Source organism: Bradyrhizobium genosp. A, assembly GCF_049949275.1.
Lineage (GTDB): Bacteria > Pseudomonadota > Alphaproteobacteria > Rhizobiales > Xanthobacteraceae > Bradyrhizobium.
This window is the reverse complement of record NZ_CP188196.1, coordinates 7,455,526-7,567,766: the sequence shown is the minus strand read 5'-3', so window position 1 is coordinate 7,567,766 and position 112,241 is coordinate 7,455,526. Positions and strand designations below refer to the sequence as shown.

Genomic DNA, 112,241 nt, shown 5'->3' with positions numbered 1-112,241 from the left:
CGACTCCGACTGCAAAGTAAGAGCTAATCAGGGGGGTTAGCGCGAGATCGTCCCTGCGTTTGCGCAGCCATAGCCGCGACGGTTGGAAAAGCGTCAAGCTTGTCCTCGTCAATCTCGCCTATGCTCATACGAAACGACTAGAGGAAAAGGTTAAAGTTTAGGGTAACTACGATCGGTCAGGGCGTCGGCGCGGGAGAGGGGCTTTAATCAGATGACCGCTGCCGCAGCTCAAAAGGCGCTCGACCAACGAGACGAGGTAGCCACCTAGGGTAATGCCTAGTGGGCTGCAGCAGACAACTGATTAGAATATTGGGTGAACCTTCCTTTCGGCAAACGTCATCTCCCGTCGATCCCGCTCTCATCTTTGAGGACACGTCGCCCGGTCTCCGCCTGAATTCCTGACGCCATTCCGGAGCAAGGCTTGCCAACGTTGGCGTTCTGGCGAATCGCTTGGCAGGGACTTTGCGGACCACGGCGTGGTTTTTGTCGGGTGGCTTCGAGCCTCCGCCGCGAATCAAGGGGAGCGACATGATCATTGTCGCCGCACGAACCCGCTCATCTGCCGCTCGATCTGACGCTCAGCGAGCCAGCAGGAGGGCTCGAGCTGGGCACTCCAAGACTGCGCGTTCGTCTTTGACTTAAGATCATGAGCCAAACCTAGGGAAAACCCTAGGACTGCTTTTGCCTTGCGCGGTGACAAGGTCGACAAGAGAAAATCTTTTGGAGTGCGGAAGACGAAGGTAGCAAGCCGCGTCTTCCGGGCATGTGGTAAACATGAAGAATCATTCAACCGTGAGCATCAGGGCAGTATGCCGATCACCTTCATACATTTATCGGACATCCATTTCGGGCAGGAGAAGGGCGGCGCGGTCATCACCAACAACGATGTCAAGGAGCGTCTCATCGAGGACGCTGCCGCTCAAATGAAAGCGCATGCCGGCGGGCGACCCGCTGCAGGCATCATTGTTACGGGCGACGTCGCCTATGCCGGCCAGAGCAGCGAATACCACGACGCCGCAGCCTGGCTGGATCGTCTCACCAACGCGGTGAAGTGCGACAAGACTTCCGTCCAGGTCGTTCCCGGCAATCACGATATCGACCGCAAAAAGATCACGCGTGGTTGTCGGATGATGCTGGACGCCATCGTCGAGAAGGGGGAAGAGCTTCTCGACGAATTTCTAAAGACCGAGCTCGATCGCCAATCGCTCTACAATCGTTTCGCGGCCTATCGTCCCTTCGCCGAGGGATACAACTGTCCGCTGGACGGAGGCGGCGGAATTGCAAGTGAACGCAGCTACGAGCTGGCACCGGGGCGGATCCTGCGGGTCATCGGTTTGAATTCGGCGCTGATCTGCTCGATCAACGACGAAGAAGGGCGTCTTCTGCTCGGAGCACGACAGCGGGTTTTGCCTCGCAGACCGGGAGAAGAGCTGGTCGTACTTTGCCATCATCCGCTGCATTGGCTGCAGGACTCGGAAGATGCCCGTCGGTATGTCCGCAGTCGTTCTCGTGTTTTCGTATCGGGCCATGAACACAATCCGGCGCTCAAGCTCGAAAATACCGGCCCGGGAAGCGACCTCATGATGCTGGCTGCGGGTGCGACCGTCCCGCCGAAAGCCGAAAATGGGTTTACCTACACCTACAACCTTCTCACATTCGACTGGGATCCGGCATCGGACGGATTAATGGTTACAATCGTCCCGCGAGCCTGGTCGGACGACAAGAAAGACTTCGATGAAGACGACCATCGACTTGGCGGGCGACAACGTTCGATCGTTCTTGGCTCTCCGAACTTTCGAGCCGCCTCTCGGCCCGAGGCGGCGGCCGCCGCTGTGCCACCCGCTGAACCGCCTGCTAAAGAAGCGCAGCTGGACGAGAACAACGCCGGAGGTGTCGATGTGGCTGCAGACATTCCGCTTCTGCTGCTGCAGTTCTTTCGTGATCTGTCGCCGGGTCAGCGCCTGGAAGTTCTCGTGAAGCTGAAGGCCCTGCCCGCCGAGTGGCCGGATCCGCTGACACATGCGATGGAACGAGGCGCTTTCGATCGTCTGGTCCACATCGGGCGGGGCACTGAACTTCAGGATGCGACAAACGAAATTCTTCAACGACAGCCGCAGCCGCGCAGGGGGACCGAATGACCGATATTGCGACACATGTGAGGATCTTCGACGCCAATCCGTCGGACGACCTCGTGATGAAACGGACCGCAGCCGTGAAGGATTTAGCTGGCCGATACAACAAAAGCCGGACGGCGCTTCAGATATTCCAGAGCGCAAATGACCTAGCCGCTGCGATCGCAGTGAAGGGACAGGTCTCCGAGGCCATGTCCAAAGAGGTCGAAGCGGCCGTACGCAAGGCTGGAGCGGAGGCCTTCGTTGCCGGAGAACAGCCCCTGCAAGTCACTGTCTGCGCCCTTTTGGGGGCTCTGCAAGCCATCGAGCAGTCTACTCCGACTACGGGCAACACACTTACCCCCGCCGTTTTTGCCGTCGGCCTTTGGTCGGCTCTGGCCTTCCAGTCCGCCAGAAGTGACGCGAAGCTGGAGGCGTTGAGGACGGAGCTGCTGGGAGCCTGTCGATCGCTTACGATTCGGTCCGCGACGACCAGCAGACAGCGAGCGAACGTTCCCGACATCGATGTCAAACCACCCGAGCCATTCGATGCCGCGCAAACGGCCAAGGCCCTCAACAAGGGGGCTTCGGAAGCGATAGCAGCTCTACGCGCCAACGCCGCGATAGACCGCGAAGAGCTCGAGCTGCTCTGGTGGGTCTTGGCCGATTGGAGCGATCTATTGCAGCAACGCTATTCGCTGTGCCAAAACCCCGCAGCCGGAGCAGTTTCGAGTGGACTCGAAGCGGGGCAATTGCTCCGACGTATGCCAGGAGAAGCTCACCGGAACCTCGTTCTCCGCAACGTGGGAAAGACCGTTCCAATGAATCTCGCGGAGCTCCTTCGCGAGCTCGATGAGGATCGGGAGAAGTTGGCCACACCTTTCCGCGGCAATAGTACTGTTTTGGCCTGCCCGTCGGTGTTTCCGCTTTTGAGCGCGCTGCTCAGCGGATCAAGCGCACATGCCAACACAAAGACCAAGCGTTCCATCTCGGAGTGGGCGGAGCGGGCGCTCTTGGAACGGTCCGCCCTTCACGTGACCTCTGTCTTGCCGGCGGTAGCCATCTAATGGGCGCCCCCTGTAGCCAGGACAATTGCACGGTCGGCGAGACCGGCACATGCCTTCTCAACAACGATCCGGTCTCCTGCCCGCACCGAGCCGGCCGGACCGAAGCCTCGCAAGGAGAAGGCATTGCCGAGCAGATCGCGCCTCTCGCGGAGCCGAAGAAGCGTCCCCGATTCCCGCTAAGCTTGACCCTGACGCCCCTGCAGTCGGCCGAGATGATGGGGAGCCGCTACTGCCGCCTGATCGGGGTCTTGGGTACACCTGACGCCGGCAAAACGGCCGCCCTCGTCAGCCTCTATCTGCTTTTGGCTCGTAACAAGCTTGGCCGAATACGGTTTCGAGACAGCCGCAGTCTCATGGCTTTCGATGAATTGAGCCAAGGTGCACGACAGTGGAACGAAGGGCAGCCGCCGGACCAATTGACAGTCCATACCGAGCTCGCAGACGACCGCAGCGCGGGTTTTCTTCATCTCCGATTGGCGGCCGATGGCGCTGAGTCCAATGATCTGCTCTTGCCTGATCTGCCAGGAGAATGGACCTCATCGCTGATCGAAAAGAACAGGACCGACCGCCTTCAATTCCTGAAGGGAGCCGACGTTCTATGGCTCATGTTGGATGGCCGCCAGTTGACGGTACTCGAAACGCGTCAATTGGCCATTCATCGGGCCAAGCTTCTCGTGCAGCGGGTTGCGGCTTTAATCGATAAGTCTGTTCCGCTGCTGCTGGTCGTTACGCGTCGTGACCAATGCGAAGTCGACGACAAAACCCTCGAGGAAATCTGCGCGGAAGCCCAATCACAGGGATTTTCGATGGAGATCTTCCAAATTGCATCCTTTGCGTCTGCGGAGGGAGGCGTCGCTGCTGGCAGCGGGATTCATGAACTCATGCTGGCGAGCATGCAAACCGGAAGAACGACGCCGGAATTCTGGCCAGAGGAGGCAGATGCTGCCTTGCAGAATCGAGCCATGATGCGGTTCAACCTGAAGAGGCAGGCATGACGCAGCACTCCATCGTACTGGTAGGCGGCCCCGATTCCGGTAAGACAAACTATCTTGCCAGGCTGTGGGCGGCTCTACGCGCCCGGCAAGGCTCGTTGATCGCGCCGGAGGTTCCGGGCGATATCAAGTATGTCGAGGACGCTCTCGCGCACCTTCTTCAAGGACATTTTGCCCCTAGGACCGACAAGGCGCTCGAAGAGGGGGATAGCTTCGAGGTACCCGTCCGAGCTTCGGGAGCGCAATCCGAGAGCTTCCAGATCGTCGTGCCGGATGTGTCGGGCGAGCTTTGGAAGAACGCCGTCGAGACGAGCGAACTGCCCGATCAGTGGATGGACGGTCTGAAGGCAGCCACTGGAGCGCTTCTTTTCGTTCGGGTGGGCTCCGACATCAATGTCGAGCCGCTCGATTGGGTTACTGCGTCGAAGTTGCTGAGTCACGCGGGCGGCTCGGCCCAGGAAGCAGATGCGGATAAACGCGCGATTCCGACGCAGGTGGCGCTTTGCGAGCTCTTACGCTTCATGGAGCACGCTCTGGGTACGGAAAGCGGAGAGATCCGGCCACGGGTCGCCATTCTGATCACCGCCTGGGACCGTCTGGATGCGTTGAGTGCAAAAAAAGGCCCTATAGCCTATCTGGCCTCGGAATATCCGCTGTTGGCAGGTCGAATAGAAGATATAACGAAATTCGAAATAAGCGTTTTTGGGGTCAGCATCGTCGGCGGCGACTTCATCGACAGGGACTTCAAGCAGCAGTTCTTCACCACAACTCTTCAATCGTCGGGATATGTCGTTCTGGAATCGGATGACGGCATTCAAACGAAGCAAGACATTACCCTACCTGTAGCGTGGGTGGTCCAAGGCCAACCGTGAAATGACGGATGTTCGCATCGATCAACAGGAGCACGGCTATCGCAACGGTCATCAACTGTTGGGCGCAAGCCTTCGATTGCCGTCAGAGGATCAAGATACGGTCGATCGACTATCCGACATGGCCGGATCTGTCCGTCCCGGCGAGGTGTTCGAACCGTATCTGACCGGTTATCCGCTTCTTAGCGGAACGCACTATGTCCTTGCGCGGACGTGGCAGGACCGCGAGGCGCCGCGCGCCGGCTGCGTGCTGACCCGCAGCCTTCTTGTCCCCATGAGCTATTGGGAAAGCTTCGCAAACATCTCGCAACTCACAGCCCTCTTGGTACCCGTGGACCGCGACACCAAACTCGCTTCCACGTCTCCCGCCGATGTTCGCGGTATTCTTCCCAAGGTCGAGGACGCGCGTACCGTGGAGCTGGTGGAGGCGCTGTTCCTCGAGAAGCGGCAGCCGATCGTTTTCTTCGAGACGCCGGAAGCAGAAGCGATCTTCACTCGACTTCTATCGGCTCTTTGGCCTGGCCTCCGGCGTAATTTCGCGGGATGCACGTTCTCCCTCGCACCGAGGAAGATTGAAGGTCGCCTTTTCGATCTTCTGTTCGTGCCCAAGTCCGCGCGGAGCCGTTTCAATGATTGGACAGGGCGACGTATCGACGTCAGCAGTCCTGGCTCGCCGAGACATCGCTGGTCGAACGCTACGGCGCAGCAGATCTTTCAGTCCGACAACCCCAGACTAGTGGATCGCGATGTCCTCGGCACATTGAGAGAGGATGACCGAGGCGACGAATCGGCGCTTCGATTGTCGCTCCTCTGGAACGAGCTTGTCGCGAAGGCCGCTTCGACGCCGAGCGCCGTGTTGGGGCTTCTCGACATACTCAACGCAACTCCCGGGGGGACGGTCCAGTCCGTCGCCAGTCTTCATCCTCTTCTGAAGAATTCGATAGAGTTGGCAGCGGAGAAACTCTCTACGGACGAAGCTTGGCTCTTTTTCTCAGCATTGCTGACCAAGATGTCGGACAAGAATGCCATTCCGGATGAGATCGCCACGGTCCTGCATCATCGGGCAGTTGGGCTCGCGCGCAAGCTTCCGGGAAAGGCCTTAGACTTCTTCGAATCCGCTTCGTACGGGCCTCGCGACCTTCCCCCGCAGCTGATCGGCGCTATCGGTGACGGGCTCGACGGACAGGAGCTTGATCAAGCCGACCGCTTGGAACTCCTACCGGCCGAACTCCTGACAGCGCTGGCTGCCCGTTCGGTGTTGTTTTCCCGGTCGGTGTTTGCACTGACGAAGAATCTTGGCCCGTCCTGGATCCACAAGCTGCAGGGTCTTCTAGCGTCAGCCGATCCGGCGCTCAGACGCGCGCTAAGACCGATCGCGGGTTCCTACTTCATCGATGCGGCACTCACTCCGCTGATCAGGCCCCTATTGGACGGAGCATCCGACGCCGAGTTGACGAAGTTTGCGGTAGATGTTGGACGCGCGTGCCGCTTTGCTATACCGGAGTTCGACCAGCCGATTACGGACGCGGCGAGGGACGAAGGTTCCTTGAATGCGTTGAGAAACGCCGTCTACGCTTGCGATAGCGGACCGGGATCCGACAGATTTTTGCTCAGTTCTCTGCGTCTCGATGTAGCGGACGTCGTCTGGTTCCACGACCTGCAGGACGAAGAAAGGGCTTCGCGCCTTTTCGTCGCGCTTATCTCCGCGGCGTCCGAAAGGCAGGTGTTCGCGGCGCAGCGAGACGCGCTGACGAGAGATCGTATGCTCGCCTTGCTCTCGCGAAACCTTCAGAATGGAGCTTTAGGGATCGCCCGCATCCTAAGGCTTGGAGAGGTGGATCGGGATCGGGCATTGGATCTGGGACGCGAGATCCTGCCCAACCTCCCTGCGGATGCTTCGATCGACCTGTTGGACAATCTTCTTGCTCGCGCGTTGGCGGACGCGCCGCCTCATGATGCGCGCGTGCCGTTCTTTTTGGAGGAAGCGGTCGGCAAGATCGGAACGCGCCATCTCATCCATCTGGCGACGGACAACAGGGCCAGCCCCTCTCGCATTGCCCAAAACGTCGCTTTGATCGAAGGTGGCAGTGAAACGCTTCGATCCACGATTTCGTACCATATAGACATCCTCAGCGAGCGTTTGGCCTACCGCTGCGGAGAGAACCTGGGAGAGCCGGCATACGATGCATGGGCGAGACTGATCGAGCAGTGCTCGTCGTCCGAGGCCAAATTCAAGGCTTGTTCGACGGCGCTCTCGTTCGCTTTGAAGTCTCCGTTGCTTCCTGTGAGTTCGCTGATCGTCGCATCGTTCCCTACGATCTACGCCGAGTTGCTTAGGTCGAAGGAAGGCGATCAGTACACCATTCCCGCGTTTGTTCTGCTGCCGCTGAGCTTCTTTGTGGACTGGGACCGGGCTCGTTCGGCGCAACGGGATCTAATAGAAACATTTGTCCGTTCGAATTGGCCGCCCCATAGGCTCCTCCTCGCATCGCTGGATGCCGGGATCGCCGACTCGACGCTCGATCAACTCCGCCGTACCGGCCGGGGCCGTGCCTACATACGTGAAATGGACGCCGAATTGCCCCGGCTGAGCGCGAATGAGCGCCACCGAATGCACATTGCGCTCAGCGAATTCCGCTCATGACCGAACCGGAGGCGCGGGCCTCGATTGGCTCGCGCGGAAATGGTCGCGAGCGCTCCTGACCTATCCGGCGCTTCCAACTAAAAATTAGGAGCCCCGCCTCCTGGAGGACAAGGGCGGGGCCGCTTCCCATGCCCCCCAAGACGGGAAGCCGCGCTGCTGGGAAACAGCGCGCCTCTTCGGCGTCACTCAGAGACTCACGGGCATGCCGATTGTCGCCCCTCGTCGCTCTCTACGACGTTGCGCAAGACAATTTCAGAAAGCTGCACAACCAGCTGTTTGAGACGCGAAATCTCTTGCTTGCAGCGCTCCAGCTCGCGCTGTTCGTCTGTCATCGCCGGTGCTTCACGGCGATTCCTCCTTGCATCATGATACATGTAGAACCATTGTCCGCGAAGGGCTCAAACTATTGCGTTCGGCAGACGCTTTTTCGACCACGAATTGCGCGGGCTCGCCGTGATTGCCTTCGACAAAGCCACCCTCGCCACCAACAGCTCGCGGGCATCGCGCATCAGTGCAGGGCTGCCGCAAATCATGACGCGGTCATACTGCGGCTCGAGTTCCGGCAGCTCGATGTCCGTAAACAGCTTGCCTGACGCGATCAGATCGGTGATCCTACCGCGGTTGTGGAAGGGATCGCGCGTCACGGTCGGATAATAGATTAGCTGGTACCGCACGAAGTCGCCGACCAGCTCATCGCTCGGCAGTTTTTCCGTGATCATCTCGCCATAGGCGAGCTCGGCGATCCGGCGGCAGCCATGCAGCAGCACGACATTCTCGAATCGCAGATAGGTTTCGGGATTCTTGATCACGCTCAGGAACGGCGCAAGCCCGGAGCCCGTGCCGATCAGATAGAGATTGCGCCCGTCCTCGAGATTATCGATAACCAGCGTCCCCATCGCCTTGCGGCTGACGATGATCTCGTCACCCTCTTTCAGATGCTGCAGACGCGAGGTTAAGGGACCATCCGGCACCTTAGTTGAGAAGAATTCGAGCCGGTCCTCGTAATGGGCGCTGGCGAGGCTGTAGGCACGTAACAACGGCTTCTCGTCGACCTTGAGCCCGACCATCGTGAATTCTCCGCTGCGGAAGCAGAATGATGGATTCCGCGTGGTGGTGAAGCTGAAGAGATTGTCGGTCCAGTGATGAACGCTCAGCACGCTTTCCTGATTGAAATTACTCATTGTGACCGCTCGCGAAAAAATTAGAGCATAATCATCGTTCCGAGTTGCCGAGCATCTCATCCTCAAACGGAACCTTGAATGACAAGAGCGCGAAACGCGCCAACGCGTTCTCCTTAGGTAAAGGCAAAGGCGAGCAGGCTTGAGCTGAGCAGCACGAGACCGACTCCGGTCGCTGCCAGGAAGCTGTCGGAGACAAGGTCATGATTGCCCATGAAATACCCTCGACAAGGCGTCGCCGCTGGAGCGATACGTAAGTCGCGCTCGGGTCGCCGCGGAAACAGGATCATGACCGCGCCTCCGTCACGCTGAGATGAAGCCTCTGCCCACCCTCCAGCAAGAGAGATAGCAGTGGGCAGTCGCTGGTTGGCTTGCTGATAGAAATCGCGACCTTGCGCCGCCCAGAATAGTATCTCAGAAGGGCTTCCTTCACGTCCTCTGCAAGGATTTCTCGAGGATCTGAAAGCACGGTGGTTGTCATGGCTTTTGGTTTCCCGGTTCTGTGGGGTCGAATCTGGGGACCGCCGGGTGGTTGGGTTGATGTCCTAATTGCCATCATTCAGCAGCAGATGTGTCGCAAAACTGTCATTCAGCATACCGGTGTCGTATAACTGTTTTCGTTGCATTTTCCTGTCATTCGGAGGACTTTCTGCATCGCATGGGCATCTGACGACGGAATCCACCTCCAAGGGAGGAACCGATTGTGCGATACGACCGAACGGACGCCCGCATCCTCGAGATTGTGCAAAAGAACAACCGTCTAACTTCCGAGGCGATCGGCGAATTGGCCGGGCTTTCTGCGACCGCATGTCAACGACGACTGAAGAGGCTCCGGTCGGAAGGCATCATCCAAGCCGAGTGCTTGCGTTAGTGAGCCTGGAGCGGGAAAGTTCGGGTATAATTGATAGGTTTAAGAAGGCCATCAAATCGTCGGTTGAAGTCGTCAATGGGTTCTACGTCACGGGCGACGCTGACTTTGTCCTCTACATTACCGCGTGTACCATGGATGATTATGAGCAGTTCACCCGGCGATTCTTCTATCAGAACCCGGACATTAAGGGCTTCAAGACGATGGTCATAATGGATCGCGTAAAGGCGGGCTTTGCCGTTCCAGTTGAGGTCCCGTCCGAGGATTGACGAAACTCGGATGCAGATGTCTCATCCCCCGGATCCTCTCGGCGCAGGGATTTAAAAGGCACCGAAGCTGACAACAAAACCGGCTTGAAGAACGTTCATACGCGCACGTGCGCGAGTGCACGACTACATTCCAAATCGTTCGATAGGCGCGGCCGCACCGTGACGCTGAAGGTTAAGTTCAACGACTTCGAGATCATCACCCGCAGCAGGTCCGTTCCGGCCGCGATCTCAGAGCGAGCCGGTGCGCCTTTTGGGAGTCTCGCTGCCTCGCTGCAGGGCGACGATCCGGAGCAATCGCAACTCGGCCTCCCGATTTAGAGCGATACGCGCGATCAGTGTATCCAGAGCGGGCAGTATGAGATCGCCGGCCGTCATTGGTCGGTTCGCCTTCAAGTTCGCGCGGAACGCGCAAGGACGCGCCAGCAATCTGTGCGAAGCGAAGCTCTATCGAAACGCTAACGGCACCCGGCGCGCTTTGGTCTGCCCGGTTCTCTGGGTATCTCGAGGTGGCGTCATGTCGCCCACGACCACGAACGGACTGCGGTCGATCAACCTGGGTGAAAATTCCTCGGGGAAAATTGGGCTCATGTGTTGCTCCTCGGGTTGTTTACCCTGGGCGATGGCGCCTGCTGCGCGTTGGCCTGCCACTCAGGCCGACTTCCGCTGTCTGGCCGACGGCTTCTTCGCCGTGGTCTCCTTCACCGGCTTCTTGCCGGCGATCGGCATCAGCATCTCCTTCTGGCCGGCCGCCGCCTTGCGCGGCTTCTTGTCCGTCTTCTTCGGGGTCGCCTTGGTCTCGGCCGCAACGCCTCCCACGCTCTGCCGCAGTGCCTCCATCAGATCGACCACGTTTTCGCCCTTCGGCCGCTCCTTCGGGCGGATGGTTTTGCCGGCGCGCTTCTGGTTGATGAGTTCAACCAGCGCGCTTTCGTAGTGGTCCTCGAGCTTCTCGGGATCGAATCGGCCCGCCTTCTGGTTGACGATGTGCTTCGCGAGATCCAGCATGTCCTTCGTGACTTTGACGTCCTGGATTTCGTCGAAATACTCCTGCTCGCTGCGCACCTCGTAGGGGTAGCGCAGCAGCGTGCCGACCAGCCCCTTGTCCATCGGTTCCAGCGCGATGATGTGCTCGCGGTTGGTCAGCGCCACCCGGCCGATCGCGACCTTGTCCATCTCGCGGATGGTCTCGCGGATCACGGCGAAGGCGTCGTGGCCGACCTTGCCGTCCGGACGCAGGTAGTAGGGCCAGATCAGGTAGCGCGGATCGATGTCGGTCCTGTCGACGAACTCGTCGATCTCTATGGTGCGCGTGGACTCCGGCGCGATCTCCTCGAGCTCCTCCTTGGTGACCTCGATGAACTGGTCCTTCTCGAGCTGGTAGCCCTTGACGATATCTTCGTTGGGGACCTCGTCGCCGGTGTCGGCGTCAACTTTCATGTACTTGATGCGGTGGCCGGTCTGCCGGTTGAGCTGGTTGAACGAGATCTTCTCGCTCTCCGACGTCGCCGGGTAGCTCTGCTATGTGATCGCCTGTGATCTCGAACATGCCATCAAGGAATCAATGCCGCTTAGCCTAAGGCATATAGGAAATCATGGCCTTTGGAGTGTTGTCGTTAGGATGGGGTCCCGGTCCGTCGCTGCCGGCTTTTTTCGAAGAGCGCGGCACGCATGATACCCGCGCCAGGTTTGCCCAGTGCGTAGTTGTCTAAGCGTCCTTGCCCGGCTCGTCGCGCTTAAGCTGTTGCTGCTTGTATTCCGCTTGGATGGCCGAATCGTCGTTGCTCCCGCGAACGGTGTCGGCATCACCGGCACCGCCATCAAGGCCTTTGGTCGCCGCTATATGCTCTTTAAGGTCGGTGATGGCAGGACGAATGTACGGCTCAAGGTATTTGTCGAGGATGCCCTTGCCGGGATCGTGGAGCTCTTTCGTGAGTGTTTGCAGGTATTCGGTCTTGTCGGTCGAAACCCAATTGATGCTGAAGCCGGCGCGTTGTGCCAGGACCGAGTGAATAACCATGATCGTACGCCCATTGCCGTCCAGAAACGGATGGCCGTGAGCGAGATAACCCATGACCTCTCCAGGCTTTTCACGCATGATCTTCGGATCGTTGCCGAGCTTCAAAGCATGCTCGATCGCGTTTTGAATGTACTTGGGATGGGCGAACAAAACGCCGCCCCGGCTTACGGCGATATCCGGTGCCGTCGTCGCACGATCTTGCCCCGCCCACGGGTACATGGCTTCAAAAAGCATCTTGTGAGTGCTTAGAACGTCCGCGTAGATCAGAGTCTTCTTTTTCTGGAGGGTCGCGAATGCGTCATCAATGCCAGTCGTGAAGGAGGCATGTTCGAGCCTCTTCACAATCGCAGGATCTTTCTCGCTAGCAAGGTTCCGTAGGTATCCGCGCGTTTCGAAGTCGCCGAACGGATCGAAGATCACGGCCTGGCTTCACGCAAATAGGCAGCCTGAAGCAAGATCATTTCCGGGCGTGTAATCCGCTCCGCGCGCACCAGACCAATGAGCAGCTGCTCTATCTCATCGAGCTCGACCGCATCCCCGGCCAGACGCGAGATATGATGAGCCAGGCGGTCATTTGGACCCTCGGAATAGGACACGTGGAACGTCCGGGCGAGGGTCCGGATGTGCTCTGCGGTCGAGGAGGCGGTTACCTTGTCCATGTCAATAATAATATAGCGTTTTTTGACTGAGATTCCATTAACGAATAGGCTCCTGAAATCAGAAAGTTGCAGGGCCCGTTTTGGGTAGTTTTATGGTCATATCCCACCGGCGCTGCTCCCGTGGAGTTCTGCACCGTTCTGATAAGCTAACCGACTAGGCCGACCAAAGATGCCGCTCTAGGGGTTGGGAAACACAACTCAGGCTTGAGCGCATTAAGCGAGTGATCAAGTGGCATCCATTGATCGATACATAGTTGAACGGAACGCTACCCAGGTTCGCACAGCCTTCGCTGGCATCGTGAAGCTCGCCAAGGAAAAGGGCATCACACGCGTAACCTTGATTGTACCGAAAAAAGGAGGCTGGGAGCATACGATCGTTGGTGAATTTCTCGGGGCAGGCATAGCCAAGGCGCTTACGAAGGGGCAGTCAGTTACCCTCGTCGAGGGTATAACGATGGTGTTGGAGAGCCCCCAGACGTTTCGGCCTACTGCTGCCCAAGGGCTTCTTGTCGGCGTCCATATCTCTACAAAGGACATGGCTAAGCTGGACGATGCATGGGGCGCGCAGGCCATACTCTTTCTACCTTGGTCGGATATCGAATCCCAGGAGTGGAAAGCCACGTGGCATCCGAAAACCTTCGGCCAGAAGGGACCCGAAGCTCCGGCAAGTACGCTTTCGGAGCCCGTTCAAGAAGCGCTTGTCCGCTTAACGGAGTCCATCAACTTGGGTACAGGCCTCAACCACCCCTCTGATAGAAAGCACGCTGAACGGACGTTCGATAAGCTTCGTTCTGAGGGGCACTCATTTGATCCGATCGAGGTGCGGCGGTGGGCACAACGCAACAACTGGAGTTCTACCGCTGCGGCCGATTTGGAAGCGGTTGCGCGAAGAAGAGCAAACTAGAAGTGAGCGTTTAGACTGAGAATGGTAACTAGAGGGATATGCGCTCCATTTGCATGTGGCGTTCCGCCTCGTCCAGAAGCCAATCGATCTGCGCATCGCCTTCGTCAAGATCGATGTCATTCGCCTTCGCGTGCTCGTAGCCGAGCAGGTCTCGCGCCTTTTGCTTCGAGTATCCCATCTCCATCAACTCCTTCATCTCTCGGAAGGTGTCGTGAGCTTTCGTTCGGTGTTCGAAATAGTCGTCGATAGCATCAACGAGTGACCGGTTGCCGAGCGCAAGCAAAATTGCGTTTTCCCAATCCACGTCATGAGGAACATGTGGCGTCGCCATGCCGACAAGAAGGCGCACATTGTCTATTGTGAGGTTGTTTCCAGTTAGCCCGGGCTTGCGTCGCTTGACCTCGGCGACGATGTTTCTGCAGTCTTGGCAGACAAGCTTGTTGGTGTGAGAACCGATGACGATCTGGCTCGTTGCGCGAGTCCTGCGGCGCCAGAGGCTATCGCTATCTACTTCCGGTTCGAACTCGCAGACGCGATGAATGTGGGCGGTCCATAGTCCCCGGTTTGACTTCCGGCAAATTTCACGTTTCAAGCGATCACAACACGGACAACACCATTCATTGCCCGCCAAAACCCACGCCCTGTGCTCCTGCTTTTGACGATTGATCTCGGCGAACTCCGCGTCACTCGGAGCGTCCCCGCGCGGCTTGCGCTTGGGTTTGGGCGAATTGCCTGCACTGTCATTGGACGTTGATCGCACTTCTATCGTGTGCGCCAGACCAGCGCGGCGTTTGTCGGGTGAAGCGCGCAGAAAAAGATCGTAGATGATGTCACGATCCTGCATGTATGAGATAAGCCGTTGGCCGGCAGCCACCTGCCGGCGATGGCGGCCCGAAGCGATTCGTTGTGCCATGCGTCTCGTGAAATCGAGCCGATCTGCAACATCGTCTTTCGCGAGAAGCCATGCGGCCTCAGCCCTGTCGAGATCGATCTCATGGAGGCGATTTGGAGCGACGCCAATGAATGATGCGATCTCGGCCGGTGTAAAGGTAAAGTCGCCTTCAATCGTTTTCGCCAGCTCCAGCTTGGCGCGGCCTTCGGCCAGATTGCAATCGATGCAAATCAGCGTCTGTTCGAAACGCTCAACAAGGAGCATGAGCGCATTCTCGGCTCGACCAACCTGGATGGTGGTCTCCCGATCCTTGCCACGAGGCCTGTACTCCCGGAAGATTCGTTTGGCACGATCGACCAAGTGGTCGTGGTGGTACTCAAGGCGACAAAGCAGGACACCGCCGCTGCTCACGCGCGCAATATGTGCTTTTCCGCGTTGGCAGCACGGACAAGTCCAATGTTCCCGTGTCGACGCCCAGCCGCGATTGAGATCCAGCTTGGTTGCTGAGAATTGTGCGAGGAGAGCCTTTGTTTGGGTGCTCCAACGCCCATCACGGAACGGCGCAAATGCCGCTAGCCCTTCGTCCACCAACCGAGTGATATCCGGAATCGCGAGTGTGACGATGTAGCCATCGTCTTTCTCTGATGGGCCCATCGTCCTAATGCCTCGTCCTAAATCTGTACCGGCAACTTCACCTTCGGTCGCCGCTGACCTGCTGACATCGCGACGTTTCGGTGCCGTGCAATGATCCGGAGTGTAGCTGACTGTGATGAAACAGCCGGAAAGCCTCAGCAACGGCGGTATCGACGAAGGTTGTGGTAGTCTGCGCATCGGCCGGCAAGGTCAGTGTTCCGTCGGGCGCTCCGTGCTGCCAACCACGGGTGGCGCGGAAAGTTATGACCAACTGCCCAAAAGTTGGATAAGCATGATCCAAATGAGCATCTGGGAACGCGAGCAACTCACCGGAGAGGTCGCACGGGACACGGCCCCCATCATCCGCAAAGGTGGCGAAATGGCGTTTCTTCGCCGCTAGGAGATCAGCCGCCACAGCGGCACGGCAGGCATCATAGAACTCTAGCGCGTTCGACTTCGGTTGACCCTTTACGGCCTGGATGTAACTGAAATCGGTTTCGCTGCCGTCAATTCGACGCACCCAAAAACCCGGTGTTGAGAAGCCCTCGCCAACGTTCTGACGCCGAAAAAAATAGTCTATTCCCGGCCCAATCTTCGCCGGGCCGTCGACGATGACTCCATCGTAACGCTCCAGGAGGGCGGCAAGATCGTCGTGATCTAGATAGTCTTCGACGATTTGCTCGTCGGCATGGCGCCTAAGCATGTCCTTGAAGTGATCGAGAGCGGCGGTTTGCGCCTTCCAGAATCGGCCGTTCGGAAGGGAGACAGATTTAGCCATCGTATCGGAGCCTATTCTCAACGCGTGTCGTTAAGGCGGAATGGTCGCGGGCGGTCGTGACACCCTGCCCAATATTGCCCGAAAAGCTTTAATATCGCCGAATGGTCGTCAGCCTAGGTTCTGCATTCAGGGGGATCCCCAACCCTTAAGCGCCGGTAGATTTGATCATGGTATAAGCCAGCGATGATTCGAGAGAAGCGTTTCGCTACAATTTTTCTAGGAATCTGGAACCGTGCAGATCATCGACATTCCCGAAACGGCCCTGACGGTGAAGCCGAACTACGCTGAGCGGCCCGACCTTGCCGTCGTTGCGGAGATCAAGGCCCATATCAAGCAAACCGGCGCGCCGCATCTTTGGCCGGGGCACACGCACACAAAGCCACCGCGAGGTGCCATCGTTCGCTATCTTGGAGAATTCGACCTGCCGCCCTCCCATGCTGGCGCGCGCAACCGGGAAAGATGGGCGCCTTGCCCATGCTGCAAGCCCAATACACCCTGGTTCTACAAAGACGGTCGAATCGCTTGGTTCCCTGAAGAGCGAGTCATTCGCAACATGGGAGGCGATTGCTTCAAGTCAATCAACGCCGCAGGACATGCAGAAGCCGAACGGCTCTTCCGCGAAGAGGAAGCGGAGCGGAGGAACGAGGCCTATCTGCTGAGGTGCTTGCCACAGGTGCCGGAAGCGCTCGCCGCGATCGAGCAGAATGCGCCAATCATCTCCGAGATCGATCGGGTACGTTTTATTCTTTCCGATCGAATGACACGCACCATCGGTTTTGATCTCTGGGAGCATCTCCGATCTGACGGAGTACTGCGTTATGAAGTGACGAGGACTGAGCGACGGGTTGATCGCTCGGGCAACGAGAGTACCGTGACAGTTCACGACCTTGAGCGTTACGGGCCGCTCGCGGGCTTCGAGATGCTCAAGCCGAACGTTGTGCCAATAGCGGAACGGGTCGAAAAGTTTGCTTCTAAGCTTAGGACGCTAAATTTCGGAGAAACTAGCGCCGACCCCGTTGCGCGGATGGACCGACAGGAGCGGACGAGAGCAGCCAAGAACATTGGGACTATCCCCGACCTCAATGAGCTGATCTCAGAGGCCGAGACCGTGCGACAGATGCTGTCGCCGCTCGCTCTCGGGAGCCTGAAGGGGTGGAGCCGGACGCCTGGTGCTCCTGCCAAAATCTACATTTCCGTTTCGGATGACAGGACACAACTATTCCTCGGCAACACGAAAGAAGATGCGCGAGCTGTAAGGATTAACATCGCCTTTTTCAACAACATGCGGCGAATGCCGGCAATAAGCAAGCTAACGCGGCAAGTTGAGTAGCGCGCCGCCACGTACGCGCGATGCGGCAATTGCACACCGTAGTATGGAACGGGTAACGAAGGAGGGCGCGTCGTGGCGGGATATTTCCGAGTACGGCAAATTCGAAGTCCGATCCGGCGGCATCATTCGCAAAGGAAAACGCTGCAGGGTCTTGGGCTCAACAAAATTGGCCGCATCGCGACAGTGCCCTTCAATGGCTCAATCTGGGGAATGGTTCAGAAAGTGAGGCATCTGATCGATTTTCCAGACCAAGAGTTGCTCGAAGCGCATCGCTTGATACTGCCGCAGCCCATTGATGAAACGGCGGATGAAGCGCTCATGCGCCAGCTTCTTTTTAAGGGGCTGGGGCTTGAGCTCGTTCGCCTGCCCGAGGGGAAGGCAAAGAGCCCCGACTTCAAGATACTCAAGAACGGTGAACTACTGGGCTACTGCGAGCTTAAGTCCCCGCGCGATGATCGCGTTTTCGCGTTTCCCAAGGATCTGAAGCCCGGTGAAATCCGCCAGGAAGTCCGTGAAAATCCGACCCCGCATGCGCTTGCACGTGTGATTGAAAAAGCGGCCGCCCAGTTCGATGCCGTGAATCCAGATCACGCGCAGCCCAATATCCTGGTGATTGTAAGCCACGCGCGTTTCCGCGGGCCGGTCGACCTGCACCTCGCGATCGCAGGCATCCCCACGCCGGAGGGAGGCCGTGGCTTCCTGTTAGTCGACCCGAATGAGAAGGATTTCACCAAGGCTTGGACCAAACAAAGAAAGCTGTGGCAAGACGCACGACGGATTGATTTGTTCTTCTGGATCGATGCGCACACCCGTACGGTTCGCCATATCATCAACAATGACGGCGCCCGACACAACGAAGCTTGCGATCTTATGAATATTCGCGGCTAGGGTACGAAGATAGTCTTCAACTCGGTGGCAAGAGATTGGCCGCTTTCGGTTTCCGGCACTTAGCGTTATACGAAGCCGGAAGGTGCGTTCGAACCCATTTTTGATGGCGGTCTTTTAAGAGCTATCTGCGGCCTTGCCGGGTAACAGCAGAGAGCGAACGGAGCGACGGTCAATCAACCTAGAAAATTTCTTGTAATTCTGGTGGTCCCGCTGCCACCGGCCGGCCACCACGGTTACGGGAACTAGCGCTCGCGCCGATACCGTCGTGATATCATCGAAACTCGAATTCGGGCTCCAGACGACTTGCTCTAGGATGGAAGAGGGAATCAGCGAATCTTGGGCAAGTTTGTCGGCTTGCTGCTCTCGCACATCGTCACTGATGATCTCCATGTCGTCCACGAAGGCCGTATGTCCATCGACTAGAACTTCGTAGTGGAGACAAATATGGGAGAGCTCATGGAGGAGGGTGAACCAAAAATTATCTGCCCGATCATAACGTAGCGTAAGACCAACGACGGGTGCATTGGTCGACGTGACCATCGCCGCCCCATCCAGGAACGTCCCAGGGAGCGAGGGCATCGCGATCACGGCAATGCCTAAATACGAAAGGCCGTCGAGTACACGCTTTATTCCATCGATCTTGGAGCTTAGCTTTGCAAGTTTCCGTAGGCTTGCTTGGCTGAATTGAGTTCGGTCGAATTTGTTGGCGACCTTCAATGCTTCCGCGCGCTGCAAGACAGCAGCCTGCCAAAGTAAGAGCGCGCCTTGATCAGTCTTTGAGGCCGCGCGTTGCGTACGGGTCTTGCGAAGCAGGGCCGATGGTGCAGTTTGCTGAAGGGAGGCTGGGATGAAGTGGGATATTTCGTCTCTGTCGAGCGAGAAGCCAAGCGTGTTTAAATGCCGTATCGCGCTGCCGGATATCTCGTCGACGCTTTCAGTTTTTCTCGGCCGCGCAACCAGCGAGGCGTATGGAATTCCTAACCCCTCGTGAAGCGAACGGATCATGTCGATCGACAAGCTCCGTTTCCCGGTGAGGACTTCCGATACCCGCGCTCTTGATCCAATAAACGGTTCCAGCTGACGGGGGGTGAGCCCTTTTTCTTCCATTCGAAATTTGATCGCGGCAACTGGGTCCGGTGCGTCAATCCGCGCGAACTTTTCTTCATACTGCTCGATCAGGGTTGTCAGGACTTCGATCTCGTCATCGAACTCGCCCGAATTCTTGGCCAGCAAACTAGCTAAGCGAGCCTTCGTCGCCGACAGATCGGACGCATTGCGGATCGGCTTGATGGTCACGATGCTCTATTCCAGGGTTGCGTTTGGATGCCGTGCCAGGCGGCGGATAAATCAATGGCCAACAGCATGACGACGCCGATGCGGAAATCGATCAGGGTGCGGATGCGGAGCGCCGAAGGCAGCAAGTAGAAGGCCACCCACGGCAATGCCGACACGTCGACGTGTTGGAAATCCGCAGCGAGCGCCGTCGCCGAGTCCCATTGCCCCGACTTCATCTCCGCGACCCAGGCCTTGACAGTATTATCGTAAGCAGGCGAGCCGACGAGAAACGCCGCCACCTCGGTTTGTCCCACGAATCTCATAACAATATCCTAGCTCCCATTTTGGGAGCTTTTTTGTTGACGGCAAGGATAATATGATCCACGCTCCCAATACGGGAGCATTCATATCTTGCCGGGTGCAACCCAAAAGTTTATGGAGACCGTTATGCGTCGCATTACGATACTTGGCCGAAACCTGACGGACGAAGAGATCGAGCAGATCAAGCATCTCGCCGAAGAGGCCGGCATGGCTGGTGATGAGGTGGAGGTGGTCGATGCCGTCGGCGAGCCCGATCCCGACTGCGAAGACGAGATCGTGTTGATCCTGGCCTCCGCTGACACCTGCGCCGATCTGGCTCTTGAGGCAGATCTCGCGACCACGCAGCGGGGCGGGCGCCGCGCCGTTTGCGTGTGGCCCGAAGACGCGGCGCCTGAAGCCCAGCCGTCGGACGCCATGAACAAATACGCCTACTCGATCATCCGCCTTGATGCTGAGAAATTCCGCGTCGTTGCGACGGAAGAAGATCAGCACTGTTTCGAAGGACCCAACGGTCAGCCCCTGCCCAAGCCTAAGACGGAGCGCAACCTGTGCGTCGACGAAAAAGCGAAAGCGTCATGACCCTTTTCTCCTACGTCATCGAGCACGATCTCGGCTTTGCGCCCAATCCCTTTCACGGCGTCTGCACACTTGCGTGCTGCAAGCCGCAGATCCGCAAGATCGCCAAGGTGGGCGATTACATCCTTGGCACCGGCGCCGCCGATCCGAAGCTGACTGGCCATCTCTGCTACTGGATGCGGGTCGACGAGGTGATCAACTTCGATGATTACTGGCAGGATCGCCGCTTCCGCCGCAAGAAGGCGATGATGAGTGGCTCGACTGTTCTGCGCTACGGCGACAACATCTATCACCGTGATGGCGGCGAGGAGTTCCTACAGGAGGACTCCTTTCATAGTCTTGAAGACGGTAGCCTTTCTCTCGGCGATCTCCACCGCGATACCAGCACCACCGACCAGGTGCTGATCAGCCGCGAATTCGCCTATTGGGGCCGCCTCGGCATCAAGATTCCCGATCATCTCTCTTTCGTGCTCAAGAAAGGGCCGGGGCACCGCTGTATCTTCACCGACGACCAGGTCACGCAGGTGATGGCATGGCTCCAGACCTTGCCGCAGCGCGGCTACATCGGCGAACCCGCCCATTGGCAATTTATCGGCGCGAAAAGGGCCCGCGCGAAGAAGGCCGCCAAAGCTAAGGCGGTCAGCGCATGAAGCCGGTCGATTACGCTGCTTTCGTCGAGAAGACCAAGCAGTTTGCGGGCAAGCCCGTCGATGAACAGCGATCCATCGCACTCTACGGTTTGGTGAGCGAGATCGGCTCGCTGGTCGCGGCGGTCAAGAAGAAGATCTTGTCTGAAGGCGGCGAGGGGCCGCATTGGGACCAGCCCAACGACGAGATCACGGAGGAGCTGGGCGACTCGTTCTGGTATTGCTACTCGGCCGCGCAGGTGATGAGCGGCGGCTATGTCGATATTCTTTCCCAGAACATCACGGCGATGCGCGCCGAGATCGGCGGCAGCGACGACCGCGCCCACATGATCGAGCGGTCGCTTGATCCCGCCAACCGAGAAGCCTTTCTTGACGGCGCCGCGGCATTTCCGCCCGCGGATGGCTATACCTTCGATGACTACCAGCGGCTTGCCTACAAGACCGCACGAACGGATGGCCGCGTTCTACTCGAAGTGTGCCTTGCGCTTCTCTGGCAGCACGGCGCCGAACTAATGCGCACCGTGCTGCCCGCTTCCGAAGTCGCACTGCATACGAACGTAGCGAATAGGGAATCGACCGTTATTCTTGGCGGCATCGCCTGGCACCTTTCGGCAATCGCGAGCCTTTATCACCTTTCGCTCGATGAAGTTATTGCATCCAACTGCCGGAAGGTGCAGTTCCGGTCGGAGCGCGGCGCGCCAACGCCGCTACATGATGCGGATCGCGACGCAAAGGAACAGTTCCCGCGCCAGCTCGATGTCGCCTTTGTGCGCATCGGCCCGCAGAAATCCCGGATGTATTTTGACGGCAAGCCGCTCGGCGATGATCTGACGGATAACTATTACGAGGACGACGGATATCGGTTTCACGACGCCATCCACCTCGCGTTTATCGGACATCTTGGCTGGTCTCCGGTCGTGCGCGGGTTGATGAAGCGCAAGCGCAAGAGCCGCGACGACAAGGTTGATGAGGTGGAAGATGGTGGCCGAGCCAAGGTCGTCGAGGAATTGGTGATCAAGGCCATTCACTCAGAGGGCGATCGCCAGGCCAAAGCCGCCGGCCGGTGTGTCGTGGGCACGCCGACGCGTCTGTTCCCCGAACGCACGCTCATCAATTTCAAGCTGTTAAAGACGCTCCGCGCCTATGTCGATGGCCTCGAGGTCGCCAAGAATACGTTCTGGGAATGGGAAGACGCGATCTACGACGGCTGCGATATGTTCTTCCAGCTTTCGAACGAAAAGCAGGGCACGGTGCATATTGATCTCGACCGCCGGACCCTTTCCTTTTCTCCAACCGTCTGCCCCGGCGTTCAGGGCATCAGCGTCGGCCTCGGGATGGGGTCGGCGGAATTGAGCATGCACGCAAGCGATCCGGCGCTCGGAGCTGCCGAACGGGAGTGGGCGATGCGGGATAACCGGAGCGCCGAAACCGCCGCTGCCAAGCGCGCCGTTCTCGATGCGCTGGGATTGGACTCGAACTCTACCGAGCTGTGGTCTGAAATCGAGGTGCGGCTCGGCGCCGGCAACCTCGTCTACGTCAAGGCGACAAAATCTGTTCAGCAGAGCGCATGGAAGCTGAAGGCCGTCGATTACAAAATCGCCTTCAGCCGGGATACGAACAGGGTCACCTGCACCGCGACAGCCGTTGCCGATATACACGACATGGCCACGTGATAAGGCGCCCTATCGAGCAGCGATCTTCCACTTCGGCGGATAGAACGGCTCGGGCAGGGGGCCCGTGGGTTCGTATTTCTGCTTGATGCGCGTCCTGCCCGCTACGCCCGTATAGTCGGGAAATGCCACGCGCGCGTATTTTGAAATCTCGCAAAAGAGGTTTTGGCAGTCGATAAGCTGAAGGCGGCGGCCCCAAAGGTTCGGAAAATCGATTTCGAGCTTCCCAAAATGCTCTTCCTGGTGATCGAACATGTAGCGAATCACATCGGAGGATTTCACCGTGTCTGCACCTAGGAAGCATTTCGAAATGCCGTCCAGTGCACCCGGCCCTGCCATGACGAATTCGTCTTCCCCGAAATTGTTCAGTTCACTGTAGTTAAAATCCGTAACGTATTGATAGGCGAGGAACGGTCCGATAAAGGGCACCGTTCGCAAGAGCGCGAACGCGTCCGTCATCGTTTTGCAGTCGGACAGCCTCTCCGGATACCGTTCGGCGAAAAGATGCTCGATCATCCGAAGGTGATTGCGGTGCTTGAGCTTGTGTCCGAACACGCTGCCGCCTGAAGGCATGATATACGCAGCCGAGTAGATGGTTTCGCCCGCTGCCATCCGACTCGTCAGGAGCTTGTCGTAGAGCGCAAAGTCAAACTCTTCCCACATGATCTTGCCGACGGCCGCCTCCAGATGCTGCCACGTCTCGATCTTGTTGAAGAGTTTGAAGAGGATCGTGCGAAAGAAGACGTTCCGCGCGTCAGACACCAGGTCGGGTCGGTAGATGACGTTGCGCAGGAGGTATTGGCTCACGCGGTCAGAGGCCCGATAGGCGTTCGTGAACTTGAACAGCTTCAGAACCGGATCGGTCGTGAGCGCACCGGACATCCCTTCGAGGCGACGGAAAAAGATCCGCTGCCGCTCGGCCGCGAATTTCCAATATGCGTCAAAGACCGGCGTCGTCCGCAACTGATTATTGCCGATCTTGACGACGATACCGCGGTGGCGGTCCGCTGCAGGCGGATCAAGCGGAAACCGTGGGGCGAGTTCAGTTGGCATCGTATCTCGAATCTGTGCTTCTCGGCGCTCTTGCTTTGCATAACCGTGCTTGCGCTGCCAGAGCTTCAACGCAGCCCGTGTCTTTTTTCCGTACGGCGTTGTTTTGATGCCGCGGCTCAAGTTCTTTAAAATCGCTTGGTGGTCGCAACGTGAGGACCTATGCAAAGCGCGAGAGCTAAGTTTGGCGCGCATGAAGTGATTGCACGCGCTCGATGAGCGCTTCGGTTTTGTCCAGCCACTGGGGCGTGTTGCCTCGGCCATCAGTTCGGCGCCCCTGTCCAGACCCGCGACGATGTCTTCTTCATCGAAGAATGTTACGAAGTCTTCACGCCATATCGTGAATACGAAGCAGTGGTCGATGCATTCGCAGACCGTCGCAATCTGGGCGGATCGATTGTCCATCGCCGCTCGTGTCCCCGAAGGAGAAATGAAAATCGTCGAGCCAATATCGGTTAGCGGCTGTGGAGTGTCGCATAGAACCGCTTTTGAGCTCCAGGCGTTGGCTCGTACTTGAAGCAATCCTGATAGTTTTCGATCGCCTGCATCACGCCTAGCAGAGCGGGAGCGGAGAATGCTGTGGTTTGCCCGGTCGCCCAATGGGATACGAAGTTGCCGATGATAGTGGCCGAGTGCATTTGCAAGGCCTGCTTCTGGGCCGGTTCAAGGATAAGGCTGCCGGCCCGATCCTCAAGCTCCACCGCCGCCTTGATGGCGTTCAGGTATTCGCCCGGTGTCCGCTTGTCGTCGCCAAACGCGAGATCCGGCGGCACGGGAATGCGGCACTTGTCGATAACCGTTTGTAGGACGTATTCGAGGTATTGCCGCAGCCGGGGCGCAGCATCGTCCACGCGTCCTTGGTGCAGTAGGGTGTTCGTCGCATCGCGCACCTTGTTGACCGCGCCCGACTGCAGAAGCACGGCCGTGTGCGCCGTTCCTTCGAGCCGTTGATGCGACCAGTCCGGCGAGCCGGAGTGCTTGTTGAACAGCTTCTCCAGCAACGTATCGTGGCTCAGCAAGATCACTTGTGGCCCGTCCGCCTGAAGAGGCCGCGCAAAGCGCGTTCGGATGACTTCGACAAGGTGATGCTGGTGCCCGGCATCGAAGCTCGATGTCACATCGTCCAGCACCATGAAACGCGGCGCGCCGCCGTAGAGGGAGGCAGCCGCCAGGTAAACGGAAACGGCAAATGCGTTCCGGTAGCTTTCCGACAGCAGTGCTTGCGCCGAAACGTCGTGAAGGGTCCAAAAGGTTGCCAAGCCGATCGTGAGATCTTCCGTTCCCGACGGTTTGCGAAGGATCGGCGTTACGGGGCTGAACATGATTTGATGGAACAGGTCCTGGCACAGCGGTTCAACCGTTGCGAGACGGATCGCGGCCATTCCGGACTCGGCCTGCGCAAACACCGCGCTCGCCTGGTCGAGGAAGGATTTCAGCCGTGCGGTGCGTTGCCCGCGCGCGGCGAGCTCGGTTGCCTCCCTTCCGGCTGACTCGAGAGCGGCCCAGTTTGTCTGCAGCCGCTGCGCCGCTTCAATGGCCCGTGTAACTGTTACCAGCGAGGGCGGCATCTTTTTCGAAAGGGTGGCACTTTCGGCTGCGAGCCTTTCTATCTCCGCTTCCGCCTTGGCCCGCATCGTCGCGATGTGTGATGCGAGGGCAGTGATTTCCGCGCTCGCGATGGTCCCTTCCTCGCCGGAACGTTTCAGACGCGCGAGAAGGAGGGCCTCGTCCTCCCCGAGCACGAGCTTTTCGAGCGCATCCAGGTCTGACCAGCCTTTGGCTGCCCATTCCGTAGCCACGGCCGTGGTTGCCGTTTCAACAGCATCATATTGGCCGAGCTTCTCACGCACGTGGTCGAGCACCGAGGTGTCGTGTTGCACACCGCAGGTCGGGCAGAGGTTCGGTGACGCCCATTCTGCTCCAGACATAACTTCGTCGCTGACCTTGTAGAGCCGCTGCAGTGGCTCTCCCGCAGTCCCAGCAAGGGCATCCTCGCGCGTGCGCGCAAGGCCGTGCAGTATCTCGGCGTCGCTGTTGGTGGGCGTGGCTTTATTCGCCGTCTTCCATCGCTCTTCGGTTTGAATGAGGGAGGCGAGGCGCGCCTTACCGGGACCGCCTTCAGCGGCGTTCACGGCCGCGTGGCAATCGGCGCCGCTGATCTGCATGAAGGTTTTACCGTCGCAGTGCGGCGACAAGGTTGGTATGGCCGCCAAGGCTGCGTGGCAGCGCGCTTGCGAATCGGCGGCAGGCGCCTGCGGCACGATTTTTTCAAGGACGAGGGCTTCGTAGTCCGTCTCAATGGCTTTTCGCGCCGCGACGATGGACCGGTCGGCAGCGACCTTCTTGGCAGCTTGCGCGCTTGTATCGAAGTGCGAGTTGAAGGACCGCGTGTGGCTTAGCTGCTGGAGCTGCTGGCGAAGGGTGGAATAGCGGGCAAGACCCAGCAGACCCGAAAAGGAGCGGCCCCGGTTTAACGCCGTCTCATCCATGAAGTTTTGAAACGTTTGTCCATCGAGAAGGACGAATTCGCGGTTGAGCTCGGCGAGAAGGCCTTCGGCATCTGGGTGGCCAGACACACTCCTTTGGCCCGCTGCGTTGCGGGTGACAATTATCGTTACGGCGGCTCCGCCATTGTCGGGCCGCAGGGTCAACTTGACCGTGCCGAGGCCGGCCGGGTGAAACCGGTTCAGATAGTAGTCTTGCGGCCGTTCGGCTTGGAGCAGCCGGTCCAGCTTGTCGATCTTGCCCCGGAAGGCAAAGCTCAACGCATCGTAGATCGAGCTCTTGCCGACACCGTTTGGCGCGGTAACGGAGCTGACGCAATTGGGCTTGAATTTCAGCGCGAGGGGCGCGCCTTCGTTGTTGATGCCGCGAAAACCTTCGATCTCCAGCCCCTCGAGAAACCATTGGATTGGCGCGGCGGCCGTCGTAGCCGGGCTCGGCGACGGCGAAGCGGGCTGGCTGGGGGCGGCGCTGGGCGCCGCGGTGGCGGGCGGGCTCGAGAGAGCTGCCTCAAGGGCGTCGAGCAAGTTGCCCTTGTCTTGCTCAGCGTTGGACAAGGCGGGGAGCGCGCCCGCTAGAATGGGACCGGCGACCGCGTCCAGCTTTGCGAGCTCTGCTGAGAAATCCGTGACGTTTTGATCGAAGGTGGACGTATCGCTAAATGCAAATGGAATGGTTGTCGGCATCGTTTCCTCCCCGTGCCAAAGGTATCACGCGACAGCGCAAATCTCACCAGATTTGCGCGGTGAGCATGCAATAAAAGTTTGGACAACCGGAGCAGTCGATCATCGCATCTTGCTTATGCGGACTTCGACGTTGAGCCCGTATCCTCAATTCTGATGGCCGCCTTAAGATTACGATTTCGGACAACGGCGTTGTTGGAGAGTCGGCTTGGCGTTGCCGGCGGTAGACTGGCGGCGCAGCACGACGTCAGGATGCTACGACTGCCATTCCAAAAAAAATCTCGCGCGTTCAAAAGCAGGGTAGAACCGTTCGCGGCTTCCCAGACCATCATCCAGCCCTTCGTTCCGTCTCCGCCGAGCTCTCCAGTAGCGGCATATCGAGGCTTGGAATCTCCGGCATGGCTTTGCCGGCAATCGCCTGCAGGTCGCCGACCATTCCCACTGTAGACTCTATCACGGACAGGATTTGCGTCTCGCGCTTGGCCCACTGCCTGCCCATAAACTTGCGCTCCTTGTCGAGGTCCTCGCGCATGTCGTTGAATTTCTCAACAACAGCTTCCACCCTCTGCCGGAACTTGATGCCGGTTAGATACTGATAGACCTGTTCCATCTTGGTCTGTTGTCCTTGCTGCGCTAGGCGCGACCCACTGACCTCGATAAGGGTCTGCCGAAGAGCAACAGCAACCGGGAGAGCATAGCGCGGATGAGCGACCCATACCCCGTCGACTAGATCAAAATGCTCGATATGCTTCGGAAGAGCCTGGGAAATGATAAGGGCAACGTCGGCCCCACAACGCCGCTGGTCGTCGCGCAACTTCGCCAACCACCCATCGCTCCACGCTTTGGTGCGTTTGGACTCCCAAAGGATGATGCCGGCGGCTTGGCCGATCGAACCATTGACTTGCTGGACAACATCGGCACCCAGCTCGCCTTTGCCGACAGCCTCGACCAAGTCGCTCGGAAAACGCCCACGCAGCAGTACCTCGAGCTCAAGCTCAAGCACTTCGCCCTGTGACTGCTGAGAGCCTTGCTCGGCTTTGCGCTTCAGTTCCTCGATCGTGCGAGCCATCGACTCGATCGTCTGATCTTTTTCCGCGACGCGCAGCCGAGCGGCTTCATCAGCTTCCTGGCGGGCTTTGATCTGAATTTGATCGATCGACGCTTGAACGCGTTTTTCGACAGTCAGATCGAGTTCGCGCTTTTCTTCATCTAGGGCACGCTGCCGACGCATCAGCTCCGCCTGTTGTTGCTGTGCCTCGGCAAGCTTGGCATTGTTGACCTCCAAGGTTCTTCGGAGCTCGATGGCCTCGGCTTCCTTTGCGAGGAGGTCAGCGGCCGCCGCCTCGCGGGCCTTCTTGGCTTCCGCAGCGACCAGTTGGCCGCGCTCGGCGGCCAGGCGGTTCGAAACCTGTTCCTCAACCTGCTCCCGGTCCCTGGCGAGCTGCTCACGCTCCAGCCGCAGCGCCTCGGTCTTGCGCGAAACCTCAGCATCTTTGCTGGCCAACTGTTCCTGGAAGCGTTGCCGGGTCTCAGCCAGAAGCGGAGCCGCAAGAGATTCGGTTAGCGGAATTTCGTGGTTGCAGTTGGGGCATCGAAGGATGGGCTCATGAACGGCGCCGGCCGCGGTCGCTCTGAAACTCATGAGTCGTCTCCTTAGTGGCTCCCTGCAGGCTTGCCGGAACTAAAGGTGATCCGGCGAGCCGACACGCATGCGGCTGTACCGCGATTTCCACATCCCGGTCGAAGGTTGTGAGCACCGGCATCGGCTTTTCCACCGAAACCAGCTTGAAATGCCGCGGCGATATTCCTCGGGGACATCATGTGCGGCCTAAGGCTAGGGCTGGTTGGCGTTTGGAGGCCATGTATCGCCGTCAACAACAAATGGATTTTTGCAGCGATGAGATGGGCGATCACGAGCGCAGCTGCCGATCTCACGCATCGAGGCAGCGAGTTTGTCCGTGTTGCTGCCAGCCGAAGCACGGATTCCGTGCGCACTAGAACAAAAAGTGAACTCGGTGTCAATCTCTTAACATCGGAACGACGGCAAAAACGAAAGCCATGACCTCGGCAACGCATCCATCGGAAGAGCGACTGAACAGAGTGGTCGACAGGCGCCTTCGGAGCGCGCGGACGGTCGAGGCCAGTGGCTCTGTGTTCAACAGAATTCTTCATGATGTGCGGGAAATGCCATTGTCTGTTGGCGCAATGTCATGAAGATGTTCAACTATAGATGGTACCGTCGACCGTCCATTTTTGCTAATTGATATATTTCGAAAGCTCATTGAGGAGACGTGGCAGTGTTGTCATTCATATTGAGTGCGTGTCGCATTAGCCTTTCGCGGTCCAAGCGCGAACGAACGTCGCAGCGCGCTGCACTGATCGTGGCAATCGCCTCTACGATGTTCGGTGCCATGATCGACAGCGCTCGCTCCGGCCCGCTCGAAGACCTCGTGAATACCAAATATCCTGCCATCACCGCGGATCAACAGAGTCAGCGCGCAATCAAGACCGCTCTCGATGCGCTTCGCTCGACTGCCGATGTCAACGTCGGCATCGGTGTAGCGTTTGACGACCTTCGCGCTTTGGTGCTCGCGCATTCCGAGGTTCAAGCCGCTGGCATCACCGAAATCAAGCTGTCTGGAGACAATGACGTCCTCGACATTTCCATGACCCTCGATCGCATTGTCGATGGCAAGATCATCCCGGACAGCCGCCCCTCACTGAAAGCTCTGTTCGTCAAGCTGCATCCCCATGTGGTTGGACGTATCTCGTTCGGTATCGCCGTCGAAAGCGCGACCGAAGGCGCGACAAAGGATCAGGTTACCGCGATCGCGTTCCGGCTTCTGCCTGTGTTCCGCAATATCAAGGTCGACAAAATCACCGTGGATACTGGTGAACTCGGTCAACTTCTCGGAAAAGATACGGCCGATATGACCGGAGCGGCCGACTCCATCGTCAGCTGGCTAAATGGTTATGCGGATCGGATTTCCGGAGGATTGAGCCATCTTGAATTTACGCGGATCTCCGTTCCGATCAGTCCTCTCCCCGCGGAGTCGGCAAATCACTCCTTCCAGGCCTCAACCTCAGGCCAAATGAAAATCGAGGTGAAAGTCACCGGCAACCCCATTTCCTCTCCCGCTCGCGTCGCGGCCATCGCATGGTTGATTGATCGCAACCGGATCATCGGGGTTGTCAAACTGGCGTTCCCCACCGATCCTAAGCCTTCGTCAGGTCCTCAAACTGGCGGAGCCGGGTTCAAGGATATGAAAGAGCTCGTGGACCAGCGAGTAAAGGATGGTCTCGGCATCGCCGACTGGCCCAAGCACACTACGGTGGCTGTGTCCAAATCGCTCATCGCCATCATCTTAAATTCTGCATTCCTGCAATCCCACCTTTGTCTGACAGCTGCTACCGACATCCCGAAGCAGGAGTTCGAGAAAAAAGTTAATCTCCCGTCGGCGAGCCTCATCGATTGCACCCCCTCGAAGCGTTGCGATCAGCCTCACGACGAGCGTAGCTGCGGCGGATGTATTAGTCGCCCCTTGGTCGGTGGCTGTTGGATCCACACCAACGATCCCGTATGCGAGGCCGCAAAAGCTACTCAAAACTCAATTTACGCTGCTAACAAGGCGGCTTGCGAGACGGAGAAAACGACCCTGAAGCTCGCGTGTGAAGGCGGCAAAGGTGTTGTCGATGCAATCGCGCATACTGGAAACTTCGCGAATATCGATGGCAGCTTCGGTACCGGTTCGACCTCGCTGACGGCTTGTGTCCAAAGCGCGGCATTCGCCCCAAAGCTCGATAGCGCCAAGTTATCGCTTTTGCTCGGAGGGCAGGGAAGTGCTGATACCCATATTCACTTCACGCCCCTAGACATCGTAGGACACCTTGCCTGTCAGGCTCCATGGGGCCAAAGCAAACGCGTCTCTGTCACTCTGCCGAACCAGAACCTCGACGTGACCGCGGAGGCTCATCACACCAAGGCCGAGGATGGCAGTTTGGGGTATGATTTGAAGCTGCGAACGTCTGGTCTCGTCGCGCAAATGCGTCCCGCTCCGCGTGATATCATTTTGTCGAGCTATAAGATGGATATCGCTTGCGCTCCGATTGCCCCCTTGGTGAACACTGTCGGTTTCAGCGCCGCACCCTTTATTCCGGAACTTCGCGGCGAGCTCCGCATTCCCGATCAGGAGCTGTCCTTGCACTACAATGTGCGCCCGGTCCTCTTGAAGGCGGGGCAAACACCCGTAACTTTGCGCTTTTCCGATAATGGGACCGCCCTTGCCGGAACAGCCGAAATCTCTCACTAGAAGTTCAGCGGCAATCAGCTCTCACGTCGGCGGGGATCATGTGACCCAGGCTCAAATCGGAAAAATCTGGTTCGTCGTGAGCGCGGTGCTGCTTTACTACGCGCTCAATACGTGGATCGTGGTTCAGGGCGGCAATGAGATTTTCGGAGCAAAGCTTGTCGTTTCCAACAAGGCCTCTGCCGCCATGATCGCGATTCCGATCTGCGCAATATTGTTGTTCGCCGTATCGTGTATCGGTCGCTTTTTTGCGTTACGCGGCGGCCCTCTCTGGCATCGACGCATTCCAATTGTCGGTTTCGACGACATCGATACCGGTTCGCGCGAAGGCAGGATTTATCAAGGTACCATGCTTTCGATATTCTCAATCATCCCGGCGATCGCGTTGATCTTCTTTTGGCACGCATTTGTCACGGCAACAGTGATGATGAACGACGGCAGTAAAAAGCCCGTCGGACTCTTCGATTGGACTGTGCTCGCCAAGACAATTAACGATCCGGCCCGCATTTGCACCGATTTTATGAAAGACCTTCCGGATCCCTGTGTTGCAAACGGCACCGTACTTCCCGGATTAGAGCCGACCGTGTTCGCTGTTCTAACGTTGATGGCCATAGTTGCGCTCGTTGCGCATTGGATTGCAGTGCTCGGATCGAGCCAATCGGTTGAGGTGCAAGCGGCACCAACCCCAAAGCCGAGTAATGAGAAACCAGATAGCCGCACGCCAGCGAGAGACTTTTCGACCGTTGAGGCTTGATCTTCTCGTCGCGTTCCGAATCCTTCGTTGCGCGCTCCTCGGAAGGAAAAGTTAATAGGCACTCGAGGGCAATGCCCGGTGGCGCTCTATCCGGCCTCGTAGGAGAGCGACGACGTTGTTTGACCCTATTGAAGAACCTTCGACCTGATTGCGAGCGCGATAGAGATGGACACGATGGGAAATCGGCCTGAGACGATCCACATGGGTTGCCGGAACCGTGCTTTCGCCATTCGATCTCAGTCGCCGAACACCCCCAGGCCTTCCGTTGGAAGATCGGCCAGTAGCGCTCGGCGAATTTGCGGTCGAAGCCGGCATTGTGGGCGATGACGATCACTGCATCGTCGGCGAATGACGATAGCGAACGCGACAGGGACATGCCATGTTCCGCCGGCAGTTGCGCCTGACCAGGCGCTATCCAGTGACTCAGGACCGGTCGCTCGAATGGCCAGGAAGTTGAAGACCTACCAGACCTCGCTTGGCTTCTTCGATCAGGCGATCGCAGCCCCGTCGATGAAGGCTGCGCTGGAGGCGTGGGGCGCGGACCATCAGGGCGCGGCAAAGCAGAGCGACGATCCGGACGTGATCGCCGCGACCATGGCCAAGCCAGGCGTCGTCCTGAAGAGACCCGTCGGGTCGAAGGGGCCGTTCAGCGAGCATCCCGGTCTGCCCACCGAACTCGGTCGCGGCGGCAAGCCGTCCGGAACGGCCCGCAAAGCACCGGCTCGAAAGCCCGCGAAGAGCGCCGGCCGGCCCGTCGATTCCGCGGCGGAGCGGAAGGCCACGGCCGTCTACGAACGCGACGAGAAGCGACGCGAGCGGGACCGGCGGAGGCTGCCGCGCAGAGGGAGCGCGAGCGCCGGCAGAAGGTCATCGACAAGGCGCAGGCTGCGTTCGACGCGCCGAGGGCGAGCACGCCGACCGGATCGCCGCGATCGAGGCCGACCGCGAGGCCATCGATAAGAAGTTGGAGGCCGAGAACGCCCGCTGGGACAAGGAGCGGGCGCGGCTGCAGGCGGCCCTGAAGCGCGCGCGGCTACGGCGCCTCGCGCCAAACCAAGTGGTAACCAGGCGAGTCCTTGCCGAAAAATTTTCGGCCGCCCCCTTGAAACTTTTTTCGGCCTTCCAAATTTTTTTGGCGTCGCCATCACGGCGATCGGGATGCCCTCGGGGTCCCGCAAATGAGACGGGCGCCCGGACGGTGTCCGAGCCTGCTCGTACCCATCTTGCTCCAAGGAGGATTTGGATATGAGGTATGATTGGACTCCCCTCTGGAGGTCGACCATCGGATTCGACCGCCTTTTTGACGTCCTCGACGAGGTCCAGCGGACCGCCGAAGAGAGCTATCCCCCCTACAACATCGAACGTCTCGACGAGAACCGCTTCCAGATCTCGGTGGCGCTCGCCGGATTTACCCCGGAAGAGGTCGCACTGACGGTCGAGCAGAACGTCCTGACCCTCGAGGGCCGCAAGAACGAGAAGGACGAGAAGACCTTCCTGCATCGCGGCATCTCGGCGCGCAATTTCAAGCGCCAGTTCACGCTCGCCGACCACGTCGAGGTCAAAGGCGCCCGCTTCGAAAACGGACTGCTCATCATCGAGCTGCAGCGGGAGATCCCCGAGGCGATGAAGCCGCGCCGGATTGCGATCAACGGCGCCGTGCCCAGCAACGTGACCCAGATCGAATCCCGGGCTGCCTGACCGGTCCGGAATTGAACCTGTCCGCCGCGCAGATCCGCGCGGCGGACACTGCAACTCGTCCTAAATCAGGAGGCGACCATGCGGCCGACGACCGCGTCCGACGACAACATTGTCGATTTCAACTCTTTTCTTCATCCCGGCACGGCGTTCGAGCATCCGCGGGACGTGGTCGCTCACGCGGGTCTCAGCCTTTCCGAGAAGCGCGCCATCTTGGCCTCTTGGGCATCGGATGCGTCGGCGATCGCATCTTGCCCATCGCTCCGAGCCCCTGAAGGGCTGAAGGCGCCAGTGACCATCGACGAGATCCTGGAAACGCTCTGCGCGCTGGACGAAGGCCCGCGGCACCCGCCCGGCGGCAAGCCGATGCGCTTGCGGTCCATCGCGCGATGCGCCGCTGCCTAGGAGGGAAAGCCATGGAAGAACTCAATTTGCCGCGTCACGTCATCGAGACGCTGGAGAAGAGGTGGGCGCGAAAGCTTCAGCACGAGTCCGTCGCGTGGCAGGCCACCAAATCACCGGCGCCGCGTCGCAGGACGGAGACTGGGATTCCGGTCGAGCACCGTTCACGACGGCCGCGCTTTTCGGCCGCTCACGCGAGCATATCATGATCCGGCAACAGACAGAGCAGCCGGTGAAAAGACGGCGGCGCGTCCGGCAGACCGTGCCGCTGGAAGAGCGCCTCGCGCAGCAAGCCAGGAACGATCGCGATCACGCTCGGAAGTTGCTGCCTGGCCGAGAGCGGGACGAGTTGCTGCGCCATGCAAGACGCGCCGAAAGCGCGTCTTGCATGGCCGAGTGGCTTACTTCCACGAGCAGGAAGACTGGAAAATAACGGCAGCCGTGTGCAGTGGCCGCGGAGCCCACGCACCGAGGCCGCCTTTCTCGCCCGTCGCCTGTTGGTCGCGCTGCTATTGCCAAGTCCGAGCCGGGATGTAGAGTTGAGAGATTATTAATACGCTTAAATTCGACACCGGAGCGATTGCGTTACGATAGTTCTTTCTACTGGGGGGTCCCCATGTTCGATCGTGCTACAACCGCGCTTTTGCGCGCGGTCCTGGACGAGGTCTGCGAAAGCGTTTCCCGGACCGAGACCGGCGCCCGTACCCACGTGGCTTCGAAAATCCTGGAAGCCGCGACCAGAGGCGACACATCTCCGGACCACCTCAAGCAGGTCGGTCGCCAAGCTCTCTCGCAAGCGCCGACCATGTGGCGCTGACCGGCCGAGGGGGTGGAGGTGAATTTCCAGGTCACGGTGCTCAAGATCCTGGTGAGCTACCCGGGTGGATTTGCCCTGATGGCTGACCTCAAGCGTGACATGGCCATCCTGGCGACCAGCGGCCAGGACTGGGCCGACCGCACCAAGCGGTTGGCTGCACGCGTGCCAGACCTTGACATCTTTTCGCAAGGCCTCGTCGTGCGCGAAGACGGCGGCTGGAAGATCACCGCCAAGGGGCGCCTCGTCCTGGAATCCATGGAAGCGCGCCCGCGCGCTGACCAGGCGATGGAGGCGGTGCCGGCCGAAAAGGTCGATGCGCCAGTGCCTCCGCTGCCGCAGCCCGCCGAGCGGGCGAGGCTACGACGCGAGCGTCGTGAGCGTCGGCGCGAGGCGCGCGAACGCGCACGGGCGAATGCGTCCTAGTCTGCGTGGCAGCGCCCCTTCATAAGAAGGCTGCCAAATCCAGGCCGTAGCTCAACGTGGCGACGAGGGAGAGCAGCAGTCCCAGGCCGCAGAAGATCGCGACGGACTTGAACTCGTCGACGTCGGCGTTCGAGCGGACCGCGTGGGTTAGGATCTTTGCCTCTGCGTCCATCTTTTCGATCCCTTCAGGTTGAGCGGGCGCGGGCATCGTAGCAAACCTCGCTGGCGGGGCGCGTGAACTGGATCTCACATCGTTGGCCAGCGCGTAGGTCCGCAGCGCGGCGACGATCGCTGATGCGGAGTGGATCCCGTCCCCCGCAGCGCCTTGCGCTCCGACAGAGGTCGTCGACCTTCGGCCGCCCGAACCGCTGTTGCAGCGCAGCTACGCGAAGCGACGATCGTGTCGACGGCTGGCGGGCCCGGCCGTGCGCCGCCTGCGCTACTTCGCATTGATCGCTGCATCGATGGTGTGAGTGGCCGGCTGGCGCCTCGCCCGCCGCGGCATCAGCCAGGAACGAAGCCATCGTGGTCCGGTCGACTTCGAAAGACCACCTCGAGGAGGTCAACATGGCCATGGAAGATCGCGAGACGTTCAGCCTGATCGGAAGCGACAAGGTCGAGGGCACGAACGTGTACGGGGCCGACGGGGAAAAGGTCGGTTCCATCGAACGCGTCATGATCGACAAGGTCAGCGGCAAGGTATCGTACGCGGTGCTCAGCTTCGGCGGCCTGCTCGGCATCGGCGATGACCACTATCCGCTGCCTTGGCAGACGCTGAAATACGACACCAACCTCGGCGGCTACGACGTCACCGGCATCACCCAGGACCAGCTCCGTGGTGCACCCAAATACGCCGACGAGAGCAGCTGGAATTGGAGCGATCTCGCTACCACGCGCTCTGTGAATGCCTACTACGGGGTGCCAGTGGCTTGAGGCGGCACGGCGCTGTGGTGCTTGATCCGCCTTGAGGGCGGAGCTCGCTCCTTCCGGGGAGGCCTGCGCCATCCCGCGAGACGACCTGCCTGGGTCGCCGAGGAGACTTGAAAGTGAGCAATGCCGTTCGTGTTCTCGTCGTGCAGGATGAAGCTCTGATCTGCAGCTTCATCGAGGACGCCTTGTCGGACGGCGGTCTCGCGGCCTGCTCGGTCCATTCGGGGGAGGCCCTGTCCACCTTTCGCGACGGCCGGGAGCGGTGTCGGGCGCTGCTGACGGACATCAATCTCGGTGGTGGCATCAGCGGATGGGAGTTGGCACGGCAGATCAGGGAAATCACGCCCGGCTTTCCTGTTCTCTACATGACGAGCGCCAGCGCGCCGGACTGGAAATCGCAGGGCGTTGATGGCAGCGTCTTGATCGAGAAGCCCTTTGCGCCGGCGCAATTGGCTGCCGCCGTCTCGCAGCTACTCGATACGGGTGCCTCGCCGGGTGACCCGGGATCGTTGTGAACCTCCGATCCTTCGATCGAGCCCGCAACAGCAGCTAGCCCCGGGGGAGGTCGGCCTGATCGAGAGAGACGCGCGCTTGTAGGGCCGGCCGGGCGGGATTGGAACCAACGGGTTCGTAGAGCGTCGAATCCCTGCCTCCGGTACACCCCAAAAGCCCCAAATCGGAGGAAAACCTACCCACTAGGTTGGCGGTCCTAATGCGCATTATAGCGCAAGGACCGTTTGCGCCCGGAGGAGGGAGCAATGAGTAATCGCACATCGGACGGTGGATGCCGACTGCGGCCGAACCGGAAGCTCGAAAGGTCTTTAGAGACGCGGATGCCAAGGTAGCAGTGTCCGAATATGAACGCGCCCAGCAGGCGTTCCATGCAAACCGGGAGCGCCTGAAGGCGGAGCGGATGGCTCGCGAGGCAGCGAAACAGAAGCCAAGGACCTAGTTGTAGGCAATCGCCCGCAATGCTTGGATTTTGCGCCAGCCGGCCTCACCGGCAGGCTTGACGAGCGCGTGCCGCTACTAAGGACGACACGCGGCGCGCTACGGCCATCAGCCCTCGCGCGTTAGCGATCAATGATCTGAAGGTGGGCACGTCGGGGATGACGCGGATTTCCTGTCGTCGTTCCCGGTTATCGATCTTGAAGAAGGCGCGCAGGAGCGGGGATGCTTGAAGGTCCAATAGGTTGCATCGCCCTTGCGACGGTGACGCGCGGGTGGGCACACTGCGAGATCGGCAATCTGCGCGCGGTTGGGATCCCATGAACAGGCTTTACCCGCTGGTTCTGGAGCACCGGCTTCCAAGCTCGGTCCGGTACTGCATCTCCGCGTGCATCATGGTGGTGTGCGCCGTGCTGCAGATGGCGCTTCAGATACAGACCGGGGCGGCTGGATATTTCCTGCTGTTGCCTGGCGTGTTTCTCTCGGGCCTGATCTTCGATCGCGGCTCCGGAATATTCGCGGCAATCATCGGCATCGGCGTGGGCGCCTACCTCAGCTACGCAGGCGGCTTCGGCATTAATTTCTTCGCGACGAATGCACTGTTCGCGATCACCGCCGCGGGGACGGCCATCGTCGCCGAATTCCAGCGCGCGGAGCTCCGCCAGGTAATGCTGGCGGACAAGACCAAGACTGTGCTGCTGCAGGAGATGGCGCACCGGACGAAGAACAACCTCGCGATCCTTGGCGGGATGATCCGGCTGGAAGCAAGGCATGGCGGTCCGGAGGTCTCGGCCGCGCTGGAGGCCACGGCGCGCCGGCTCCAGGTGATGGCCGAGGTCTATGACCATCTCGCGCTCAATGAGGAACCGCGCTCGGTCAACATGCGCTACTTCCTGAACGACGTGGTCGAGAAGGTCTTCCAGTCCTTGGCTCCGTCCGGGCCGGTCGCCTTCCAGGTGCTCTGCGAGGACATTCTCCTGCCGAACAACCACGCGCTCGCGATCGGCATGATCGCGAACGAATTGGTCACGAACTCGCTGAAGTACGCCTTTCCTGGCGACAGGCCGGGAAACGTCGTTGTCTCTTTGTCGAAAGGCGACGGCATAGAGCTGTCGGCGTCCGACAACGGCATCGGCCTTCGGGCCGGCACCGACCCGGGTGGACTGGGTTCGCGGATCGCCCAGCTCCTTACCCAACAGCTCGAGGGCGAAATCGCGTACGAACGGCTGGAGCCGGGTCTGCGCGTCCGGGTGCGCGCGCATCCGCGTTAGCGCAATTTGGCCATCTATCGGATGCCCCGAGGCGATGGAGCAGAGATTTCAGCAAAGGCGAAATTTCCTCTCGATGCGGTCCGGAGGACGCTTGCCAGATTGGTTGGCGGCGTGAGCAGGATGCCGGCCATCATGAGCGGGTATCAGACGGCGTTCCGCTATCGTCTGATGATCTCCCGAGGCGCGCCGCCGCGTTGACAGTGGCGCGATTTTGCCTGTCCTCTGGGCTGAGCTCCATCACCGCCCGAAGGAGTTCGGCCGGGATGGTGAGCGGGCTGTCGAGCGGTTTCTCCGCCCACTGCCAGAACCGATCGAAGGCGTCCATTAGAGGTCCTCCCGAAGTCCCTTGAAGAACGGGTGGCGGACCTTTCCTTCCGCTGATTTGGCGCGATACTCGATCTCGGCCAGAAGCTTCGGCTCGACCCAGATGCCCTTGTGCACGATGCGCTTGGTGTAGGGCTGCGTCTTGCGGATCAGCGGCTTCAATCGCTTCTGCAACTCGGCGGCTGAGACCTTGTCGAATCCGTAGTCGACCTTGCCGGGCATAGACCAGGTCCTCGCCCTTGCGCCGGCCGAGATAGACGCCGTCCCACTTGCCTTCGTCAAGGGCGAAGCCGGCGATGGTCAGGGTCTCGCGCTGCGCGCAAGTCTTCTTGACCCAGTTGTTGCGGCGGCCGCTGGCGTAGGTGCCGTCGCGGACCTTCGAAACGACGCCTTCCAATCCGATCTTGCAGGCTGCGCGAACATTTCGTGCCCCTCGATTTCGAAGCTTTCGCTGAACTGGACATCGGTGCCGGCGGGATAGAAGCCGCAGCGCCATTGTCATGGGTCGCGCTCGCCGGATTGCCAGCGCGCAGGCCAGATACACGACAGCCGAGCCCGTCGAGCTGGGCCAGACACTGACGGGAGCGCAACCACGTTCGTGGTGAGCTCTTAGCTAGTGTTTCTGACCGCCTCAGCCAAAATCGCGTAAAGCTGCTGCCTGCTGAATTCCTTGGGCTGCTGCCTCTCTGCTGTACTCAAGGACACCTTCTGCGCGACTGGACGGGCGCAGGCTGCCGACGACGGCCTCAGCTTCGGGGCCGGTCTTATCTTGGGCCGTGCTGTGGGCGGCTTGTGGCCGCGCTTCAGACTCAGACGGGTCAGCATGCCGCAGACCGCGTTACGACTGCACCCGAGACGGCGCGCAATCTGCGCCGCGCTCTGTCCTGCGGACCAGAGCTTTTTGAGAAGCGCTATGTCTTTCGTATCCCAGCCCATGGCAGATATTATAGCGCCGACTGCCAGACACGGGCTAGTCTAGTCTTCGTCCGGCTCGCGCACGACCGCTGGTTCGTCAGCATCATCTTCCTCATCGTCGTCTTCGTCCCCCTCGTCTTCATCGGGATCCCGGGGCGGCATCGCGATGCCCATAAGCATGAGCGGTGTCCAGCCGATCGCTGTGGTGGAAAATGCTTTGAAGCTGTGTTGCTTCATGTCGTTGCTGCTCCTCGAAAAGCACGCGCCGGTCGAATATTCCTGACGGGCGGCACGCGCATGTCCAAGACGCGATCGTGCAAGCGCGAGGGTGACATCAGGTCGATTACAAGAGCAAGGCGGGACACCCGCCACGCCACTGGTGACGTTTGCCGCTACTTCATGCCTGAAGACCCACTAGGCTCTATGTTCACCAAAACCTCGCCGGTCGTGACTTCGGGAACCCCAAGATCGAGGTCATGTAAACTCGCCTGAACAAACGCCAGTATCTTGGCGTTCGCTGCGTTGGCGCTTTCGCGGTCGTCAAATATCATCACGGCGATACCGACACCGTCGCCCGCATCCAGCACATGGTAAGATCTGAATCCCTGCGATTGCCTTAGGATCTCACCGACGCCGCTCTTGGCGCGACGAGCGGCGTCCGCTACCGAACGAACCTTGGCATACTTGCGAATGACCATGTACATGGGGCCACCACGCGCCACACGCCCCCTCGCATCAAAGCATATCGGTCCCTGTCGGACTAGGGCCAACTCGCGAGATGGGCCACAGTGTCCGGTTGGGCGGACCGCGCAACGCGCCTTTTCCAATGAGCCATCCTCGCCCAAGTGGGGGCGAGGTGCTAAGGCTCAGGAGCCCTCGAACTTGAACGATACGTTGAGCTTGGCGCGATAGGCTTCGACTTTTCCCTTGTCATCCAGTTGCATGTCGAGCTTGACGACCTCTGCAATGCGAAGATCTCGGAGCGATTTTGCAGCTTGCTCGACCGCATTGGCGGCCGCCTTCTCCCATGAGTCGGTGCTGGTACCGACCAGTTCAATGACCTTGTAGACGCTATCGGGCATGTCGTCCTCCTATCGGTAGGAGCAGGAAATCTAGCATCACGATCTCGACGCTGACACGTCTCGGGACGCCACCGAAATGGTCCGATTGGCTGTCGGGTTCCTGTTTGACCAAAAGAAGAAGTCGGGCGGCGCCCTCCGGGGATTCGTTCGCATTTCAGCCCCCAGGACGCTCACATGGAATCTCCTTCCCGCCAGTTAGCTTCAGCATATATTTTTGCCGGCCGCGGTCGTCTTGCCGCTGTTCTGACCCATGAAGCGCTGGCATCACATCGGCATCAGCAGCATGGTTATCGCCATGGGTCTGGTATGTGCCGATGCCCTGGTGGTCAATCAATCACGCGTGCCGTCAGAAGCCATAGCGTCATCGTAATACGGACTCCGGAGCTTATGGAACATGGCCACGAGAACGTTGAAAGCGTGCAAGGCGTCGGCGGTGGAGCGTCAGCGCTGCGCCGACTCGCGCAAGCGCGACCGCGAGCCGCTTTCATAGAAGACTTCTAGCTCGTGCTCTTGCAGGCTTTCAGCCAGCGCCTTCGTGAGCTCACGCCTTTTCCCGGCGAAGGACAAGGCGACGTCACACTTCGAGCGGAACTCGATGGAAATGAAGCCCGACCTCCTTAACGAATTTGCTCCATTGCAAATTTCGCATGAAGTACATGAACTTCGGATCCTCAACCGCGAAGACACGTGTGTAGGGATCGCAGTGAAAAATTCTGAAGGTCTCTGTCTTCCCTCAAGAATGACTTCAGCTAGGCCCCTTATCGATGACATGGCCGAGCGAACCGCGGATTTTGGAGTTACTCGCGATCACGTCGTCAACCTTGCACGTCCACTCGTTGACGTAGCTAGGTAGCGGAGTAAGTGGAGGTAAGGTGCGCTACCTCTTCGTCGCAAGCGTTTACGCCTACGGCGTCGAGATCAATCCACGAGCTGTTGCAACTATCCAGCGGTTGCCCCAACGCACGATAGAATCGATTCGCCCGATGCCGGGGATCACGTCCCCCCGTGCTGCCATTCGAATCCCATCGGGCCCTTCGAGCACCGCCGTTCCGCCGCGAACGTCAAGGACTGCCCACCCCCCAATAGTCGTTGGTCTTGTCTCCGGGACCGACAGGAGCGGCCCCGCAGGCTCGAGCGAGCCGGTCACAGCCATGTCCGCCTCGACAACCGAAGAAGCTGGGTTCGAAGCTTCCGTCGATTGCGCCCCACTCGACGCTTTGGCCAGAGGCTTCGGAGCAAGGCTCGCGCTGACTGTGGAGGGCTGACCTAAACCGGGCGGTGTTCGCGAGCTTGATGCTGTTGCTATCTTTCGGGCGCTTTCGGCCTTACCGGCTGACTTAGTGTCCGGCATGCGGCGCGAAGCCGGTTCTATCCGAGCATTTGGATTGAGAGCCGAGATGGTTGCAGGAGCATACCAGGCACCAGCCCATCCCAATCCAAAACCTCCAGCCAATGCGACCGCGACGAGCCAAATAGTGGGTTTTGTATGACCGCTTGGCGCCAATAGCGCCAGGACCTCATCTCGATTGGAGGTCGAGAAATCCGATCGGTCGAGCGTGACGGGCCACACGACCGTCTCGATCACGTCCAAGGTATTGGCATGGTGCAATTGCATGCTCGGGTCCCTTGTGGTCCCCAATGATCATGCCGGGAACTAAACCAACCCTTAACGACCGATGCACCTCAGCACGAATATGACAGCGGTTGATCGCGCAGAAAACCGAAGGAGTGATGTCCGGCGGCCGCCGGGACTCGATCACATGATGGTGTGGCTGTGTTTTGCAACCTTTAGTGGCCGGACCAGACTTGCCTTCGGACCCGTGGCTCACGTCAGGAGCACAATGAATCCATGGCCCCGCCAGATTTGAGCCGCATGGCCGCCTATGTCGGTACGAAGGGTCATGCCGGGCGGGGCGCAACACCGGGAGTTTTCGATGTCCGGTTATTTGCGAATGTGCTTCGTCAGTTTGGTTCTTGTTGAAACTCTTTCGACGGGCCCTGCGTCTTCCAATCCTCTTACGGATATCTTCAATATTGCTGCACCCCAGCCTACGGTGACCTCTCCGCCGCAAGCGGAATGCCTGGGACGCCCCGGCAACTCGACCCCCGATGGCCAGCATTGGGTCTACCGAATGGACGGGCACCACAAATGCTGGTTCCTGACCGAGGGTGTGGCGAAGGTGAAGAAGACCGTTCCTCGGCGCGTGGCGAAAGATAACACCGCCAGTTTGGACGAGAACGGGACCACGCGGCCCAGGCAGAGCGCGGTCGTTGATGCGCGCGCGGAGTTGCTGCGCTCCGCACCGGCCGAGCCGTCTCAGCCGCCTGACCCCGAAGTGAAGGTAGCTGATGCTGCCCCCGATCTCGATACGGGCACCGCTCTGATGTCGGCGGTCCTCATCGCTGAGCACGGCCGCCGGCCCACGCACTCAGTGCCGAGCCAAGTCGATGTCGAGCAACTTCTCGCGCCCGCGCCGACCAACGATGTGGTGACCTCGTCCCAACCTCCGACTACGCCGATCGGCATGCTCGTGCTCACTGCAGAGGCTCGTAACGAGGCGCCGAGCCGGACGGCAACTTGGCTTGGCGTGCTTCTGATGATGCTGGGGATACTCTCCATTTTGAGTTCGAGCCGCTCGCTTCGGCACGCGGTGAGATTGCGCCACTGAAGCGCACTATCCTGGTTTGCCTGATCCGTCGTCGCGCCGTCGATGAGGTCTAGCGAGCTGGTATAGCGGAATTGCCACACGTACAAAGGTTCCGCGCGCATGCATTGAAGTTTGGCGCGGCGTTAGACAGACATTCGAGTACGGTGACGGTCCCCCTTTGGGATGGGACTGCATCATGCGGTACAAAGTGTTCGTGGTGGACAGCAGCCGGCACGTGATTTGCGCTGCAAAGCTCGACTGCATTGACGAGCAGGCGGCGAGACGTCGAGCCGAACAAATGTATGGCGAGCACGATGTTGAGCTTTGGGAAGGTGATCGCCTCGTTGCTGTATTTGGAGGTGAAACGTCGAACGAACAATCGAGGCGACCGCTCCGTCCTACATAGACGGCCGGTCTCACCGCCGGGTAGTTCGAACATTAGCCATGCCGGTCTAGCAGGTTGCCGACATGTCGCATCGAAGCTCAATGAGCTAAAGCTGCAGCCGCCAGATGCTCCCGGTACTCTGCCTCTGCGGACAGTTTCCAATGCTGCTTACCAGGGTCTTGTTGCGCGTTTAAGCGCATCTTCCCACCATGGCGCACGTGTCCAGGAGCGCGCGGAAGGCAACGCATTCATGCGCAGCTCGGAAGCAAGCGTCCCAGTGTCGGAATCCGAACCGACCGAGCGCGAGCACTCTTCTTGGTGGAGAACCGAACCATATTGGCGATCAGCCCGGCGCAAAGGCCGGCTTGTTCGTCGCGCTCAATGCTGCTTCCCGTTCAATTCTCTCAGTAAGGCATGTAGGAAGTCGCTGGCATGATCGTATTCGACGCGGCCATCGGCAACCGCGCGAGCGCGAGGACATAGGACATTGCCAACAGTCTCGGGATCGAGCGTGTTGACGCGCTCAGACCACAGCTCAAGTAGACCGTCAGGTATGTCGTCGCTGGATGTGAACAGCTTCGCGAGACAATGCTCGCCGTCGTGCCTCTGATCGTGGTGCGCTTTGGCAGCATAAAAGGCGAACAGGCCGCGGAATGCTTCGCGGGAAACAGCGATCCTGGCCATTACTTCCCCCAAATCACTGAAGCGTCGCTACATTCTGGCAATCTAAGAAAGTAACCTAAAATAACACAAGACCGGCTCGGGAAAAATATGAAATTGAGTCAGCAAAGTTGTCGCAAGGTGGTAGCCCGCCATTGCGCGGATGGAAATCGGAGTTCGGGGGCCACTTCCCTTTCTTTCTTGGGCTGGGACGGCGCTTGAGAAACAGCTCCGTCACATCCCCCGCTGATAGCGTACTCCAGGAGTGAGTGAGCTCTGAAGCGAGACCGTTGGTGCAATCCGGTGCTGGTATGGCTCGGTACGTGTCCTTTCGATAGACGACCTCGGCCTCCGAAAATCCTGCGTCCGCTTCCCGCTGTGGCAGCGCCCCTTCGCGCGGCATGAGCGGAGTTAGCGATGAGTATAGCGCAGGGGCGCGCGGCATAGGCGTCGGGCGCTTGCGGGTTTGGCCGCTGACCTGTGCCTAGGCGCCTTTTTCCGCCCAGCACGAGTTTTCAGTTGGCTACCCGCTGCGATCTTGACCGGCGTTTCCGACTGACATCCGTTGCGCAATGCAGCGTCGAATGCGAACGGACGCTCGCCCCACTCGTACTCACTCGGGCTTGGGGATCCGGCCCTTGCCGGCGCATTTCGTGCAGCGACCCGGATAGATCTTGCGGCCGGGCTCCGGCTCTCGGACGGGCAACCATCCCGAGCCGTCGCAGGCGTCGCATTTGATTTCGGCGCGGCTGCCCTTGACCATGCCTCGGCGGATGCGAAGAAGATCGATGCTGGTAACATCGTTCGGGTGGGCGGCCGGGGGCGCGCGCCTCCGGATACCGGCGGTTTGCTCCTGGCATCGTACCGCCCGGCGAGCTCGAGCAGCCGTTTCCTCGTGAAGGGTCCGCCCGCTCCGGCAGATCGCGCGCACGCTGCGCGAAGCCCTGTAAAACTCTTCCACGACGCCACCCCGCAACATCACTGAAAGCTGGATTTCAGTACGACGACGAACGCGCAGCAAATCGGAAGCCGCACGTCTGCTCTTTTGCTGGGCGGCTATTTGAGCGGCTCACAGATCCATTCGGTGGCGCTGACGTTGAGAATGGCGGCGATCCAGCAGTTTAATGTCGGCGCGCCCATCATCGCGCTGGATGACGTCGTCACCTCCTACGATGCCGATCATCGGCGCACTATTGCCGGGCTCATCGCCACCATGTTCGGTGGCAGCCAAATCCTGATTTCCCACGACGAGCGGTTTTTCAACTTTTTGAAGGACCAGCTCGAGGCGTGGCACTTCACTCGGATCATTGGCCTCGATGTATTCCGCGAACGGCTCGCATCATGATCACATCTCCGGGCTGATGAACCCTACTCGTTCTTGGAGGAGATCGAGTGGTTCAGATCGGGTAGAAATTCGCTGGCCGCGATTTCGGAGCTAAAGCGGCCCATCCAACCAAATGTCCTATGCCTAAGCTAGGGACCGAACGGCAACACATCCACGGGAGGCTCGTCTGGACATGGCGATGCATGCTCTGCACCCGTCAGGGATAATGCGTATCGATTCATTCCAGCGAGGCTTCGCGCGTGTGGAGAACTGGGTTTTCGATCTTGACAACACTCTCTACCCGGCGCAAACCTCGGTTTGCTCGCAAATAGACCAGCGGATCACTATATTTGTCGCGCGCCTCTTCGGTCTTGATGGGCTCTCGGCGGAAGCTTTACAGCACTACTATTGTGAACGTTACGGTGCGACATTGCGCGGTCTGATCGTCGAGGATGGCGTAGCACCAGACTTCTTCCTCGACTTCGCACATGACATCGATCGCTCAGGACTTAAGCGCGACAAGGTACTTGCTGCCGCTATTGCGCGCCTACCCGGACGCCGCTTCATCTTCACCTCAGGCTCCGAAAACCATGCGCTTAAGACAGCTGCACAGCTCGGCATCGACCATCTTTTCGATGGCATTTTCGATATCGCGGCCTGCGATTTCGTGCCAAAACCCAATGAGCGCTGCTATCGTAGTTTCATCAAACGCTTCGGCGTCGATCCGTGCCAAGCGGCGATGTTCGAGGATATTGCCCGCAATCTTGATATTCCACACCGCCTCGGCATGACGACCGTGCTCGTCACGCCGACGAATCAAGCGATCCACGACGAAACCTCTAAATGTCAGACCGACCTTACCTCTTGCGTCGATTTTGAGACGGATGACCTCGGTAGTTTTCTCACACAATTGCCAAATAGACGATCTCGGGATGGCTGCTTCGGCCGTGAGCCTTCGGCTCGCTTGTGACGGTCCCACTTGTCCGCGTCGGCCTTGAACCGGGTATCGAAAGCCGCCGTTGGGGCGGGCTTACAATCGAAAGGACTGCAACAATGGCGGTGGACGAATCGCAGCAATGCATCATTGGGGCCGCGTTCAGTCTGGTCGTGTCGCGCATCATCGCATCATCGACGGGATGAATATTCCAGCGGTCAAGAGCGGCTATGAGTTCACGAACACCGATGCACCCCGGCTCTTCGTCGTATGTAAGCGCAACGTAAATCGGCTGGCTCAGTCTTGCTTGCCCAAAGCTCTTCGCTTGCCCAGGATGACCGCGTCGAATCCCTTCATGTCGCACGTCCCGCGGCCATAGGCTCGCCCGTCTTTGACAACGAGCTTGAATGGATCGCTCAGCCATTCTTGTCCGTCGACGGGCACGACATCAAGATGACCAGAAAGGATAATTCCGCCTGGTCCATCCCTAAACGTCGCGAACAGATTAGCCTTTCTCTGGCTGCTGCCGAAATCGAGCTGCACGTGCCCACCGCATCCTTCAAGATGAGCTCTCACCCAATCGACGCATTCGAAATTCTGACCTGCCGCTCACCGTGTCGAACTCAACAAGAGTGCTCAGACAATTGAGCGTTGACTGGCTTGGTTGCACGGCTTCATCCCTTATGTTGTGCGGCTTCTACTCGTCCGTAAACTTGAGCTACAGCGATAGTTAAGGCGACCATTGGCGCTGCAATCAGCTTCGCAACGCGATCCAGCCGTGGCCTACTATTGCGTTGCGCTCACGCCGAGCTGAGGTACGACCACAAAATTGGAGCTCTTGGTGAACACCGCACCCGGCACCATCAATTTCGATCGTGCCTTGCCTGAGCCGATAAAGACGCGATCCTTTTTTCGTCAGCCTTTCGCGGTCCAATCGGGGGGAAGGCCTATCACAGTGATACTCCCATATTCCATCTGGGTGGCCTCCAGCACATGCCGCAGCGGCGCAACCGAAATCTTTCGCGCATTCACGCTTCTCCAGTTCTGCTATTTGCTCCGACAGGGCCTCCACATACTTCAAGAGATTCTGGCAGAGGGTCCGGGCAGACGTCATATCCTGTCCCGGCCCCATAGCTGCCAACACAATGGGGTGCTTTCCGTGCCGCTCTCGGAAAGCACCGCTCGGAGCGGAACGAACGCGATGGCGATCGTCGGTCCGCGCCGATCAGCTCCGGCCGTAAACTTCGGCACCGCCGCCGCGCGCAGGGCCGGCGGTAGGATCGACGCCTTCAGGAAGATCGACGACGAGCGAATGGGTCGTCAGGATCAGCTTGGCCACCGACACCGCATTCTCGAGAGCGGCGCAGGTCACCTTGACGGGATCAATGACGCCGGCTTCGAACATGTCGGCAAATCTGCCGCTCCTGGCATCGAAGCCCGTGCCCGGTTGCTCGGCGACGACCCGTGTCACGATCATAGCGCCATCCTGTCCGGCATTGCCGGCGATGATCGCCAATGGGCGCTTGATCGCGTCGCGGACCAGCATCGCACCGGCTTGTGCGCCATCAACTTCCTGATCCACCAACGGATCGAGCCGCGCTGCGACCTGCGCGAGGGCAGTACCGCCACCGGCCACCACACCTTCGCCACGGGCAGCCCGGGCTGCGTTAAGGCCATCTTCGAGGAGTTGCGCCGTGCGTTTTTGCTCGACCGGCGTGGCGCCGCCTGCGAGCAGGAGTGCGGTCCCGCGGGTGAGCTTTGCAAGGCGATCGGCCAGCTTGTCGCGCTCGATATTCTGCGGTGCCTCGTCCCACAGCTTCTGGACCAGTTGCCGCCGCCCGTCGATGGCCGCCTTGTCGCCATTGCCGCCCAGGATCACGGTCGCGGATGCGGATACCCTTGCGCGCGTCGCATTGCCCAGATCGGCGATCGTCACCTCCTCGATCCGGGCGCCCAGGTCGCGCGCGATCACCCGGCCACCCGTCATGATCGCGAGATCCTCCATCATCGCCTTGCGCCAATGGCCGAATTCCGGCGGATTGATCGCGACGACGGTGCCACGTCCCTGAAGCCGAGCCTGCATCACCGCCGCGATGACCTCAGGCGCGATCTCGTCCGCTACCAGCAGCAGCTGACGCCCGCTTTCCTTGAGCTGGCCGAGGATACGCAGGATCGGCTCGGCCGATGGCACTTTGTGGTCGGTCAGCAGGATCGCCGGATTGTCGAGTTCGGCGGTCAGGCTTGAGCTGTCGGTCGCCATATGGTGCGATACGAATCCGCGATCGAGCACGAGCCCTTCGTCGACCTCCAGCCGCGTCGGTGAGCCCGGCAACGCATATTCGACATGGACGACGCCTTCGATGCCGACCCGCTCGAGCGCTTCCGCTATAAGCTCTCCCAGTGACGTCTCGGTGGCCGCAACGCTTGCAACCATGCGCAATTCGCCCTGACGCAGCGACCGAGAGCCCTCTCGCAGTGCTTTGATGACCAGATCGCGGGCGTGGTCCATGCCGGCGACAACGTCGACCGCCTTGTGCTCGTGCTCGACCAGTTTCACGCCATCCTGCACCAGCGCATTGGCGAGCGCTATCGCGGTCGTGGTGCCGTCACCGGCGATCTCATTGGTCTGGGCGGACACCTCGCGAACAACCTGCGCGCCCAGATTCTCGAACCGGCAGGGTAACTCGATCTCGGCCGCGATGCTGACACCATCGCGCGACACCAACGGCGTCCCGATCGGGCGATCCATGATGACGTTGGTTCCCTTGGGGCCGAGCGTACCGACGACAGCGCGGGCAAGCTGGTCCACGCCGCGCGCAAGTGCCGCCCTAGCTTCAGCATCGTAAAGCATGACCTTGGCCATCTATCATCTCCTGTGTGCGCCGCCATCCGTTGGGCGGAGCCTTGTCATTCCGGTCTGGCTAGCGGATCGGCACGCGCCGGTGGCGCGGCCGCCGGCGCGCGATCGTGTCATTGGTATTGGAGTGCCTCGTCCATGTCCCCGAAGAGGATCACGGTGTTCTCGTCGATCATCACCATCCGGCCGTAATGGGTGGCGGTGGAAATCTCGAAGATGTGCGGTGTCATCTCGCGGCCGAGCGCCTCGCTGATCTCGGCCATGTCGAAGACGATCTTACCCTCGCCGTCCACACGGATCATCGCCGGCAGGTAGGTGACCTTGATTTCGGGACGCTGTTCCATGATCTCGGCGATGCAACGTGCCTCGACGCTGTCGTTCATCGTCACGCCGCATTGATGCGAGATGATGCGTTCCTGGGTGATGTCCTTGAGCGGCGTGAAGAGCTGCTGCTCGGTGGTAACGGCCATGTTGTGGGTTCCTTTGGTGGCGCGATTATTCGACGGGCTCGGCGACCTGCAGCTCCGGCATCGGAATTTGCGTCGAGAAGACGCCGATCTCCGACACGATCGCCTGCAGGCGGTTGATCGCCGACGCATAAGATTCGGCGAACTGCGCGGATTTCACCCGCGGCTGTGACCAGATGGGTTGCAGATCGAGCGCCGCCTGGGTCGCGATCGGCGAATATTTGTCGAACCAGTCTTGCAGCAGGCGCCGATTGTCCTCACCATGCGCGGGATCGCGCACGAGGGTCGCAAACAGCTCAACCGTATTGGCTAGGTTGCGCTCGTAATCCGCTTCCGCCGCTGAGATGACGGCGGGCGACGAATAGTCGTTCTGTGCCGCCGCGACCTGCATGACGAAACCAGAGCGGAACAACTCGCCTACCAGCGGCTCGAATAGCACGTTGACGATGAAATACTGCTCCAGGAAATCCTCGGCGCCGCGTGCAGATTCCACGAGTTCGCGAGCCTTCTGCCAGATCGAGTTCTCCAGCCAATTGCGCTTGCCGGCATCGACGTCGAAGCCTTCGATGTCGAGCGCGATCTCGCCGAGATAGAGCGTTAGATCCTGCGCCAGCCGCAGCTTGTAGGACGAGTTGGTCAGGATCGCGTTGTTGACCATTTGGGTATAGCCGTAGCGCTGCGCGCGCATCAGCGCGGTGCCCAGGCCATATTCGGCATGCTTGAAGGCACCCAGATGATCTTGCAGTATTTTCACCCACGTCTTGTCGAAGCGCCTCGGTGCGCCGGCGCGCCGTGCGTTGTCGATTACGTTCTTGATCATGCCGCAGATGGTCGACTGGCGTTGATAATGCGTCCGTTCCCATTCCTGGTCGGGCGCGCGATAGAGGTGCCAGTCGCTGCTCTTCAGCGCGGTCCACTCCTTCGAGTATGTCGGCGTGCCGTCCCCGAAGGACATGATCCAATTCTGGAGGAGGTAGCGTTCGGGGTCCGGCTGGACGTCAACGGTGACGTCCTCGTAATGCGTCGCCCGACGCCCCTTCGGCTCGAAATAATTATAGGCTCGGCTATCCGATCCCGGAAAGCTCTTGGCGCCCGCCGCTGCGGACCTCTGCTCCTGCTCCATCACTCGTCCAGACATCGTCTTCTCCCTCTCTCTCTTGGGCATTCGGCCTCATGCTTGGGTGGCGGGCGTGAACTTGTCGAAATACATCCTGGCCGGGTCGATATCGGCCATTTGCAGGGTCGGCAGTGCGGCATCGATCATCGGCGGTGGACCGCAGCTATAGGCGTCCGCTTCCTCGGTATTCTCCATGTCGAGCAGGTGGCGGCGCAGCACGTCGTGGATGAATCCGGTTTCGCCGTTCCACTCCGAATCCGCTTCGACATGTGACAAGGCGGGAATGAACCTGAAGTCGGGCATCCGCGCTTCAAGGTCGGCGAAGACGTCGAGCGCGAACAGATCCTGCGTTGTCCGCGCGCCGTAGAAGAAGCGAACCGGGCGCGTCTCGCCGCTTGCCGCCTGGTCGAGCAGGATCGACATCAACGGTGCCATGCCCGATCCGCTGCCGACCAGGATCATCGGCCCGTCGCGCTGCTCGCGACGGAAGCAAGAGCCATAAGGCCCCTTCACCGTGATCGGATCACCGATCTTCGCCTCGCCGATCGCGGTCGAGAAGGCACCGCCGGGATAACGCTTGATGATGAACTCCAGGCGATCGGGCTCACTCGGTGGATTGCCCATCGAATAGGAGCGCGTGATCTCCGCGCCATGGAGCGTCAGGTCCGCAAACTGTCCGGCCCAGAACTTCATCGGCTCGTCCAGGTCGATCGCGATGCGAACGATGTCGTGCGTCAGCGGCTCGACGCTCGCCAGCTTTCCGTTGAACGCCTTGACTGCGATCGAGCGCGACAGCAGGTCCTCGTCATAGTTGAGCAGCTCGACCTCGGCGTCGCTATAGACGAGCGTCCGGCACAGCAGGACCCGACCGCTTTCCTTCTCCGGGTCGGAGAGCGCGAAGGTCGAATATTTGAGCATCTCCACATCCCCTTCGTTGAGGATGCATTTGCACGCGGAGCACTGCCCTTCCTTGCAGCCGTGCGGCAGGGCGACGCCCTGGCGGAAGGCTGCGTCGAGGACGGTCTCACCTTCCTCCACTTCCATCTCGACCCCTACCGGCTCGAGGCGCACCTTGTGCACCGCCGGCTTGCGCTGAGGCATTTCCTGTCCCATGATCATTCTCCGTGAGGCAGTCGCAGCGAATGCCGGGGGAGGCGGCGACACCACCTCCCCGGCTGCCGGTGGGAGGTCAGATCCGGCGGATCTTGAAACCCTTGCGATAGTCCTCGACATGTTTGGCCCGCGCCTCGGGCTTCAGTTCGCGCAGTGCGAGCAGCGGGCTGCGGATGGTGTGGCCTCGGACATGGTCAAGCGTCCACATGTCCTTCTCCTCGAACGACATGTGCGGCTGAGCGATCAGCGTCTTGCCGTCAGGACGCACGAAGCCCATGTCAACGATGGCGTCGGCGAGATCCCAGCCGTCATAGACCTCTTCCCACTGGCGGCGGCCCGAGAAGCGGCCCATCGCCGGGGTCGGACGGCCCTGATATTCGGCGGCGAACGCTTCCTTGTGGGTCCAACGGTCGACCTCGCTGGCATAGGTGAACAGCTCGCCGTCCACCTCGTCGACGCAGAAGTCCTCGCGGACGACGCATGGCACCAGGCTCGACCAGCAGCGATGCGGATAAACGTAGCCGGTGTCGGCGAAGGTGATGATCTCGCTGCCGGGCTTGGAGAGTTTCTCGTAATTCTCCCACCAGGCGCCGAACTCGTCGTACCAGCCCGGATACTTGGCCTCGAACCATTCGAAGTCGCGCTCGGTCTGCGCCTCGATCCGCCAGAAATTCGCCCACCAGCCGGCCGAGATAGACTGCGCGACCTTGTGGACATAGCCCTTCTTGACGATCGAATCGAACGCCTCATGGACGTCGTCGTGGTGGATCTTGATGCCGTATTTTTCGAGCGGCAGCATATAAGTGCGATAATAGTCCTCGAAGATCCAGCGGTGCCACAGCTCCGCGTAGCTCTCCTTATTCTTGTCGCGATTCTTGGTGCCATATTCGATGATCGTACCGATCATCGCGTCAACGAACATGTGGTTCTGCCAGAAGGAATAGCGAATATCGCGCTCCAACAGCAGATGATTATCTGGCTCCTTCAGTACCGACATCAGCATCGAATGGCCGTTGCCGATATGGCGGCTTTCGTCGCTCTGGACCGAGAGGAACACGGTCGGCAACGCGTAGTCGCCGTTGCGCGCGGCCTCCGACGGCATCGCCACAAACAGCGTGTTGGTGAACGCCGTCTCGGCGGCGACCTGGAGATAGATATTCGATGCGGTGATCGCATCACCGGTCAGGAAGGCCTCGCCAAACTGCCGCCCGATCGTCGTCGCAGCGCATTTGCCGAACGCCTTCTCAGTGATGTCGAACCCGGCCGGATCGATATAATTCTCCATGTACCATTTCTTGAGGTTCATCTGGATGGTCGAGTGCCGGAACTCGTCCACCATCTGCATCGTGAAGCCGGTGCGCAGATGATCGCCGGGGGCGAGCTGCCCGAGCGGCGCCATTGCTCGGGCGGCCGAGATCTCGGGGAAGGGGATGATCGCCAGGAACAGCTTCATCCATTCAATCCAGCGCGGCTCGACGTTGCGGAACATGTCGCCGCGCAAGGCTGCGTCGAGCGCGCCATAGACGCGATTGTCCTTCTCTTCCTGCATGGGGAAATAGGAACGCAGCACCTGCTTCATCGGGTCGCGCGGCGTCTTGCTGATCTTGTAATCGGTCGGGACCGCCATCGCGTCCTGCACATAGGACGGGGTCCAGCCCAGATCGGCGATGAGGCGCGTCGCCTCGCCGATACTGATGCCCTTCTGGCTTGTGATCTTGTTGAGTGTGAGTGCCTCAGTCATCGCTCATCTCCTTTCCCTGGCGCGGCGGGGTTTTTTGCGGTTTGGCTGTGACGACATGGCCCCGATCATCAGGCACGGCCACCGCTTGAGTCCGCTTGGCAACATACGTGCCAAGTGGAGAAGTGCTGGATTTCTTGGAAGAGGCGGAGCGGGGCGCGTCATCGATGCGACACGGCGCGCAACACTATTGTCCCGTCGGTGACGCAGATCTGTTCCGTTGACGCGCGATGCGGGTCCGCCGATCGTCTTCGGCTCTGCACAGAAACGACCTGTTTCCGTCACCCAAGCGCCTCACCTTCCTGCCTGGCATCAAGCATGGCATTTGCCATCGCTTCACCTCCTCCCATCAGCTCATGCCAGCCTGTGTCCCAAGCGAACCGCGCGATGACGAGGTGGAGGCCTCACGCCGGTTACGGTGGTTTTGGGAAATTGGCGAAGCACGAGGTGAACTAAAATCGACCTCGGGATGGGAATCTCGCGCCAGTCGGGAGTCGCGGCGCGAACATCTCATTTGAAATTGCAATTTGCTTTCCTTGAGCGATCACCATCGCGCGATCCGAAATCCAGAACCTGGGCCGCCTTACTGAGTAACGACAGTCTGGATGGAGGCGTTTTGGATGCTTGAGGCGCAAGGATATATCGCAATTTCGGTCATCTATTTGGTCGTCGCCTGGGTTCATTGGCGGTTTTCAAACAAAGCTGACGTTTCGACCGGCCAATTGACGGCCAACGAATCGAATGAGCAAGGAGCCAGAGAATGAACAAGGAGACCCTGATCATCTGCGCGAGTTACGCCGCCATCGCATTGATCTACTTTGCGATGGCGATTGCTCACGCGGTGGGCATTTAGAAGAGGCCGGCGAGTGAGAGTGCACTCGCCGGCTTGATTGCTAGCTTTCAGGGCTGGAGTTTTTCGGTATTGGTTGGCAATTGCGAGCACCGAACACTGCTCATATAACCGAGTTTCTCGAGGTCGATGGACGAGTTAACGTCGCGATTCAATCTTGGCATCTCGATTGCCTTCGATGTGGAAGGCATGGCATGAGCCAAAGACAATGTCCGATCCTTCATTCCAGAGGCTTGAGTCTCTTGGATTGCCAGAGGGGAGAACATGATCTGTCCTTCCCGATTGGCAAAGGAAGCCCGCGCAGTCTTGATCTGTAAGGCGATCTCGGAAATCTCATTTTGCCTGGTCTTGAGCTCTGCTGTGACGTCCCTTTGCTGCCTCACAAACGAGGCGACGACATCTGCTAGTGATTCCGAGCGCGCAGGCTTAAGGGACTGGTTGATCCAGTGCATCTCGGCAACTTCAGCTCGCAACTGGAGCGAGAATACGGTCATCGTAATCGTACTCACAATGAGAGCGAAGCCAGCTATTCCAAACCCTAGGCGCAAGCACCATCGCGTCGTGAATAAGCGCGCAACCGAGTCTGAAGCAGCGCCGAACCGCCCATGTGGGTGGAGTTCTCCCCGAGGCTTCGGATCGCCCTGAGACTTTCCCGTCAGCTCGCGCAAGGCCTGCGGCATTTCGGCACGCAGTCCCGCGGCTCGCAGTTCCTCTCGAATGACGGCGTCCGGATAATCGAGAACATCCGTATGATCTTCCGGCGGGTTTGCGTCGAGGCGAGCCAAGATCGTTTCGATCAGCGATTTATCCATGTTCACTCCTCCAGATCAGCGATCTTGGTGCCAGACGGCGGCTTACGCTTGACGCGCAAGTCGTTCCCTCCAAGTGCCAGAATGATGCGGCGCAAACTCTTCTTGAGCGCGTCCACCTTTTGAGGAGAAACACTCATGGCCTCCGCTATTTCACGCGAGGTTCTGAGGCCTGTGAGCATATGCATCGCCACCTGGTTGGCCCCTGGGTCCTGTTGTTCGATGAGTTGCGAAAGACTCGTGATCGACAGCGCGTCGTCTTGAGTGGGACGCGCGGGGAAACGGATCACCGCTTCATCATCGAAATCGAACAACCTTGCGCCTGGTGACCTCATCTGATCGCTACGAATGCTTCGCATGATGCCGACGAGATAGACGAAGAGCTCGTATTTTTTTAAATCAACCGTCCTGGTTGTGAAGCTCCGCGTAATGGCTTCTTGCGCAAGTTGTTCGGCTTCGTGCCGCCTGTTCGCTCGACCGACACTCATCCGATAGGCGACAGCGAGGACTCTTGGATAGAGGTCGTCCCAATCGATGTCGTCCACCCAGTCCGGTCGTTTTTGCATTCTTCACCGCCTTGATCGAGGCATTCTCATGCCCGCGCCCCCATCGGGTTGGCGAACAGCTGAATCTCATTCGGGTAGGCGAGCCTGCGGCACGTTTTCATCCCACTCGATCAAATAAATTCAACATAAAAAAATTGACAAAATCAGCGGCTTGTTCTTGCAAGACACTGTCGGCGCAACGGGCCCGCGATCTGCAAGCTCGGCTTCAAGGTGTTCAGCTATGGGCTCTTCACGAAGGGCACCGTCAAGCAGACGCTCGGGACGATCAATCAGCCGATCATCATCGGCGTGTCGCCGTCCAGCCTGGCGACATCGTCAGCGCGGATGATGACGGCGTGATGGTCATGCCGAAGGCGACCAGCGCCGCGGTCGTGAAAATCGCAGCCGCACGCGACGAGAAGGAAGCGGGAGCGATGAAGGCACTCCTGGACGGAGGCGGCATTCGAGCTTTCCGGGATGAAACGGGTGCTTTCCGCCAAGAATTGCACTTGCACTGACGCCGGGGCGTCGCTTCGGCGCGACGGCACCGGCAAGCGAGAGCTGGCGGTGATGAAGGCGGCCACATGGTTTCCTGCGGCGGCAAGAGCATCGCGCATATCCTGCATCACCTGATCGGCTTCGCTTCGCAAAGATCGCCGGCCACGTCATCCTGTTGGATGGCGAGCGTGCTGTCGAAAGCGACCGAGACGGAAAGCCGTCCCCACTCTCCTACCGAGCGGGGACAGGAACTGTCTGGATCAGATCATCCAGCAGACCAGGTTCGCCGCGGAAGACCAACTTGATGCATGGGATCGGAGGCATCGAAGGGCGCTTCAATTCCCCAAGTTGCGGTCTTGGAAAAAGCAGGCCGCTAAGATCGACCAAGCGCGAGGGCCTGGCCAATTGCCAAAGGGTGAATGGCGCTTCGGGCCTTCTCCTCGGCCCGTAGGTAAGCACCGTGAAGGAGGCCCAGAAACCGGCTCGTTTCATCACCGTTCCCCGGGCGGAAACCACCTGGATCAGGGCACTGGCTCTCTTCTTTGCGAAAAGGCTCGTTTAGGGATCATTGACGGTCCGGAAGATATGTAAACAGATCAAATTGACCAAGTGGCGCATGATCTGTATACGTATCATATAGCCGTTAAATGTTCCGAGAACATATCATGTCTACCGTACCGGATCCACTCCTCAAGGACCTTGGCCTGCGTTTTCGCAAGGCGCGCTTGGCCGCTCGCTTGTCGCAGCAGCAAATCGCCCAGCGGGCCAGTATCAGCAGGCCTCGCTATCGGGACATCGAAACGGGGGCTGCGGCCGCCCGTGCAACCACGCTTGTCAACGTCGCACGCGCACTTGGCATGGAGGTGATGCTGATCCCGCAGGCGATGGTGCCCGCTGTTCAGTCCATGCTCCAGCCTACGGATAGTGATAATGATCGTCCAGCGTTCACGTCGGATGTTGAAGACGAGGAAGGATCATGAGCGCGGCACCCCACGCCGCGCAGCGTATCCACTCGCTCGATATCTCGTTGAACAATCTTCCGGTCGGCACCCTCGTCCGGACGCCGGGCGACTACAACGCGTTCAACCTCTTGCCTTCTTATCGGAGCTTGAACAACCCGCCGATCTTCAGCCTGTCGCTTCGATCGATCGATGGCGGCCTTCGCAGGGACCCGAAACCGATCCGCGGCGCACTTCCACCGTTCTTTGCAAACCTGCTGCCCGAAGAGAAGCTGCGCGAGGCGATGGAAAAGCACCACGCCGCGTCAGTCAGGCCGGGCAACGACTTCGATCTGCTCGCAGCTCTGGGAACCAATCTGCCCGGCGCCGTGCGCGCGCTGCCAAGTGACGGCATCCCCGTTCCCATTGGTTCGGAAGCGAAGGGCAACAAGAAGGCGCGCTTTTCGCTCGCCGGCGTGCAGATGAAACTGTCGGTCATGAAAAACACGGGAAAGGAAGGCGGGATCACGCTCGCCGTGGACGATGAACAAGGGCAATACATCGCGAAATTTCCCTCCCTCACGCACATCGGCCTATCGGAGAACGAATTCGCAATCCTCGCCCTTGCGGAAGCGCTGGGGATGGACGTGCCCGCCCGCGAACTCGTCGATAGATCAGAATTCGCCGGCATCCCGGAAGAATTCAACACCATGTCGACGGGCAAGGTTCTGCTTGTCCGCCGTTTCGACCGCGAGACTAGCGGCGCGCGCGTGCACATGGAGGATTTTGCGCAAGTGTTTGGCCGATATCCGTCCGAGAAATACACCGGCGCAGCCTATCACAACATCGCGGCAGCGCTGAACAGCGGCGTCTCCTTCGATGCAGCTATCGAATTTGTGCGACGCCTCGCCCTCACAGCGCTCACCGGCAACGGTGACATGCACCTCAAGAATTGGTCGCTGCTGTATCCCGGAGATGGCCGGACACCAACACTGTCGCCTGTCTATGACGTGCTTTCAACGATTCCCTACATCCCAAAGGACGGCATGGCGCTTAGCCTTGCCGGCGAAAAGTCGTTCAAGGCGCTGACCCAGGAGCGCTGGCGCAATTTTGCAAACCGCAGCCGTCTTCCGGAAGGGGCCGTGGTGAAAGCAGTAGCTGAGACTGCGGCGGTTGCGCGCGACAAGTGGTCGGCTCTTCCTGAACGCGATGTTGTGCCCGCGCAGGTCCTCGAGCGGATCGATGCGCATGTCGATGAAATGGCAGCCATCCTCGACCTTTAAGGCAGGTCTTGGAAGCGCACATCCCCCGATCCTGCCATCGCATAAGGGATGTTGCCGAATGCACTCACTCACAAATTTTCGGAATAGGCTTCCGGGCGTCATGCCAATGAGGCCACGGTTCGTTCTCGAAGGCGATCTTCTTTCTGCGGCTGAAGGCGCCGACATTCGCCCGCGCATCAGCTCTTGCCCGACCTCGTCATCGAGATCGGCCCCGATGCGGCTGCGACAATCCTCGTCGCAACGAAGCGAGAAAATGCCGCGTCGATCGACAGGGAGCCGCGCATCCGATTGACGGCGATAAGAACACCGCGATCCGACCAGCGAGCCGGGTGGAAACCGGCACTTGCGGCGTGCCCGGCAGCGGAAGCCGGCCGGTCCAGTTCGGAACAGCCGTATGCAGAAACCCGCCGAGCATCGCCGCGAGGTAGCCGAACCGCATTTCTTCGAAGGGTCTCCCGCGAATACGCCCAGCCACAGTGGGATCATCGCGCCGGCATAGATCAAGCCCAGCAGGAAGAACGCGGAAGCTGTGGAACGTCGCGGGACCCTGATAGTTGCGAAGGCGCGGGACCGACATACGGGACTTCTCCTACTTGGAGGGGGTCTTGGCGGCTTCCAGTTTCTCGAACAGCGTCGCAAACATCTGCTTGGCCTTGCCGACCTGCGGCACCGCCTTGGCCTGCTCGACGTTGGTCGGCGTGCCGACCACGATCATCGCCACCATGCCCATGGCGTAATGCGGAACGCACTTCACGCCATAGACGCCGGCCTGATCGAATTTCACGCTCATGTCTTCGCCATTCTTGCCGACGAAGGGAGCTGCGCCGTCCGGCAGCATGCCCTTGATGCTCGCGGCATTGTGTCCCTTGTCGGCGGCAACGAATTTGACGGTGTCGCCGGGTTCGATTTTCACCAGCGCCGGCTCGAACACCATGATGCTGCCGTCAGAACCCTTGTTCAGCATCTTGACCTCGATTTCGGCCGCGAGAGCGAAGCTCGTCACGGTCAGCATCGCTGCGGCAGCCAGAAGCGGCGCCTTGTGCATTGCGATCTCCTGTCGTCTCGCGTTGACGCACCACTGACTAGCGCTGGATCGCCGGTCGAGATTTGAGCTGAAGCAATGTTTTCGACGAATCTCCGTGTTTTATGATCACAGTGGAGCTGCCGCGGAGGGAGAAATTCCGGCAATCGACCGTTCGGCCGAAATCCCGTCGTTTTCCGGACTTGTACCCGGAGCGCTCGACGAGATTTCGCGTGAGGCGCTCCGTGCGATATAAGGACACCGCTGTCTTCGAGCAGGGGCCGATGCGAAGTCGTTCTTCGTGCTGTTGCACGGCCATTTGCGCGTTGAAGAGACAGCACCTCAGGGCCACCAGATCGTGGTGCGCTACGTTCTCGCCGGGCGAGATTTTTGCGAGCCGCACGGGCGTGGGCCATGCCGCGATATCCGGAGACCGCGGTGGCGGCCGCTGACCGCATCGCGAAGTGCTGGCCGTCGGCAGCCTGGCCACGGCTGACCGCGAAATCTCCGGTGCTTGCGGTGAATGCGCTAAAGACCGTCGACCGGCAGCTGCAGGACACCCAGACGCGGGCGCTGGAAAGCGTCGAACGAGCAGGTCGAGCAGCGGATTGCGCATGTGCTGCCGCGCCTTGCCGAGCAGGCAGGCCGCAAGACCGATGCGGGGATCCTGCGTACCGTCAGCCGCATGCTCAGCGCGTGGGCGCAACCGGAGTTGGCTGAAGGCGGTCGCCAGCGGATCATTCTGCGCAAGCTTCATAAGCTGTTCGGGCTTGCCGACGGCCAGCCGAGGCCCGTTTCCGCAAACCTCAACGTCTAAGTTGCGCAGCCTGGCGCGGCCGTTCCAGAAATTTCTTAAGTTCGAATCCCCTATTCCCTGCAGACCTCCTTGACCGATTGGGAGGCCGCGATCGGGCAGCCGATGCCGGGCTGCGCGCCTGGCGTCGCCGCCTGTTGAGCTGACGCAAGCAGCACGGCGATAGCCGCTTCGCCGGATTGACGGACAACGGCTGCGCGTCGTTCTTGACCTGCGTCAATGCCCCCGCGGCAAGCGTTGCTAGTGTGCACTCTTTATAGAAGTCCCGCCAAGGCGCTGGATGCGCCACCGTTGCATGCTCCCCAGGCGGGCGAGGGTACCCTGCGAGATGGAAGCAATGGATGAGCAAGCAGTGTGGCAAGGGATTTCGACGGCCCCGTACGAGCGAGCGCTCGAGCTCGCTGTGATCGAAGGCAATCGCGTGCATCCGCTGATCTTCGCCTGCCGCCGCACTCCGAGCGGCTGGGTCAATGCTACGACCCGTGAGCGGGTTGTCGTCCATCCGACGCACTGGCGTCCGTGGCCCGCGAAAGACTAGTTTGCTCCAGCTTCCCTCTTGCCGAAAAGACGGCCAGTCGTGCTATGAGGCGGTCACCGTCCATTCTCGCAAGGCGCGTTCGCTTCCGCATCGGGTCTCTGAATGACAGCACAAGGCCGATTTTGGCTTCGCTACGGGGCGGCGGCCGCTGCCGTCGCTGCCATATTTTGCGTGCGCCTTGCCTTGCATCATTATTTCGAGGATCGGACCTTCACCGTGATCTATGTTCCGGTCGTGGTCTTTGCGGCATTTGCTGGCGGCCGCGGGCCTGCAATCTTCGCCACGCTGCTCTGCCTTGGAAGCAGCACCTATTTCCTCGGAGCGAGCCTCTACAGCGACCCGGCGAACCTGATCGATGTCTCCTTCTTCACGGTCATGGGGCTCATCGTTGGCGTGATGGGCGACCGGTTGTTGCGGGAGACGGAAGACGCCCGATATCGGCAAGCGCAGCTCCAGTCGATCCTGGATACCGTCCCGGAAGCGATGGTTCTAATCGATGAGCGGGGCATCATGCGATCCTTCAGCGTCACGGCCGAGCGCCTCTTCGGTTGGTCGGCCGCGGAGGCGATCGGAAAGAACGTCTCGATCCTGATGCCAGCACCCTACCGGCAGGAGCACGACAGCTATCTCGAGCGCTACCGCGCCACAGGCGAGCGCCGCATCATCGGGATCGGGCGGATCGTGGTCGGCGAGCGCAAGGACGGCTCGACATTTCCGATGGAGCTCGCAGTGGGCGAGGCCAAGGCCGGGGCCGAGCGATACTTTACCGGCTTCGTCCGCGACCTGACCGAACGCAGAACCCAGGAACGCCGGATGCAGGAGCTGCAGTCCGAGCTGGTGCACGTGTCGCGGCTGACCGCCATGGGCGAGATGGCTTCCTCGCTCGCGCACGAGCTCAATCAGCCATTGTCCGCGATCACGAGCTATCTGCGCGGGGCTGCAACGCTGCTGAAGGCGAGCGAGGTCGACAAGGAGCGCGTGCGCGACGCCATGGACCGCAGCGCCGACCAGGCGTTGCGCGCCGGCGACATCATCAAGCGCCTGCGGGAGTTCGTCGCCAAAGGCGAGACCGAGCACACCATCGAGGACCCGGCAACGCTGCTCGAGGAGGCGGCTGCGCTGGCCCTGGTCGGCGCCAGGGAACAGGGTGTGCGCGTGTCGCTGCGCTGTGACCACGATCTTCCCGACGTTGTCGTCGATAAGGTGCAGATCCAGCAAGTCGCGCTCAACCTCATCAGGAACGGCATCGAGGCGATGGAAACAACCAGCCGGCGCGAGCTAACTATCGGCGTCACCCGCCAAAACAGGTTCGCATTCTTCTCTGTCACCGATACCGGCACGGGCATCGCGCCAGAGATCGCCGAGAAGCTGTTTCAACCCTTCGTCACCAGCAAGGTAAACGGCATGGGTGTAGGTCTTTCAATCTGCCGAACCATCATCGAAGCACATGGCGGCCGCGTCGCGGCGCGTCCCAATGACGGCGGCGGTACTGTATTCGAGTTTACGCTCCCCTTCGCCGAAACGGAGGCGGCTGATGGCCGATAAGCCGGTTATTCACGTCATTGACGACGACGCTGCGGTGCGGGATTCGCTGACGTTCCTGCTCGACGTCAATGGATACAAGTCGCAGGTCTACGAGACGGCGGATGCGTTTCTGGCTGGCGCCGGCGCCGGGACGTTGAGCTGCGTCATCTCCGATATTCGCATGCCGGGCATGAGCGGCATCGAGCTGGTCAGGAAGCTGAAACGCCAAGGAACATCCAGCGCGGTGATCCTGATCACCGGTCACGGCGACGTCGCGCTCGCCGTGGAGGCGATGAAGGCGGGTGCCGCGGATTTCATTGAAAAGCCGTTCGACGATGCGGCGCTCTTGGACGCGATCCGCGCTGCGCTCGACATTCGTCCCGCCGCTCTGGGCGAAAATTCAGCTCGAAAGGAGGCCGAGGCGCGGCTCGCAGACCTATCGCCGCGCGAGCGAGATGTGCTGCAGGGGCTCGTGGCCGGCAAGATCAACAAGGTCATCGCGCACGACCTCAGCATCAGTCCGCGCACGGTCGAGGTCTACCGTGCCAATCTCATGGCGAAGACGGGGGCGCGCAGCATGTCCGAACTGATGCGTCTCGCGCTCGCTGCGGGTCTGTGAGGCGTGGGGCAGCCAGGCATCACATAGCCGCCGGTCGGCGGCGCGCCCAGTGCCAGCGCTTGCGCTGAAGACTGGCGTCGGATCCAGCTGCGTGCCCGGATCATATCTTTACGCACGATCAGACTTTTACGGCATGATGTAAATTGACTCTGCTTGTTCCCACGCCGAAACTCCTCACAACAAGGAAATGGACGCTGGCGATGAAGGACTATCAGGCACAAGTCGAAAAGCTTCACAGAAATGCCGCTGAGTGCGCCCTGATCCGGGACCTTGCGACCGACAAGGCCAAGCGCGATCTGTTTGATCGGCTAGCGAGCCGATGCTCGAACGGAAGAACGGAACGGAAAAGTAGGGCCGTCTCAGTTGGCGGCCTCTGCCAGAGGCAGCGACATCATTCCGCTTTTCCATCAGCTGCAGCACGCGATGCAATCTCCTCGGCATCGACCCTCATGATGTGGTGCAACATGATCTCGTCGACGGCCGTACCCATCATGTCACGTCGTGCGGCAGGATGCCGCTTGACTGGGAACAAAGCCGTCAATGCATCGGCTTTCGAGACGATCCCGGCCCAGCCGGCCCTTGCTCTCAACCGGATAGACGCCCACCTTCGTGGTGATGAACAGGTGCAAGAGATCAGCCGCCGTCATCTCCGGCGTGACCGTCGTGGCGGACCGCTTCATGTTGTGCTGAACCGTCTCCTTGAGACATTCGTACAAGACAGCCTCTTCGCGGTCGCGGGTTTGATTGCGCGATCATCCAGCGATCGCGCGCCCGCTCCTTGAACTGGATCAAGTGATAGCGACAGTTGATTGAGATCAACGCGCGCACCGTTCCCCCGGGCTAAGGATCTGTTAGCGAAACCAGGAGGCGGGACATGCCCCAAATATTGGAAGTGGTACACGCCGTGGTCGGCTTTGCCGCTATCGCCTAAGAATGGACGTTACGTTCGATGGCCTGGATCTTATGGGCTTTATCGGCGCCAATCGGCTGGACCGCGCACTTTCCCTTTTGCCCGCCTTATGGCGTCTTCGGGCTGTCCACCTATCGACGGCTGGATGGTTCGGTCGGCATCCGAGAAGTGAAGACAAGCCGTGTCGCGCCTTCAGGGTCTCGGCCGATCGCGTCCGCAATGCAACACCGTGCATGAGTTGGACCCGGAGCTGGCTGCAGTCGATAGGCGAGGTGGGGCCATGGGTTAACCCGCAAGCTTTCCGGGCGGTTCCCCGACGCTTGATGTTGGGTTATCAGTTGCAAATGACGGCTGGGGTCTTGGTCCCGTTGTGAGTTTCGTTGCTGTCATCCTGATCATCGGCTTTGCCGTTGTTGCGGTGGGATGGGCGATCGGGCGCGATGTCTGATTGATCTTGCTCAAGGACTTCGCTCCGGTTCTGAGCAACATGTCGGCAAATAGGAAAACATAATGCCCTTATTTGAGGTGCGCTTCATCAAGACCGTCTGCGACGACACTGGGCACGAACATCGCGCGTGCCAGGCAGCGTTCACCATCGAAGCTCCGTCCCTGACGGAAGCGGTGCGACGAGCGGAAGCCGACTTCTGCCGGCAGAGGCGCGTCCACGACTGGACGATCTTCGCGGATGCCGTCGAGTTCCGGGCGCCGACCGCGCTGGAGCGGGCCCGGGCCTCCTAGCAAGGTCGATGTGTCTTGAACCCCGTCGTGCGCCGCTATGCGGGCTACAATGTGCCGCGTTATACGTCTTATCCGACTGCCGCCGATTTCTCGCCTGAGGTTGGCGCGAAAGACCACGAGACTTGGCTCGCCGGCCTCAAAGCGCGCCAGGCCGTGTCGGTCTATCTTCACGTGCCTTATTGCCGAAAGATATGCCTGTACTGCGGCTGCAACACCAAGATGGCGGTACGCAACGATGTGATCGATGGCTATCGCCGCGCGCTTGAAGCCGAGATCGATCTTGTTGCGAGCCTGATCGGGACGAGGCCCGAAATTGCCAGGCTGCACTGGGGCGGCGGCACGCCCGGCATTCTCGGACCTGACGGCTTGCGATCCGTCGTCGCCGCACTCCGCCGTCAATTCCCGTTCGCGAACGGCCTCGAGCACGCGATCGAACTGGATCCACGTCACATCACTGTCGCGCTCGTGGACGCCTTGGCGGAGCTAGGCATCAACCGTGCGAGCCTGGGTGTCCAGGACGTTAATCCTGTGGTGCAGGCCGCGATCGGCCGCCTTCAGCCACACGTTGTCATCGAGACGGCCGTCGAGCGATTGCGATCGGCCGGAATCAGAAATCTGAACTTCGATCTGATGTATGGGCTGCCGCTGCAGACCGCCGACTCGGTTCGAAAGACCTGTGCCTCGGTTGCGGCGATGGGGCCGGACCGCATCGCCTGTTTCGGCTATGCGCATCTGCCGCGGTTCAAGGCCAACCAGCGGCGGATCGACGAAGCCGGGCTGCCGTCGCAGGATCAGCGTATCGAGCAGGCCGAGATCATGTCCGAGGAGCTGAGTTCCGCCGGCTATGTGAGAATCGGCATCGACCATTTTGCCAGGCCCGGCGATACGCTCGCAGGGGCTGCGGCAGGCGGGAAGCTGCATCGCAATTTCCAGGGTTATACCGAGGATGCCAGCGGCGTCCTTCTCGGGCTCGGCGCCTCCTCGATCTCGACCTTCGCGAACGGCTTCGTGCAGAATGTCGCGGATGTTCCGAGATATATCCGTGCCATCGCTGCCGGCTCGCTTGCCTCAGCAAGGGGGGGCCGACGCGATGAAAACGACCGAGAGCGCGCGCGAATCATCGAGCGGCTGATGTGCGATTTCACCGTCGATCTCGATAAAGTCGCGCCGAATGCCGATCTTCGCGATGAACTGGCGATGCTGGCTCCAATGCAACGGGACGGACTGGTCGAGATCGACGGCGCGAGATTGACGGTCACGGACGCCGGCCGGCTTGTCGTTCGCGTCATCGCCGCAACATTCGATGCCTACAGATGCTCGCAGGCCGCACAGTTCAGCAAGGCAATTTGATCTGCGTCAACGACAAAGCCCCTTGGTGGATTTAAGACATCATCGGAAAAAAGGGCACACATCGTCAATGTTGATTGAAGCGGCCGGCAAGACGTGCAGCACACTGTTTGGCAATCTCCGTGACCGCTTGAAGGGCGTCATGGATCGCAGGAACGAGTTGCAGCGGCTGGACCAGCGGGAGATCGAGGTTATCGCGCGCGAGCTGAATCTTTCCAGGACGGAGCTCGCTGCGCTGATCTTGAAGCCTTCGGGTTCGCTTCAGTCCCTGAGCAGGCGCCTCTCCCATGCGGGCCTTGCCGAGGACGATTTGGAAGCATCTCACGGTGACGTGCTCCGCGATCTGCGGCGGGTGTGCAGCCAATGCTCGTCCAAGGCACGCTGCGCCCGGGACTTGAATCACGAGCGGCGAGCGAGCTCAGCAAAATACTGCCCAAATGAGCAGACGCTGCGGGCGTTAGCGGAGGATGTGCAGCGGTGCGCTCCACCGGTCCTGCCGGGCCCCGCCACCCGCAATTGATGTCGATCAACCCGGGCGCCGCGCGTGCCTCCCTGATCCACTCCTCGAGGAAGTCGCACCATGACGAACGTCTCCGCTGGCGCAAAATCGATGACAATCGGAGAAGCGACGTTGTGGCCGCTGTTTGCGGTGCTCGCATTCCTTTGCCTGGTCGGTGCGGGATTCGCGCATGACGCCCCGTTCGCATTTCACGCGTCGCTTGATTGCGCCGCCAGCATCGCGGCTGCGTTTTCGATCCTCAATCGCTACTATGATCGTCCGGCCAGACTGCCCCCGCAGGAGATCAATGGGCGTCCGAATTACAATCTGGGACCGATCAAGTTTGCAGCTGTGGCGGCGATGTTCTGGGGCATTGCCGGCTTTGCCGTCGGGCTGATCATCGCCTCGCAACTGGCATGGCCCGCGCTTAATCTCGACCTGCCCTGGACCACCTTCGGCCGTCTGCGACCGCTGCACACCTCCGCGGTGATCTTCGCCTTCGGCGGCAACGTTCTGATCGCGACGTCCTTCTATGTCGTGCAGAAGTCCTGCCGCGCGCGGCTTGCCGGCGATCTCGCGCCCTGGTTCGTCGTGCTCGGCTACAATTATTTCATCCTCATCGCCGGCACCGGCTATCTGCTCGGCGTCACGCAGTCGAAGGAATATGCCGAGCCGGAATGGTACGCCGACCTCTGGCTGACCATCGTCTGGGTCACCTATCTGCTGGTCTTCCTCGGCACCATCATCAAGCGCAAGGAACCGCACATCTTCGTCGCGAACTGGTTCTATCTCGCCTTCATCGTGACGATCGCGGTGCTGCATCTCGGCAACAATCCCGCGCTGCCGGTGTCGTTCTTCGGCTCGAAATCCTACATCGCCTGGGGCGGCATCCAGGATGCCATGTTCCAGTGGTGGTACGGCCACAACGCGGTCGGCTTCTTCCTGACCGCCGGCTTCCTTGCCATCATGTACTACTTCATCCCGAAGCGGGCGGAGCGGCCAATTTATTCCTACCGGCTGTCGATCATCCACTTCTGGGCGCTGATCTTCCTCTACATCTGGGCCGGGCCGCACCATCTGCACTACACGGCGCTGCCGGACTGGACGCAGACGCTCGGCATGACCTTCTCGATCATGCTGTGGATGCCCTCCTGGGGCGGCATGATCAACGGCCTGATGACGCTGTCCGGCGCCTGGGACAAGCTGCGGACCGATCCCGTGCTGCGCATGCTGGTCGTCTCGGTCGCCTTCTACGGCATGTCGACCTTCGAAGGGCCGATGATGTCGATCAAGGTGGTCAACTCGCTCAGCCACTACACCGACTGGACCATCGGCCACGTGCATTCCGGCGCGCTCGGCTGGGTCGGCTTCGTCTCCTTCGGTGCGCTCTACTGCCTGGTGCCGTGGGCATGGGGTCGCAAGGGACTCTACAGCTTGAAACTGGTCAATTGGCACTTCTGGATCGCCACCCTCGGCATCGTTCTCTACATCTCGGCGATGTGGGTGTCCGGCATTCTCCAGGGTCTGATGTGGCGCGCCTACACCTCGCTCGGCTTCCTCGAATATTCCTTCATCGAGACCGTCGAGGCCATGCATCCCTTCTACATCATCCGTGCAGCCGGCGGTGCGTTGTTCCTGATCGGCGCGCTGATCATGGCCTTTAATCTCTGGATGACGGTCAGGGCCGGCGAAGCCGAGGAGGCGCAAGCCGCCGGACGGCTCCAGCTTGCCGAGTAGGTCATCCCATGTCCTTCTGGAATCGACACAAGATCTTCGAAAAGAACGCGAGCATCCTGATCGCCGGAATCCTCGTCGTCATCGCGATCGGCGGACTCGTCGAGATCACGCCGCTGTTCTACCTCAAGAGCACGATCGAGGTGGTCGACGGCGTCCGTCCCTACACGCCGCTCGAGCTCGCCGGCCGTAACATCTACGTTCGCGAGGGCTGCTATCTCTGTCATTCGCAGATGATCCGGCCGCTGCGCGACGAAGTGGAGCGCTATGGTCACTATTCGCTGGCCGCCGAGAGCATGTACGATCACCCCTTCCAATGGGGATCGAAGCGGACCGGGCCCGATCTCGCCCGGGTCGGCGGCAAGTATTCCGATGATTGGCATGTTCGGCACCTGACCAATCCGCGCGCGATCGTGCCGCAATCGGTGATGCCGGGATATCCGTCGCTGGCTGCGACCGAACTCGATCTTGAGAACGTCGGCGCGCATCTGCGGACCAGCCGCGCTGTCGGCGTACCCTATACTGAGGACCAGATCGCCAACGGCAAAACCGATCTCAAGGCTCAGCTCGATCCTGATGGCGCGGATGCCGAAGCCTTCCAGAAGCGCTATCCGAAGGCCACAGTCCGCAACTTCGACGGCAAGGGCGGCGATCCCACCGAGCTTGATGCGCTCATCGCCTACCTGCAAATGCTGGGGACGCTGGTCGACTTCAAGCTCTACGACGAAAAAGCCAATCTGCGTTGAAGGTGTTTGTGATGAAGGCGATTGTCTCCGTTGAAAACCTGGTGTCGCAGTTCGTTCTCAATTTCTGGACACCGGTCTTCGTCGGCATCTTCGTTGCTATCGTCTTTTACGCGCTGCGTCCCCGCAATAAGGCGCTGTTCGATGCCGCGGCCAAAATGCCGCTGCGGGAGGATTGACAGATGAGCGCGCACAACGACATCGACCGCGTGTCCGGCCGGTCGACCACGGGCCACGAATGGGACGGCATCAAGGAGCTGAACACGCCGCTTCCCCGCTGGTGGGTGCTGACCTTCTACGTCACCATCATCTGGGCGTTCGGCTATTGGCTGGTCTATCCGGCGTGGCCGCTGGTGAGCGGCTATACGACCGGTGTCCTGCACACCACCAATCGCGCCGCCGTCGCCGAAAATCTCGCCCATCTCGAAGCCTTGCGCGGCGAAAAGATGAAGGCGCTGGGCACCGCTTCTCTTGCCGACATCGAGAAGGACCCGGCCCTCCTGGCGTTGGCGCGGGCGCGGGGCAAGACCGTGTTCGGCGACAATTGCGCGCCCTGCCACGGCTCCGGCGCCGCCGGCGCGAAGGGCTATCCGAACCTGAACGACGACGACTGGCTGTGGGGCGGCTCGCTCGACCAGATCATGCAGACCATCCAGTTCGGCGCGCGTTCCGGTCACGCCAAGACGCATGAGGGCCAGATGCTCGCCTTCGGCCGCGATGGCATCCTGAAGAAGGACGAGATCGTCACGGTTGCCAATTACGTGCGCTCGCTCTCCGGATTGTCGACGGGGGCCGGCTATGACCCTGCCGCCGGCAAGACGATCTTTGCGGAGAATTGTGTCGCCTGCCATGGCGACGGCGGCAAGGGCAACCAGGAGATGGGCGCACCGAACCTGACCGACAAGATCTGGCTCTACGGCTCGGACGAAGCGACGCTGATCGAGACCATCAGCCAGGGCCGCTCCGGCGTGATGCCGGCCTGGGAAGGACGGCTCGATCCCGCCACCATCAAGGCGATGGCGGTCTACGTCCACTCGCTGGGCGGCGGCAAATAGCAATGCCGGGCAAGGTTTGGCCGGTTGCCCCACCTCGAGCCGTGCCGCCTTGCGGGAATGGAGCCTTATCGGGGAATTTGGATGGACCTTCCGATGACCAAGAACGTCACACCGAAGGAGTTGATGAGCGGCGATGATGATCTGCCGCTCTATGCGCCCCAGAAGAAAATCTATCCGCAGCGGGTTTCCGGCACCTTCCGGCGAACCAAATGGGGGCTGATGGCGTTCTGCCTCGGCGTCTATTACCTGCTGCCGCTGGTGCGCTGGAATCGCGGCCTTGGCGCGCCCGATCAGGCCGTGCTGATCGATTTTCCAAACCAACGCTTCTATTTCTTCTTCATCGAGCTGTGGCCGCAGGAGTTCTACTACTTCACCGGGCTCCTCATCCTCGCTGCGTTCACGTTGTTCCTGATGAATGCGCTCGGCGGCCGCATCTGGTGCGGCTACCTCTGTCCCCAAACTGTGTGGACCGACCTGTTCTACGCGGTGGAGCGCTGGACCGAGGGCGACCGCCGCGCGCGAATCAAGGCCGATGCCGGTCCGATGACGGTCAACCGCCTGGCGCGGCGCGTGCTGAAGCACGCGATCTGGATCACGATCGCGTGGTGGACCGGCGGCGCCTGGGTGCTCTATTTTTCCGACGCGCCGAGCCTGGTGAAGGACCTCGCCACCTTCCAGGCGCCGGCAATCGCCTACATCTGGATCGGCATCCTCACGGCTTCGACCTATCTCCTGGCCGGCTATGCGCGGGAGCAGGTCTGTCTGTACATGTGCCCGTGGCCGCGCATTCAGGCCGCGCTCACGGACGAATGGGCGCTCAACGTCACATACAAGTACGACCGCGGCGAACCGCGCTGTTCGATGAAAAAGGGATTGCACCTGCGCTCGCTGGGCGAGAGGGCCGGTGACTGCATCGACTGCAACCAGTGCGTGGCGGTCTGTCCGACCGGCATCGACATCCGCAACGGCGCGCAGCTCGGCTGCATCCAATGCGGCCTCTGCATCGATGCCTGCGATAACGTGATGAAGAAGATCGGCCGGCCGGCGCGGCTGATCGGCTACGACAACGACATCAATGTGCAGCGACGGACCTCCGGCAAGACGGAGATCTTCAAGCCGATCCGTGCCCGGACGGTGGTCTATGCGTTGCTGATCGCCGTGGTCTGCGCGGTGATGCTGTATACGCTGCTGACGCGGTCGCTGCTGGACGTCAACGTGCTGCACGACCGCAACCCCGTGGCGGTCAAGCTCAGCGATGGCGCGATCCGCAACGGCTATACGCTGCGCTTTCTCAACAAGCGCGGCTTTGATCGCATGATTGCCGTCGATATCGACGGTCCCGCCAATGCGCAGATCCACATCGTCGGCATCGATTCAGTCACGCCGGACCGGCCGATGATTGTCCTCGCATGCGATACCACCACCGAGCTACGTGTGCTGGTGACCGCACCCTTCGACGAGAATGCCGAGAAGACGGCGACGGTCAAATTCCGCGTCACTGATATCGGGCTTGGCGAGGTTGCCTCCGCGACCGATCATTTCGTCACGCCCTGATTGCTGAGGATACCGGACATGAGAACGTCATCTGCCATACGACCAATCACCGGACGCTTCGTCCTGATCGCCGTGGTTTCCTTCTTTGCCGTCGTGATCGGCGTCAACGTGGTGATGATGCGGCTTGCCATCGCCACGCTGCCGGGAACCGACGTCGACAGCGCCTATAGCGCGAGCCTCGCCTATCAAAGGGAAATCCAGGCCGCGCATCAGCAGAACAGGCGCGATTGGAAGGTCGCTGCGCAAATCGAGCGCCAGGCCGACGGGACGGCCCGGCTGAACCTGGATGCAAGGGCGCAGGACGGCGCGCCGCTTGCCGGATTGTCGGTCTTCGGCCGGCTCGAGCGTCCCACTGATCGCAGAGCCGACCAGGTGCTCGAGATGATCGAGGGCGGCGGCGGCAGCTACCGCGGCATCGCGCATGGCGTTGCAGCGGGACAGTGGGACCTGGTGATCGAGGCCGACCGTGACGGAAAGCGCCTGTTCCTGTCGCGCAATCGTGTGGTCCTGAACTGACGGAGCGCTGCAATGCAGTCGACGATCGATTTCTCACATTATCTGAAGAAGACGGGCCCGGGCCTCCTGCATCTCGATCTTGCAGTCGAGGGCATCAATTGCGCGGGTTGCATGACCAAGATCGAGCGCAATCTGTCGAAGATTCCGGACGTGACCTTGGCCAGGGTCAATCTGACGGACCGCCGGCTCGCGCTCGAGTGGAAGGCGGGCGCGGTCGATCCCGCGCTGTTCGTCGATCGTCTTGCCGAGCTCGGTTACAGGGCCTATCCGTTCGAGCGCGCAGGCGCTGAGACACGGGAAGCCGAGCGCGCAAGTGCGTTGCTGCGGCGCCTGGGCGTTGCCGCCTTCGCGGCGATGAACGTGATGATGCTGTCGGTGCCGGTCTGGTCCGGCAATCTCAGTGACATGCTGCCAGAGCAGCGCGACTTCTTCCACTGGCTCTCGGCGCTGATCGTGCTGCCGGCCGCGGCCTATTCGGCCCAGCCGTTCTTTTCCTCGGCTTGGGCGGCGCTCCGCACCCGCAATGTCAACATGGACGTGCCGATCTCGGTCGGCATCGTCCTGGCACTGGCGATGTCGCTGTTCGAAACGGCCATGCATGCCGAGCACGCCTATTTCGACGCAGCGATCATGCTGATCGCGTTCCTGCTGGCAGGCCGTTATCTCGACCAGAATATGCGCCGGCGCACCCGCGCCTTTGCCAGCAATCTTGCCGCGCTGAAGGCGGAGACCGCGACCAAGTTCGTCAACGAAGAGGAGATCCGCACGGTCCCCGTCGCCGCGATCCGCCCCGGCGACATCGTGCTGCTCCGTCCTGGCGAGCGTTCGGCCGTCGACGGCAACGTCATCGGCGGCCGCTCCCAGATCGACCAAAGCCTGATCACCGGCGAGACGGTGCCAACCACGGCGGTGGCGGGAAGCGTGGTCTATGCGGGAACGCTGGTGCGGTCGGGCGCGTTGCGCGTGCGCGTCTCGGCGGCCTCTGAGGCAACGCTTCTGTCTGAAATATCGCGCCTGCTCGAGAATGCCCTGCAGTCGCGCTCGCGCTACCTGCGTCTGGCCGAACGAGCCTCGCGGCTCTATGCCCCGCTCGTCCACGCCACTGCACTGCTGACGATGATCGGCTGGCTTATCGCAGGCGCCACGCTCCACGATTCGATCGTGACGGCGATTGCGGTCCTCGTTATCACCTGTCCCTGCGCGCTCGGGCTTGCCATTCCGGCCGTGCAGACGGTGGCCTCGGGCGCACTGTTTGGTTCGGGCGTATTGCTCAATGCGGGTGACGCAATCGAGCGGATCGCCGAGGTCGATCGCGTGATCTTCGACAAGACGGGCACATTGACCTTGCCCGAGCTCGACGTTGCGAGTGCTGCGGCGATCCCTCCGGATGTCTTCGATCTTGCGGGCCGCCTGGCGCTGTCGAGCCGCCATCCCGTCGCTGCCGCCGTGGCGCGTGCGGCCCGCGCCAAAACGCCGCTGCCAGGCATCGAGGAGGAGCCGGGGCAGGGTGTATTCAGCGTGGTCGATGGCATTGAAGTCAGGCTAGGTCGGCCATCCTGGTGCGGGGCCGATGAAGCGGCCAACCAAATTCTTCAAAATGATCCCGAGGCATCCGTCGTCGCGTTCCGGCATGGCGAGACGCGCCATGTCTTTGCGGTCCGGCAGCGGATCCGTCCCGATGCGGCGAAGGTGATCTCTGCACTGCACCGGATGGGCCTGACCGTCGAGATGCTTTCCGGCGACCGGGAGCCTGCCGTGAGGGCCGCTGCCGAGACGCTCGGCATTTGCCAATGGCGTGCCGAGGTGACCCCCGTCGACAAGATTGCGCGCATCGACGATCTCGAGCGCCTCGGCCACAAGGTGCTGATGGTCGGGGACGGCCTGAACGATGCGCCCGCGCTGGCAGCCGCCCATGCCTCGATGTCCCCGGTCACCGCGACGCACCTCAGTCAGTCGGTCGCCGATGCCGTGTTTCACGGCGAGCGGCTTGCGCCCGTGGACGCCGCGATCGCCGGTTCGCGCAAGGCGCTGCGGCTGATGCGGCAGAACCTCTGGCTCGCGGTGACCTACAACGCGCTCGCCGTGCCGGTGGCCATGGCCGGCCTGGTGACGCCGCTGATCGCCGCGGCAGCGATGTCCGGCTCATCGCTGCTCGTCATGCTAAACGCCTTGCGCGCGCGCCGGCAGAGGGAGGCCATCTGATGGAAGTCCTGGTCTATCTGGTTCCGCTTGCGATCATGCTCGGTGCCCTCGGTCTTGCGGCCTTTCTCTGGTCCCTCAAGAACGGTCAATATGAGGATCTCGCTGGCGCCGCCTGGCGGGCGATCGCCGACGATGAGCCGTCTGAAAAATCCTCCACCTTGGTGGGCCCAGCGATGGCCCAGCATCAGCAACGCGATCGCAATCCTGGCGAAGACCATCAGCACGGCCCATCAGGACGCCTTCGCGGCGAACCGAGCGGGATTCGGCAAACCGGACGATCGCCACCGGCGAGCGATTGCCGCTCCCCTATCAACAGCAGCTGACAGGCAGCGTTACCAGCCGCCTGTAGCGCCAGTGCGTGGCAGTCACATCGACCTGCCTCAGCGTTTCGGCATCGAGCCAACCGTCGCGGTGACGCAGCCATGAGCCGCCGCACGCGGTGATACCGTCAATGATGGCAAGCTCGATCTCTCGATCGAGGGGCGCACTGGCGATGTCGCGCCATTCATTGCGCAGCAGGCGCGACAGATAGGCTCTTAGTCGGATCATGGCTGCGTTTGCCGCCATCATGATGAATGGCGGGCGATGGAAGCGCAGACATGCGTGAGCCGCCTTGAGCTGCATCAGGGCGCGCACGAACCGCCGTACAACTTTTGAAAAATTGTTAGGTGCCTCCGGATTTATACTTAGGGGAATACCACGAATTTCGAAATCCGGGGAAACGGGCAGACTAACGAGCAGGCTGCCGTCATCAACGATCGGAACCGGAGTTCTGCCATGCTCACCGCCGCAACCGCCGAGTCGACAATCCACGCGCGTCCGGTCGCTGCGGTTCGGTCGAACTCCTTTCCGCAAGGCCCGCTGGGTTTGATCGGCGCGCCGATGCGCTTTGCGCGCAATGCTGAAATTTACGGCGAAGACAATCCGGCCGAATACCTTTACCAAGTTATCTCCGGCGCGGTGCGAACCTGCCGCACGCTGGACGATGGCCGTCGTCAGATCGGCAGCTTCTATCTGCCCGGCGACATCTTCGACGTCGAAGCGAGCGAGGTGCATCTTGCCTCGGCGGAAGCGATCAGGGAGGCGCAGGTCCTGGTCGCCAAGCGCAGCGCCGTGATGGCCCGGGCCGAGTACGAAAAGGATGTTGCCGAACAGCTCTGGACGCTCGCGGTCCGCGAGCTGCAGCGTATGCACGAGCACTCAATGGTGCTGATGAAGAGCGCGGAAGAACGGGTGGCCGGATTTCTGCTGGAAATGGCGGACCGCAATGCCGCCGCTCAGTCGATCGAACTGCCGATGACGCGTCAGGACATCGCCGACTATCTCGGCTTGACGATCGAGACGGTGTCGCGGACCTTCGGCCAGCTGGCGCAGTCCGGAACCATCGCGCTGGAAACTTCGCGCCGCATCGTCCTCCGCAACCGCGTGGAGCTGAGCCGGATCAATGCCTGACAATCGAATCTCCTTTCGCGCTTTTGTCACCAGCTCTTTCGCCTTTGAAGGCCCTGTACCCGATCCGATCTCATCTGCCGAACCGGCCGGGTTGGTTTGAGTGAGCTGGCGCGGCTTGCGCGACTCGCGGTATGCCGTTGTCGTCAATCGCCTCACTGCGCAAAAGGAATAAGATGGTTGCCGCTGCCCGTGAATTGCCAGCTTCAGGATATGCGCTCGAAGTAGATGGCCGACTCAAGGCCGAATTTGCGACCAGGGACGGAGCCAAAACGGGTGCCGAAGAGCTGAAGAAGCGTTTTCCCATGCTTCGAATCAGAATCTATGACGCGCAGACAAAGATTCGAGAAGAGGTCTAGGTCAAGGCGCCTGGTCGTTCCCTCCGCATCGGATTTGCCGCGCGTCTCCCTGCGGGGACCGGGCTGTCGGCTGCGCTGAAACCCCGGCTTTGGCCGGGTTTTCACCCATTCGGGCTTCCATCCCTGACGCGAAGGCCGGCGCTCATCTGAGGATCTCGCACCGGCGCGTTGCTCCTGCAAAAGACACAACGCGCCTGCAACAAACATTGAGAGTGAGAGGGCTGGCCGGGTTCGGCCGCGACGGGTTGGAGCGGCGAGAGAGGCTTGCAGCGCCCGTCGCGAAAGACCCGCGATGTCCAGACATTCTCGCGCGCGCACCGGCCAGGACCGGGCCACCCTTTATGACGAAATCACCGACAAGATCATCTCCGAGCTCGAGACCGGCCGCGTGCCCTGGGTTCAACCCTGGGGGACGGAGGCTGCAAGGGCGCCGCTGTCGATGCCAAGGAACGCCGCGTCTGCCCGGCCCTACAGCGGCATCAACGTTCTGATTCTCTGGGGGGCGGTGATCGAGCGCGGCTTTGCCGGCCAAAGCTGGCTGACCTTCCGCCAGGCGCTCGCGCTCGGCGGTCATGTCCGCAAGGGCGAGCGCGGCATAACCGTGGTCTATGCCGACCGTTTCGTGCCGGCCGACGAACGGCGCCGCGCGCGTGAGACAGGCGAGGAGGCACAGGCCGTTCCATTCCTGAAGCGGTTCACCGTCTTCAACACCGATCAATGCGACGGATTGTCCACCGACGTCGCGACCACCGCGCCAATGCCGCCGCCGGGCATGATCGAGCCGCAGGTCGAGGCCCTGATCAAGGCAACCGGCATCGACTTTCGCATCGGCGGCAATCGCGCCTTCTATATGCCGGCAGAAGATTACGTGCAGGTGCCGCCGCCGGCGGCCTATTTCGAACCGATCAATTGGCACCGGACCGCGCTGCATGAGCTTGGCCACGCCAGCGGTCATTCTTCGCGCCTCAACCGCGATCTCGGCGGTTCCTACGGCACAAAAAAATACGCGTTCGAGGAATTGATCGCCGAATTGTGCGCAGCGTTTTCCTGCGCTTCACTCGGCATCGTGCCGACCGTGCGGCACGCCGACTATATCGGTTCCTGGCTGGAAGTTCTGCGTGAAGACAACCGCGCGATCGTGCGGGCGGCCTCACAGGCGAGCAAAGCCGCGGATTATCTGCTTGGCTTCCTGCCAGCAGATGTTTCAACTGCTTCGGCCGATGGTGCCGAGGCAGATCAGGAGGCGGCGTGAGCGGAGTTGAGCCGCGAAACAGAGGAAGAGGGCGGCGCCGAGCGCCATGACGGGTTGGAGGTCGAGAGAGAGGCTTTCGGCCGCCCGTCGTGGAGAAGCAAAATGACAAAGGCAGTCCAAAAGATCACGCTGTCGCCTTCGCGTGACATTCCCTTCAACAAGCTGGTGCTGAGCCAGTCCAACGTTCGGCGCGTCAAGGCGGGCGTCTCGATCGAGCAGCTTGCCGAGAGCATCGCCCAGCGCGCGCTCCTGCAAAGTCTCAATGTCCGCGCCATCGTGGACGGAGAGGGCAATGAGACAGGCATGTTCGAGGTACCGGCCGGCGGGAGGCGCTACCGTGCTCTCGAGCTCCTGGTCCGGTAGAAGCGCATGTCGTTCTCGGTGAGCGGCCATCACGCGCCTGGAGCAGGTCTGGGATAATATCGGCCGGTCCGGCTCTGATGAGCCGTACCAGATCCGCCGCACGCTGACCGAGAATCTTTCAATTATCCACCCAGCGCGATATCGGTGAGGCGTGACAACCCGCACCATAGCCCGCCGCGCCCGCGCGCACGGGTCAATCAGGCAGTCTTCGTCGTATGCGTACCTGGGGTCTGAGCAAAGAGCTGAACGCGTCTCAGAAAATTATCGCAGCTAGCGTGCCAAGCGCGCCGAACACCAGCCCGATCAGCGAACCGGCTGTCGGCACGTCTCGAAAGAGCAGAAGCGCCAGAATCGGTTCCACAACGAGAATTGCTCCCACCGATACTGCGACAATGATCCAGATATTCTTGAGATACATGTAGCCGAGTGCGTATCCGCAGACGAGCAGGATACCGCCCACCGATATCAACAGGAACATCGGCAGGAGCGTTGTGAAATGCCCGCCAGCTTTCCCAAACTGCTTTGAGGCAATCAACTCGGCGACTATCGAGAGGGCTTCTCCAAAGAAAATCGCCCCCACCGCCACAATTTTCAATATTGAGCTCATCGCCTGATGCAAAAGCAAGGTGAAAGGTACCTTCTAATATTGGAATTTATCTGGCGCTGCCTTTTACAACTGGAGTCATTATCATTGCGAAGCCATCGCATTGCTCTCGATGTACTCCAACCAGAATTGGAAAGGGCTCGAAGTTGCAATCTCCATCCAATGGTCGACGCTTAAGAGCGCAATTTTGGGCGTTAGGCAGCGCATGATCCGGGCATCCGTGCTCGAGAGACTTCATGGCCATGCCGCGGCTCCCGACGCTTGCCGCGGGTTCGCGGTCGCGCTGGCGACAACAACAGCCTATCGCATGCGAGCGCAAGTGGTTGTGAAGGCTATTCCGACGTCACAACCTCGTAGGTGGGGTTTGCTAAGGTAGCCGGCCGCATGGGTTCAGCGCGCGATTCATGAATCTCTATATGAACCACACCAGAAAAAAAAGGCAGCTGCGGCTGGAATCGTCATGATGGCGATCGGACCTCTTGACATGACCTCGCCATGTCCCGTCAGCAGTGCGTGCGATTCCGAGTGTGATCAACCCGCCTCATAGAAATGGTCCACGACCTGAGGCCTGACAGCCTGAGCTTATGAAGTCATCCCCAAAACTTCCCGGAATCGCGAGCATTGTTGGCTCGGCGGCGTCCCCGAAGATTCCGCCCTGGACCGTTCAAGACAACAGGTCAGGCCAAGCCGAAAGGTGCAGTGTCCGGAATTGTACCCCACCAAAACAGAGAGGCGACGGCATGTTTTGTGTGTGGCAAACTTCTTTGCCAACGTTTGAAAGGGACAATCCGTCCACCAGAGCCGCTCGCAGCGCTCACGCTCAGGAGCAGTCGGATGATTACGCCGGTTCGACGGAACTGGAGTCCAAAAGAAATGTTCAATGCTCTTACGCCGGCGATGTTCAGCGCCGAACCGTCGGTTGTGCGCGCACGTTGGAATAAATTGTGGCCTGACCTGTACACGGAATATGACGCCAGGCATTTGAAAACCGAGTTATCCGTCCGCAATCTGATCGCTACCGATGAAGCTCGCGCGTTTTTTACTGTCTGGGCCGCAGACGAAGAGCGTCACACCGATGGCTTTATCCGCATCATTGAACTTGTCGCCAATGGATCCGAGAGGAACCTCCGAGAGAGGTTGGAGGCTCGACCGCATGATTTCGGTGCGATCAATGACCACCTCGCCGACGAATTCTCTGTGATGGTTATGATCGCATTTGATGAGATGTGCACTTGCCACGCCTATGCCGCCGAGAAGCCGTTCTATACCGAACTTCGCAACGACATTTTCCATCATTGGCTGCGAGAGGTGATTGCCGACGAGGCGGTTCACTCGATGAACGCCGTTAACGTGATCCGCGCACGCTATCGCGACCGCGTTGGAGAAATTGGTGCAATGCTCAATAGGATAATCAGCGGCATTGATGATCTGAGCTATGCTGGCACCTTCCTGCTGGACTATTTCGGCGCCGTATACACGAAGGAATTGCTCGACAAATGCCGCGTCGCGATCCTGAGAAATGTCGAAAAGCCTCTCCCGGCCGTAGAGCGAGACAGATGGAGCCATCGCCCAAATTGAGGTCGACGCCGTGACCCCGTTGCGGAGTAATTCCGGCAATTTAGAACCCGCTCCGATTCCATCGGAATGGAAAAGGCTCTAGACGCTCCTCCTAGCATAGCAGTGCGGATCAGGTCGATCGCCGTGAGGTCGCCACGCTGAAGGCCGCCGAGTGGGACAGAAACTGACAGCAGCTCACACCTTGGTTCCTGCCAGGCGCTGCGGCCGTTTCGGCCAATGCACGCCCGGTGCCGCAGCAGCGGGATTCAAGCCGCAAGAGAGAGAGGAAGAGGGCAGCGTGGAGTGCCACGACGGGTTGGAAGTCGAGAGAGAGGCTTTCGGCTGCCCGTTGTGGAGAACCGAAATGACAAAGCCAGTCCAAAAGATCACGCTGTCGCCCTCGCGTGACATTCCCTTCAACAAGCTGGTGCTGAGCCAGTCCAACGTTCGGCGGGTCAAGGCGGGCGTCTCGATCGAGCAGCTTGCCGAGAGCATCGCCCAGCGCACGCTGCTGCAAAGTCTCAATGTCCGCGCCATCGTCGATTCCGAGGGCAACGAGACAGGCATGTTCGAGGTGCCGGCCGGCGGCAGGCGTTACCGTGCTCTCGAGCTCCTGGTCAAGCAGAAGCGCATGTCCAAGACGCAAGCCGTGCCCTGCGTCGTGCGCGAGGGAGGCATTGCGGAAGACGACTCGATCGCAGAGAACGATGAGCGCGTCGGCCTGCATCCGCTGGATCAGTTTCGCGCATTCCGGACGCTCCGCGACCTCGGCATGAGCGAAGAGGACATTGCCGCGCGGCATTTCGTGGCGGTGGCAATCGTCAAGCAGCGCCTGCGCCTCGCTTCGGTCTCGCCGAAGCTGCACGAGGTCTATGCCGATGACGGCATGACGCTGGAGCAGCTCATGGCGTTCTCGGTGAGCGGCGATCACGCGCGCCAGGAGCAGGTCTGGGACAATGTCAGCCGGTCCGGCTATGATGAGCCGTACCAGATCCGCCGCATGCTGACCGAGAACACCGTGCGTGGATCCGATCGCCGTGCGCAGTATGTCGGTATCGACGCTTACGAGCGCGCCGGAGGTCCGGTCCTGCACGATCTGTTCGAGCATGACGACGGTGGCTGGCTCCAGGACGTGGCACTGCTCGATCGTCTTGTCACTGAGAAGCTCAAGCAGGACGCCGAGGTGATCGCGGCGGAAGGGTGGAAGTGGATCTCGGTGGCAGTCGATTTTCCATTTGGCCACACCAGCGGCTTGCGGGAACTGGAGGGAACGCCGGCCTCGCTCAGCATCGAGGAGCAGGGCACAATCGATGCACTCAATGCCGAGCATGGCAGGCTCGAAGCCGAGTATCAGGATGCTGACGAACTCCCCGAGGCCGTCGACCAACGCCTTGGCGAGATCGAGGCGGCATTGCTCGCGTTCGAGGAGCGGCCGATGATCTACGATCCGGCCGACATCGCCCGCGCCGGGGTCTTCATCAGCATCGATTCCGACGGACGGCTCTCGGTGGATCGCGGCTACGTCCGGGCGGAGGATGAACCGACGGTCGTCGATATTGAGCCCGGACAGGGCAGCACAACGGTTGACGGGACGGAGGCCGTCGGTCCGGTGCAGCGTACCGCCATCACCGTCGGTAGCGCGCCAACCGAGCCGGCCGAAGACGATGAGGACGAGGCTGCAAGACCGCTGCCGGACCGTCTGATCACCGAGCTGACGGCCTATCGAACGCTGGCGTTGCGCGACGCGCTTGCCGAGCATCCCTCGATCACGTTCCTGGCGGTGCTGCACAGTTTCGTGCTGGCGACCTTCTACAGGTTTGCATCGTCCGCCAGTTGCCTCGAGATCGCAGTGCACACGCCGACATTTCCGGCCCAGGCTCCGGGATTGAAGGACAGCGCGCCGGCCAAGGCGATCGATACCCGGCACGAAGCCTGGAAAGCGCGGCTGCCCAACGATGCGAAGGAGCTTTGGGATACGCTCTGCGCATTGGACGGCAATGCGCAAGCAGCCCTGTTCGCCCATTGTGCGTCGTTCTCGGTCAATGCCCTCTATGAACCCGTGAACCGCTATGCCCAGGGGCGGGTATCGGCTGATGGGCTCGCGCGCAGGCTCGGCCAGGCCGACGTGCTGGCGCAGGCGGTCGGGCTCGACATGGTGCAGGCCGGCTGGAGGCCGACCGTCGATAACTACCTCGGCCGCGTCACCAAGCCGCGTATTCTGGAGGCGGTGAGGCAAGCAAAGGGCGAAGCATCCGCAGAACTGATCGACCATCTGAAGAAGGCCGATATGGCCGGCGAAGCCGAACGCCTTCTCGAGGGCACGGGATGGCTGCCGGAGCCACTGCGCCTCACTGACGCTATCCAATCGGTAGACCAGGACGCAGATGCGGGCCCGCTTCCCGAGTTCCTCGCTGGCGATGAGGACGGTCGCGGCGCCGCAGACGACGTTCAGCACGGCATTGCCGCTGAATGAATGTCCGGGCGTAGCGCGGCAATCCGCTGTGCGCTTCATTCGAACTTGCTTCCGAAGCCCGGCATCACGCCGGGCTTCTCGTTTCGGAATGCGGCTGCGGCGCAAGCCTTGCGCGCGGCGTGGCCGCGTCCTCCCCGTGCGGTCGAGGCAAGGGGTGAAGAGAGTGAGAGATCGGCCGGGACAGGTTTGAGCCGGTCGGGTCGAGAGAGCCCCCGTCGGCTTGAACCGTTCCCGCTCTCCTCGAAAGCTCAACTCCCATGATCAATCTGTCCTGCTCCGCGACCGCCGCGGCTGCGTGCTCCATCGCCCAAGCCGCGCGGCTTATCCTCTCTGACCTCGAACATGGCCGGCGTATCGATGCAGCAAGTGTTCTGCGTTCCGCCATGGAAAGCGCATTCGGCGGCTCGGATGCCGCCGGCGCCTGGCATTGGAAAGCCGCCTATGAGGCCTGTGAGGCGGCAACCGTGCTTTTCCTTCGCAAGCATGGCGCCGCCATGCGGACCAAGGCGGGATCGCCGGCAGCGCAGCTCTCGATGCTGGCCAAGGTCGCAAGCCTGCTTCCAACCCATACGCGCAGGTCCGAAGAAAGCGAGGCGCTTCAGCAATTCTCGACGCCGATCCCGCTTGGCTTTGTCGCCTGCACCGCCGCCGGCATTACCAACATAGACCTCGTGCTGGAACCTTCGGCGGGCACTGGACTTCTCGCTATCCTCGCTGAGGTCTCGGGCGGCTCCCTTGCGCTGAACGAGCTCGCCGAGACGCGTGCCGGGCTGCTCGATCTCCTGTTTCCCAACGTGACCGTCACGCGCTACGACGCGGCGCAGATCGACGACCATCTCGAGGCGGCTATTGTCCCGAGCGTCGTGCTGATGAATCCGCCATTTTCGGCTCTGCCCAATGTGGATCGGCGGATGGCGGACGCAGCACTGCGCCATCTCTCCTCGGCATTGGCCAGGCTTGGCGACGGCGGTCGCCTCGTTGCGGTGACCGGCGCAAGTCTCGCGCCCGACAATCCAGGCTGGACCGACGCCTTCATCCGTCTCCAGGAGCGCAGCCGCGTGGTATTTTCGGCCGCGCTTGCAGGGGCGGTTTTTGCCAGGCACGGGACGGCGATCGATACCCGGCTCACCGTCATCGACAAGCAGCCCGCGCCGGACAGAAGCGTCTTTCCAGCATCTCCGGGCATGGCGCCGGACGCAGCCACGCTGCTGGCATGGGTCCTCGAACATGTGCCGCCGCGGCTTCCGATCACTTCACCTGTGCTCGCTCCGGTCAGCTCGACCGTGCCGGTTCGGCGACCCGTCGGCGCCTTCACGATGCGCCCCTCGTCCGGTCAGCGGCTCGAAGATCCGCAAAGCGTAGAGCTCACCTACCTTACTGTCGACTGGACCCCTCCGGACGGAGCTCATCTGACGGATGCCCTCTATGAGGACTACACCCTGCAATCGATCCGCATTCACGGATCGCAGCCGCATCCGACCAAACTGGTGCAGTCGGCCGCGATGGCCTCGGTTGCTCCGCCGAAGCCGTCGTACCGGCCCCATCTCCCCGTCAACCTCGCCATAGACGGCCTGTTGTCGGACGCCCAGCTTGAAAGCGTGGTCTACGCCGGCGAAGCACATTCGGCCTTCCTTGCAGGCGCCTGGACGGTCGATGCGACCTTTGACGGTGTGGCAGCTGCGCGCGACGACGCTTCAGATGCCGTCCGCTTCCGCCGCGGCTGGTTTCTGGGCGACGGCACCGGCGCGGGCAAGGGCCGGCAGGTGGCCGGCATCCTCCTTGATAACTGGCTGAAGGGCCGGCGCCGGGCGGTCTGGATCTCCAAGAGCGACAAGCTGATCGAGGACGCACAGCGTGACTGGTCGGCGCTCGGCATGGAGCGGCTCCTGGTCACCCCCCTCTCACGTTTCCGCCAGGGCACCCCGATCCGGCTGTCGGAAGGCATCCTATTTACCACCTACGCTACGCTGCGCACCGATGAGCGCGGCGAAAAGCTTTCGCGTGTCCGGCAGATCGTCGAATGGTTGGGCTCCGATTTCGACGGAGTGGTTGTTTTCGACGAGAGCCACGCCATGCAGAACGCCGTGGGCGGCAAGGGCGAGCGCGGCGAGCTGGCCGCCTCGCAGCAGGGACGCGCAGGTCTGCGGCTGCAGCACGCCCTGCCCAATGCACGCGTGGTCTACGTTTCCGCGACCGGCGCCACGACCGTTCACAACCTCGCTTATGCCCAGCGGCTCGGCTTGTGGGGCGGCCAGGACTTTCCGTTCGCCACGCGCGCCGAGTTCGTCGAGGCGATCGAGGCGGGCGGTGTCGCTGCGATGGAGGTGCTGGCACGCGACCTCAAGGCGCTTGGTCTGTATGCGGCGCGTTCCCTTTCCTATCAAGGCGTCGAATATGAACTGATCGAGCATGAGCTCACTCCCGAACAGATCCGCATCTATGATGCCTATGCAGCCGCGTTCAGCATCATTCACAACAATCTCAATGCCGCGATGCGGGCGGCCAACATCACCGGCGAGACCGGGACCTTGAACGCTCAGGCGAAGTCGGCGGCCCGGTCGGCCTTCGAGTCCGCAAAGCAGCGCTTCTTCGGCCATTTGCTGACATCGATGAAGACGCCTTCCTTGATCTGCGCCATCGAGCGCGATCTCGAGCAGGGGCATGCCGCCGTCGTCCAGATCGTCTCGACCGGCGAAGCGCTGATGGAGCGCCGGCTCGCGGAAATCCCGACCGAGGAATGGGGGGATGTGCAGGTCGACATCACACCGCGCGAATACGTGCTCGACTACCTCGCCCATTCCTTCCCGGTCCAGCTTTACGAGCCTTTCACCGACTCCGAAGGCAACCTCTCCTCCCGGCCTGCGTACCGTGATGGTCAGCCAGTGGAGAGCCGGGATGCGGTTGCGCGTCGCGACCGGCTGATCGAGAAGCTTGCCTCGCTCGCGCCCGTGCCCGGCGCCCTCGACCAGATCGTCCAGCGCTTTGGCACTGACAGGGTCGCCGAAGTCACCGGGCGCTCACGCCGGATCATCCGGAAACACGACCGCCTCGTGGTCGAAAACCGCGCCGGTTCGGCTAACCTCGCCGAAACCGCAGCCTTCATGGACGACCTCAAGCGCATCCTCGTTTTCTCGGATGCCGGCGGCACGGGGCGCAGTTACCACGCCGAGCTGTCGGCGCGGAATCGCCGTCTGCGGGTGCACTATTTGCTCGAACCCGGCTGGAAGGCCGATGCAGCAATCCAGGGCCTCGGCCGGACCAACCGGACCAATCAGGCGCAGCCGCCGCTATTTCGTCCGATTGCGACCGACGTGAAGGCCGAGAAGCGCTTTCTCAGCACGATTGCGCGCCGCCTCGATACGCTCGGCGCCATCACCCGCGGTCAGCGTCAGACCGGGGGGCAGGGACTGTTTCGGCCCGAGGATAATCTCGAAAGCATCTACGGCCGTGATGCTCTGCGCCAACTCTACCTGCTCCTGGTTCGCGGCAACGTGGATGGTTGCTCTCTTGAGATGTTCGAGAATGCGACCGGGCTGAAGCTCGTTGACGCCAATGGCATGAGGGATGACCTGCCGCCGATCACGACTTTCCTCAACCGTCTGCTGGCGCTGACCATCGAACTGCAAAACGTGCTGTTCACCGCCTTCGAGCAGTTGCTGAAGGCGCGGATCGAAGGCGCAATCGCCTCCGGAATCTATGATGCGGGCCTTGAGACCCTGCGCGCCGAAAGCTTCGTCGTCACGCATCGGCGCACCATCTACACCCATCCCGCGACCAGCGCCGAGACACGGCTGCTGACGATCATCCAGCGCGAACGCAACCGGCCGCTCACTCTGGATGACGCCCTCGGCCTCCTGTCGGATCGCCGCGCAGTCCTGCTGGTGAACGAACGTTCCGGCCGCGCGGCGGTGCAAGTGCCGGCTCCGAGCCTGATGCTGGACGATGGCGAAATCGAGCAGCGCGTCAAATTGGTCCGGCCCATGGAGAGCCACAATGTCCCGTCCAAGGCCATGGCCGAAAGTCATTGGATCGAGACAGACCGTGAGCACTTCAGTTCAGCCTGGACAGCTGAGCTCAAAGACGTGCCGGCGTTCACCGAGAGCACGATCCACGTCGTGGCCGGGCTGCTCCTGCCGATCTGGAAACGGCTGCCGAAGGAATCGACCCGCGTCTACCGCCTCCAGACCGACGCCGGCGAGCGGATCATTGGGCGGAAGGTCTCGTCCGCCTGGGTCGCCGACGCGCTTTTGGGTGAGCGGCCGACACTCGAGCCCGAGGAGGTCTTCGCCGCCTTGCGCGAAGGCCGCGCGCTCGTCGAGCTCGCCGAGGGCCTGACACTGCGGCGCGTCCGCGTCATGGGGACGCATCGCATCGAGCTCGCGGACTTCAACGACACCATGCGCGATCGCTTACGGACCTATGGACTGTTCAGTGAGATCATCTCCTGGAAGCTGCGCATGTTCGTGCCCACCGATGCAAGCGGGGCCATCGTGCTTGGCAAGGTGCTCGAATGCTACCCGGTCGAGCGCATCTGCGAACGCGAGGCCGCCTGATGCGGCCCGATGCTTTCGAACTGGCATGCCGCCTCGCGCGTGAGGCCGAGGCTGTGTGCCGCCGCTCTCTTTCCAACCGCAAGGGCGAGGGAGGCTGCTGGCTGCCGGTCCACAACCGGCCTGGCCGCTGCTCGTTTGTACGGCGCCACGACTCATCCAAGGGACTGGCCGGCCAGTGGACCGAACAGGGCGCGCGGCGAATTATGTTGCGCGTTTGCGCTTGGGTGCTGTCTCACAGTCGATTGACTGCTTCTGCGCAACCTGCTGCCAGCGCAGTGCGGGAGGTTGCGTGATGTCCCGCGACGCTTCTGAGCTGGCGCGCCGCCTCGCCCGTGATGCCGAGGCGGTCTGCCGCCATTACCTGTCCAATGGACGGCGCCAGGGCCGCTATTGGATTGTCGGCGACGTCCGCAATGTGCCCGGCCGCTCGATGTTCGTCCGCCTCAGCGGACCGGACTCCGGTCCCGGCGCCGCCGGGCATTGGCGAGATGCTGCCTCGGGCGAACATGGCGATCTCCTCGACGTGATCCGCGAGAGCTGCGGTTTCGTCGATTTTCGCGATGTCGCCGGGGAGGCACGACGCTTTCTGAGTCTGCCGCCCGCCGAACCGCGCCGCAGCCCAAAGAGTGTTCGCACACCCGTCCCCGCCGGATCGGCGGAAGCGGCACAGCGGCTCTTCGCCATGTCGCAGCCGATCCGCCGCACGCTTGTCGAGACTTACCTCGGCCGTCGCGGCATCAAGCCTGTCCACGCTGCGGGCGCGCTGCGATTTCATCCGCGCAGCTACTATCGCCCGGACGACGGTTCGCCGACTGAGACCTGGCCGGCGATGATCGCCGCCGTGACCGATCTTGCGGATCGCATCACCGGCGCACATCGCACCTGGCTCGCGCCGGACGGCTCTGGCAAGGCGCCGGTCGACACGCCGCGACGGGCCATGGGCGGTCTCCTCGGCCATGCCGTCCGCTTTGGCGCGGCCGACGACGTCCTCGCTGCCGGCGAAGGTATCGAGACGATGCTGTCGCTGCGCTGTGCGCTGCCTGCCATGCCAATGGCCGCCGCGCTCTCGGCCAACCACCTTGCCGCCCTTCTGCTGCCGCCGACGCTGCGTCGCCTCTACATCGCCCGCGATGCCGATGCCGCGGGTGACACGGCGGTGGCGGCATTGACCCAATGCGCCGAAGCAGCGGGCATTGAGGCGCTTGTCCTGTCTCCGCGGACGGGCGACTTCAACGAGGACCTGCATGCATTCGGCCTCGGCGCCCTGCGGGCGGCGCTGCGCATCCAACTCGCGCCGCAGGATGTCGTTCGGTTTATACTGTTCGCTGATGCCGGGACGGTTTGACTGATCAACTAGCGGTGCCGCCGGCAATTGGGCAGATCATGTCGTGTTGTCGGTCATGTTGCGGACCGCAGTCGAGCCTGGACGAGCGCTGCAGCCGGCCTTGCCCATCTCTGCCGATATGCGCGGTGCAGCCACCCGGCAGCGATTCCAGCGACCGTGGGCTACCGCATTTGGTAGGCAGCCTTTGACCAAAGCAGAACAGTTGATAGTCGCAATCGACATGCGGTTTGTGCTACGCGACCCCTGACGAAAGAGGTATCTGATGGCGTGGCTATACATACTTCTGGCGGACATATTCGAGGTCGCATGGCCCTTCGTTTTGAAGCGCTCGATCGGGCTTCCGAAATGGACAACAGTTTTGTCGGCGGTGGTCTTCGCTCTTCCGATTTTTCTTCTGTTGGGTGAATCTGTAAAGTGCTTGCCCGCTTCGACGGTTTACGCGGGCTTCGCCGGAATTGCGACCGTGGGGACGGCGATTGTTGGAATTGCGTTTTTCGGTGAGAGCGCAAATCTTGCTCGCCTGTGTTCTGTCATGTTGGTTGTTGTCGGTCTGGTCGGCGTGAAGCTCTTTTCCGAATAATCTGCACTTGCACTTCGTGGACGGATCATCGGCCATGGAGAACCGAGGCTGTCGTGTGCTATCGAAGCGCGCGCATTGCGGGAGTTGACGCGCTATGGAAAAACGCATTCCGGATGACAAGAGTTGAAATGTCGCTGCCGCAGACATCCCGGAAAAGACCCGCTTCCAGCCGGATCTCATGTTGATCTCTTTCGAAGGGTGGATTCAACTCTGATTTGCAACGCTGTTGCTGAGTTCCTCGAAGAAAACGTCGACGCGCATTCTGAATCCGAGTCTCTTGTGTGGTCGGTCGTCAAGGCGTTGCTCGCTCCATCGCAGGCGCTCGTCGGTGATGGCGCTGAAGTCGGTGTGCCGTGGCAAGTCCTGGCGTTCAGTCCATTTGCGTTTTCGTTGCTGCTGCGTCGCCAAGCAGAGTATGGATCGGCAAAGTAGAGAGATCGGCCTGCAGGGCTGTGGCAATGAGCCGCCGTCCCTGCGCCGGCTCAGGGCGGTGTCGCTCATGCTCGCTCCATCCTCCGCATCGGGCGACGGCGTTGCGTCGGATCGGACCGACAGCAGCGCGCGCACGCCGCCGCCTCCCGCGCGTTCAGGCCGGCGCACGCTGGCCTCCCCCCGCAGCGTCGCTGCGGTAGCGGCCGGTCGAGGTCTGGTAGTACTGCGCGCGTATGGCCGCCATGGCCTCGATCAACGGTCCCCACGGCGCGGGAAAGCGTTCTTCCGCCATCACCCGGTGCAGCATGCGCGTATGGCCGGCCAGCTCGTCGTTGAGGAACTCCACCACAGGCATGGCCGGATAGCGCTGCAGCAGCAGGATCGCTGCGTTGTCGGCCTCGCCGGCCGACCTGTCCTTGTCGCGTCCATGCAGATCGTTCTGCAGGCGCCCTATCGCGGAGATGAGCCGCAGGACCTGGCGAAACGCCGGACGCGCGCGCAAGGTCGCCATGTCCAGCCCCCACAGCAACGACAGGCAACAGAACACGTTCGCGTAGGCGATCGAATCGATGCCGTTGTGCAGGTACTCGGCGTAGGACCAGCGTTCCGCCCCTGCCGCCTGCGCGTGTCCGGCGCGCAGCGCCGCGCAGTAGCACAGGGTATCGTCGAGAAGCTGAGCATAGTCGCGACGATCATAGGCGAGCGCGGCCAGCGAAGCGCGCAGCACAGCGCAGCCCTCGAATCCGGGGAGCGCGCACGGCACGCCCTGCGTCAGCGCCTGCTCCACCGCGGCAAGCTGCTCCGGCCCGATCAGGCCAAGGTCGTTGCAATCGTCGAGCCAGAACAGCAGCGCCAGTTCGCGATAGAACGCCACGATCAGCGTTTCGTCCTGCGGATCGCGGCCGGTGCGGGCGCTGGTGTCGCGCAGGCTCGGGTGGATGCGCTGCAGGATGTACTGGCCGCCCCTGACCGCTTCCACGGCATGCTCGTCGGCGAACCCGGTCAGGGAACGCCCCCACTCCAGCACCTGCTGCAGCGCGCGTTCGGTCTGGATCATGGCGCCGCTCCTGCTCCCTCGGCCAGGACGCGCCGCCCCCAACGAAGCGCCAGCCACAACCCGGCGAGTTCGACCACGCGCACGACCCGGGTGGGGCAATACAGCTCCTTACCGATCCACAGCGGCGTCTGCGGCAATGCATGCGCTGCATGGCGGGCGAGCATCCACTCCAGCGCACGCGCCACCGCCTGCGCGATGCGCCGGCGCCCTGTCGGCTCTTCGCTCCCGTCCATCACGTGCAACGCGAACAGCGCATAGGCGGTCTCCTCGAATGTGGACGCGCGACCGGCGCCCCAGCCGCCGTCGTCGCGCTGCGCCTGCAGCAGCGCCGCCAGCGCACGCTCGTCGCGCCACTGGGGCTTGCCTTGCGCCAGCGCAGCGACCGCATGCGCGGTGGGATACAGCCACGAAACGTGCCATTTTTCGTTGTCCCATAGACCGTGCGGGTTGCGATTGGCCTCGACGTAGGCGCTGGTGCCGGCGGCGGGCTTTCCCAACAGTCGCAACGCATGCAGGGCATGGATGTTGGTCGACACCGAGGCATTGCGCTCGCCGGGGAAGGTGACGAACAGCTCGCCGATTTCGAAATGGCGCAACGCATCGACCGCCGGGTCGCGGCCTGCAAGGCGCAGGACGCAAAACGCAATTGCGGTGTCGTCCGCATCGGCCGCGAAGTGCAAGGCCGGGCCCAGACCGCGCACGCCCAGCCGGGCGTCGAGCTGCGCGACGATCACGCGCACCGCCTCGGCGAGCGCGGGATGCGCGAACAGCCCGGCCAGATGCAGGGTGTACAGCGACCAGCATGGCTCGAACACATTGATCGGCCAGACGTTGGGAACGACACCTTCGATGCCGCTGCGCGTCGCCCGCGATGCCGCCTGCAGATACGCGTCGGCGCGCTCGACCTGCGGCGTGCTCCCCTGTGTCACGGCGTGCGCACGCCACGCGGCGGTGGCCGCCGGACTGATGCCGATGCTGCCGTCGTCATCCGGGCATGCGGTGGTCGGCGACGTCCCCCAGGCTTCCCAGGAGTGCAGCAACGGATGGCCGCTCGGCAACGTCGCCACGGCTCCCAGCTTGGCCCCCAGCTTGACCAGGCGCGCGTGCCGCAACGGCAACAGCGCCGGGTGGCGCGGAAACGCCACGCCGCCCAGCAAGGATGCGGCCTCGCCGCAAAACTGCGGTAGGATCAGCTCCGCGCCGATCGGCGCGTCTTCCGGCACCGCATGCGCGTAGGGATCGGGCTGGCGCTGGAGGAACCGGATTGCAGCCTGGACTGCGTCGGCAGCGCCGGGAAGAGGATCGGCACGCTGCAATGCCAGCAACGCCGCCCACGTGGGCGCATGGCGGAACAGCGGGAAGTCCGCGCTTCCCCATCCGCCATCGGCCTGTTGCTGCGCGATGAGCCACGCGTATGCGTCCTGCCGACCGGTGACGTTGCCGTGAAACTGCAGAGCTCGCGCCGTGTCGTAGACGGACGGACCGACGCTGCCGCCATCGCTCATCTCGCTCAGCAGGTGGCGCAATTCGGAAAGGATCTGTTCGGACAGCGCGTTCACGCGGGATGTTCCTCCTGCAGACGGTTGACGAGAACCAGGATCGGGCAGACGCCGTGCACGTCGCCGCAGGCCCGTCGCGGCCCGGCGCATGTTCGGCGCAGAGAAGACGCGCCAGTACCCGTTCGACCCGCTTTGCGCCGTGCTCATCCAGATCTCCGCAGCAACCTGCTGGATGCGCCGCGCGACTGCGCGCGCAATCCGCCGAGCGCGGAAACGCCAGTTCGGTCGTCGTGTAGCATCGAGCCGGTCTGCATGTTGTTCATGTCCTCGTACCTGACAGGAGACGGCCACGGTGAGCGGCGAGCCGCCGCCGTGTTGCCGGCGTCGCACCGAGCGCGCGCGCCGAGTGCAGCAATGCCACGCGTCGCCGGTGCCGCTGCCTCGCCACATGGGGCGTGCGATGCCAGCTCATGAGAATCCGATGCGGATTGTCATGGACGGATGTGCGGTCGGGTAATAGCGCTGGCCCTTTTCGACGCCGCTCAGCAACCGCGGCCGTACCCCGGCCTTGTGCATGGTCAGCGCCAAGGCGATAGAGAACTGCACCAGTTCCAGCCATACCAAGTGGTAGCCGATGCAGACGTGTGGGCCCGTACCGAACTGCAGCATGTCCACCGGCCGGATCGGCTCCGTGCGTTGCAGCCACCGCGCCAGGCTGAACTGATCAGGCGCCTCGTGCAGCAGCGCCGAGGTCGAGAAATGCAGCAGCGGGATGCACAGATCGGTGCCCGCGGGAATGCGCCGTTGGCCGAGTTGCAATTCCTGCAGCGTGCGACGCGGCAGGACCGTGGTCGCCGGATGCACGCGCAGCGTCTCGCGGAACAGCGCCTCGGCGACCGGACACTGCGCCAGGTCCGCGTGCCGGGTCGGCACCGCGCCCACACGTTGCGCCTCCTCGACCAGGGCGTCCCACAGCATAGGCTGCCGCGCCAGCTCGATCACCATCCAGGCCATCGTCGAGGCGGTGGTGTCGTGACCGCCAAGCAGCAGCAAGCGGATATTGGCGACCAGGACGTCATCGGAGAGCGCATCGTCGCTGCGATCGAAGGCGCTCACCATGTCGTTGATCAACCCGGTGCGCGCGGCATGCGCGCGCGCGTCGCGAACGTACCGGCGCAACTGCGTGTCGATCCAGTCGCGGGCGGCGCGGCCGCGCCGCAAGGGCAGTCCGGGCAGGTCGACCGGGGGCGCGACGATCAACTGCAGCAGTTGCCGGTACTTGCGATGCCATCCCGGCAGGTCCTGCGCGGGGATTCCCATGAGGCTGAAGATGAGCTTGAGCATCAGGTCGCCGGTTTCGCGCAGGATGGTGACGTCGCCGCGGTCGCGCCACGCCTGCACCCGCGCCCGGATGATGGGCGCGAACAGATCGCCGATGCCGGCCTGGGTCAGCCCCTTGGGCAGGAACGCCGCCTTGATCGCATCGCGCGCCTGCCGGTGCGCGCCGCCGTCCTGGGTGACCAACGTTCCGCTAAACAATTCGGGCGCGATGTCTTCGATCAGCGCGGAGGACACGTCCTTGTGCCGGAGCAGTGCGAACGCTTCCGGATCCACGCAGGTCATCAGGTGTCCGGCAGGGCCGAAATCTAGCCAGAAGTGGCTGCCCAGCGTCCGTTCCGCGCGCCGCAGCAGGCGCGGCAGGTCGCAGACGATGGCGGGAAGATGCCCGACCAGGGGGTAAGCGCCGGGCACGACCGGGATGTCGCACCGCAGCCGGTGCCGACGGTTCAGCGGGTTGAGCAGCATGTCCATCAGCAGCGCGCCGCCGCGGCCGCTTCGGCGGTGTCGCCGGCAGGCCGCGCGACGCGGCTGTTGCCACCGTCGGCGTATGTCGGCACATGCGCCAGCATGCCGCCGTCGATGCACACGACCTGGCCGGTGATGAACGCAGCATCGTCGGAGAGCAGGAACGCCACCAGCGCGGCCACGTCCTCGGGGCGGCCGACGCGCGGCAGGAGCTGGTGCCGGCGCAGATGCCGTTGCATGCACTCGTCCAGCTTGGCGAGGAGACGCTCGGTCATGATGAGACCCGGCGCAACCGCGTTGCAGCGGATCTGCGCATGACCGTACTGGGTGGCGAGCGAGGCCGACAGCATGTTCATCGCCGCCTTCGACGCGGCGTAGGACGTCTGCGCGGTGTCACCGCTGAGCCCCTGGCACGACGACATGTTGACGATCGCGCCACCGCCGCGGGCGATCATCCGTGGGATGGCCTGCCGGCAGCAGAGCAGCGTGCCGCGCAGATTGGTCGCCATGGTCTGATCCCAGACCGCCAGGTCCAGGTCGAGGATCGCGCGGTCGCGCGGGGTCAGATGCATGGCGCTCGCGTTGTTCACCAGCAGGTCGACCCCGCCGAAGTGCCGCTCCGCCGTCTCGAACAGCGTTGCCACCGCCTGCGCATCGGCGATGTCCATGGCCAGAGCCAGCGCGTGGCCCGCTTCGGCCGCGATCTGCGCGGTGCAGGCGATGGCCGCCGAGCCATCAATGTCGGCCACCACCACTCTGCCGCCCTCGCGCGCGATGGCGAGGGCGCATGCCTTGCCGATGCCGGCGCCGGCGCCGGTCACCACGGCCACCTTGCCTTCAAACCGTCCCATCGTGTCCTCCTGATTGCGTTGGTCTTTCGCGGCATGCCGCTCGGCCTCCGCCGGAGAAGCCGCAGGGTCGGCGCTGGCGCGCTCGTCATCGCCAGCGTCGCTTTCGATGACCCGAATGGCGGCGACCGGGCACTGGCTGGCCGCGAGCCGCACGGCGGCTTGCAGCGCCGGCGGGACCGTCGCCACGCACACTTCGGCCACGCCGTCCGGCTCGCGCTGGCGAAAGGTGCCCGGCAGCGTCAGCACGCACTGCCCGGTGGTTCCGCAAAGATCCTGGTCGACCACGACGTGCATCTCAGCCCCCCTTCGCATGCAGCCGCACCGGCAGCGCGCGGAACGTCCTAAGGAACGCGGAGGGCTCCCGGATCGGCTGCTCGGCCAATGCCAGTGTGGGGAAGCGCGCCTGGATCCGCGGCAGGCTCTCGGCCAATTGCACCCGGGCCAGTTGCGCACCGAGGCAGAAGTGGATGCCGTGGCCGAAGCTCAGCATGATCTTCCCGTCGGTCGACATGCCAGGACTGGTGCCGTAGAACCGCGCGGGATCGAAGCGGTCGGGATCGGCGAAGGCGTCCGGGTCGCGATTGCCGGCCGCGATCAGCACGCGCACGTCCGCGTTCTTCGGGATCACCACGCCGCCCAGTTCGATGTCGCGCTGGGCGATACGCGGAATGGAGCTGAACATGGCGGGCGCGTCGCAGCGCAGGACTTCTTCGACGAATGCCTTCACCCTCACGGCGTCTCCCTGCAGCCAGTGCCGCTGTTCGGGATACGCCAGCATCGCCAGGACCGCATGGTCGATGGTCGCAGCCGTGGTGGCGAAGCCGCCCAGCAGCATGCCCCACAGCATGCTGATCAACTCCGCATCCGACAGCGTGTCGGCATCGTCGTCGTGTGCGCCGACCAGCATCGACACGATGTCGTGGCGGGGATCGGTGCGCTTGCGCTGTATGAGGTCGCCGAAGTAGGCCTTTACCCTGGCGCTCGCCGCGTCCGCCGCGGCGAGCTGGGGTTCGCTGGCGTGCGGGCTCAGGCCTTCCAGAATGGCGCCGATGCCGGCGGCGAGCCCGAACATGTCCTCCTGGGGCATGCCGAACAGTTCGGCGAAGACCAGCATGGGCAACGCCAGCGCGAATTCCCGATGCAGGTCCACCGCCTCCCCGCGCTCCAGCGCGGGCGCCATGCCGTCGAGGCGCGCTGCGACGATGCGCGCGATGCTCGGCCGCAGGTTGTCGATCTGGCTTATGGTGAAATCGCGCGAGATCAACCGGCGCAGACGCGTATGCGTCGGTGGGTCCTTCATCGCTAGCGTGGACGCGAGCAGATTGAGTGACAGGCTGGTCGCCGCACGCGGGAAATAGCGTGCCAGTTCGCCCGGCGCCGGTCCCCGAAACGCATCGCCCGTGGCCTCGAGCGCCCAGTAGATGTCGGCGTGGCGGCTCAACAGAAAACGGCCCGACGCCGCGCGATGCACCGGATCATGCTCGCGCAACCACCGCATGAACGGATACGGGTCGTGGATGCACGCTGGCGACGCCAGTTCGGCGAAGGCGTCCCGGCATGCTGCCGTGGTTTCTGGCAAGTCCATCTCGGTTACCTGTTGGCTGGCTGATCTGACCGGCGCGCGCCAGGCGCGCCGGAAAATTGCGGAGAAGATCGCGATCCCCGGCGGCGTCCGCGCATCACCAGAGCACCGGGAACTCCTCGAACCCGCCAGTGATGATCTCCTTGCGCAACTTCAGTTCTTCGGGCGCCACAGCCAGGCGCAGCGCGGGAAAGCGCTGGAAGATCGAACCGAACACCAATTTGAGTTCGAGCCTCGCCAGCGCCACGCCGATGCACTGGTGCGGCCCGTGGGAGAATGCCAGGTGCGGCTTGCCGTCGCGTCCGATGTCAAAGATTTCCGGGTCGTCGAAATGGCGCGGATCGAACGACGTCGCCGGCAGGCCGACCAGCACCTTGCTCTCCGCGGGAATATGCACGCCCGCGATGGTCACGTCGGTCCTCGGATAGCGCATGATGCCGTCCCAGCCCGCGCCCGGCGGGTACATGCGCAGGATTTCCTCCACCGCCTTATCCACCAGGGATGGATCACCGACCAGGCGTTCGCGCTGTTGCGGATGGCGGAGCATGGCCAGCAGGCCGAATTCGATCTGCGCGACGGTGCTCTCGTGCCCCGCCACCAGCATGCCCGCCGCCAGGCCGATCGCCTCTTCCTCGGTCGCCTTGCCCTGGTCGACCGCCGCGAGCAGATCCGTCAGCAGGTTGTCGCCCGGATGCTGGCGCTTGTCCCGCAACTTGCCGCGAATGTAGGCGCGCAGTTCGTCCCAGGCCAGGCGCGACGCGCTGCGCGGGCCGCTTTCATGCTGGTGCGTCATCACCTCGTCGGACAGCCCGGCGAAAAAGACGTGATCCTCGTAGAGCACGCCCATCAGCGCGCTGATGACCATGGCCGGAAGCGGAAAGGAGAGGAGGCGCCGCAGGTCGGCGGGCTGGGGCTGGGCCGCCAGCGTCTCGAACAAGTGCGCGGCGATCGCCTCGGCCTGCTGCGCTAGCAGCTTCATCCTGCGGTTGCCGAAGGCCGGCCCCACGATCGTGCGTAACCGGGCATGCTCGCCCCCCTCGTGCGAGACCAGCCATCCCGGCGAACCGAGAATCACCGAATCCGGGGTGAATGCCGCCGGCGGCATTCCCGCGGGCCGGAACGCCGCGTCGGACAGCACCGCCTTGGCCTCGTCGTAGCCTGTCACCCACCAGCCTTCGTGCCCGGACGGGAAGCGCACGCGGTGGATCGGACCGTTGGCGCTTAGCGCCAACATCTCGGGCGAGGGCTCGATGTGATCGACGCGCCACATCGGCAGCGTCGGCAAGGGTTGTTCGGACATCAAGGGTTGTTCGGACATGGTGGCACTTCACTCTCTAAGCGATGGAAGGGCGGAAGGTGACCGGCAGGCGCTGCGGGCAGTGAATGACGTAAGACGGCATGTCGACGACGTCCTCCACGGCGATGGTCAGCGCCAGATCCTCCAGCCGCACGAACAGGGCGGGAAAGGCGCATCGCAATTCCAGGCGTGCTAGCCGCGGCGCCCAGGCAGACATGCGGCCCCTAGCCGAACGACAGGTGCGGGTTGTGCCGGTGGGTGACATCGAACCTGTCGGCATCGCCATAGATCGACTGACCGGAGGGATTGGTGAAGGAGGTTCGACCGCACCCGCCACCGATGTGTCCGCCAATATAGCCTCCGGACCAGTCCCACACCGCCGGTGGCAGTTTCACTCCTGGCTCAAGGTCTGCCGCTTTGGTTGCATCGCTCGCGACGGGCGCAATTGTCGTGGCTCCCAAAAGAAGAACTCCAGATCGCATCCAACACTTCCCTGCATTTTCTCGGTCCACAACCGAGCGCCAAGTCATTGCCACAGCAGATCGTCGGAACGGACCAGACGCGAACAGCGACGCGCGCCGTGTCCGTCCCGATACCATCACACCGCGATTGGTGATGATGCCGTGAACGGAGCAAATCGCGTGCCGAAGTGAATTCGCAGGCCGAGCGGGCACTTCGTAGCGGCGCGTAGTGTCAGGTTTCCGGCATTGGGTCTCAATGCCGACAACCGGCGCAGCAAGTGCCCGACAAAGGCCTGCTCTTGCGGAATATGCGCGAGCATGTCGTCGAATACTTTCAAGGCGGCGGTCACGCGTCAGATCGATGGTCTGTAGAGATTGCCGAGAACAGGGCAACTGTCATGCCGGGGACAAAAATGCTGATACTCCAGAGATGAGCATCAAATCGACGGCAATGGACGCAAAGCTGACAATCGTGTGCGATTGCGCACATTCTCAGGCTAGTTCGATCAGTTGGGATTGCTCGGAGGCAGCACGCCGCGGGCTGCTTGTAGGTCCTGGAAACGGCATGACGCGAGCGCCGCGTGCTGCATTTGAAAGGTGCTCGACCCGACTAGCTCGCATATGGCTGGGTTGTCCTTCAGACTGGTCGCTCAGAGATTTGACGGTGTTCATCCGTATCTGGCCGGTGACACAATGTCCGCAACTCAACCCTGAACCTCGGGGCTCGCGCCGGCGAGGCGCACCCTTCGTCGCCATTGAAGCATTCACTGCACAAATGATCTGGTGGCACACCTATTGCTAATTAGGTCCCAGATCCCTGACCGGTCAGTTGTTCCGGTCCAAGCTCCAGTCGCGACTATCAACCATGACCAATCGCTTTAGATGTCAGCCCATCTGTGCAAGCTCTTTCGCGCAAAGGGTAAGGCGAACAGGCATCGTCAACTTCATCGACCGCTGAGCTGAAGGAGTCGATTGTCAAAGGTTCGAGATTCGGCCGTCCCATCAGGCTCAACGGTTTCTCGATTAGAAAAGCTTCATGATCCGCTGGCGTCGCCGCGCCGGCTGATGAGAATTCTCGGCCCGATTGTTGAGAGATTTGTGCCAGCGATGTTCGACGTGAACGCCCATCATCGCCCTCGTCGCGCCGTACGAACGGAGCTTGTCAGCGATCATCACGCGCGGCGGCGTGCCGGCGGATTTAAAGAGCTTCGTCATGAGCCGCTGCGCAGCGCGCAAGTCTCTTCGGCCTTGGATCAAGACGTCGAGAACGACGCCATTCTGGTCGACAGCGCGCCAGAGCCAATGTTGTTCGCGCGATCGAGATAACGAATTCGTCCAGATGTCATGTCGCCACGAGTGGGAGTGCGCCGGGGGATCCCGATGGGAGAACGCCTTGCCGGATTTACGTCCCCACTGGCGCACGGCTTCATAGGTCACGCCAATGCCACGCGCCGCCAGCGTTCCTCGATCATGCGAAGCTTAAGGAAAGCCGGAAATACAACCAAACGGCATAGCTGATCACTTCCGATGGGAAGCGATGCGCCGATAAAGAGGGCCCCGTGCGGTCGGCATGCCGGTCGTCTACCCCTTGGCCGCTCCAATTCGTAAACTTGACGGTGCCCCAGAACCTAAAGAGACGCAAAATTGGCCTTTAATTCGGCACCGGTTGAACCACGCCCAATTCCGGTTTTTGTCTCAAAAGTGGAGATGCGATATGATTTCGAGTCACCCAGTCGATGTGGTTGGCGGTAGCGACGAGCTCATCGAGCAGGCGCTGCGAGCCGCGATGGGTAGTGCTCTGAGTCCGGAGTCGCCGACTCACCTGCGGGAAGCGCTAGAAGCGGCAGTGTTTCCAGGTGGCGCCCGGATGCGCCCCAAGCTCTGCTTGAAAGTCTTCAATGCATCCGGCGCAAGCCATCCGGAGCTGGCTGCAAGAGCTGCGGCAGCAATCGAATTGCTGCATTGTGCCTCGTTGGTCCATGACGACCTGCCTTGCTTCGATAACGCCGCGCTGCGCCGCGGCAAACCGACGGTGCACCGGCTATTCGGAGAGCCGACCGCCGTTCTGGCCGGCGATGCCTTGATCGTGACGGCTTTCAAACACCTCAGCCAGCAGGCTGCGCGGGCACCTGAGTTGGTCGCGCGCATGATCGAGGTGGTCGCGGAGGCGGTCGGCCCCAGTCATGGGCTGATCGCCGGACAGTCGATGGAGGCCATGACGCACGTCCCAATCGACCGCTATCACCATTACAAGACCGGCTCCCTCTTTGTGGCGGCGACCACGTGCGGCGCCCTGACAGGTGGTGCTGACCCGGCCCCATGGGCGAAGGTGGGGGAACTGCTCGGGCATGCGTACCAGATCGCCGACGACATCGCAGACACGGTCGGCCGCGCCGAGGTGCTTGGCAAATTGCGTGCGGTGGACACGCAACTGAATCGACCCAATATCGTTCGCAGCCAAGGGTTGGATAGCGCAGCCGCCCAATTTTACGCGTATCTCGAACAGATAAGTGACACCATTCCTGCCAGCCCTCACAAAGGGTCCTTCGTTGACTGGCTGAACCAAGCGCTTTGCAAGGGCGTAGCGGGCCCGGGAAAAGCCGGACTGATACAACAAGCGGCGCTGGAATGCGTCCAACCTTTATGAGAAATGAATTACAGCAAGGAAATCTGGTCGTTGGCTCCGTCATGGCTGGATACGATCACATCGAGGCTGGATCTTTCTGATCGCCGTGCTGAAGTCTCACCGGAAAAGCTAGAGGACAGGCACTCATTGCTCGTGCAGAAGAGCCGCTTGCGACACGCGGCTGCGTCAAAGTCAATCTACAAGTGGTTGAATCCAACTCAGCCTTGCGCGCACAACTCGTGCCCGAGGATATCGCCCGCGTTCTGCCGCGTCCGAGGGGCGCTACGGGGATAGCGCCAAGCAATTTTAACTCGCTATCATCATGACCGGTCATTGCGTGAGCTGCCTTTGCCAGACAGGGCCGCGCCCAGGGCCTTCTAGGGGGCGATCGGACGGCAAGCGGCCCGGCCCGGCAATGGCAGAGGTGCGGCTATTTTCCGCCGGCGCTCACGCGCCTTTGCATCGCGAAACAAAATAGCCGCACCTCTGCCATCCTCCGCTTCGCTGCGGCCCTGCGCTTCCACCTGCGCCCTGCGGGCTTCGGCGGATTGATCGCTCCGGGTTCTGGTCCGTTCCGCCCGCCGTCTGGTGATCGCCACGAAGGCCGCGATGGGCGCGGCCGAACGGCAAAGGACCCCAAGCCATGATGACCGAACACGACGACAGCCAGTTCGAACCGCCGCACGGCTCATCACCGACCGATCATATCCTCAACGAGCTTCAGCTCTATGGCCATCGTCCCTTTCACGACGAGCCTGACCCAAGGCCGCTCCCGGAAGCCAAGGCCATCACAGGCGCGATCGCCGACATCTTTGATGCGCTCGTGGCGACCCTGAGCGATACACGGCTTGAACCCGACCTCGAAGATCTGCTCTGGTCGACCGTCAATCTCTTCCATCGCGCTACGGGCCGCATCGAGCGCGAACTCGATGACAACGAAAAAGCCCAGCAAAAGAGCCAGCGCGAGCAGAATGGATCGGAGGTGCGATCGGTCGAACTGGAAAGGCTCACGGCGGAAGGCGTCACACTGATCGAACGCCGCAACGCCATGGAGCTGTTTCGCGATCTGGCGACTGAGCAATTCGAGCTTCATACCGGCTCGCCCTGGCGCCCCCGTTCCGGGTCACTCGTCAATCATCGCAGGCTCACCTCTGCGATGATCGATAGCCGCGATTTCCTGGCTGCCAAACGTCGCGCTGACACCGAGGCGTTGCTGCCGTCGGGACCCAAGATCGCGCTCACCGGTGGACTCGATTTTAACGACGTCGCCCTGATCTGGGACCGCCTCGACAAGGCCCACGCCAAGCATCGCGACATGGTGCTGCTCCACGGTGGCTCGCCGAAGGGCGCCGAGCTGATCGCCGCAAAATGGGCGACCAACCGCAAGGTTCCCCAGGTCGCCTTCAAGCCGGACTGGACCAAGCACGGCAAGGCAGCTCCGTTCAAGCGCAACGACGCCATGCTTTTAGTGCTGCCGATCGGTCTCATGCACTTTCCAGGCACCGGGATACAGGACAACCTGGCCGATAAGGCCAGGAAGCTCGGCATTCCCGTGTGGAAGTTCGGCGGCGCGTAAGCGCCGTCGCCCATCGGCGCTTCTTCGTCGAGGGCCAAGTTCGCCAGCGCTGCAAATTCTCTGATGCGACCGTATAGCGCTCGAGCAGAAAGCTTCGATTCTTGTCCGATCCGACGAACGAGGTCACGCACTCGCACAGCGGCGCATTCTGCGCTATTATTCTCGTCGCGCCGTGGTGGTGGTGGAAGGCGCGAGCGTCATGTCTTTTGTCGCGGAGCCACCACCATGCTTATCATCGCACTCGCCCTCAATATGCTTGGCATCGGCCTGTTCTGCTGGCTGGGTCTCGTCCTTGCTGTCTACGCGCTGCCATATTTCGTCGCGCTTTCCGCAGGATTGGTGGCTGTTCACGCTGGGGCAAGCATTGCCTCCGCAGCTCCGGTCGCAATTCTTGCCGGCGCCGTGACCGTTCTCATCGGTCAAACCGCCTTGATCTGGGCTCGATCCAGCTTCGTGCGCGCGGTGATTGCCGCAGCTTTCACCGTCCCGGCGGCTGTCGCGGGCTATCACCTCGCTCATGGCCTGTCGCAAATCGCGATGCCATCCCCACTTTGGCAGGATATCTTCAGCTGGATGGGCGCTTTTGCCATCGCCGGCATGGCGTGGCGACGGATAACCAGCTTTGCCGAGCCTCCGGCATTGGGCGAGGCTTTGTTGGAGGAACATCAGTAGCCCCTCTCGGCCAGGACGCGACAAGGATAAGCCTTGGGTCGCGATGGCTGAGGCGCCTTGGATTCAAGCGTTGGTGTGGGTCGACGAGCTTGAGCGAGAGATAGTCGCGGCGTTCTCGAAGGCTTTGGCACCCGGCACCTGACCTCCCGGCGGAAGGCAGGCCAGCCAGGGGCATCTCATCGCGGCTGGTTCACGGCAGTCGCGTTCGCCCTTTTCTTCGCTTTTGCTTCCAACTCTACGTCTGAGCGCAGCGACATCTTGTGCAGCCCAACCGAGCGGCGCCACAACTTCTCTGGGGTTGCTGTTCAGCGCACGGACCACCTGGCCTCTTGATGGCTCGATCTGGCCGAAGAGCGGCTGCGCCTCGATCGCCTGAACGCAACGCCAGCGGCGCGACTTTCTTCCCCTGGGCTACGCCCATTCCTCGCGAGGCAAGAAAGTCGCCCCGCTGGCGTCCTCCGCTGCGCTGCGGCCCGCGGGCGGGTGCGTCGTCGATCGTCTTCGGCCTGTAGATCGCCATCGAGGCCGCGGTGGTCGCGGCTCGAAACAGCAAGGAGAAGTAACATGGCTAACATCGGTTCTTTCAAGAAGATCGGCAGCGACTTCCAGGGCGAGATCGTCACCCTCAGCCTCCAGACCAAGGGCGTCCGCATCGTGCCCGAGGCCAACCGCACCAACGAGAACGCCCCGAGCCACCGCGTCTTCGTCGGCCGGGCCGAGATCGGGGCGGCCTGGTCGAAGCGCTCCGAGGAGGGCCGCGACTACCTCTCGCTCAAGCTCGACGACCCCTCGTTCAACGCACCGATCTACGCGAACCTGTTCAACGACGAGGACGGCGACGGCTTCAGCCTGATCTGGTCGCGGCCCCGTAAGAACGGCGACTGAGGTCGCCAAAAAGCCCCGCCCGGTCCGCCGGGCGGGGCTTCCCAATTCGAGGTAACTATTAGTTCGGACGCATTGCCGCTGGACGGTGACGCTCGCCAGGCTCGCGCAGATCAGGATCGAATCTTAGATAGTTTTTCTTCGAGTAGATCTGCAGGCCGTACTTCCAAGGCTTGGGCGGTTTCCCAGATGGTAAGCAGGGTCGCGTTTTGGCGTCCTCTTTCCATGCTGCTTATGAAGGCCCTATCGACGCCCATGCGTTCCGCGACCGCCTCTTGGCTCAAACCAAGGGCCAGTCGGAATCGGCGCGCATTTCCTCCAAAGACCTTGCGAATGTCCATCCGCAGGATAGGAGGCAATCGCGTATTTTGGCGCTACGTGTTATAATACGCGGAGTGGCCTGTGGTCGCTGGATGGAGGTTCGATTGCCGAAATGTAGAGAAGAGCGCTCCCGGACGGCTATTGTGGCATGCCATATGCTACACTCGCATGCTATGCGAGGTGGCGCGGTGCATCCCTCAGTTCGTATTTCGATCGCGTGTGCGGCGTAGGGCCATGTCTAAGCCACCGCTTGATCCTGATGTAGCGGATGTTGCGCCAACCGATTCCGCGCTAACGGTCTATGACGAGCAGCACGTGGTGACGTACACGCGCCTTTTGCAAGCCGAAAGCGAGGGGGCCGACTGGCGGGAGGTCGCGCGAATAGTGTTGCATATCGATCCGGAGCGCGAACCTGATCGCGCGCGGAATGCATACCTGTCTCATCTTATGCGCGCTAAGTGGGCTACTGAACAGGGACGTTTCTTGCGCGGTGCCGGGTCAAATTAGGAAAATCTCACCGGTGAAGTGTTTCTCAAGAACACGATCTTCTTCTCCTCGTTGGTGGTCACTTTAGAGCACTGCGTGGTGCCAAAGTAAGGACTTCCTACAACCCAATCGATCAGAATTATTGCGGCGCAATCCTTGTTATCCGACTGGACAAAGGGGCGTAAGCAATGCCGACATTCGACTGGCGGTCGCCGGATTCGTACAAGAGCCTGCAGGACGCTGAAAGAACCGACATCGCCTGGGAATTTCTTCGCCGAAACAAAGACTACCAACGCGACTACGAAGAGACCGTGAGGAACAGCCCGGACGGCGAAGTATCTCCGGAGTTCAGGAGGAGGTGGGGCATCTGCTTTCGCCCATGACCCGCAGATATCCTTCGAGGAACAGGTCGTCATTTGGGCGCCTGAGGTCCTGCCGACGGTCGTTCCAATCGCGGTGATCGCGTCGACGGTCAGTGGGGACAGCGCTCTTCAGCTCCTTCTCGATCTTGCTGCTGGCCGGGCGCGGCGTGCCTCCGATGGCTGGCACGCTGTGCTACGGATAGGCGTCGTAGAGCATCGAGTCTGGCTGAAGGATCTGCCAGCCGCCGGCGCCAATTACGCAGTTCAATTGGCATTCGACCGCGATTTCGACGCGCGCGCCCTTGCAGCGCAGCGGCTGTGGCGCGCAATGAATGAACGCGCTGTCGGTCCCGCCTCTCACGGATTGTCAAAACAGCGATGCGAACGGCTGCGCGCCGCCATTCAGGCGCTCGATGCCCATGACGCCGGCGGCACGTATCGGATCGTTGCCGAAGCTCTCTTCGGCAAGAAGCGTATCCCCGATCGTGCCTGGAAAACGCACGATCTGCGCAATCGTACAATTCGCCTCGTGCAGAGCGGCCTCGCATTGATGCGAGGCGGCTATCGCGAATTGCTGCGCCCCAAGTACAAGAACAAATAGCCGCCTTCAGCTAGAGGCGGCTTCCGGCGGCGACGCATGGGCGCAGAACGCCGAACGGTTTGTGGCTGGCATTAGAGATGAGGAACGTCCCTTCTACCAGGAGCCACTCAGAACGCGTTGGCATTCCTTGGCTCGATCGATCAACTTCGTGGCCAAGCGCTTGATTATAGTATTGTCGAGCCCCTCCGCTTCCGCGGTAGCGCAGACATCGGTTACATTGTCGGGAAGCAACTCAGCCAGAGAATTCAATCCGGCAATCATTTTGTCGGCGTCGAGGCGGGTTTCGCGGGCGAACTTCTGCCATTCGCGCGCACCAATCTGGCTAAGCTTGTATTCGCCGCCGATCTTCATCGCGAGCTTCATTTTCTGAAACTCGACATCGTTATAGGGAAGGATGCTGGCGATATCGTAGAGCGGCGCAAGTCGCACTGTAGGGCCGCTGGCGAGGAGCAGCGAGTAATTCTTGGCGTGTGCATCGGTGCCGCCGATGAGCCAGTTGAAGCCGAGGGCATCGATGAAAGTATCTAGGTCATCCACGCTATTGGTGGAGTATGTGCGTAGGAGTTCGATAATGTCGGCGGGGGCTGGTCCGCCCTCGCTTTGGTATTTCTTGGTTGGCATGATGCCGCGTGCTTGGCAGATGTCCTCTTGATGGACGCGAACGACGTCATTTGCGCTGAATTGCCGGTCATAGCGTTCGACGACAATGGCGATTTCTTTCTCAAATCGCATGACCTTAGTTTCGGCGACGGGTAAGCCGAGATTGCGCGCAAGATTGAGGCAGATATGTTCGTTCTCGGCATGGCCGTCGAAATGGCCGGTCGGGGGTTTCAAGATATGAGTTGTCGGGATTCGTCCAGAGGGAATTCCCCATCGGTCTTTTTGCAGGAGCAGCGCAGTTTTCGGCTGAGTCCCGGCGAGACTGAATTGCCCCGTATCGCGCGGCAACCGCCATGCGGCGTGATCCTCTCTCAACGCTTGCAAACGTTTGGCAATCGCGGCTTCGTCAAGCCATTCAACTTTGTCGTCCGCACCGCTTTGTAATACCTTCAAACGATCGGGGGTGACGAACTGAATGGCGCCGGCGCAATCCTCGCCGACATGGGAAATCAGGGCAAACACGTTGCGGGCCGAGACCTGAAATTTCTTGGCCCAACGATCGAGGACGCGCTCGTTGTCCGGCAGAAGTCCCCATAAAAAGGCTTGCACAGCGGCGGGACCGTGCTCCTCGGCCGCGAGTGGCATGGAGAGCGAAATCGGATACGCGCCCCTCGCTTCGCGCCAATTGGTGTCATAGACAAAGGTAAGGCGGCTGTGCGTGTCGTTATGCACGCGGCCGACTTCCTTCCCGTCCAAGAGGGCGACGAGTTCGTTTGTCATGCCCTCCTCTTCTTGGCTTTGGCCACGATTGCGTTGATATCGACGCCGGACTCTTCTGAACTGCGGCTGTTGGATTGTTCGCTGCTGGCGTCCAGGCGGATACCGAGAGCGTCAAGAGCGCGGAGCACCAGGCCGAGTTCGGCGCGTGCGTGGCCATGTTCGACTTCGATGACCCACTGACGGCTGACACCAATACGCTTGGCGAAGCTCGACTGGTCGAGCTTGAGTCGTTTGCGCCTGTCTCGAATGATGGCCCCGAGATCGGTGGATGTGCGTACAAGCATCGTGCGCCTAGAATGTCGTCGTTCGCCTACATTACCATATGTCAGCGTTCGGCGACAATATCAAATGTCAGCGAACGACGACACGGAAGGATGTTGCCGTTCGACGACATTGAAAGAGTTGAAGCTGCCATATTTCGTTGCGCTTTCCGCAGGACTGGGTGGCTGTTCACGCTGGGGCAAGCATTGCCTCCGCAGCTCTGGTCGCAATTCTTGCCGGTGCCGTGACCGTTCTCATCGGTCAAACCGCCTTGATCTGGGCTCGATCCAGCTTCGTGCGGTGCCGCAGCTTTCACCGTCCCGGCGGCTGTCGGGGGCTATCACCTCGCTCATGGCCTGTCGCAAATCGCGATGCCATCCTCACTTTGGCAGGATATCTTCAGCTGGATGGGCGCTTTTGCCATCGCCGCCATGGCGTGGAGACGGATAACCAGCTTTGCGGAGCCTCCGGCATTGGGCGAGGCTTTGTTGGAGGAACATCAGTAGCCGCTCTCGGCCGAGACGCGAAAGGAATGAGACTTGGGTCTCGACGCTGAGGCTGCTCAGGTCCAAGCGTTGGCTGGGTCGACGAGCTTGAGTGAGAAATAGTCGCGGCGTTCTCGAAGGCTTTGGCACCCGGCACCTGACCTCCCGGCGGAAGGCACCAGCCAGGGGCATCTCATCGCCGATGGTTCACGGCAGTCGCGATCGCCCTTTCTTCGCTTTTGCTTCCAACTCTACGCCTGAGCGCAGCGACCTCTTGTGCAGCCCAACCGAGCGGCGCCACAACTTCTCTGGGGTTGCTGTTCAGCGCACGGACCACCTGGCCTCTTGATGGCTCGATCTAGCCGAAGAACGGCTGCGCCTCGATCGCCTGAACGCAACGCCAGCGGGGCGACTTTCTTCCCCTGGGCTAACGCCCATTCCTCGCGAGGCAAGAAAGTCGCCCCGCTGGCGTCCTCCGCTGCGCTGCGGCCCGCGGGCGGGTGCGTCGTCGATCGTCTTCGGCCTGTAGATCGCCATCGAGGCCGCGGTGGTCGCGGCTCGAAACAGCAAGGAGAAGTAACATGGCTAACATCGGTTCTTTCAAGAAGATCGGCAGCGACTTCCAGGGCGAGATCGTCACCCTCAGCCTCCAGACCAAGGGCGTCCGCATCGTGCCCGAGGCCAACCGCACCAACGAGAACGCCCCGAGCCACCGCGTCTTCGTCGGCCGGGCCGAGATCGGGGCCGCCTGGTCGAAGCGCTCCGAGGAGGGCCGCGACTACCTCTCGCTCAAGCTCGACGACCCCTCGTTCAACGCACCGATCTACGCGAACCTGTTCAACGACGAGGACGGCGACGGCTTCAGTCTGATCTGGTCGCGGCCCCGTAAGAACGGCGACTGAGGTCGCCAAAAAGCCCCGCCCGGTCCGCCGCGCGGGGCTTCTCAATTCGGACTAACTGCTAGGTCAGCCCCATAGATATGCTGCGGGTACCGAGATGCGCGAAGATCGAAAGATTGAAGTGTCGCTCGAGATAGGTGCGGGCGACGAAGCGTCCAAACAGGCCTGAGAGCGCGACTTTGACTTCGCGCGCCTGCCCAAGCGGCTCCCTGAAGATGAAAGGCGTTCCCGCGCCGGTCGGCGCCAGCAGCGCGTCGAGAATGGACCACGCGCCATAGGCGGCGCCGGGTGTCTGCAGCACCTCCCGAATGCCGGCATCCTCGATATCGGAGACTTCAAGGTCGACGGTCGGGCCAGCGATGGGGCTCGCCACCGCAGGATCGAAGCTATGAAGGAATGTCCGTGTCAAAGCGCCAGCGCTCGTTTGAGATCATCGTGCTCGAAAGCGCTGGCCATGCGATTGATCTCGGCCGCGCGGGTGCCGACTGCTTTGGCCGTGTCGCGCCAGGTCGTGGTCGCTGTCGCGACTTCCTTAATGATCGCGCGGGCCTGCGGCAGCGTAAGCCCAAAATATTCCGACGCGGCCTCAAGCAGGTCGAGCGAGCAGGTGCCTTCGTCGAGGTCGATGTTCGTCGTCAGCACCCGCGCCTTCACATCGGTAGGCACGGGATTGAGATCGTAAGCTGGAGAGAGCGACCATCCCGCCTTTCCCAACCACAGGAAACCGTGGTTGCGCAAATGATCATCGACATTGGAGATCAGCACATTGAAGACGACGCGCCTGTAGAGGGCATGGGCGTCCGTCTTTCCTTGCGCACCATGTTGCGCGAGAGCGTCGACAATCTCCGGGTAGCTGCCGCGCTCGCCGTCTTTTGCGCCCATCATCGCCATGGCGGACAGGAACGGGATGCGGACGGCGTCATTGCGATCGAAGCGGCGCGACAGCATGACGGCCTTGCCGGCCACCTCGATCAGTTCGTGTTGCGGGGTTGCGATGCCGGCCTTGCTGGCGAGCCGCAGCGCAATCTCCTCCCAGGTCTCCATGCTGTAGTCGTCGGTCTCCTTTGGAAACTTGGCGATCGAGAGATTGCCGTGTTGATCGATGACCGAGGCCTTCGGCCGCCCGCCACCGAGGGAGGAGCCGGGCGCGAAGATGAGCTGAAGATCTTCGTCCGTTTCCTCGTCGCGGAGAATGCGCTCGGTGATCTGGAGCAGCCGCCCGAGTTCGATGAGGGCCGGTACACCAGCGCGGGTCGGCGTCTGGAAAGTTTCGTCGCCGACCCAGCGGAAGCGAAGTGCGCCAAGTCGCGTTTCGTCGGCAACGCCCAGCAAATAGTCGCTTTCTGCGAGCGTGCGAACAGCGCGGCCTTCGCGGTCGGCGAGGCGGCGTTCGGCGCGCTGCATGAGGCGGCGACCCCAGGTGTCAGGCGCGGAGTCGCCAATCGAGCCGAAAGTCGCCAGTCCGGCAGGAGGAGCAAAGGCGCCGCGCGTCAGGGCGAGGGCGGGTTCCAGGGAGAACCGGTCCGAGTCATTAAGCCATGCGCCATCGTACTCGAAGAGGATGGTCTCCGAGCCTCGAGCACGGTTGCTCCTCGCCAGTCCGATGCGGCGCGTGCGGCCGCCGAGATCGATATGCACCTCGAAGTCAGCCATCACGTAAGGCCCCGGTCTTGCGTTTGAGGTGGATATGTTTGGGCAGCTCGGCGCTGGCGAGCGCTTGGCCGACGCTGTCGTTGTTGATGTCGGCGAGCTTGATCAGGCCGTCGAGCAGGCCGAGCGCCTGGAGAACGCCGGCATAGATGCCGATGCTGACGTTGGTGTCGCCGGCTTCGACTCTCTGCAGCGTCGAGCGGGACGTGAAGGCGCGCTCGGCGACGACGGCCATCGGCAGCCGCCGACGCCGCCGGGCGTCATGGATGTCCGCGCCGAGCTTGCGCAGAGCCCGCCGAACGGCGGCAGGGGGATTGTGGGGGGTAGGCATTTGCGTCCTTCATACTACATATCTGGCAAATATGTAGCACGAACATTACATATTTTCTAGGTTCAGCAGGTCGGTACCTCAGTGTAGGGACGGCTAAGCGTTCGTCGGAGTTCCCGAAGAATGCGCGCAAGACCCCGCACAGTGAGGCGGTGATCGAAGCTTATGCGCCGAGTCGCCTCCAAGGGTATCTGGCAGAATCTGGTGGTCGAACCGGGGTTGGACAGAGAAGGGCGGCCACGGGGTTTTCAGACGGCTTGCCCGGCTTCTGAGAGAGTGAAGCGCAAGGAGATCAACAAGACCAAGCCGAACCGCTGCATCATCGACACTGCGAACGATCCGCACGAAATCAGTCTAGACGAGAACGTCACGCGGGAAAATGTGCATCCCGCCAATCAGCTCGAGGCCTTCAAGAAGCTGGCGGAAAGCGCGGTTTTGGGGCGGAAGAAATCGCCGCCCGCTTCGGCATGCGTCGCATGTTGTCCTGCGGCTCGGCGCGGTCTCCCCGAAAAACTGATGCAGATCTATCGCGATGGCGATCTGACCCTTGAACATCATCGAAACCGTTTTGGGCGAAAAACATCGCAAGCCGGAAAGCATCTCTGCATCATTACCGCATTTGCTCGCGGGAAGGCTCATCAGGACACGCGCCTCGAGCTGGAGGGCAAAGCAAAGCGCTTGATGGAACGGGCCATTGATGACATGAGCCGAGGAATCGGGAATGTTTGTGCGGTCTCGCTTCGAGGCCCTATGCATCGCCGCCAATCCGGCAAGCCGGATCGGCGGCGACGACGCGTATCCACGTCCGGCGCGCTCGTCGGGCCTCCAGCCCGGCTGTCGCGAGAGTCATGGGTTACGATGACTTAAAATGATTTTGCCGACCCGATCATTTCCGTTTAGCCGGCTTTGATCGGTCGCTTCGCGCGTCTTCGTCAGGAACTACCAATTCAACGTGACTGACACCTAACGTGCTGGCGAGCTCAAAAAGGGTTACGACAGTTGGGTTACGGCGGCCGCGCTCCAGGTCACTGATATATTGCTGAGTGAAGCCGGACATTTCGGCGAATTTCTCCTGCGTGAAGCGCTTCCGCTTCCGCAGTCTTGCGAAATTCCGGCCGACCAGCTTGCGCATGTCCATCGGCGCAAGTTGCGTCTTTACATACTATGAGGTTTATCTCCTATAGTATGTATTTCGAGCGGCTCGCTGGTCGACTGGGTCCCAATGGGGCTAAAATGAGACGTCGGGACAATCACGGCCTTCCAGGGAGATTAGAATCATTCGCTGTTTGTTGGGGTGGTCATGACAAAACCGCAGCTAGATCCTGACGTCGCGGATGTCGCGCCGAACGAGGCAACGCTGACCGCCTATGACGAACAGCATGTTGTCACGTACATTCGCCTTTTGCAGGCGGAAGGTCAGGGAGCGGACTGGCGGGAGGTTGCTCGAATCGTCTTGCACATCGACCCGGAGCGAGAGCCGGACCGTGCGCGGACTGCATATCAGAGTCATCTTGCGCGCGC

The 112,241-nt window shown here is 61.1% G+C and carries 106 protein-coding genes and 15 pseudogenes (2 of these 121 only partly in view); 64 read left to right on the top strand and 57 right to left on the bottom strand.

Going from position 1 to position 112,241, the window contains the following annotated elements; genetic code table 11:
• The 6 genes from ACP2YP_RS35440 to ACP2YP_RS35415 all read left to right on the top strand — a co-directional run.
• Nucleotides 1–20, top strand: partial view of a hypothetical protein gene (locus ACP2YP_RS35440; protein ID WP_426420954.1) — the end only. It extends 1,609 nt beyond the left edge of the window; 20 of the gene's 1,629 nt are visible here — the last part of the coding sequence; the start codon falls outside the window, past its left edge; the stop codon is at nt 18–20.
• 666 nt (nt 21–686) lie between these two features.
• The gene (locus ACP2YP_RS35435; protein ID WP_426420953.1) at nt 687–2,138 is read left to right on the top strand and encodes a metallophosphoesterase; all 1,452 of its coding nucleotides are present in this window, start codon (nt 687–689) and stop codon (nt 2,136–2,138) included.
• On the top strand, nt 2,135–3,178 hold the full coding sequence (locus ACP2YP_RS35430) for a GTPase-associated system all-helical protein GASH (protein ID WP_426420952.1): 1,044 nt from the start codon (nt 2,135–2,137) through the stop codon (nt 3,176–3,178). Before ACP2YP_RS35435 ends, ACP2YP_RS35430 begins: the two co-directional genes overlap by 4 nt.
• Before the next feature lie 182 nt (nt 3,179–3,360).
• Nucleotides 3,361–4,173, top strand: coding sequence for a TRAFAC clade GTPase domain-containing protein (locus tag ACP2YP_RS35425; RefSeq protein WP_426420951.1), 813 nt, complete (start codon nt 3,361–3,363; stop codon nt 4,171–4,173).
• Nucleotides 4,170–5,042, top strand: coding sequence for a hypothetical protein (locus ACP2YP_RS35420; protein ID WP_426420950.1), 873 nt, complete (start codon nt 4,170–4,172; stop codon nt 5,040–5,042). Before ACP2YP_RS35425 ends, ACP2YP_RS35420 begins: the two co-directional genes overlap by 4 nt.
• 1 nt (nt 5,043) lies before the next feature.
• Entirely contained in the window at nt 5,044–7,683 is a 2,640-nt protein-coding gene (locus ACP2YP_RS35415) for a hypothetical protein (RefSeq protein WP_426420949.1), read from the top strand.
• A gap of 194 nt (nt 7,684–7,877) precedes the next feature.
• Here ACP2YP_RS35415 and ACP2YP_RS35410 read toward each other — a convergent pair whose 3' ends face one another.
• The 3 genes and pseudogenes from ACP2YP_RS35410 to ACP2YP_RS35400 form a co-directional block, all read right to left on the bottom strand.
• On the bottom strand, nt 7,878–8,015 hold the full coding sequence (locus ACP2YP_RS35410) for a hypothetical protein (protein ID WP_426420948.1): 138 nt from the start codon (nt 8,013–8,015) through the stop codon (nt 7,878–7,880).
• A gap of 31 nt (nt 8,016–8,046) precedes the next feature.
• A pseudogene (locus ACP2YP_RS35405) lies at nt 8,047–8,864 on the bottom strand (ferredoxin--NADP reductase).
• Nucleotides 8,865–8,977: 113 nt separating this feature from the next.
• Complete coding sequence (locus ACP2YP_RS35400) at nt 8,978–9,151, bottom strand: hypothetical protein (protein WP_426420947.1); 174 nt, start codon at nt 9,149–9,151, stop codon at nt 8,978–8,980.
• Between the two features lie 413 nt (nt 9,152–9,564).
• Between ACP2YP_RS35400 and ACP2YP_RS35395 the strand changes: the two are divergent.
• Both ACP2YP_RS35395 and ACP2YP_RS35390 read left to right on the top strand, forming a co-directional pair.
• Nucleotides 9,565–9,998, top strand: a pseudogene (locus ACP2YP_RS35395) (Lrp/AsnC family transcriptional regulator).
• 144 nt (nt 9,999–10,142) lie between these two features.
• Nucleotides 10,143–10,235 (top strand): annotated as a pseudogene (locus tag ACP2YP_RS35390) (DNA polymerase IV); the annotation flags it as partial.
• A 411-nt stretch (nt 10,236–10,646) separates the two neighbouring features.
• Here ACP2YP_RS35390 and ACP2YP_RS35385 read toward each other — a convergent pair.
• The 3 genes and pseudogenes from ACP2YP_RS35385 to ACP2YP_RS35375 all read right to left on the bottom strand — a co-directional run.
• Nucleotides 10,647–11,510: pseudogene (locus tag ACP2YP_RS35385) on the bottom strand (Ku protein); the annotation flags it as partial.
• Nucleotides 11,511–11,703: 193 nt separating this feature from the next.
• A complete protein-coding gene (locus ACP2YP_RS35380; protein ID WP_426420946.1) occupies nt 11,704–12,435 on the bottom strand; it encodes a Fic/DOC family protein in 732 nt (243 codons plus the stop codon).
• On the bottom strand, nt 12,432–12,674 hold the full coding sequence (locus ACP2YP_RS35375; RefSeq protein ID WP_426420945.1) for a hypothetical protein: 243 nt from the start codon (nt 12,672–12,674) through the stop codon (nt 12,432–12,434). Before ACP2YP_RS35375 ends, ACP2YP_RS35380 begins: the two co-directional genes overlap by 4 nt.
• Before the next feature lie 229 nt (nt 12,675–12,903).
• On the opposite strand from ACP2YP_RS35375, the gene ACP2YP_RS35370 reads away from it, so the two are divergent.
• Complete coding sequence (locus ACP2YP_RS35370) at nt 12,904–13,578, top strand: hypothetical protein (protein ID WP_426420944.1); 675 nt, start codon at nt 12,904–12,906, stop codon at nt 13,576–13,578.
• 28 nt (nt 13,579–13,606) lie between these two features.
• On the opposite strand, the gene ACP2YP_RS35365 is transcribed toward ACP2YP_RS35370, so the two are convergent.
• A complete protein-coding gene (locus ACP2YP_RS35365) occupies nt 13,607–15,124 on the bottom strand; it encodes a hypothetical protein (protein WP_426420943.1) in 1,518 nt (505 codons plus the stop codon).
• 37 nt (nt 15,125–15,161) lie between these two features.
• The gene (locus ACP2YP_RS35360) at nt 15,162–15,881 is read right to left on the bottom strand and encodes a DUF3223 domain-containing protein (protein ID WP_426420942.1); all 720 of its coding nucleotides are present in this window, start codon (nt 15,879–15,881) and stop codon (nt 15,162–15,164) included.
• Between the two features lie 232 nt (nt 15,882–16,113).
• On the opposite strand from ACP2YP_RS35360, the gene ACP2YP_RS35355 reads away from it, so the two are divergent.
• A complete protein-coding gene (locus ACP2YP_RS35355; protein ID WP_426420941.1) occupies nt 16,114–17,211 on the top strand; it encodes a hypothetical protein in 1,098 nt (365 codons plus the stop codon).
• A 72-nt stretch (nt 17,212–17,283) separates the two neighbouring features.
• Nucleotides 17,284–17,466 (top strand): annotated as a pseudogene (gene rpmD / locus ACP2YP_RS35350) (50S ribosomal protein L30); the annotation flags it as partial.
• A gap of 747 nt (nt 17,467–18,213) precedes the next feature.
• Here rpmD and ACP2YP_RS35345 read toward each other — a convergent pair.
• Together ACP2YP_RS35345 and ACP2YP_RS35340 are read right to left on the bottom strand one after the other, a co-directional pair.
• Nucleotides 18,214–19,395, bottom strand: coding sequence for an ImmA/IrrE family metallo-endopeptidase (locus ACP2YP_RS35345; protein WP_426420940.1), 1,182 nt, complete (start codon nt 19,393–19,395; stop codon nt 18,214–18,216).
• Nucleotides 19,392–19,673 carry a hypothetical protein gene (locus ACP2YP_RS35340; protein ID WP_426420939.1) on the bottom strand — a complete coding sequence of 94 codons (282 nt, stop codon included), beginning with the start codon at nt 19,671–19,673 and terminating at the stop codon, nt 19,392–19,394. Before ACP2YP_RS35340 ends, ACP2YP_RS35345 begins: the two co-directional genes overlap by 4 nt.
• A 148-nt stretch (nt 19,674–19,821) precedes the next feature.
• Between ACP2YP_RS35340 and ACP2YP_RS35335 the strand changes: the two genes are divergently transcribed.
• From ACP2YP_RS35335 to ACP2YP_RS35325, 3 genes are read left to right on the top strand one after another with little or no spacing between them, the layout of a single operon-like run.
• The gene (locus tag ACP2YP_RS35335) at nt 19,822–20,274 is read left to right on the top strand and encodes a hypothetical protein (protein ID WP_426420938.1); all 453 of its coding nucleotides are present in this window, start codon (nt 19,822–19,824) and stop codon (nt 20,272–20,274) included.
• Nucleotides 20,271–20,921 carry a hypothetical protein gene (locus ACP2YP_RS35330; RefSeq protein WP_426420937.1) on the top strand — a complete coding sequence of 217 codons (651 nt, stop codon included), beginning with the start codon at nt 20,271–20,273 and terminating at the stop codon, nt 20,919–20,921. Before ACP2YP_RS35335 ends, ACP2YP_RS35330 begins: the two co-directional genes overlap by 4 nt.
• Complete coding sequence (locus ACP2YP_RS35325; RefSeq protein WP_426420936.1) at nt 20,918–22,591, top strand: hypothetical protein; 1,674 nt, start codon at nt 20,918–20,920, stop codon at nt 22,589–22,591. Before ACP2YP_RS35330 ends, ACP2YP_RS35325 begins: the two co-directional genes overlap by 4 nt.
• A 9-nt stretch (nt 22,592–22,600) precedes the next feature.
• Here the strand turns inward: ACP2YP_RS35325 and ACP2YP_RS35320 are convergent, their stop codons facing one another.
• The 3 genes from ACP2YP_RS35320 to ACP2YP_RS35310 form a co-directional block, all read right to left on the bottom strand.
• Nucleotides 22,601–24,043: a nucleotide kinase domain-containing protein gene (locus ACP2YP_RS35320; RefSeq protein WP_426420935.1), complete on the bottom strand. Its 1,443-nt coding sequence runs from the start codon at nt 24,041–24,043 to the stop codon at nt 22,601–22,603.
• Between the two features lie 50 nt (nt 24,044–24,093).
• Entirely contained in the window at nt 24,094–26,826 is a 2,733-nt protein-coding gene (locus tag ACP2YP_RS35315) for an AAA family ATPase (RefSeq protein WP_426420934.1), read from the bottom strand.
• A gap of 325 nt (nt 26,827–27,151) precedes the next feature.
• Nucleotides 27,152–28,465 carry a DUF2130 domain-containing protein gene (locus tag ACP2YP_RS35310; protein ID WP_426420933.1) on the bottom strand — a complete coding sequence of 438 codons (1,314 nt, stop codon included), beginning with the start codon at nt 28,463–28,465 and terminating at the stop codon, nt 27,152–27,154.
• Between the two features lie 655 nt (nt 28,466–29,120).
• On the opposite strand from ACP2YP_RS35310, the gene ACP2YP_RS35305 reads away from it, so the two are divergent.
• Complete coding sequence (locus ACP2YP_RS35305; RefSeq protein WP_426420932.1) at nt 29,121–31,133, top strand: hypothetical protein; 2,013 nt, start codon at nt 29,121–29,123, stop codon at nt 31,131–31,133.
• A 40-nt stretch (nt 31,134–31,173) separates the two neighbouring features.
• On the top strand, nt 31,174–31,884 hold the full coding sequence (locus ACP2YP_RS35300) for a hypothetical protein (protein ID WP_426426481.1): 711 nt from the start codon (nt 31,174–31,176) through the stop codon (nt 31,882–31,884).
• A 214-nt stretch (nt 31,885–32,098) separates the two neighbouring features.
• Here the strand turns inward: ACP2YP_RS35300 and ACP2YP_RS35295 are convergent.
• Nucleotides 32,099–32,233, bottom strand: a pseudogene (locus ACP2YP_RS35295) (3'-5' exonuclease); the annotation flags it as partial.
• A 92-nt stretch (nt 32,234–32,325) separates the two neighbouring features.
• Here ACP2YP_RS35295 and ACP2YP_RS35290 point away from each other — a divergent pair.
• The 3 genes from ACP2YP_RS35290 to ACP2YP_RS35280 all read left to right on the top strand — a co-directional run bounded on the left by ACP2YP_RS35290 (nt 32,326) and on the right by ACP2YP_RS35280 (nt 33,984).
• Nucleotides 32,326–32,844 (top strand): cell envelope biogenesis protein TolA, encoded by a 519-nt coding sequence (locus ACP2YP_RS35290; RefSeq protein WP_426420931.1) that lies wholly within the window; start codon nt 32,326–32,328, stop codon nt 32,842–32,844.
• Nucleotides 32,845–33,129: 285 nt separating this feature from the next.
• Nucleotides 33,130–33,582, top strand: a complete 453-nt coding sequence (locus ACP2YP_RS35285; protein WP_426420930.1) for an Hsp20 family protein — start codon at nt 33,130–33,132, stop codon at nt 33,580–33,582.
• A gap of 78 nt (nt 33,583–33,660) precedes the next feature.
• Nucleotides 33,661–33,984 (top strand): hypothetical protein, encoded by a 324-nt coding sequence (locus ACP2YP_RS35280; RefSeq protein WP_426420929.1) that lies wholly within the window; start codon nt 33,661–33,663, stop codon nt 33,982–33,984.
• A 187-nt stretch (nt 33,985–34,171) separates the two neighbouring features.
• Here ACP2YP_RS35280 and ACP2YP_RS35275 read toward each other — a convergent pair whose 3' ends face one another.
• The gene (locus tag ACP2YP_RS35275; RefSeq protein WP_426420928.1) at nt 34,172–34,342 is read right to left on the bottom strand and encodes a hypothetical protein; all 171 of its coding nucleotides are present in this window, start codon (nt 34,340–34,342) and stop codon (nt 34,172–34,174) included.
• 255 nt (nt 34,343–34,597) lie between these two features.
• Here ACP2YP_RS35275 and ACP2YP_RS35270 point away from each other — a divergent pair, with 255 nt between their 5' ends.
• On the top strand, nt 34,598–34,798 hold the full coding sequence (locus ACP2YP_RS35270) for a hypothetical protein (protein WP_426420927.1): 201 nt from the start codon (nt 34,598–34,600) through the stop codon (nt 34,796–34,798).
• An 18-nt stretch (nt 34,799–34,816) separates the two neighbouring features.
• Nucleotides 34,817–35,221, top strand: coding sequence for a hypothetical protein (locus ACP2YP_RS35265; RefSeq protein WP_426420926.1), 405 nt, complete (start codon nt 34,817–34,819; stop codon nt 35,219–35,221).
• Nucleotides 35,222–35,240: 19 nt separating this feature from the next.
• Here ACP2YP_RS35265 and ACP2YP_RS35260 read toward each other — a convergent pair whose 3' ends face one another.
• Nucleotides 35,241–35,429 (bottom strand): hypothetical protein, encoded by a 189-nt coding sequence (locus ACP2YP_RS35260; RefSeq protein WP_426420925.1) that lies wholly within the window; start codon nt 35,427–35,429, stop codon nt 35,241–35,243.
• Between the two features lie 359 nt (nt 35,430–35,788).
• On the opposite strand from ACP2YP_RS35260, the gene ACP2YP_RS35255 reads away from it, so the two are divergent.
• The 3 genes from ACP2YP_RS35255 (at nt 35,789) to ACP2YP_RS35245 (ending at nt 38,370) form a co-directional block, all read left to right on the top strand.
• Nucleotides 35,789–36,154 carry a PRC-barrel domain-containing protein gene (locus tag ACP2YP_RS35255; RefSeq protein WP_426420924.1) on the top strand — a complete coding sequence of 122 codons (366 nt, stop codon included), beginning with the start codon at nt 35,789–35,791 and terminating at the stop codon, nt 36,152–36,154.
• A gap of 113 nt (nt 36,155–36,267) precedes the next feature.
• Entirely contained in the window at nt 36,268–36,666 is a 399-nt protein-coding gene (locus ACP2YP_RS35250) for a response regulator (RefSeq protein WP_426420923.1), read from the top strand.
• Between the two features lie 852 nt (nt 36,667–37,518).
• A complete protein-coding gene (locus ACP2YP_RS35245; RefSeq protein WP_426426387.1) occupies nt 37,519–38,370 on the top strand; it encodes a sensor histidine kinase in 852 nt (283 codons plus the stop codon).
• A 130-nt stretch (nt 38,371–38,500) separates the two neighbouring features.
• Here ACP2YP_RS35245 and ACP2YP_RS35240 read toward each other — a convergent pair whose 3' ends face one another.
• The 6 genes and pseudogenes from ACP2YP_RS35240 to ACP2YP_RS35215 form a co-directional block, all read right to left on the bottom strand.
• On the bottom strand, nt 38,501–38,695 hold the full coding sequence (locus ACP2YP_RS35240) for a hypothetical protein (RefSeq protein ID WP_426420922.1): 195 nt from the start codon (nt 38,693–38,695) through the stop codon (nt 38,501–38,503).
• A pseudogene (locus tag ACP2YP_RS35235) lies at nt 38,695–39,168 on the bottom strand (DNA ligase); the annotation flags it as partial. The gene ACP2YP_RS35240 and the pseudogene ACP2YP_RS35235, both read right to left, overlap by 1 nt.
• A gap of 135 nt (nt 39,169–39,303) precedes the next feature.
• Nucleotides 39,304–39,630, bottom strand: a complete 327-nt coding sequence (locus ACP2YP_RS35230) for a GcrA family cell cycle regulator (protein ID WP_426420921.1) — start codon at nt 39,628–39,630, stop codon at nt 39,304–39,306.
• 39 nt (nt 39,631–39,669) lie between these two features.
• Nucleotides 39,670–39,846 (bottom strand): hypothetical protein, encoded by a 177-nt coding sequence (locus ACP2YP_RS35225; RefSeq protein ID WP_426420920.1) that lies wholly within the window; start codon nt 39,844–39,846, stop codon nt 39,670–39,672.
• Nucleotides 39,847–40,001: 155 nt separating this feature from the next.
• Nucleotides 40,002–40,313: a hypothetical protein gene (locus ACP2YP_RS35220; protein ID WP_426420919.1), complete on the bottom strand. Its 312-nt coding sequence runs from the start codon at nt 40,311–40,313 to the stop codon at nt 40,002–40,004.
• A gap of 162 nt (nt 40,314–40,475) precedes the next feature.
• Nucleotides 40,476–40,691 carry a dodecin family protein gene (locus tag ACP2YP_RS35215; protein WP_027529685.1) on the bottom strand — a complete coding sequence of 72 codons (216 nt, stop codon included), beginning with the start codon at nt 40,689–40,691 and terminating at the stop codon, nt 40,476–40,478.
• A gap of 1,934 nt (nt 40,692–42,625) precedes the next feature.
• On the opposite strand from ACP2YP_RS35215, the gene ACP2YP_RS35210 reads away from it, so the two are divergent.
• Nucleotides 42,626–43,360: a hypothetical protein gene (locus ACP2YP_RS35210; RefSeq protein WP_426420918.1), complete on the top strand. Its 735-nt coding sequence runs from the start codon at nt 42,626–42,628 to the stop codon at nt 43,358–43,360.
• A gap of 742 nt (nt 43,361–44,102) precedes the next feature.
• On the opposite strand, the gene ACP2YP_RS35205 is transcribed toward ACP2YP_RS35210, so the two are convergent.
• A complete protein-coding gene (locus ACP2YP_RS35205; RefSeq protein WP_375865307.1) occupies nt 44,103–44,408 on the bottom strand; it encodes a hypothetical protein in 306 nt (101 codons plus the stop codon).
• Nucleotides 44,409–45,468: 1,060 nt separating this feature from the next.
• Here ACP2YP_RS35205 and ACP2YP_RS35200 point away from each other — a divergent pair.
• Both ACP2YP_RS35200 and ACP2YP_RS35195 read left to right on the top strand, forming a co-directional pair.
• The gene (locus tag ACP2YP_RS35200) at nt 45,469–45,729 is read left to right on the top strand and encodes a hypothetical protein (RefSeq protein ID WP_426420917.1); all 261 of its coding nucleotides are present in this window, start codon (nt 45,469–45,471) and stop codon (nt 45,727–45,729) included.
• A 172-nt stretch (nt 45,730–45,901) separates the two neighbouring features.
• Nucleotides 45,902–46,678: a pyrimidine 5'-nucleotidase gene (locus ACP2YP_RS35195; protein ID WP_426420916.1), complete on the top strand. Its 777-nt coding sequence runs from the start codon at nt 45,902–45,904 to the stop codon at nt 46,676–46,678.
• Nucleotides 46,679–46,939: 261 nt separating this feature from the next.
• Here ACP2YP_RS35195 and ACP2YP_RS35190 read toward each other — a convergent pair whose 3' ends face one another.
• The 6 genes from ACP2YP_RS35190 to ACP2YP_RS35165 all read right to left on the bottom strand — a co-directional run bounded on the left by ACP2YP_RS35190 (nt 46,940) and on the right by ACP2YP_RS35165 (nt 53,937).
• The gene (locus ACP2YP_RS35190; protein WP_426420915.1) at nt 46,940–47,185 is read right to left on the bottom strand and encodes a M20/M25/M40 family metallo-hydrolase; all 246 of its coding nucleotides are present in this window, start codon (nt 47,183–47,185) and stop codon (nt 46,940–46,942) included.
• 682 nt (nt 47,186–47,867) lie between these two features.
• Nucleotides 47,868–49,505: a chaperonin GroEL gene (groEL, locus tag ACP2YP_RS35185; protein WP_426420914.1), complete on the bottom strand. Its 1,638-nt coding sequence runs from the start codon at nt 49,503–49,505 to the stop codon at nt 47,868–47,870.
• A gap of 107 nt (nt 49,506–49,612) precedes the next feature.
• Nucleotides 49,613–49,969, bottom strand: a complete 357-nt coding sequence (locus ACP2YP_RS35180) for an MmoB/DmpM family protein (RefSeq protein WP_426420913.1) — start codon at nt 49,967–49,969, stop codon at nt 49,613–49,615.
• 25 nt (nt 49,970–49,994) lie between these two features.
• A complete protein-coding gene (locus ACP2YP_RS35175) occupies nt 49,995–51,104 on the bottom strand; it encodes an aromatic/alkene monooxygenase hydroxylase subunit beta (protein ID WP_426420912.1) in 1,110 nt (369 codons plus the stop codon).
• 33 nt (nt 51,105–51,137) lie between these two features.
• Nucleotides 51,138–52,196 carry an NADH:ubiquinone reductase (Na(+)-transporting) subunit F gene (locus ACP2YP_RS35170; protein WP_426420911.1) on the bottom strand — a complete coding sequence of 353 codons (1,059 nt, stop codon included), beginning with the start codon at nt 52,194–52,196 and terminating at the stop codon, nt 51,138–51,140.
• A gap of 76 nt (nt 52,197–52,272) precedes the next feature.
• The gene (locus ACP2YP_RS35165; protein WP_426420910.1) at nt 52,273–53,937 is read right to left on the bottom strand and encodes a methane monooxygenase; all 1,665 of its coding nucleotides are present in this window, start codon (nt 53,935–53,937) and stop codon (nt 52,273–52,275) included.
• A gap of 617 nt (nt 53,938–54,554) precedes the next feature.
• Here ACP2YP_RS35165 and ACP2YP_RS35160 point away from each other — a divergent pair.
• Entirely contained in the window at nt 54,555–54,698 is a 144-nt protein-coding gene (locus ACP2YP_RS35160) for a hypothetical protein (protein ID WP_426420909.1), read from the top strand.
• A 136-nt stretch (nt 54,699–54,834) separates the two neighbouring features.
• On the opposite strand, the gene ACP2YP_RS35155 is transcribed toward ACP2YP_RS35160, so the two are convergent.
• From ACP2YP_RS35155 to ACP2YP_RS35145, 3 genes are all read right to left on the bottom strand, one after another.
• Nucleotides 54,835–55,596, bottom strand: a complete 762-nt coding sequence (locus ACP2YP_RS35155) for a hypothetical protein (protein WP_426420908.1) — start codon at nt 55,594–55,596, stop codon at nt 54,835–54,837.
• Between the two features lie 2 nt (nt 55,597–55,598).
• The gene (locus ACP2YP_RS35150; RefSeq protein WP_426420907.1) at nt 55,599–56,159 is read right to left on the bottom strand and encodes an RNA polymerase sigma factor; all 561 of its coding nucleotides are present in this window, start codon (nt 56,157–56,159) and stop codon (nt 55,599–55,601) included.
• Between the two features lie 269 nt (nt 56,160–56,428).
• Nucleotides 56,429–56,764 (bottom strand): hypothetical protein, encoded by a 336-nt coding sequence (locus ACP2YP_RS35145; protein WP_426420906.1) that lies wholly within the window; start codon nt 56,762–56,764, stop codon nt 56,429–56,431.
• Nucleotides 56,765–57,301: 537 nt separating this feature from the next.
• On the opposite strand from ACP2YP_RS35145, the gene ACP2YP_RS35140 reads away from it, so the two are divergent.
• Entirely contained in the window at nt 57,302–57,616 is a 315-nt protein-coding gene (locus tag ACP2YP_RS35140) for a helix-turn-helix domain-containing protein (RefSeq protein WP_426420905.1), read from the top strand.
• Nucleotides 57,613–58,857, top strand: coding sequence for a type II toxin-antitoxin system HipA family toxin (locus ACP2YP_RS35135; protein ID WP_426420904.1), 1,245 nt, complete (start codon nt 57,613–57,615; stop codon nt 58,855–58,857). Before ACP2YP_RS35140 ends, ACP2YP_RS35135 begins: the two co-directional genes overlap by 4 nt.
• Before the next feature lie 196 nt (nt 58,858–59,053).
• On the opposite strand, the gene ACP2YP_RS35130 is transcribed toward ACP2YP_RS35135, so the two are convergent.
• Both ACP2YP_RS35130 and ACP2YP_RS35125 read right to left on the bottom strand, forming a co-directional pair.
• Complete coding sequence (locus tag ACP2YP_RS35130; RefSeq protein ID WP_426426386.1) at nt 59,054–59,272, bottom strand: NnrS family protein; 219 nt, start codon at nt 59,270–59,272, stop codon at nt 59,054–59,056.
• A gap of 174 nt (nt 59,273–59,446) precedes the next feature.
• A complete protein-coding gene (locus tag ACP2YP_RS35125; protein WP_426420903.1) occupies nt 59,447–59,902 on the bottom strand; it encodes a pseudoazurin in 456 nt (151 codons plus the stop codon).
• Nucleotides 59,903–60,035: 133 nt separating this feature from the next.
• On the opposite strand from ACP2YP_RS35125, the pseudogene ACP2YP_RS35120 reads away from it, so the two are divergent.
• The 3 genes and pseudogenes from ACP2YP_RS35120 to fixJ all read left to right on the top strand — a co-directional run bounded on the left by ACP2YP_RS35120 (nt 60,036) and on the right by fixJ (nt 63,373).
• Nucleotides 60,036–60,695: pseudogene (locus ACP2YP_RS35120) on the top strand (Crp/Fnr family transcriptional regulator).
• A gap of 706 nt (nt 60,696–61,401) precedes the next feature.
• Complete coding sequence (locus ACP2YP_RS35115) at nt 61,402–62,775, top strand: PAS domain S-box protein (RefSeq protein ID WP_426420902.1); 1,374 nt, start codon at nt 61,402–61,404, stop codon at nt 62,773–62,775.
• Nucleotides 62,765–63,373 carry a response regulator FixJ gene (gene fixJ / locus ACP2YP_RS35110; RefSeq protein WP_426420901.1) on the top strand — a complete coding sequence of 203 codons (609 nt, stop codon included), beginning with the start codon at nt 62,765–62,767 and terminating at the stop codon, nt 63,371–63,373. Before ACP2YP_RS35115 ends, fixJ begins: the two co-directional genes overlap by 11 nt.
• A gap of 494 nt (nt 63,374–63,867) precedes the next feature.
• Here fixJ and ACP2YP_RS35105 read toward each other — a convergent pair whose 3' ends face one another.
• Entirely contained in the window at nt 63,868–64,053 is a 186-nt protein-coding gene (locus ACP2YP_RS35105) for a hypothetical protein (RefSeq protein ID WP_426426480.1), read from the bottom strand.
• 740 nt (nt 64,054–64,793) lie between these two features.
• On the opposite strand from ACP2YP_RS35105, the gene ACP2YP_RS35100 reads away from it, so the two are divergent.
• The 11 genes and pseudogenes from ACP2YP_RS35100 to ccoS all read left to right on the top strand — a co-directional run.
• Nucleotides 64,794–65,021, top strand: coding sequence for a hypothetical protein (locus ACP2YP_RS35100; RefSeq protein WP_426420900.1), 228 nt, complete (start codon nt 64,794–64,796; stop codon nt 65,019–65,021).
• A gap of 15 nt (nt 65,022–65,036) precedes the next feature.
• Nucleotides 65,037–66,371, top strand: coding sequence for an oxygen-independent coproporphyrinogen III oxidase (gene hemN / locus ACP2YP_RS35095; RefSeq protein WP_426420899.1), 1,335 nt, complete (start codon nt 65,037–65,039; stop codon nt 66,369–66,371).
• 67 nt (nt 66,372–66,438) lie between these two features.
• On the top strand, nt 66,439–66,888 hold the full coding sequence (locus tag ACP2YP_RS35090) for a DUF6455 family protein (RefSeq protein WP_426420898.1): 450 nt from the start codon (nt 66,439–66,441) through the stop codon (nt 66,886–66,888).
• 90 nt (nt 66,889–66,978) lie between these two features.
• Nucleotides 66,979–68,604 (top strand): cytochrome-c oxidase, cbb3-type subunit I, encoded by a 1,626-nt coding sequence (ccoN, locus tag ACP2YP_RS35085; protein ID WP_426426385.1) that lies wholly within the window; start codon nt 66,979–66,981, stop codon nt 68,602–68,604.
• An 8-nt stretch (nt 68,605–68,612) separates the two neighbouring features.
• A complete protein-coding gene (ccoO, locus tag ACP2YP_RS35080; RefSeq protein ID WP_426420897.1) occupies nt 68,613–69,347 on the top strand; it encodes a cytochrome-c oxidase, cbb3-type subunit II in 735 nt (244 codons plus the stop codon).
• An 11-nt stretch (nt 69,348–69,358) separates the two neighbouring features.
• Entirely contained in the window at nt 69,359–69,523 is a 165-nt protein-coding gene (locus ACP2YP_RS35075) for a cbb3-type cytochrome c oxidase subunit 3 (RefSeq protein ID WP_426420896.1), read from the top strand.
• Nucleotides 69,524–69,526: 3 nt separating this feature from the next.
• Nucleotides 69,527–70,399: a cytochrome-c oxidase, cbb3-type subunit III gene (ccoP, locus tag ACP2YP_RS35070; RefSeq protein WP_426420895.1), complete on the top strand. Its 873-nt coding sequence runs from the start codon at nt 69,527–69,529 to the stop codon at nt 70,397–70,399.
• A 93-nt stretch (nt 70,400–70,492) separates the two neighbouring features.
• Complete coding sequence (ccoG, locus tag ACP2YP_RS35065; RefSeq protein ID WP_426426384.1) at nt 70,493–71,953, top strand: cytochrome c oxidase accessory protein CcoG; 1,461 nt, start codon at nt 70,493–70,495, stop codon at nt 71,951–71,953.
• 18 nt (nt 71,954–71,971) lie between these two features.
• Entirely contained in the window at nt 71,972–72,469 is a 498-nt protein-coding gene (locus ACP2YP_RS35060; protein WP_426420894.1) for a FixH family protein, read from the top strand.
• 12 nt (nt 72,470–72,481) lie between these two features.
• On the top strand, nt 72,482–74,671 hold the full coding sequence (locus ACP2YP_RS35055; RefSeq protein WP_426420893.1) for a heavy metal translocating P-type ATPase: 2,190 nt from the start codon (nt 72,482–72,484) through the stop codon (nt 74,669–74,671).
• Nucleotides 74,671–74,823 (top strand): annotated as a pseudogene (ccoS, locus tag ACP2YP_RS35050) (cbb3-type cytochrome oxidase assembly protein CcoS); the annotation flags it as partial. The gene ACP2YP_RS35055 and the pseudogene ccoS, both read left to right, overlap by 1 nt.
• A 157-nt stretch (nt 74,824–74,980) precedes the next feature.
• On the opposite strand, the gene ACP2YP_RS35045 reads toward ccoS, so the two are convergent.
• A complete protein-coding gene (locus ACP2YP_RS35045) occupies nt 74,981–75,295 on the bottom strand; it encodes a hypothetical protein (RefSeq protein ID WP_426420892.1) in 315 nt (104 codons plus the stop codon).
• A gap of 153 nt (nt 75,296–75,448) precedes the next feature.
• Here ACP2YP_RS35045 and ACP2YP_RS35040 point away from each other — a divergent pair, with 153 nt between their 5' ends.
• The 4 genes and pseudogenes from ACP2YP_RS35040 to ACP2YP_RS35025 all read left to right on the top strand — a co-directional run.
• Nucleotides 75,449–76,123: a helix-turn-helix domain-containing protein gene (locus tag ACP2YP_RS35040; protein ID WP_426420891.1), complete on the top strand. Its 675-nt coding sequence runs from the start codon at nt 75,449–75,451 to the stop codon at nt 76,121–76,123.
• A gap of 173 nt (nt 76,124–76,296) precedes the next feature.
• Nucleotides 76,297–76,479 carry a hypothetical protein gene (locus ACP2YP_RS35035; RefSeq protein WP_027545378.1) on the top strand — a complete coding sequence of 61 codons (183 nt, stop codon included), beginning with the start codon at nt 76,297–76,299 and terminating at the stop codon, nt 76,477–76,479.
• A 292-nt stretch (nt 76,480–76,771) separates the two neighbouring features.
• The gene (locus ACP2YP_RS35030) at nt 76,772–77,731 is read left to right on the top strand and encodes an ArdC family protein (protein WP_426420890.1); all 960 of its coding nucleotides are present in this window, start codon (nt 76,772–76,774) and stop codon (nt 77,729–77,731) included.
• 102 nt (nt 77,732–77,833) lie between these two features.
• Nucleotides 77,834–78,091: pseudogene (locus ACP2YP_RS35025) on the top strand (ParB N-terminal domain-containing protein); the annotation flags it as partial.
• 256 nt (nt 78,092–78,347) lie between these two features.
• Here ACP2YP_RS35025 and ACP2YP_RS35020 read toward each other — a convergent pair.
• Nucleotides 78,348–78,680, bottom strand: coding sequence for a hypothetical protein (locus tag ACP2YP_RS35020; RefSeq protein WP_426426383.1), 333 nt, complete (start codon nt 78,678–78,680; stop codon nt 78,348–78,350).
• A gap of 852 nt (nt 78,681–79,532) precedes the next feature.
• Between ACP2YP_RS35020 and ACP2YP_RS35015 the strand changes: the two genes are divergently transcribed.
• The 5 genes from ACP2YP_RS35015 to ACP2YP_RS34995 all read left to right on the top strand — a co-directional run bounded on the left by ACP2YP_RS35015 (nt 79,533) and on the right by ACP2YP_RS34995 (nt 89,206).
• Nucleotides 79,533–80,276: a hypothetical protein gene (locus ACP2YP_RS35015; protein WP_426420889.1), complete on the top strand. Its 744-nt coding sequence runs from the start codon at nt 79,533–79,535 to the stop codon at nt 80,274–80,276.
• 343 nt (nt 80,277–80,619) lie between these two features.
• Nucleotides 80,620–82,728 carry a ParB N-terminal domain-containing protein gene (locus tag ACP2YP_RS35010; protein ID WP_426420888.1) on the top strand — a complete coding sequence of 703 codons (2,109 nt, stop codon included), beginning with the start codon at nt 80,620–80,622 and terminating at the stop codon, nt 82,726–82,728.
• 257 nt (nt 82,729–82,985) lie between these two features.
• A complete protein-coding gene (locus ACP2YP_RS35005) occupies nt 82,986–87,281 on the top strand; it encodes a strawberry notch-like NTP hydrolase domain-containing protein (RefSeq protein WP_426420887.1) in 4,296 nt (1,431 codons plus the stop codon).
• Nucleotides 87,282–87,573: 292 nt separating this feature from the next.
• Nucleotides 87,574–88,626 carry a DUF7146 domain-containing protein gene (locus ACP2YP_RS35000; protein ID WP_426420885.1) on the top strand — a complete coding sequence of 351 codons (1,053 nt, stop codon included), beginning with the start codon at nt 87,574–87,576 and terminating at the stop codon, nt 88,624–88,626.
• Nucleotides 88,627–88,888: 262 nt separating this feature from the next.
• The gene (locus ACP2YP_RS34995) at nt 88,889–89,206 is read left to right on the top strand and encodes a DMT family transporter (protein ID WP_426420883.1); all 318 of its coding nucleotides are present in this window, start codon (nt 88,889–88,891) and stop codon (nt 89,204–89,206) included.
• Between the two features lie 204 nt (nt 89,207–89,410).
• Here ACP2YP_RS34995 and ACP2YP_RS34990 read toward each other — a convergent pair whose 3' ends face one another.
• The 13 genes and pseudogenes from ACP2YP_RS34990 to ACP2YP_RS34930 all read right to left on the bottom strand — a co-directional run.
• Nucleotides 89,411–89,773 (bottom strand): hypothetical protein, encoded by a 363-nt coding sequence (locus tag ACP2YP_RS34990; RefSeq protein WP_426420881.1) that lies wholly within the window; start codon nt 89,771–89,773, stop codon nt 89,411–89,413.
• A gap of 19 nt (nt 89,774–89,792) precedes the next feature.
• On the bottom strand, nt 89,793–90,695 hold the full coding sequence (locus ACP2YP_RS34985) for a terpene synthase family protein (protein WP_426420879.1): 903 nt from the start codon (nt 90,693–90,695) through the stop codon (nt 89,793–89,795).
• Nucleotides 90,692–92,254, bottom strand: coding sequence for a hypothetical protein (locus ACP2YP_RS34980; protein WP_426420877.1), 1,563 nt, complete (start codon nt 92,252–92,254; stop codon nt 90,692–90,694). Before ACP2YP_RS34980 ends, ACP2YP_RS34985 begins: the two co-directional genes overlap by 4 nt.
• Nucleotides 92,255–92,345: 91 nt before the next feature.
• Nucleotides 92,346–92,508: pseudogene (locus ACP2YP_RS34975) on the bottom strand (polyprenyl synthetase family protein); the annotation flags it as partial.
• Nucleotides 92,509–92,662: 154 nt separating this feature from the next.
• Complete coding sequence (locus tag ACP2YP_RS34970) at nt 92,663–94,006, bottom strand: cytochrome P450 (RefSeq protein ID WP_426420875.1); 1,344 nt, start codon at nt 94,004–94,006, stop codon at nt 92,663–92,665.
• Nucleotides 94,006–94,851, bottom strand: a complete 846-nt coding sequence (locus ACP2YP_RS34965) for an SDR family oxidoreductase (protein WP_426420873.1) — start codon at nt 94,849–94,851, stop codon at nt 94,006–94,008. The genes ACP2YP_RS34970 and ACP2YP_RS34965 overlap by 1 nt, the downstream gene beginning before the upstream one ends.
• Nucleotides 94,838–95,145 (bottom strand): annotated as a pseudogene (locus ACP2YP_RS34960) (ferredoxin). Before ACP2YP_RS34960 ends, ACP2YP_RS34965 begins: the two are co-directional and overlap by 14 nt.
• 1 nt (nt 95,146) lies before the next feature.
• The gene (locus ACP2YP_RS34955) at nt 95,147–96,436 is read right to left on the bottom strand and encodes a cytochrome P450 (RefSeq protein ID WP_426420871.1); all 1,290 of its coding nucleotides are present in this window, start codon (nt 96,434–96,436) and stop codon (nt 95,147–95,149) included.
• A gap of 94 nt (nt 96,437–96,530) precedes the next feature.
• The gene (locus ACP2YP_RS34950) at nt 96,531–97,733 is read right to left on the bottom strand and encodes a cytochrome P450 (protein ID WP_426426382.1); all 1,203 of its coding nucleotides are present in this window, start codon (nt 97,731–97,733) and stop codon (nt 96,531–96,533) included.
• Between the two features lie 34 nt (nt 97,734–97,767).
• Entirely contained in the window at nt 97,768–97,947 is a 180-nt protein-coding gene (locus ACP2YP_RS34945) for a hypothetical protein (protein ID WP_426420869.1), read from the bottom strand.
• A gap of 7 nt (nt 97,948–97,954) precedes the next feature.
• On the bottom strand, nt 97,955–98,125 hold the full coding sequence (locus ACP2YP_RS34940; protein WP_426420867.1) for a hypothetical protein: 171 nt from the start codon (nt 98,123–98,125) through the stop codon (nt 97,955–97,957).
• A 203-nt stretch (nt 98,126–98,328) separates the two neighbouring features.
• Nucleotides 98,329–98,541, bottom strand: coding sequence for a hypothetical protein (locus ACP2YP_RS34935; protein ID WP_426420865.1), 213 nt, complete (start codon nt 98,539–98,541; stop codon nt 98,329–98,331).
• Nucleotides 98,542–99,217: 676 nt separating this feature from the next.
• Nucleotides 99,218–99,763 (bottom strand): annotated as a pseudogene (locus ACP2YP_RS34930) (IS6 family transposase); the annotation flags it as partial.
• Between the two features lie 142 nt (nt 99,764–99,905).
• Between ACP2YP_RS34930 and ACP2YP_RS34925 the strand changes: the two are divergent.
• The 4 genes from ACP2YP_RS34925 (at nt 99,906) to ACP2YP_RS34910 (ending at nt 103,950) form a co-directional block, all read left to right on the top strand.
• Nucleotides 99,906–100,838, top strand: coding sequence for a polyprenyl synthetase family protein (locus ACP2YP_RS34925; protein WP_426420863.1), 933 nt, complete (start codon nt 99,906–99,908; stop codon nt 100,836–100,838).
• 625 nt (nt 100,839–101,463) lie between these two features.
• Entirely contained in the window at nt 101,464–102,393 is a 930-nt protein-coding gene (locus ACP2YP_RS34920) for a DUF2493 domain-containing protein (protein ID WP_426426381.1), read from the top strand.
• A 225-nt stretch (nt 102,394–102,618) separates the two neighbouring features.
• Nucleotides 102,619–103,065 (top strand): hypothetical protein, encoded by a 447-nt coding sequence (locus tag ACP2YP_RS34915; RefSeq protein ID WP_426420861.1) that lies wholly within the window; start codon nt 102,619–102,621, stop codon nt 103,063–103,065.
• 564 nt (nt 103,066–103,629) lie between these two features.
• The gene (locus ACP2YP_RS34910; RefSeq protein ID WP_234685179.1) at nt 103,630–103,950 is read left to right on the top strand and encodes a DUF736 domain-containing protein; all 321 of its coding nucleotides are present in this window, start codon (nt 103,630–103,632) and stop codon (nt 103,948–103,950) included.
• Nucleotides 103,951–104,060: 110 nt separating this feature from the next.
• Here the strand turns inward: ACP2YP_RS34910 and ACP2YP_RS34905 are convergent, their stop codons facing one another.
• A complete protein-coding gene (locus ACP2YP_RS34905; RefSeq protein WP_426420859.1) occupies nt 104,061–104,288 on the bottom strand; it encodes a helix-turn-helix domain-containing protein in 228 nt (75 codons plus the stop codon).
• A 214-nt stretch (nt 104,289–104,502) separates the two neighbouring features.
• Here ACP2YP_RS34905 and ACP2YP_RS34900 point away from each other — a divergent pair, with 214 nt between their 5' ends.
• The 3 genes from ACP2YP_RS34900 to ACP2YP_RS34890 all read left to right on the top strand — a co-directional run bounded on the left by ACP2YP_RS34900 (nt 104,503) and on the right by ACP2YP_RS34890 (nt 105,717).
• A complete protein-coding gene (locus ACP2YP_RS34900; RefSeq protein WP_426420857.1) occupies nt 104,503–104,775 on the top strand; it encodes a DUF2285 domain-containing protein in 273 nt (90 codons plus the stop codon).
• 167 nt (nt 104,776–104,942) lie between these two features.
• The gene (locus ACP2YP_RS34895; RefSeq protein ID WP_426420855.1) at nt 104,943–105,137 is read left to right on the top strand and encodes a transcriptional regulator domain-containing protein; all 195 of its coding nucleotides are present in this window, start codon (nt 104,943–104,945) and stop codon (nt 105,135–105,137) included.
• Nucleotides 105,138–105,210: 73 nt separating this feature from the next.
• Nucleotides 105,211–105,717 carry a DUF2285 domain-containing protein gene (locus ACP2YP_RS34890; protein ID WP_426420853.1) on the top strand — a complete coding sequence of 169 codons (507 nt, stop codon included), beginning with the start codon at nt 105,211–105,213 and terminating at the stop codon, nt 105,715–105,717.
• A gap of 93 nt (nt 105,718–105,810) precedes the next feature.
• On the opposite strand, the gene ACP2YP_RS34885 is transcribed toward ACP2YP_RS34890, so the two are convergent.
• Nucleotides 105,811–107,097, bottom strand: coding sequence for a type II toxin-antitoxin system HipA family toxin (locus ACP2YP_RS34885; RefSeq protein ID WP_426420851.1), 1,287 nt, complete (start codon nt 107,095–107,097; stop codon nt 105,811–105,813).
• On the bottom strand, nt 107,094–107,381 hold the full coding sequence (locus tag ACP2YP_RS34880) for a helix-turn-helix domain-containing protein (RefSeq protein WP_426420849.1): 288 nt from the start codon (nt 107,379–107,381) through the stop codon (nt 107,094–107,096). Before ACP2YP_RS34880 ends, ACP2YP_RS34885 begins: the two co-directional genes overlap by 4 nt.
• A gap of 1,043 nt (nt 107,382–108,424) precedes the next feature.
• On the opposite strand from ACP2YP_RS34880, the gene ACP2YP_RS34875 reads away from it, so the two are divergent.
• Nucleotides 108,425–108,745 carry a DUF736 domain-containing protein gene (locus tag ACP2YP_RS34875; protein WP_234685179.1) on the top strand — a complete coding sequence of 107 codons (321 nt, stop codon included), beginning with the start codon at nt 108,425–108,427 and terminating at the stop codon, nt 108,743–108,745.
• A 58-nt stretch (nt 108,746–108,803) separates the two neighbouring features.
• On the opposite strand, the gene ACP2YP_RS34870 is transcribed toward ACP2YP_RS34875, so the two are convergent.
• From ACP2YP_RS34870 to ACP2YP_RS34860, 3 genes are read right to left on the bottom strand one after another with little or no spacing between them, the layout of a single operon-like run.
• A complete protein-coding gene (locus ACP2YP_RS34870; protein ID WP_426420846.1) occupies nt 108,804–109,115 on the bottom strand; it encodes a hypothetical protein in 312 nt (103 codons plus the stop codon).
• Nucleotides 109,116–109,147: 32 nt separating this feature from the next.
• Nucleotides 109,148–110,395, bottom strand: a complete 1,248-nt coding sequence (locus ACP2YP_RS34865; protein WP_426420844.1) for a type II toxin-antitoxin system HipA family toxin — start codon at nt 110,393–110,395, stop codon at nt 109,148–109,150.
• Nucleotides 110,388–110,723 carry a helix-turn-helix domain-containing protein gene (locus ACP2YP_RS34860; protein ID WP_426420842.1) on the bottom strand — a complete coding sequence of 112 codons (336 nt, stop codon included), beginning with the start codon at nt 110,721–110,723 and terminating at the stop codon, nt 110,388–110,390. The genes ACP2YP_RS34865 and ACP2YP_RS34860 overlap by 8 nt, the downstream gene beginning before the upstream one ends.
• 113 nt (nt 110,724–110,836) lie before the next feature.
• Between ACP2YP_RS34860 and ACP2YP_RS34855 the strand changes: the two are divergent.
• Both ACP2YP_RS34855 and ACP2YP_RS34850 read left to right on the top strand, forming a co-directional pair.
• Nucleotides 110,837–111,272: pseudogene (locus tag ACP2YP_RS34855) on the top strand (ParB/RepB/Spo0J family partition protein); the annotation flags it as partial.
• Between the two features lies 1 nt (nt 111,273).
• Nucleotides 111,274–111,413, top strand: a pseudogene (locus ACP2YP_RS34850) (DUF932 domain-containing protein); the annotation flags it as partial.
• 193 nt (nt 111,414–111,606) lie between these two features.
• On the opposite strand, the gene ACP2YP_RS34845 reads toward ACP2YP_RS34850, so the two are convergent.
• Nucleotides 111,607–111,852 carry a helix-turn-helix domain-containing protein gene (locus tag ACP2YP_RS34845; RefSeq protein ID WP_426420840.1) on the bottom strand — a complete coding sequence of 82 codons (246 nt, stop codon included), beginning with the start codon at nt 111,850–111,852 and terminating at the stop codon, nt 111,607–111,609.
• A gap of 168 nt (nt 111,853–112,020) precedes the next feature.
• Between ACP2YP_RS34845 and ACP2YP_RS34840 the strand changes: the two genes are divergently transcribed.
• Nucleotides 112,021–112,241, top strand: the 5' portion of a protein-coding gene (locus ACP2YP_RS34840; protein ID WP_375865366.1) for a DUF2285 domain-containing protein. 52 nt of this gene lie beyond the right edge of the window; the window shows 221 of its 273 coding nt (coding positions 1–221); it begins with the start codon at nt 112,021–112,023; its stop codon lies beyond the right edge, outside the window.

Coding starts and splice junctions, on each gene's coding strand:
- ACP2YP_RS35430 (WP_426420952.1), top strand. CDS start 2,135: ATGACCGATATTGCGACACATGTGAGGATCTTCGACGCCAATCCGTCG.
- ACP2YP_RS35420 (WP_426420950.1), top strand. CDS start 4,170: ATGACGCAGCACTCCATCGTACTGGTAGGCGGCCCCGATTCCGGTAAG.
- ACP2YP_RS35415 (WP_426420949.1), top strand. CDS start 5,044: ATGACGGATGTTCGCATCGATCAACAGGAGCACGGCTATCGCAACGGT.
- ACP2YP_RS35410 (WP_426420948.1), bottom strand. CDS start 8,015: ATGACAGACGAACAGCGCGAGCTGGAGCGCTGCAAGCAAGAGATTTCG.
- ACP2YP_RS35400 (WP_426420947.1), bottom strand. CDS start 9,151: ATGATCCTGTTTCCGCGGCGACCCGAGCGCGACTTACGTATCGCTCCA.
- ACP2YP_RS35375 (WP_426420945.1), bottom strand. CDS start 12,674: ATGGACAAGGTAACCGCCTCCTCGACCGCAGAGCACATCCGGACCCTC.
- ACP2YP_RS35365 (WP_426420943.1), bottom strand. CDS start 15,124: ATGGGCCCATCAGAGAAAGACGATGGCTACATCGTCACACTCGCGATT.
- ACP2YP_RS35360 (WP_426420942.1), bottom strand. CDS start 15,881: ATGGCTAAATCTGTCTCCCTTCCGAACGGCCGATTCTGGAAGGCGCAA.
- ACP2YP_RS35335 (WP_426420938.1), top strand. CDS start 19,822: ATGCGTCGCATTACGATACTTGGCCGAAACCTGACGGACGAAGAGATC.
- ACP2YP_RS35330 (WP_426420937.1), top strand. CDS start 20,271: ATGACCCTTTTCTCCTACGTCATCGAGCACGATCTCGGCTTTGCGCCC.
- ACP2YP_RS35325 (WP_426420936.1), top strand. CDS start 20,918: ATGAAGCCGGTCGATTACGCTGCTTTCGTCGAGAAGACCAAGCAGTTT.
- ACP2YP_RS35320 (WP_426420935.1), bottom strand. CDS start 24,043: ATGGACAATCGATCCGCCCAGATTGCGACGGTCTGCGAATGCATCGAC.
- ACP2YP_RS35315 (WP_426420934.1), bottom strand. CDS start 26,826: ATGCCGACAACCATTCCATTTGCATTTAGCGATACGTCCACCTTCGAT.
- ACP2YP_RS35310 (WP_426420933.1), bottom strand. CDS start 28,465: ATGAGTTTCAGAGCGACCGCGGCCGGCGCCGTTCATGAGCCCATCCTT.
- ACP2YP_RS35290 (WP_426420931.1), top strand. CDS start 32,326: ATGGCCAGGAAGTTGAAGACCTACCAGACCTCGCTTGGCTTCTTCGAT.
- ACP2YP_RS35285 (WP_426420930.1), top strand. CDS start 33,130: ATGAGGTATGATTGGACTCCCCTCTGGAGGTCGACCATCGGATTCGAC.
- ACP2YP_RS35280 (WP_426420929.1), top strand. CDS start 33,661: ATGCGGCCGACGACCGCGTCCGACGACAACATTGTCGATTTCAACTCT.
- ACP2YP_RS35275 (WP_426420928.1), bottom strand. CDS start 34,342: ATGGCGCAGCAACTCGTCCCGCTCTCGGCCAGGCAGCAACTTCCGAGC.
- ACP2YP_RS35270 (WP_426420927.1), top strand. CDS start 34,598: ATGTTCGATCGTGCTACAACCGCGCTTTTGCGCGCGGTCCTGGACGAG.
- ACP2YP_RS35260 (WP_426420925.1), bottom strand. CDS start 35,429: ATGCCCGCGCCCGCTCAACCTGAAGGGATCGAAAAGATGGACGCAGAG.
- ACP2YP_RS35255 (WP_426420924.1), top strand. CDS start 35,789: ATGGCCATGGAAGATCGCGAGACGTTCAGCCTGATCGGAAGCGACAAG.
- ACP2YP_RS35245 (WP_426426387.1), top strand. CDS start 37,519: ATGGCGCTTCAGATACAGACCGGGGCGGCTGGATATTTCCTGCTGTTG.
- ACP2YP_RS35240 (WP_426420922.1), bottom strand. CDS start 38,695: ATGGACGCCTTCGATCGGTTCTGGCAGTGGGCGGAGAAACCGCTCGAC.
- ACP2YP_RS35230 (WP_426420921.1), bottom strand. CDS start 39,630: ATGGGCTGGGATACGAAAGACATAGCGCTTCTCAAAAAGCTCTGGTCC.
- ACP2YP_RS35225 (WP_426420920.1), bottom strand. CDS start 39,846: ATGAAGCAACACAGCTTCAAAGCATTTTCCACCACAGCGATCGGCTGG.
- ACP2YP_RS35220 (WP_426420919.1), bottom strand. CDS start 40,313: ATGTACATGGTCATTCGCAAGTATGCCAAGGTTCGTTCGGTAGCGGAC.
- ACP2YP_RS35215 (WP_027529685.1), bottom strand. CDS start 40,691: ATGCCCGATAGCGTCTACAAGGTCATTGAACTGGTCGGTACCAGCACC.
- ACP2YP_RS35210 (WP_426420918.1), top strand. CDS start 42,626: ATGTCCGGTTATTTGCGAATGTGCTTCGTCAGTTTGGTTCTTGTTGAA.
- ACP2YP_RS35205 (WP_375865307.1), bottom strand. CDS start 44,408: ATGGCCAGGATCGCTGTTTCCCGCGAAGCATTCCGCGGCCTGTTCGCC.
- ACP2YP_RS35195 (WP_426420916.1), top strand. CDS start 45,902: ATGGCGATGCATGCTCTGCACCCGTCAGGGATAATGCGTATCGATTCA.
- groEL (WP_426420914.1), bottom strand. CDS start 49,505: ATGGCCAAGGTCATGCTTTACGATGCTGAAGCTAGGGCGGCACTTGCG.
- ACP2YP_RS35180 (WP_426420913.1), bottom strand. CDS start 49,969: ATGGCCGTTACCACCGAGCAGCAGCTCTTCACGCCGCTCAAGGACATC.
- ACP2YP_RS35175 (WP_426420912.1), bottom strand. CDS start 51,104: ATGTCTGGACGAGTGATGGAGCAGGAGCAGAGGTCCGCAGCGGCGGGC.
- ACP2YP_RS35170 (WP_426420911.1), bottom strand. CDS start 52,196: ATGGGACAGGAAATGCCTCAGCGCAAGCCGGCGGTGCACAAGGTGCGC.
- ACP2YP_RS35165 (WP_426420910.1), bottom strand. CDS start 53,937: ATGACTGAGGCACTCACACTCAACAAGATCACAAGCCAGAAGGGCATC.
- ACP2YP_RS35160 (WP_426420909.1), top strand. CDS start 54,555: ATGCTTGAGGCGCAAGGATATATCGCAATTTCGGTCATCTATTTGGTC.
- ACP2YP_RS35155 (WP_426420908.1), bottom strand. CDS start 55,596: ATGGATAAATCGCTGATCGAAACGATCTTGGCTCGCCTCGACGCAAAC.
- ACP2YP_RS35150 (WP_426420907.1), bottom strand. CDS start 56,159: ATGCAAAAACGACCGGACTGGGTGGACGACATCGATTGGGACGACCTC.
- ACP2YP_RS35145 (WP_426420906.1), bottom strand. CDS start 56,764: ATGCAGGATATGCGCGATGCTCTTGCCGCCGCAGGAAACCATGTGGCC.
- ACP2YP_RS35140 (WP_426420905.1), top strand. CDS start 57,302: ATGTCTACCGTACCGGATCCACTCCTCAAGGACCTTGGCCTGCGTTTT.
- ACP2YP_RS35135 (WP_426420904.1), top strand. CDS start 57,613: ATGAGCGCGGCACCCCACGCCGCGCAGCGTATCCACTCGCTCGATATC.
- ACP2YP_RS35130 (WP_426426386.1), bottom strand. CDS start 59,272: ATGCTCGGCGGGTTTCTGCATACGGCTGTTCCGAACTGGACCGGCCGG.
- ACP2YP_RS35125 (WP_426420903.1), bottom strand. CDS start 59,902: ATGCACAAGGCGCCGCTTCTGGCTGCCGCAGCGATGCTGACCGTGACG.
- fixJ (WP_426420901.1), top strand. CDS start 62,765: ATGGCCGATAAGCCGGTTATTCACGTCATTGACGACGACGCTGCGGTG.
- ACP2YP_RS35105 (WP_426426480.1), bottom strand. CDS start 64,053: ATGAAGCGGTCCGCCACGACGGTCACGCCGGAGATGACGGCGGCTGAT.
- ACP2YP_RS35100 (WP_426420900.1), top strand. CDS start 64,794: ATGCCCTTATTTGAGGTGCGCTTCATCAAGACCGTCTGCGACGACACT.
- ACP2YP_RS35090 (WP_426420898.1), top strand. CDS start 66,439: ATGTTGATTGAAGCGGCCGGCAAGACGTGCAGCACACTGTTTGGCAAT.
- ccoN (WP_426426385.1), top strand. CDS start 66,979: ATGACAATCGGAGAAGCGACGTTGTGGCCGCTGTTTGCGGTGCTCGCA.
- ccoO (WP_426420897.1), top strand. CDS start 68,613: ATGTCCTTCTGGAATCGACACAAGATCTTCGAAAAGAACGCGAGCATC.
- ACP2YP_RS35075 (WP_426420896.1), top strand. CDS start 69,359: ATGAAGGCGATTGTCTCCGTTGAAAACCTGGTGTCGCAGTTCGTTCTC.
- ccoP (WP_426420895.1), top strand. CDS start 69,527: ATGAGCGCGCACAACGACATCGACCGCGTGTCCGGCCGGTCGACCACG.
- ccoG (WP_426426384.1), top strand. CDS start 70,493: ATGACCAAGAACGTCACACCGAAGGAGTTGATGAGCGGCGATGATGAT.
- ACP2YP_RS35060 (WP_426420894.1), top strand. CDS start 71,972: ATGAGAACGTCATCTGCCATACGACCAATCACCGGACGCTTCGTCCTG.
- ACP2YP_RS35055 (WP_426420893.1), top strand. CDS start 72,482: ATGCAGTCGACGATCGATTTCTCACATTATCTGAAGAAGACGGGCCCG.
- ACP2YP_RS35045 (WP_426420892.1), bottom strand. CDS start 75,295: ATGCAGCTCAAGGCGGCTCACGCATGTCTGCGCTTCCATCGCCCGCCA.
- ACP2YP_RS35040 (WP_426420891.1), top strand. CDS start 75,449: ATGCTCACCGCCGCAACCGCCGAGTCGACAATCCACGCGCGTCCGGTC.
- ACP2YP_RS35035 (WP_027545378.1), top strand. CDS start 76,297: ATGGTTGCCGCTGCCCGTGAATTGCCAGCTTCAGGATATGCGCTCGAA.
- ACP2YP_RS35030 (WP_426420890.1), top strand. CDS start 76,772: ATGTCCAGACATTCTCGCGCGCGCACCGGCCAGGACCGGGCCACCCTT.
- ACP2YP_RS35015 (WP_426420889.1), top strand. CDS start 79,533: ATGATTACGCCGGTTCGACGGAACTGGAGTCCAAAAGAAATGTTCAAT.
- ACP2YP_RS35010 (WP_426420888.1), top strand. CDS start 80,620: ATGACAAAGCCAGTCCAAAAGATCACGCTGTCGCCCTCGCGTGACATT.
- ACP2YP_RS35005 (WP_426420887.1), top strand. CDS start 82,986: ATGATCAATCTGTCCTGCTCCGCGACCGCCGCGGCTGCGTGCTCCATC.
- ACP2YP_RS35000 (WP_426420885.1), top strand. CDS start 87,574: ATGTCCCGCGACGCTTCTGAGCTGGCGCGCCGCCTCGCCCGTGATGCC.
- ACP2YP_RS34995 (WP_426420883.1), top strand. CDS start 88,889: ATGGCGTGGCTATACATACTTCTGGCGGACATATTCGAGGTCGCATGG.
- ACP2YP_RS34985 (WP_426420879.1), bottom strand. CDS start 90,695: ATGATCCAGACCGAACGCGCGCTGCAGCAGGTGCTGGAGTGGGGGCGT.
- ACP2YP_RS34970 (WP_426420875.1), bottom strand. CDS start 94,006: ATGGACATGCTGCTCAACCCGCTGAACCGTCGGCACCGGCTGCGGTGC.
- ACP2YP_RS34965 (WP_426420873.1), bottom strand. CDS start 94,851: ATGGGACGGTTTGAAGGCAAGGTGGCCGTGGTGACCGGCGCCGGCGCC.
- ACP2YP_RS34955 (WP_426420871.1), bottom strand. CDS start 96,436: ATGGACTTGCCAGAAACCACGGCAGCATGCCGGGACGCCTTCGCCGAA.
- ACP2YP_RS34950 (WP_426426382.1), bottom strand. CDS start 97,733: ATGTCCGAACAACCCTTGCCGACGCTGCCGATGTGGCGCGTCGATCAC.
- ACP2YP_RS34945 (WP_426420869.1), bottom strand. CDS start 97,947: ATGTCTGCCTGGGCGCCGCGGCTAGCACGCCTGGAATTGCGATGCGCC.
- ACP2YP_RS34925 (WP_426420863.1), top strand. CDS start 99,906: ATGATTTCGAGTCACCCAGTCGATGTGGTTGGCGGTAGCGACGAGCTC.
- ACP2YP_RS34920 (WP_426426381.1), top strand. CDS start 101,464: ATGACCGAACACGACGACAGCCAGTTCGAACCGCCGCACGGCTCATCA.
- ACP2YP_RS34915 (WP_426420861.1), top strand. CDS start 102,619: ATGCTTATCATCGCACTCGCCCTCAATATGCTTGGCATCGGCCTGTTC.
- ACP2YP_RS34910 (WP_234685179.1), top strand. CDS start 103,630: ATGGCTAACATCGGTTCTTTCAAGAAGATCGGCAGCGACTTCCAGGGC.
- ACP2YP_RS34905 (WP_426420859.1), bottom strand. CDS start 104,288: ATGGACATTCGCAAGGTCTTTGGAGGAAATGCGCGCCGATTCCGACTG.
- ACP2YP_RS34900 (WP_426420857.1), top strand. CDS start 104,503: ATGTCTAAGCCACCGCTTGATCCTGATGTAGCGGATGTTGCGCCAACC.
- ACP2YP_RS34895 (WP_426420855.1), top strand. CDS start 104,943: ATGCCGACATTCGACTGGCGGTCGCCGGATTCGTACAAGAGCCTGCAG.
- ACP2YP_RS34885 (WP_426420851.1), bottom strand. CDS start 107,097: ATGACAAACGAACTCGTCGCCCTCTTGGACGGGAAGGAAGTCGGCCGC.
- ACP2YP_RS34880 (WP_426420849.1), bottom strand. CDS start 107,381: ATGCTTGTACGCACATCCACCGATCTCGGGGCCATCATTCGAGACAGG.
- ACP2YP_RS34875 (WP_234685179.1), top strand. CDS start 108,425: ATGGCTAACATCGGTTCTTTCAAGAAGATCGGCAGCGACTTCCAGGGC.
- ACP2YP_RS34865 (WP_426420844.1), bottom strand. CDS start 110,395: ATGGCTGACTTCGAGGTGCATATCGATCTCGGCGGCCGCACGCGCCGC.
- ACP2YP_RS34860 (WP_426420842.1), bottom strand. CDS start 110,723: ATGCCTACCCCCCACAATCCCCCTGCCGCCGTTCGGCGGGCTCTGCGC.
- ACP2YP_RS34845 (WP_426420840.1), bottom strand. CDS start 111,852: ATGCGCAAGCTGGTCGGCCGGAATTTCGCAAGACTGCGGAAGCGGAAG.